116 protein-coding genes and 5 tRNA genes (2 of these 121 only partly in view) are annotated in these 115,343 nt (G+C 39.0%); 46 read left to right on the top strand and 75 right to left on the bottom strand.

From position 1 onward, the window contains the following. Window positions 1-912, top strand: partial view of a methyl-accepting chemotaxis protein gene (locus tag E2H97_RS08770; RefSeq protein WP_133406792.1) — the 3' portion only. The gene continues 657 nt to the left of window position 1, outside the view; 912 of the gene's 1,569 nt are visible here — the last part of the coding sequence; the start codon falls outside the window, past its left edge; the stop codon is at window positions 910-912. Between the two features lie 32 nt (window positions 913-944). Here E2H97_RS08770 and E2H97_RS08765 read toward each other — a convergent pair whose 3' ends face one another. From E2H97_RS08765 to E2H97_RS08755, 3 genes are all read right to left on the bottom strand, one after another. Next, entirely contained in the window at window positions 945-1,319 is a 375-nt protein-coding gene (locus tag E2H97_RS08765) for a hypothetical protein (protein WP_133406791.1), read from the bottom strand. Window position 1,320: 1 nt separating this feature from the next. Beyond that, complete coding sequence (locus tag E2H97_RS08760; protein ID WP_133406790.1) at window positions 1,321-2,889, bottom strand: S41 family peptidase; 1,569 nt, start codon at window positions 2,887-2,889, stop codon at window positions 1,321-1,323. A gap of 80 nt (window positions 2,890-2,969) precedes the next feature. Then, window positions 2,970-3,866, bottom strand: coding sequence for a gluconeogenesis factor YvcK family protein (locus E2H97_RS08755; protein ID WP_133406789.1), 897 nt, complete (start codon window positions 3,864-3,866; stop codon window positions 2,970-2,972). Between the two features lie 214 nt (window positions 3,867-4,080). Here E2H97_RS08755 and E2H97_RS08750 point away from each other — a divergent pair, with 214 nt between their 5' ends. From E2H97_RS08750 to E2H97_RS08735, 4 genes are all read left to right on the top strand, one after another. Further along, complete coding sequence (locus E2H97_RS08750; RefSeq protein WP_133406788.1) at window positions 4,081-4,911, top strand: glucosaminidase domain-containing protein; 831 nt, start codon at window positions 4,081-4,083, stop codon at window positions 4,909-4,911. After that, entirely contained in the window at window positions 4,889-5,506 is a 618-nt protein-coding gene (locus E2H97_RS08745; protein WP_133406787.1) for a DUF2987 domain-containing protein, read from the top strand. Before E2H97_RS08750 ends, E2H97_RS08745 begins: the two co-directional genes overlap by 23 nt. A 114-nt stretch (window positions 5,507-5,620) precedes the next feature. Beyond that, window positions 5,621-6,121 carry a hypothetical protein gene (locus E2H97_RS08740; RefSeq protein ID WP_133406786.1) on the top strand — a complete coding sequence of 167 codons (501 nt, stop codon included), beginning with the start codon at window positions 5,621-5,623 and terminating at the stop codon, window positions 6,119-6,121. Window positions 6,122-6,314: 193 nt separating this feature from the next. Further along, window positions 6,315-7,346, top strand: a complete 1,032-nt coding sequence (locus E2H97_RS08735; protein WP_133406785.1) for a tyrosine-type recombinase/integrase — start codon at window positions 6,315-6,317, stop codon at window positions 7,344-7,346. A gap of 37 nt (window positions 7,347-7,383) precedes the next feature. Here E2H97_RS08735 and ttcA read toward each other — a convergent pair whose 3' ends face one another. The 11 genes from ttcA to ccoN form a co-directional block, all read right to left on the bottom strand. Continuing rightward, window positions 7,384-8,340 (bottom strand): tRNA 2-thiocytidine(32) synthetase TtcA, encoded by a 957-nt coding sequence (ttcA, locus tag E2H97_RS08730; protein ID WP_133406784.1) that lies wholly within the window; start codon window positions 8,338-8,340, stop codon window positions 7,384-7,386. A gap of 88 nt (window positions 8,341-8,428) precedes the next feature. Beyond that, on the bottom strand, window positions 8,429-9,358 hold the full coding sequence (gene uspE / locus E2H97_RS08725) for a universal stress protein UspE (protein ID WP_133406783.1): 930 nt from the start codon (window positions 9,356-9,358) through the stop codon (window positions 8,429-8,431). Window positions 9,359-9,465: 107 nt separating this feature from the next. Further along, on the bottom strand, window positions 9,466-10,215 hold the full coding sequence (locus E2H97_RS08720) for an FNR family transcription factor (protein WP_133406782.1): 750 nt from the start codon (window positions 10,213-10,215) through the stop codon (window positions 9,466-9,468). Window positions 10,216-10,318: 103 nt separating this feature from the next. Continuing rightward, complete coding sequence (locus E2H97_RS08715) at window positions 10,319-11,014, bottom strand: sulfite exporter TauE/SafE family protein (protein WP_133406781.1); 696 nt, start codon at window positions 11,012-11,014, stop codon at window positions 10,319-10,321. Beyond that, on the bottom strand, window positions 11,001-11,189 hold the full coding sequence (gene ccoS / locus E2H97_RS08710) for a cbb3-type cytochrome oxidase assembly protein CcoS (RefSeq protein WP_133406780.1): 189 nt from the start codon (window positions 11,187-11,189) through the stop codon (window positions 11,001-11,003). Before ccoS ends, E2H97_RS08715 begins: the two co-directional genes overlap by 14 nt. Then, window positions 11,186-13,582 carry a heavy metal translocating P-type ATPase gene (locus tag E2H97_RS08705; protein WP_133406779.1) on the bottom strand — a complete coding sequence of 799 codons (2,397 nt, stop codon included), beginning with the start codon at window positions 13,580-13,582 and terminating at the stop codon, window positions 11,186-11,188. Before E2H97_RS08705 ends, ccoS begins: the two co-directional genes overlap by 4 nt. 12 nt (window positions 13,583-13,594) lie before the next feature. Continuing rightward, window positions 13,595-14,074: a FixH family protein gene (locus tag E2H97_RS08700; RefSeq protein ID WP_133406778.1), complete on the bottom strand. Its 480-nt coding sequence runs from the start codon at window positions 14,072-14,074 to the stop codon at window positions 13,595-13,597. Window positions 14,075-14,257: 183 nt separating this feature from the next. Next, window positions 14,258-15,235 carry a cytochrome-c oxidase, cbb3-type subunit III gene (gene ccoP, locus E2H97_RS08695; RefSeq protein WP_133408604.1) on the bottom strand — a complete coding sequence of 326 codons (978 nt, stop codon included), beginning with the start codon at window positions 15,233-15,235 and terminating at the stop codon, window positions 14,258-14,260. A gap of 5 nt (window positions 15,236-15,240) precedes the next feature. Further along, window positions 15,241-15,423, bottom strand: coding sequence for a cbb3-type cytochrome oxidase subunit 3 (locus E2H97_RS08690; protein WP_133406777.1), 183 nt, complete (start codon window positions 15,421-15,423; stop codon window positions 15,241-15,243). An 11-nt stretch (window positions 15,424-15,434) separates the two neighbouring features. Further along, window positions 15,435-16,040, bottom strand: coding sequence for a cytochrome-c oxidase, cbb3-type subunit II (ccoO, locus tag E2H97_RS08685; protein WP_121840491.1), 606 nt, complete (start codon window positions 16,038-16,040; stop codon window positions 15,435-15,437). Window positions 16,041-16,051: 11 nt separating this feature from the next. Beyond that, the gene (gene ccoN / locus E2H97_RS08680) at window positions 16,052-17,476 is read right to left on the bottom strand and encodes a cytochrome-c oxidase, cbb3-type subunit I (RefSeq protein ID WP_133406776.1); all 1,425 of its coding nucleotides are present in this window, start codon (window positions 17,474-17,476) and stop codon (window positions 16,052-16,054) included. Between the two features lie 267 nt (window positions 17,477-17,743). Here ccoN and E2H97_RS08675 point away from each other — a divergent pair, with 267 nt between their 5' ends. Both E2H97_RS08675 and E2H97_RS08670 read left to right on the top strand, forming a co-directional pair. Then, complete coding sequence (locus tag E2H97_RS08675) at window positions 17,744-18,202, top strand: hypothetical protein (RefSeq protein WP_133406775.1); 459 nt, start codon at window positions 17,744-17,746, stop codon at window positions 18,200-18,202. 141 nt (window positions 18,203-18,343) lie between these two features. Continuing rightward, window positions 18,344-19,636 carry a tyrosine-type recombinase/integrase gene (locus tag E2H97_RS08670; RefSeq protein WP_133406774.1) on the top strand — a complete coding sequence of 431 codons (1,293 nt, stop codon included), beginning with the start codon at window positions 18,344-18,346 and terminating at the stop codon, window positions 19,634-19,636. 458 nt (window positions 19,637-20,094) lie between these two features. Here E2H97_RS08670 and E2H97_RS08665 read toward each other — a convergent pair whose 3' ends face one another. From E2H97_RS08665 to E2H97_RS08585, 17 genes are all read right to left on the bottom strand, one after another. After that, window positions 20,095-20,388 carry a Bor family protein gene (locus E2H97_RS08665; protein ID WP_133406773.1) on the bottom strand — a complete coding sequence of 98 codons (294 nt, stop codon included), beginning with the start codon at window positions 20,386-20,388 and terminating at the stop codon, window positions 20,095-20,097. A gap of 569 nt (window positions 20,389-20,957) precedes the next feature. Continuing rightward, window positions 20,958-21,161 (bottom strand): DUF3565 domain-containing protein, encoded by a 204-nt coding sequence (locus tag E2H97_RS08660; protein WP_133406772.1) that lies wholly within the window; start codon window positions 21,159-21,161, stop codon window positions 20,958-20,960. Then, window positions 21,158-21,709: a GNAT family N-acetyltransferase gene (locus E2H97_RS08655; protein WP_133406771.1), complete on the bottom strand. Its 552-nt coding sequence runs from the start codon at window positions 21,707-21,709 to the stop codon at window positions 21,158-21,160. Before E2H97_RS08655 ends, E2H97_RS08660 begins: the two co-directional genes overlap by 4 nt. 130 nt (window positions 21,710-21,839) lie before the next feature. Next, a complete protein-coding gene (locus E2H97_RS08650) occupies window positions 21,840-22,352 on the bottom strand; it encodes a GNAT family N-acetyltransferase (RefSeq protein WP_218938243.1) in 513 nt (170 codons plus the stop codon). Window positions 22,353-22,588: 236 nt separating this feature from the next. Further along, window positions 22,589-23,275, bottom strand: coding sequence for a hypothetical protein (locus E2H97_RS08645; protein ID WP_133406770.1), 687 nt, complete (start codon window positions 23,273-23,275; stop codon window positions 22,589-22,591). A gap of 434 nt (window positions 23,276-23,709) precedes the next feature. Beyond that, entirely contained in the window at window positions 23,710-26,091 is a 2,382-nt protein-coding gene (locus E2H97_RS08640) for a hypothetical protein (protein ID WP_133406769.1), read from the bottom strand. Between the two features lie 140 nt (window positions 26,092-26,231). Then, complete coding sequence (locus E2H97_RS08635; RefSeq protein WP_133406768.1) at window positions 26,232-27,383, bottom strand: alkylhydroperoxidase-related (seleno)protein; 1,152 nt, start codon at window positions 27,381-27,383, stop codon at window positions 26,232-26,234. Between the two features lie 288 nt (window positions 27,384-27,671). Beyond that, complete coding sequence (locus E2H97_RS08630) at window positions 27,672-27,899, bottom strand: hypothetical protein (protein WP_133406767.1); 228 nt, start codon at window positions 27,897-27,899, stop codon at window positions 27,672-27,674. Between the two features lie 169 nt (window positions 27,900-28,068). Beyond that, window positions 28,069-28,710: an adenylyl-sulfate kinase gene (cysC, locus tag E2H97_RS08625; RefSeq protein ID WP_133406766.1), complete on the bottom strand. Its 642-nt coding sequence runs from the start codon at window positions 28,708-28,710 to the stop codon at window positions 28,069-28,071. Between the two features lie 26 nt (window positions 28,711-28,736). Next, window positions 28,737-30,473, bottom strand: coding sequence for an SLC13 family permease (locus E2H97_RS08620; RefSeq protein ID WP_133406765.1), 1,737 nt, complete (start codon window positions 30,471-30,473; stop codon window positions 28,737-28,739). A gap of 4 nt (window positions 30,474-30,477) precedes the next feature. Then, a complete protein-coding gene (gene cysN / locus E2H97_RS08615; RefSeq protein ID WP_133406764.1) occupies window positions 30,478-31,902 on the bottom strand; it encodes a sulfate adenylyltransferase subunit CysN in 1,425 nt (474 codons plus the stop codon). 11 nt (window positions 31,903-31,913) lie between these two features. Beyond that, window positions 31,914-32,822 carry a sulfate adenylyltransferase subunit CysD gene (gene cysD / locus E2H97_RS08610; RefSeq protein ID WP_133408602.1) on the bottom strand — a complete coding sequence of 303 codons (909 nt, stop codon included), beginning with the start codon at window positions 32,820-32,822 and terminating at the stop codon, window positions 31,914-31,916. Window positions 32,823-32,863: 41 nt separating this feature from the next. After that, window positions 32,864-34,273, bottom strand: coding sequence for a siroheme synthase CysG (gene cysG / locus E2H97_RS08605; protein WP_133406763.1), 1,410 nt, complete (start codon window positions 34,271-34,273; stop codon window positions 32,864-32,866). Between the two features lie 11 nt (window positions 34,274-34,284). After that, the gene (locus tag E2H97_RS08600) at window positions 34,285-35,046 is read right to left on the bottom strand and encodes a phosphoadenylyl-sulfate reductase (protein WP_133406762.1); all 762 of its coding nucleotides are present in this window, start codon (window positions 35,044-35,046) and stop codon (window positions 34,285-34,287) included. Further along, entirely contained in the window at window positions 35,039-36,730 is a 1,692-nt protein-coding gene (cysI, locus tag E2H97_RS08595) for an assimilatory sulfite reductase (NADPH) hemoprotein subunit (RefSeq protein WP_133406761.1), read from the bottom strand. Before cysI ends, E2H97_RS08600 begins: the two co-directional genes overlap by 8 nt. After that, window positions 36,730-38,541 (bottom strand): assimilatory sulfite reductase (NADPH) flavoprotein subunit, encoded by a 1,812-nt coding sequence (locus E2H97_RS08590; protein WP_133406760.1) that lies wholly within the window; start codon window positions 38,539-38,541, stop codon window positions 36,730-36,732. The genes cysI and E2H97_RS08590 overlap by 1 nt, the downstream gene beginning before the upstream one ends. Before the next feature lie 552 nt (window positions 38,542-39,093). Further along, the gene (locus tag E2H97_RS08585) at window positions 39,094-39,516 is read right to left on the bottom strand and encodes a hypothetical protein (protein ID WP_133406759.1); all 423 of its coding nucleotides are present in this window, start codon (window positions 39,514-39,516) and stop codon (window positions 39,094-39,096) included. 629 nt (window positions 39,517-40,145) lie between these two features. Here E2H97_RS08585 and E2H97_RS08580 point away from each other — a divergent pair. Then, window positions 40,146-43,265 (top strand): hypothetical protein, encoded by a 3,120-nt coding sequence (locus E2H97_RS08580; RefSeq protein WP_133406758.1) that lies wholly within the window; start codon window positions 40,146-40,148, stop codon window positions 43,263-43,265. 91 nt (window positions 43,266-43,356) lie between these two features. Here the strand turns inward: E2H97_RS08580 and E2H97_RS08575 are convergent, their stop codons facing one another. The 16 genes from E2H97_RS08575 to E2H97_RS08500 form a co-directional block, all read right to left on the bottom strand. Next, the gene (locus E2H97_RS08575) at window positions 43,357-44,007 is read right to left on the bottom strand and encodes a hypothetical protein (protein ID WP_133406757.1); all 651 of its coding nucleotides are present in this window, start codon (window positions 44,005-44,007) and stop codon (window positions 43,357-43,359) included. 8 nt (window positions 44,008-44,015) lie between these two features. Further along, window positions 44,016-44,447 (bottom strand): hypothetical protein, encoded by a 432-nt coding sequence (locus tag E2H97_RS08570; RefSeq protein ID WP_133406756.1) that lies wholly within the window; start codon window positions 44,445-44,447, stop codon window positions 44,016-44,018. 41 nt (window positions 44,448-44,488) lie between these two features. Further along, on the bottom strand, window positions 44,489-45,190 hold the full coding sequence (locus E2H97_RS08565; RefSeq protein ID WP_133406755.1) for an esterase/lipase family protein: 702 nt from the start codon (window positions 45,188-45,190) through the stop codon (window positions 44,489-44,491). A 138-nt stretch (window positions 45,191-45,328) separates the two neighbouring features. After that, window positions 45,329-45,706: an SET domain-containing protein gene (locus tag E2H97_RS08560; protein WP_133406754.1), complete on the bottom strand. Its 378-nt coding sequence runs from the start codon at window positions 45,704-45,706 to the stop codon at window positions 45,329-45,331. 117 nt (window positions 45,707-45,823) lie between these two features. Continuing rightward, window positions 45,824-46,327, bottom strand: coding sequence for a hypothetical protein (locus E2H97_RS08555; protein WP_133406753.1), 504 nt, complete (start codon window positions 46,325-46,327; stop codon window positions 45,824-45,826). A 32-nt stretch (window positions 46,328-46,359) separates the two neighbouring features. Further along, window positions 46,360-47,013 (bottom strand): Bax inhibitor-1 family protein, encoded by a 654-nt coding sequence (locus E2H97_RS08550; RefSeq protein WP_133406752.1) that lies wholly within the window; start codon window positions 47,011-47,013, stop codon window positions 46,360-46,362. Between the two features lie 58 nt (window positions 47,014-47,071). Then, window positions 47,072-47,452 (bottom strand): DUF6559 family protein, encoded by a 381-nt coding sequence (locus tag E2H97_RS08545; RefSeq protein WP_133406751.1) that lies wholly within the window; start codon window positions 47,450-47,452, stop codon window positions 47,072-47,074. 89 nt (window positions 47,453-47,541) lie between these two features. Beyond that, complete coding sequence (locus tag E2H97_RS08540; protein ID WP_218938242.1) at window positions 47,542-47,916, bottom strand: GCN5 family acetyltransferase; 375 nt, start codon at window positions 47,914-47,916, stop codon at window positions 47,542-47,544. 26 nt (window positions 47,917-47,942) lie between these two features. Beyond that, window positions 47,943-48,179, bottom strand: a complete 237-nt coding sequence (locus E2H97_RS08535) for a hypothetical protein (protein ID WP_133406750.1) — start codon at window positions 48,177-48,179, stop codon at window positions 47,943-47,945. A 28-nt stretch (window positions 48,180-48,207) separates the two neighbouring features. Next, window positions 48,208-48,765, bottom strand: a complete 558-nt coding sequence (locus tag E2H97_RS08530; protein ID WP_133406749.1) for a hypothetical protein — start codon at window positions 48,763-48,765, stop codon at window positions 48,208-48,210. 59 nt (window positions 48,766-48,824) lie between these two features. Next, on the bottom strand, window positions 48,825-49,181 hold the full coding sequence (locus E2H97_RS08525; RefSeq protein ID WP_133406748.1) for a VOC family protein: 357 nt from the start codon (window positions 49,179-49,181) through the stop codon (window positions 48,825-48,827). A gap of 200 nt (window positions 49,182-49,381) precedes the next feature. Next, window positions 49,382-49,921, bottom strand: a complete 540-nt coding sequence (locus E2H97_RS08520; protein ID WP_133406747.1) for a hypothetical protein — start codon at window positions 49,919-49,921, stop codon at window positions 49,382-49,384. Window positions 49,922-50,075: 154 nt separating this feature from the next. After that, window positions 50,076-51,332, bottom strand: a complete 1,257-nt coding sequence (locus E2H97_RS08515) for a Y-family DNA polymerase (protein ID WP_133406746.1) — start codon at window positions 51,330-51,332, stop codon at window positions 50,076-50,078. A 6-nt stretch (window positions 51,333-51,338) separates the two neighbouring features. Beyond that, window positions 51,339-51,740, bottom strand: coding sequence for a LexA family protein (locus tag E2H97_RS08510; protein WP_133406745.1), 402 nt, complete (start codon window positions 51,738-51,740; stop codon window positions 51,339-51,341). Window positions 51,741-51,826: 86 nt separating this feature from the next. Beyond that, window positions 51,827-52,156, bottom strand: coding sequence for an antibiotic biosynthesis monooxygenase family protein (locus E2H97_RS08505; RefSeq protein ID WP_133406744.1), 330 nt, complete (start codon window positions 52,154-52,156; stop codon window positions 51,827-51,829). Window positions 52,157-52,166: 10 nt separating this feature from the next. Next, window positions 52,167-53,135, bottom strand: coding sequence for an alpha/beta hydrolase (locus tag E2H97_RS08500; RefSeq protein ID WP_133406743.1), 969 nt, complete (start codon window positions 53,133-53,135; stop codon window positions 52,167-52,169). Between the two features lie 139 nt (window positions 53,136-53,274). Here E2H97_RS08500 and E2H97_RS08495 point away from each other — a divergent pair, with 139 nt between their 5' ends. The 6 genes from E2H97_RS08495 to E2H97_RS08470 all read left to right on the top strand — a co-directional run bounded on the left by E2H97_RS08495 (window position 53,275) and on the right by E2H97_RS08470 (window position 59,831). Further along, a complete protein-coding gene (locus E2H97_RS08495) occupies window positions 53,275-53,508 on the top strand; it encodes a (2Fe-2S)-binding protein (RefSeq protein WP_170308268.1) in 234 nt (77 codons plus the stop codon). Window positions 53,509-53,825: 317 nt separating this feature from the next. Continuing rightward, a complete protein-coding gene (gene bfr, locus E2H97_RS08490; RefSeq protein ID WP_133406741.1) occupies window positions 53,826-54,296 on the top strand; it encodes a bacterioferritin in 471 nt (156 codons plus the stop codon). Window positions 54,297-54,308: 12 nt separating this feature from the next. Further along, window positions 54,309-54,791 (top strand): bacterioferritin, encoded by a 483-nt coding sequence (gene bfr / locus E2H97_RS08485; protein WP_133406740.1) that lies wholly within the window; start codon window positions 54,309-54,311, stop codon window positions 54,789-54,791. 158 nt (window positions 54,792-54,949) lie between these two features. Then, the gene (locus E2H97_RS08480) at window positions 54,950-56,884 is read left to right on the top strand and encodes a PrkA family serine protein kinase (RefSeq protein WP_133406739.1); all 1,935 of its coding nucleotides are present in this window, start codon (window positions 54,950-54,952) and stop codon (window positions 56,882-56,884) included. A gap of 136 nt (window positions 56,885-57,020) precedes the next feature. Beyond that, on the top strand, window positions 57,021-58,286 hold the full coding sequence (locus E2H97_RS08475) for a YeaH/YhbH family protein (protein WP_133406738.1): 1,266 nt from the start codon (window positions 57,021-57,023) through the stop codon (window positions 58,284-58,286). A 12-nt stretch (window positions 58,287-58,298) separates the two neighbouring features. Further along, on the top strand, window positions 58,299-59,831 hold the full coding sequence (locus tag E2H97_RS08470) for a SpoVR family protein (protein ID WP_133406737.1): 1,533 nt from the start codon (window positions 58,299-58,301) through the stop codon (window positions 59,829-59,831). 47 nt (window positions 59,832-59,878) lie between these two features. Here E2H97_RS08470 and fadR read toward each other — a convergent pair whose 3' ends face one another. Further along, complete coding sequence (fadR, locus tag E2H97_RS08465) at window positions 59,879-60,598, bottom strand: fatty acid metabolism transcriptional regulator FadR (protein ID WP_133406736.1); 720 nt, start codon at window positions 60,596-60,598, stop codon at window positions 59,879-59,881. A gap of 309 nt (window positions 60,599-60,907) precedes the next feature. On the opposite strand from fadR, the gene nhaB reads away from it, so the two are divergent. Together nhaB and dsbB are read left to right on the top strand one after the other, a co-directional pair. Next, window positions 60,908-62,494: a sodium/proton antiporter NhaB gene (nhaB, locus tag E2H97_RS08460; RefSeq protein ID WP_133406735.1), complete on the top strand. Its 1,587-nt coding sequence runs from the start codon at window positions 60,908-60,910 to the stop codon at window positions 62,492-62,494. Between the two features lie 85 nt (window positions 62,495-62,579). After that, complete coding sequence (gene dsbB / locus E2H97_RS08455) at window positions 62,580-63,110, top strand: disulfide bond formation protein DsbB (protein WP_425466804.1); 531 nt, start codon at window positions 62,580-62,582, stop codon at window positions 63,108-63,110. Window positions 63,111-63,114: 4 nt separating this feature from the next. Here dsbB and E2H97_RS08450 read toward each other — a convergent pair whose 3' ends face one another. The 3 genes from E2H97_RS08450 to E2H97_RS08440 all read right to left on the bottom strand — a co-directional run bounded on the left by E2H97_RS08450 (window position 63,115) and on the right by E2H97_RS08440 (window position 65,066). Next, on the bottom strand, window positions 63,115-63,555 hold the full coding sequence (locus E2H97_RS08450; RefSeq protein WP_133408600.1) for a YcgN family cysteine cluster protein: 441 nt from the start codon (window positions 63,553-63,555) through the stop codon (window positions 63,115-63,117). A gap of 80 nt (window positions 63,556-63,635) precedes the next feature. Continuing rightward, on the bottom strand, window positions 63,636-64,616 hold the full coding sequence (locus tag E2H97_RS08445; protein ID WP_170308267.1) for a lytic murein transglycosylase: 981 nt from the start codon (window positions 64,614-64,616) through the stop codon (window positions 63,636-63,638). A gap of 171 nt (window positions 64,617-64,787) precedes the next feature. Then, entirely contained in the window at window positions 64,788-65,066 is a 279-nt protein-coding gene (locus tag E2H97_RS08440; protein WP_133408599.1) for a YcgL domain-containing protein, read from the bottom strand. A gap of 111 nt (window positions 65,067-65,177) precedes the next feature. On the opposite strand from E2H97_RS08440, the gene minC reads away from it, so the two are divergent. From minC to minE, 3 genes are read left to right on the top strand one after another with little or no spacing between them, the layout of a single operon-like run. Further along, entirely contained in the window at window positions 65,178-65,858 is a 681-nt protein-coding gene (minC, locus tag E2H97_RS08435) for a septum site-determining protein MinC (protein WP_133406733.1), read from the top strand. 11 nt (window positions 65,859-65,869) lie between these two features. Beyond that, window positions 65,870-66,679: a septum site-determining protein MinD gene (minD, locus tag E2H97_RS08430; protein WP_133406732.1), complete on the top strand. Its 810-nt coding sequence runs from the start codon at window positions 65,870-65,872 to the stop codon at window positions 66,677-66,679. Between the two features lie 3 nt (window positions 66,680-66,682). After that, entirely contained in the window at window positions 66,683-66,946 is a 264-nt protein-coding gene (minE, locus tag E2H97_RS08425) for a cell division topological specificity factor MinE (RefSeq protein WP_133406731.1), read from the top strand. Window positions 66,947-66,999: 53 nt separating this feature from the next. Here minE and rnd read toward each other — a convergent pair whose 3' ends face one another. The 7 genes from rnd to dapA form a co-directional block, all read right to left on the bottom strand. Further along, window positions 67,000-68,133, bottom strand: coding sequence for a ribonuclease D (gene rnd / locus E2H97_RS08420; protein WP_133406730.1), 1,134 nt, complete (start codon window positions 68,131-68,133; stop codon window positions 67,000-67,002). Next, entirely contained in the window at window positions 68,133-69,812 is a 1,680-nt protein-coding gene (gene fadD, locus E2H97_RS08415) for a long-chain-fatty-acid--CoA ligase FadD (RefSeq protein WP_133406729.1), read from the bottom strand. Before fadD ends, rnd begins: the two co-directional genes overlap by 1 nt. A gap of 154 nt (window positions 69,813-69,966) precedes the next feature. Beyond that, window positions 69,967-70,839 carry an alpha/beta fold hydrolase gene (locus E2H97_RS08410; protein ID WP_133406728.1) on the bottom strand — a complete coding sequence of 291 codons (873 nt, stop codon included), beginning with the start codon at window positions 70,837-70,839 and terminating at the stop codon, window positions 69,967-69,969. Window positions 70,840-70,844: 5 nt separating this feature from the next. After that, window positions 70,845-71,504, bottom strand: coding sequence for a M50 family metallopeptidase (locus tag E2H97_RS08405; protein ID WP_133406727.1), 660 nt, complete (start codon window positions 71,502-71,504; stop codon window positions 70,845-70,847). 128 nt (window positions 71,505-71,632) lie between these two features. Then, window positions 71,633-72,334 (bottom strand): tRNA (adenosine(37)-N6)-threonylcarbamoyltransferase complex dimerization subunit type 1 TsaB, encoded by a 702-nt coding sequence (gene tsaB / locus E2H97_RS08400; RefSeq protein WP_133406726.1) that lies wholly within the window; start codon window positions 72,332-72,334, stop codon window positions 71,633-71,635. A 120-nt stretch (window positions 72,335-72,454) separates the two neighbouring features. Beyond that, window positions 72,455-73,540, bottom strand: coding sequence for an outer membrane protein assembly factor BamC (bamC, locus tag E2H97_RS08395; protein ID WP_133406725.1), 1,086 nt, complete (start codon window positions 73,538-73,540; stop codon window positions 72,455-72,457). Between the two features lie 4 nt (window positions 73,541-73,544). Further along, window positions 73,545-74,429, bottom strand: coding sequence for a 4-hydroxy-tetrahydrodipicolinate synthase (gene dapA, locus E2H97_RS08390; protein WP_133406724.1), 885 nt, complete (start codon window positions 74,427-74,429; stop codon window positions 73,545-73,547). Window positions 74,430-74,615: 186 nt separating this feature from the next. Here dapA and E2H97_RS08385 point away from each other — a divergent pair, with 186 nt between their 5' ends. Together E2H97_RS08385 and bcp are read left to right on the top strand one after the other, a co-directional pair. Continuing rightward, window positions 74,616-75,155: a glycine cleavage system transcriptional repressor gene (locus E2H97_RS08385; RefSeq protein WP_133406723.1), complete on the top strand. Its 540-nt coding sequence runs from the start codon at window positions 74,616-74,618 to the stop codon at window positions 75,153-75,155. Between the two features lie 2 nt (window positions 75,156-75,157). Further along, a complete protein-coding gene (gene bcp, locus E2H97_RS08380; protein WP_133406722.1) occupies window positions 75,158-75,628 on the top strand; it encodes a thioredoxin-dependent thiol peroxidase in 471 nt (156 codons plus the stop codon). 42 nt (window positions 75,629-75,670) lie between these two features. On the opposite strand, the gene E2H97_RS08375 is transcribed toward bcp, so the two are convergent. Together E2H97_RS08375 and E2H97_RS08370 are read right to left on the bottom strand one after the other, a co-directional pair. Then, window positions 75,671-76,738 carry an AI-2E family transporter gene (locus E2H97_RS08375; RefSeq protein ID WP_133406721.1) on the bottom strand — a complete coding sequence of 356 codons (1,068 nt, stop codon included), beginning with the start codon at window positions 76,736-76,738 and terminating at the stop codon, window positions 75,671-75,673. A 15-nt stretch (window positions 76,739-76,753) separates the two neighbouring features. Next, a complete protein-coding gene (locus tag E2H97_RS08370; RefSeq protein ID WP_246029073.1) occupies window positions 76,754-76,993 on the bottom strand; it encodes a sulfurtransferase TusA family protein in 240 nt (79 codons plus the stop codon). Window positions 76,994-77,077: 84 nt separating this feature from the next. On the opposite strand from E2H97_RS08370, the gene bepA reads away from it, so the two are divergent. Genes bepA through E2H97_RS08355 form a run of 3 tightly spaced genes read left to right on the top strand, consistent with a single transcriptional unit; the run spans window position 77,078 to window position 79,318 of the window. Continuing rightward, window positions 77,078-78,550, top strand: a complete 1,473-nt coding sequence (gene bepA / locus E2H97_RS08365) for a beta-barrel assembly-enhancing protease (RefSeq protein ID WP_425466808.1) — start codon at window positions 77,078-77,080, stop codon at window positions 78,548-78,550. A gap of 43 nt (window positions 78,551-78,593) precedes the next feature. Continuing rightward, window positions 78,594-78,944, top strand: a complete 351-nt coding sequence (arsC, locus tag E2H97_RS08360) for an arsenate reductase (glutaredoxin) (protein WP_133406718.1) — start codon at window positions 78,594-78,596, stop codon at window positions 78,942-78,944. Further along, on the top strand, window positions 78,944-79,318 hold the full coding sequence (locus tag E2H97_RS08355) for a DUF2069 domain-containing protein (RefSeq protein WP_133406717.1): 375 nt from the start codon (window positions 78,944-78,946) through the stop codon (window positions 79,316-79,318). Before arsC ends, E2H97_RS08355 begins: the two co-directional genes overlap by 1 nt. A 57-nt stretch (window positions 79,319-79,375) precedes the next feature. On the opposite strand, the gene E2H97_RS08350 is transcribed toward E2H97_RS08355, so the two are convergent. The 8 genes from E2H97_RS08350 to aroA all read right to left on the bottom strand — a co-directional run bounded on the left by E2H97_RS08350 (window position 79,376) and on the right by aroA (window position 86,972). Further along, window positions 79,376-79,921: a DUF2058 domain-containing protein gene (locus tag E2H97_RS08350; RefSeq protein WP_133406716.1), complete on the bottom strand. Its 546-nt coding sequence runs from the start codon at window positions 79,919-79,921 to the stop codon at window positions 79,376-79,378. Window positions 79,922-80,030: 109 nt separating this feature from the next. Continuing rightward, on the bottom strand, window positions 80,031-80,735 hold the full coding sequence (gene pyrF, locus E2H97_RS08345; RefSeq protein ID WP_133408598.1) for an orotidine-5'-phosphate decarboxylase: 705 nt from the start codon (window positions 80,733-80,735) through the stop codon (window positions 80,031-80,033). A gap of 46 nt (window positions 80,736-80,781) precedes the next feature. Beyond that, complete coding sequence (gene lapB / locus E2H97_RS08340; protein WP_133406715.1) at window positions 80,782-81,942, bottom strand: lipopolysaccharide assembly protein LapB; 1,161 nt, start codon at window positions 81,940-81,942, stop codon at window positions 80,782-80,784. 1 nt (window position 81,943) lies between these two features. Beyond that, entirely contained in the window at window positions 81,944-82,219 is a 276-nt protein-coding gene (locus E2H97_RS08335; RefSeq protein WP_133406714.1) for a LapA family protein, read from the bottom strand. Between the two features lie 162 nt (window positions 82,220-82,381). After that, window positions 82,382-82,669: an integration host factor subunit beta gene (gene ihfB, locus E2H97_RS08330; protein ID WP_133406713.1), complete on the bottom strand. Its 288-nt coding sequence runs from the start codon at window positions 82,667-82,669 to the stop codon at window positions 82,382-82,384. A gap of 72 nt (window positions 82,670-82,741) precedes the next feature. Beyond that, window positions 82,742-84,409, bottom strand: a complete 1,668-nt coding sequence (gene rpsA, locus E2H97_RS08325; protein ID WP_133406712.1) for a 30S ribosomal protein S1 — start codon at window positions 84,407-84,409, stop codon at window positions 82,742-82,744. A gap of 113 nt (window positions 84,410-84,522) precedes the next feature. Next, window positions 84,523-85,215 (bottom strand): (d)CMP kinase, encoded by a 693-nt coding sequence (gene cmk, locus E2H97_RS08320; RefSeq protein WP_133406711.1) that lies wholly within the window; start codon window positions 85,213-85,215, stop codon window positions 84,523-84,525. Window positions 85,216-85,688: 473 nt separating this feature from the next. Next, window positions 85,689-86,972 (bottom strand): 3-phosphoshikimate 1-carboxyvinyltransferase, encoded by a 1,284-nt coding sequence (gene aroA / locus E2H97_RS08315; protein WP_133406710.1) that lies wholly within the window; start codon window positions 86,970-86,972, stop codon window positions 85,689-85,691. A 209-nt stretch (window positions 86,973-87,181) separates the two neighbouring features. Here aroA and E2H97_RS08310 point away from each other — a divergent pair, with 209 nt between their 5' ends. The 3 genes from E2H97_RS08310 to E2H97_RS08300 all read left to right on the top strand — a co-directional run bounded on the left by E2H97_RS08310 (window position 87,182) and on the right by E2H97_RS08300 (window position 90,691). After that, the gene (locus E2H97_RS08310) at window positions 87,182-88,372 is read left to right on the top strand and encodes an amino acid aminotransferase (RefSeq protein WP_133406709.1); all 1,191 of its coding nucleotides are present in this window, start codon (window positions 87,182-87,184) and stop codon (window positions 88,370-88,372) included. A gap of 196 nt (window positions 88,373-88,568) precedes the next feature. Then, a complete protein-coding gene (locus E2H97_RS08305) occupies window positions 88,569-89,021 on the top strand; it encodes a hypothetical protein (RefSeq protein ID WP_133406708.1) in 453 nt (150 codons plus the stop codon). A 347-nt stretch (window positions 89,022-89,368) separates the two neighbouring features. Next, entirely contained in the window at window positions 89,369-90,691 is a 1,323-nt protein-coding gene (locus E2H97_RS08300; RefSeq protein WP_133406707.1) for a sugar MFS transporter, read from the top strand. A gap of 14 nt (window positions 90,692-90,705) precedes the next feature. Here the strand turns inward: E2H97_RS08300 and E2H97_RS08295 are convergent, their stop codons facing one another. The 3 genes from E2H97_RS08295 to E2H97_RS08285 form a co-directional block, all read right to left on the bottom strand. Next, complete coding sequence (locus E2H97_RS08295) at window positions 90,706-91,446, bottom strand: hypothetical protein (RefSeq protein ID WP_133406706.1); 741 nt, start codon at window positions 91,444-91,446, stop codon at window positions 90,706-90,708. 183 nt (window positions 91,447-91,629) lie between these two features. After that, entirely contained in the window at window positions 91,630-93,684 is a 2,055-nt protein-coding gene (locus tag E2H97_RS08290) for a S9 family peptidase (RefSeq protein WP_133406705.1), read from the bottom strand. A gap of 106 nt (window positions 93,685-93,790) precedes the next feature. Then, on the bottom strand, window positions 93,791-95,332 hold the full coding sequence (locus tag E2H97_RS08285; protein ID WP_133406704.1) for a fumarate hydratase: 1,542 nt from the start codon (window positions 95,330-95,332) through the stop codon (window positions 93,791-93,793). A 146-nt stretch (window positions 95,333-95,478) separates the two neighbouring features. On the opposite strand from E2H97_RS08285, the gene pabB reads away from it, so the two are divergent. Continuing rightward, window positions 95,479-96,882 carry an aminodeoxychorismate synthase component I gene (gene pabB / locus E2H97_RS08280; RefSeq protein ID WP_133406703.1) on the top strand — a complete coding sequence of 468 codons (1,404 nt, stop codon included), beginning with the start codon at window positions 95,479-95,481 and terminating at the stop codon, window positions 96,880-96,882. Between the two features lies 1 nt (window position 96,883). After that, window positions 96,884-97,474, top strand: coding sequence for a CoA pyrophosphatase (locus E2H97_RS08275; protein ID WP_133406702.1), 591 nt, complete (start codon window positions 96,884-96,886; stop codon window positions 97,472-97,474). A gap of 18 nt (window positions 97,475-97,492) precedes the next feature. Here the strand turns inward: E2H97_RS08275 and E2H97_RS08270 are convergent, their stop codons facing one another. Continuing rightward, the gene (locus E2H97_RS08270; protein ID WP_133406701.1) at window positions 97,493-99,742 is read right to left on the bottom strand and encodes an ankyrin repeat domain-containing protein; all 2,250 of its coding nucleotides are present in this window, start codon (window positions 99,740-99,742) and stop codon (window positions 97,493-97,495) included. A gap of 243 nt (window positions 99,743-99,985) precedes the next feature. Between E2H97_RS08270 and asnS the strand changes: the two genes are divergently transcribed. The 15 genes from asnS to E2H97_RS08195 all read left to right on the top strand — a co-directional run bounded on the left by asnS (window position 99,986) and on the right by E2H97_RS08195 (window position 112,185). Continuing rightward, entirely contained in the window at window positions 99,986-101,386 is a 1,401-nt protein-coding gene (asnS, locus tag E2H97_RS08265) for an asparagine--tRNA ligase (RefSeq protein WP_133406700.1), read from the top strand. Between the two features lie 132 nt (window positions 101,387-101,518). Then, on the top strand, window positions 101,519-102,385 hold the full coding sequence (locus tag E2H97_RS08260) for a DUF1838 family protein (protein WP_133406699.1): 867 nt from the start codon (window positions 101,519-101,521) through the stop codon (window positions 102,383-102,385). Window positions 102,386-102,596: 211 nt separating this feature from the next. Beyond that, a tRNA-Asn gene (locus E2H97_RS08255) sits at window positions 102,597-102,672 on the top strand. A gap of 31 nt (window positions 102,673-102,703) precedes the next feature. Beyond that, window positions 102,704-102,779, top strand: a tRNA-Asn gene (locus tag E2H97_RS08250). Window positions 102,780-102,803: 24 nt separating this feature from the next. Then, a tRNA-Asn gene (locus E2H97_RS08245) sits at window positions 102,804-102,879 on the top strand. Window positions 102,880-102,901: 22 nt separating this feature from the next. Beyond that, a tRNA-Asn gene (locus E2H97_RS08240) sits at window positions 102,902-102,977 on the top strand. Between the two features lie 21 nt (window positions 102,978-102,998). Next, a tRNA-Asn gene (locus E2H97_RS08235) sits at window positions 102,999-103,074 on the top strand. A gap of 285 nt (window positions 103,075-103,359) precedes the next feature. Beyond that, entirely contained in the window at window positions 103,360-105,255 is a 1,896-nt protein-coding gene (locus E2H97_RS08230) for an EAL domain-containing protein (RefSeq protein WP_170308266.1), read from the top strand. 180 nt (window positions 105,256-105,435) lie between these two features. After that, window positions 105,436-106,014: an electron transport complex subunit RsxA gene (rsxA, locus tag E2H97_RS08225; protein ID WP_133406697.1), complete on the top strand. Its 579-nt coding sequence runs from the start codon at window positions 105,436-105,438 to the stop codon at window positions 106,012-106,014. Continuing rightward, on the top strand, window positions 106,014-106,586 hold the full coding sequence (gene rsxB / locus E2H97_RS08220; protein ID WP_425466803.1) for an electron transport complex subunit RsxB: 573 nt from the start codon (window positions 106,014-106,016) through the stop codon (window positions 106,584-106,586). Before rsxA ends, rsxB begins: the two co-directional genes overlap by 1 nt. Beyond that, window positions 106,580-108,892, top strand: a complete 2,313-nt coding sequence (gene rsxC / locus E2H97_RS08215; protein WP_133406696.1) for an electron transport complex subunit RsxC — start codon at window positions 106,580-106,582, stop codon at window positions 108,890-108,892. Before rsxB ends, rsxC begins: the two co-directional genes overlap by 7 nt. A gap of 2 nt (window positions 108,893-108,894) precedes the next feature. Next, window positions 108,895-109,941, top strand: a complete 1,047-nt coding sequence (gene rsxD / locus E2H97_RS08210) for an electron transport complex subunit RsxD (protein WP_133406695.1) — start codon at window positions 108,895-108,897, stop codon at window positions 109,939-109,941. A gap of 15 nt (window positions 109,942-109,956) precedes the next feature. Beyond that, a complete protein-coding gene (gene rsxG, locus E2H97_RS08205) occupies window positions 109,957-110,595 on the top strand; it encodes an electron transport complex subunit RsxG (RefSeq protein ID WP_133406694.1) in 639 nt (212 codons plus the stop codon). Then, window positions 110,588-111,283: an electron transport complex subunit E gene (locus E2H97_RS08200; RefSeq protein WP_133406693.1), complete on the top strand. Its 696-nt coding sequence runs from the start codon at window positions 110,588-110,590 to the stop codon at window positions 111,281-111,283. The genes rsxG and E2H97_RS08200 overlap by 8 nt, the downstream gene beginning before the upstream one ends. A 212-nt stretch (window positions 111,284-111,495) precedes the next feature. Next, the gene (locus tag E2H97_RS08195) at window positions 111,496-112,185 is read left to right on the top strand and encodes an endonuclease III domain-containing protein (RefSeq protein WP_133406692.1); all 690 of its coding nucleotides are present in this window, start codon (window positions 111,496-111,498) and stop codon (window positions 112,183-112,185) included. Between the two features lie 46 nt (window positions 112,186-112,231). On the opposite strand, the gene E2H97_RS08190 is transcribed toward E2H97_RS08195, so the two are convergent. After that, window positions 112,232-113,128: a LysR family transcriptional regulator gene (locus tag E2H97_RS08190; protein ID WP_133406691.1), complete on the bottom strand. Its 897-nt coding sequence runs from the start codon at window positions 113,126-113,128 to the stop codon at window positions 112,232-112,234. 103 nt (window positions 113,129-113,231) lie between these two features. On the opposite strand from E2H97_RS08190, the gene E2H97_RS08185 reads away from it, so the two are divergent. Next, window positions 113,232-113,732, top strand: a complete 501-nt coding sequence (locus tag E2H97_RS08185) for a lactoylglutathione lyase family protein (protein WP_133406690.1) — start codon at window positions 113,232-113,234, stop codon at window positions 113,730-113,732. Between the two features lie 72 nt (window positions 113,733-113,804). After that, entirely contained in the window at window positions 113,805-114,215 is a 411-nt protein-coding gene (gene gloA / locus E2H97_RS08180; RefSeq protein WP_133406689.1) for a lactoylglutathione lyase, read from the top strand. A 46-nt stretch (window positions 114,216-114,261) separates the two neighbouring features. Here gloA and ruvB read toward each other — a convergent pair whose 3' ends face one another. Together ruvB and ruvA are read right to left on the bottom strand one after the other, a co-directional pair. Next, the gene (gene ruvB, locus E2H97_RS08175) at window positions 114,262-115,272 is read right to left on the bottom strand and encodes a Holliday junction branch migration DNA helicase RuvB (RefSeq protein WP_133406688.1); all 1,011 of its coding nucleotides are present in this window, start codon (window positions 115,270-115,272) and stop codon (window positions 114,262-114,264) included. Window positions 115,273-115,290: 18 nt separating this feature from the next. Further along, window positions 115,291-115,343, bottom strand: the final stretch of a protein-coding gene (gene ruvA, locus E2H97_RS08170; RefSeq protein WP_133406687.1) for a Holliday junction branch migration protein RuvA. 565 nt of this gene lie beyond the right edge of the window; 53 of the gene's 618 nt are visible here — the last part of the coding sequence; the start codon falls outside the window, past its right edge; the stop codon is at window positions 115,291-115,293.

The raw sequence follows: 115,343 nt of genomic DNA, 5'->3' as shown, positions 1-115,343 counted from the left end.
GGTGGCGATCCGGTCAGTGCCGTAGGAAAATTAATTCTTGCTTGTGAATATGCTCGAAATAGAACAGCACTTACACGCATTAATGATTCGGTTGTAAAACTGGATGAATTAACTTCAATTACCACAACTAAGGCTTCTAATACCGCGATAGAAGCTTGTGAACAGAGAAAGGTAACTGAGGAAGTTGCATCTGCTATCGATCAAATGACACAAGCGATTAATGAAGTATCAGAAAGAATAATTCAAAATGCATCTAGCGCTGAATCAGCTTTAACGAATGTTAATGATGGTGAGTTGTTAGCTCAACAGTCACTAAAAGTAATTTCTGAACTCAATACTTCAGTTTCATCAATTTCACAAACAGTAAATCAGTTAGCACAATCAACAACTCAAATTAGTCAAGCCGCAGACCTGATTAACTCTATTGCTGAACAAACTAACTTGCTTGCTTTGAATGCTGCAATTGAAGCTGCTCGAGCTGGTGAACATGGGCGAGGGTTTAGTGTTGTCGCTGACGAAGTCCGTGCGTTAGCTGCAAAAACCCGTGAGTCTACACAGCAAATTCATTCTGTTGTTGAGGAATTGTCAGCAAATGCCAATAGTGCGGTATCAGCTGCTGTAGCTGGAGAAAACATAGCTAAAGATGGGGTAGAAGTTGTTCAAAATACATCAAAGTCTTTAGAAGGAATATCTTCTGCAGTAAGAAATATCACTGATATGTCTATGCAAATGTCAGCCGCTGTTGAAGAACAAAGCCACGTAGCTGGCCATATTAATCAACGGATCCAAGAAATATCGAATAGTGCTGAAGAAACTCAAAAATCATCCGAAGAGTCTAAGAATGCCTCGAATGAATTAGAAAAAACGACAAATGAAGTTCGATCGTTAATTAGTCGGTTTTTAGTTAGATAAAGCGTATTAGTTCAGAAAGTCATACCGCCTCATTATTGTGGCGGTATTTTTTTACATGATATTTCAGAGATTGGATGAAGTTGGTCATGTACTTTTATAAAGCAGTGTCCATTTTGCTTGTACAACAAAACTACTGTTGGTAATTCCATCCTTCTCCCATCAATCAATCTACCACTAGAATCCTTGTAAAAAGGCCGTTCAATAATGACTTGATTGCTTGTTTGAAACGCATCCTTTTTCAAAGTAACTTGAGATTTATTGAGTAATTCAGCAAGTTTTATTTCCAGTTTATGAAGGGTTGTAGGGGCGTCAACGAGCACAGCAGGATATATTTTATCCTCTTGCGATATTGCGCAAGAGGATAAAAGCAAGGACAAAGGCATAAATAAGCGTTTGTTTAACTTCATATTAATTCGCCGAACGTTCAGTAATTATTCTATTTTGTAGCACAAAACGTAAATAATCTTGTGTTGGTTCTTTAATACTTAATTGCTCATTATCACTGTCATTTGTATTAGTCTTACTTGCAAAACCAAAACTGCTCGGAAGACTAGGGCAGGTCTTATTGATACGGTAATCCAATGCTGCTTTTAACATTGCCTCATTCTTATCCCCAAGAGGGTGTCTAAAGTCGTCTTTAACTAGACACCCAGGAACCTGCGTTCCATTCACAACTGGAGATTGATCAGGTTCAAAGCCATCAGCATAGTCACCAAACCCTTTATGGTTAGAGCCTTTAAATTGAACGGTGAAGTACGTTTCACCACAATTATCTTGAGCATAAAAACCATAAGGTTTACCGCAAGTTTTTCCACCAATTTGGACAACATCGACATCAATACCACGTAGTCCATTTATAAAAGCCTCACTTGCAGAACAAGTATCATCTGAGGTTAGTACAAACACTCTATCTAAATTCAATGAAGGTAAGGGCGTTCCATTACTTAATGACAGCCCTTTCCCTGTATTAAAAAAACCGAACGGTAAAATACGTTGGCCTGTAACAGGGTTTGTAGTAGGGTGTTTATCATTAAAAGTGTTCAGCTCAAATGTTTTGTTATTGGTATTAGCGGATCCTGCGACCATGTAAGCCAATTGACTTGCTAATACTAAGTAACCGCCACCGTTATATCGTAAATCAACAACTAAATCCGAAACCTTTTCTGAAGCGAGTTTATCGAACGCTGATTTAAGCTGAGCCTCTGCAGGTCGAATATGCCTATTAAATAGTAAATAGCCAACTTTTCCGGTCGCGGTGTCAAGTGTTTTAACGTTCTGTACTGGTGTTGTTGTAATCTCCTTCGGAGTCAAACTAACGGTATATTGCGTACCATCAACTCTGGCAAATGTAAAATTGTAAGATCTATTTGACGAGTTAGGAGATAACGCTGAATTTAACAACTCAACATCATTAGTGGTAGAAAAGCTTTTACCATTAATTGAGACTATCTCATCTCCTCTCGCTAGTCCATTTTGAGCAGCAGGAGAATTTGGTTCGGTATACGCAATTACAGCTTTTCTAGGAGGAGCTCTATTAATCAGCTCAAACTGGGCACCATAACTTAATGAAACTCCGCCTTGGCTGAGTTTTTGCCACCTCTCAGTAGGCATAGAAAAATGAAATCGATCTTTATTATTCCCACTAGGGGTTTTAGCTGTAGTTTTTAATTGTGCAAAATAGTCTTTTACACTGAAATTAGCAGGATTTTTATCTTCAACTTCTCTATACCAAAGATAAGTATGATCATTCCAAGACCGTAGCCACATTTTTTCATGTTGATCAGAGCCTTGTTTATCTGGGAAATTACCATTTCTGGGCTTAGCGCAAAAATTTTTAAAACTTGCTGCAGGTGAAAATTGGTCCTTTTGCCAAGTTAGAGCACTTGGACCGTTATCATTAGAGTTACTACCTCCACCACAAGCAAATAGACTAGAGAATAATCCAGTTAACAAAATAGAATGATATACTTTTTTCATAAAAAAAACTCCGTTTAGAATACTACATTTTACATATATCAAACCATTTTGAAACATTTCTTATGTTGCGAATTTTTGACTCATGCCACATGTTTTTCAGATAGAGATATATCAGATAAGGCAAAGCGCAGTGAATCTGGACAATGTAGGCCTGTTTCAACATCAATTAATGGTCGTCGTATAATGTTATCTGATTTGTAAAATACAGATGCATTTTCTATTAAATAATCGATTTTTCGATAGTTAAGAAAACCCTCAATATATTGTTTCTTTTGATAAAAAGTAAGATAAGCTGCAGAGCTGTTTTCAACAGTTAGATTATTTATAAATACAAGTCGAGCTTTAGAATTAGAAATGGCTTTAGAGTACGATTCAATAAGCAAGCTGGGAACAACACTGGTAAAAAAGCTACCTGGAGCGAAAATTATTAAATCTGCAGAAGCGATTTTATCCATAACTTCTGTTAAACCTGTTGCTGGCTTAATCAATGATAAAGCCGTTGGGATCATAGGATTCGAATCAATTTGCAACTCACCGACTGTTGACTTGCCATCAGGATAAATGGCTAACAAATCATTTTCAGTCGTAAGCATTGGTAAAATATTAGCTTTAATATTCAACTGGTGCTTGAAATATTCAATAGCACCTAATGGTGTAATAGACTGGGAAAGGTGATGTAGCAGAAGGTTGCCTAACGCATGACCACCGAAGCCTGTTTCTCCTGGGAAACGGTATGAAAATAAATTAGATTGAACTGAGTTAAGGTCGGCAAGACTTTCGATACAATTTCGAATGTCACCCCAAGCTATCGTAGGGCTAACGTTGCGAATTTTACCACTTGAGCCACCGTTATCAGTAGTTGTGACCAGTGCAGTAAGGTTGTTTTCTAAATATGATAATGCTTTTAAAACTTGTCCTAGCCCATGGCCTCCGCCAATCGCTACAACCTTACAGCTTTTGGGTAATCTATTATCCAAACCATTTTCCTTGGCAAATGTAAACTAAATCCAGTTAGTTAGGTGGTCTTGAACCAATTATGTCGACGATTATAACGATGGGAATTTCATTTTTCTATAGGTATATAGAGCTATTTAATGTTGTGGTTACAAATCTCACATCATCTGCTTTATGGTTAGCTTAAAATTAAATATAATATGTTCAATCATGTTAGAAATCATTAAGGGGTATTGCTTGAGAACAGGAAAAGTCGGAAAGTATATTCTTGCATTAGGTACAAGTGTGGTACTCCTTTATGGATTTAGAGTTGTTTTTATTTCTACTGAAAACACTCATGAGACTCAAGACAGCCTTGCGATAAAGAAAAACAAAGTAGAAACACAACCCTTTCCTGATTTTTCAGCAATTAAAGAAACAGCAAAGCGAAAAGAAGCTTTTTTTAATTTCATTCGTCCTGCGGTTCGGAAGCAAAACCAACTTATCCGTTCAGACAGAAAGTTTATCGTCGGAATCAAAAAGCAACTGGACAACAGTGAGAACTTGAGTGATGGCGAACAAGCAAAACTAAACCGCATTGCCAACAAATATAACTTCAGTTTTCAAAGAGTAAATGACCAAGCTTTTTCAGATTTATTAAGCAGAGTCGATACTGTCCCTGAAGCACTTGTTTTAGTACAGGCTGCAAATGAATCAGGGTGGGGGACATCGCGATTTGCTCGAAAAGGGAATAACTTTTTTGGTCAATGGTGCTTTGTTAAAGGGTGTGGGTTAATTCCAAGCTCCCGCCAAGAAGGGCTAACACATGAAGTTGCTGTATTTAAGACTGTCGATGATTCAATCGCATCATATATGAATAATCTAAATACGAACGCGGCTTATGATTTATTTCGACGGATAAGATCTGATCTCCGCTCTGAAGGGAATCAACCAACTGCAGCTAAATTAGTGTATGGGTTAATTAATTATTCAGAGCGTCAAGATGATTATATCGACGAGCTATTAAGTATGCTACGTCATAACAAGCAATATTTGGATGTAAATAATGTTAAAAAAGCTATTAATTAGTAGTTTACTCTTTACCAGTTTAGGCGTGAGCGCTGGCGAAATTTCATTAGAATATAAAGGATTTTACGATAGATTAAAGCGAGTCAATAAAAACGATTACAGCCTGATCACTATCGCTTTTTATGTGCCGAATAGCCAAGACTGTAAAATTTTATCTGGAAAAATTGCAACAGAGAAGAAAACATACCCTCTTGTTTATACTCATGATCAACAACTACTTTTGCCATATGACGAAAAGCTAAAATCTAATAGGGCTCTGATTCAATTAGAATTAGCTGGAGATTCGAGTAAATGTGGTATCCAAATGCAAATAGCTTCAAAAACGAAGCAAAAGCATTATACAGGAACCAGTTTAAAGCAAATGTATAATGAAATGGATGACCTCTATGCCGATCTTCAAGGCTTTCCAATGAAGTATTTCAGCAAAGGGATAACAGGAATAACGTTTAAATTTAATAGTGCTACATCAGTTAAAATCAATGACAAACCTCAAGAAATAAAAGATAAGTTTGTATTAAGCAAAGCTCAATTACAAAACTTAACTCGACTGGATTTCAATAATAGTCCCGTTCGCATCAGCCCATGGTTTGATTAACTTTCAATTCACGCCCCTTATTAATAAACTTGCTAAGTTATTTCTTGGCAAGTTTATACCAAAAAAATCAAATCCTTGATAACATGGTTTAACCATTTTAATTAGGGTGATTTGATGTCTGACTCATACCAACCACAATCATGGAATTATCATTTTGGCGCACCTAAAGCAGGTCGTAAGTTATGGCTAATTAAACCAGAAGAGATTAATTTCTTAATTCCATTGGTACTTAAAACAGCTAAAGAACACCTAGATCCTAAAAAGTCACATCTATTTATTGATCCAACGTCTAATTACAAAATAAATAGTGATTCGTGCTTACATTTATCTAAATTGCTTAACGAAGTTTTAAATCGAAAAAAGAGCAATAAAGAATTCTTACCCCAACTTGGTGCTGCGAATGAAGACATCAATCGATTCTTTAGTGATGACGGGTGGCGACACATTCGAAAAGAGTATCAACAAATCTTAAAAAGAAATAAAAAGTCCCATATCGAAATCCCAAATGATATTTTACAGCGACTTAAAGAATATCAACAGACAAATGGTTTTTCAGATTATGGTCAAACCATTGATGAGCTGTTGGAATTAGCTAAAGTGAATGTTAACGACTAAAAGCTTCACTTTAACCTTTCACATAAACATTATGTCCTTAAAGCTTTAAATAGTTTTATTTGTAGCTAACTTTATCTTGAATATCTTACAGATTTAATTTGTGGTTATACCATTTTATACAGCTATTGATCGCTGATCATTAACTATGTACTATAACTGCAATTATCGATCGTAATATTTGTTGAGTATAATAATGCAGCGATTTTTGTCTAAAACTGCTATAAATTCCATCAATCAAGAACATAGTGATTTACAACTGAGTAAACTTCCAAATGCATTGTTAGAAAACGCAAGAAAGGCCGCATCACAGCAAGTATATAGACGATCAGAAAATACAATAAAATCCTATTCTTCAGCGTGGAACAACTTTACTCAATTTTGCCAAATACATGGTTTTAATTCGCTACCAGCTATTCCTGAAGTTGTCCTTGCCTATCTTGGTCAAGAAATGACTCGTCTTCATATTGGTAACTTCAATGGAGAGCCATCTGCAAGACAGTTAAGTAATAGTGCAATAAGTATTAGAGTCGCTGCCATTAGGCATTTTCATATTGAACATGGATTTAACACTCCAACCAATCACCCTGAAATTATAAAATCTTTAGAGGGTTTTCGTCGTAACCATTATAGACAACTGATGTACGATGAAAAAAAACCACTACTTAATAATGAATTAGAAAAAATCATTAACGTAATAAAATCGGAATCTCGGCAACTCATAAAACATCGTGATTTAGCATTACTCACGCTATTAAGAGCTGGCGGATTTCGTAGAAGTGAAATCGTAAAATTAACCACTGATAGTTTATTTTTCAGAGGAGATGCATTAGTGGTAACAATGCGATTCACAAAGACGAATCAAGCAGGTAAGAGTGAAATAAAAATACTCCCTAATGACGAATCTTTCGCACCGTATCATTATGTTGAAGATTGGCTACAAGTTAGTGGCATAACCCAAGGGCCAATTTTTAGAAGTTTGGCTACAAATGGTCTTAGTCTTAAACAAAATAATAAAAATGAGTTTCCAGCAATTAGCGCCGCTGATGTAAATCGTATTTTAAAAAAGTACTTAAAAAAAGCGGGGTTAGATGAACGCCAATTTGGGGCTCATAGCGCAAGAAGTGGCATTGTTACTCAGATGGGAATTGATAACGTAGGGATTATGAAAATCCAATCTCGAACAGGTCATAAAGATTTGAGAATGTTAGCGACCTACAACAAATAAAGCCCGAACCCATCGGGCTTTTATTCAACGTAGCCTTTTATGGCTTAAACGTATTTACAATATCAATTCGTTTTGAAATATCTAAATTAATGTGGCCATTGTTATTTACGTCAGTAAAGTCGAATGCTGGTAAGTCTGCATCAGCTACAGCTCCAGCTCCAGTATTTTTCGCATTTGGATCACGAGTAAGTGACACAAAATCAAACTGTTCTCTATCCAAGCCTTGTGAAGGTGCAGTATTTTGCATCGCGGTAAAAATAGTTTCAATACGACCAGGGTGCTGGCGATCCCACTGCTTAAGCATATCTTTTACAGCTTGGCGTTTTAAGTTTTCCTGCGAGCCACATAAATTACATGGAATTATTGGAAACCCTTTTAATTCAGCATATTCAGCAATATCTTTTTCACGACAATAGGCTAGGGGGCGAATAACCACATTGGCGCCATCATCTGATAATAGCTTTGGTGGCATAGCCTTCATTTTCCCACCATAGAACATATTCAAGAATAGAGTTTCAATTATGTCGTCACGATGGTGACCGAGTGCAATTTTTGTCGCGCCAATATGTTGGGCAAAACCATATAATGTTCCACGTCTCAAGCGAGAGCAAAGTGAACAGGTGGTTTTCCCTTCTGGTATTTTTTCTTTAACGATACTATAGGTATCTTTTTCAAGGATATGATAGGCAATGCCTAATTTATCAAGATAATCGGGTAGTATGTGCTCTGGAAAACCTGGCTGTTTCTGATCTAAATTTACAGCTATGATTTCAAAGTTAATAGGTGCGCGTTGTTGTAAGTTTATTAAAATATCAAGCATGGCATAACTGTCTTTACCACCAGAAAGACAACACATAATCCGATCACCATCTTCAATCATGTTATAGTCAGCAATGGCATTACCCACTTCACGACGTAACTTTTTTTGTAGTTTATTTTGTCGTGTTTGCTGCTTCTTTGATAATTCTGAAATGGCTTCTGATTGTTGAGACATAAAAAAACGCGCCTTGCTTATTACTTAAGGCGCGTATTATTCCAGTAAAGGGAAGGATGGTAAAGGTTTACTACTACTTTCCTTGATCTTAACTCGACTTAATAGGTGAAATAAAACCGTCGGGTTTTAACGCTAATAAATCACAATTGATATTATCAATGACATGTTCTGCAGTATTGCCAATTAAAGCCGCTGAGATACCTGTTCGTCCGATTGTGCCTAAAATCACTAATTCGGCACATAATTCTTCCGTTAATTCAGGAATTACATCTTCAGGCAAACCTTCAAGTACATGGCAATGTTCATTCGGAATATTAAATTGCTGCGCGACTTTACTAAGCGCTTCAGCATGCTGCTCTTTCATCGACTCATTGTAATTAACCATATCAAAATCAGGTAATTCGATAGCGATATTTACTGGTGTTCCTGGATAAGCGTTAACTAAGTGAACTTCAGCATTGAATTGATTAGCTATGAACTGAGCGTGTTCGATAATTGAATGAGTTAAGTGACGATGGCTATCGTCTTCTTCTAAGTTTATAGCGCAAATTATTTTGCCGCCACTGAACCAGTTTTGTTCTTTGACTAATAACACTGGCTCAGGAGCTTTGCGCATTAAGTGCCAGTCTGTGGGAGTAAAGATAACTGACTTTAATTTATCGTGTTCATGCGTACCTTTGATTATCACATCAAAGTCGCCCTCAATAGCGAGCTCAATAATGCTTTCGAAAGGGCGGTTATGCCAAATGACTTCTTTCGATATTTCTATTCCGTCAGTGGGATAGGTATCTATGAGATCGTTTAACCAAGCACGTCGTTGTTCAATTACACCGTTGCGCATAGCATCTCTTTCTTCGATGGAAAGAATTGATGTCATTTCATAAGAAAGGTCAAAAACAGAATGGAAGACAGTAATTTTAGAGTTATTTTGCTTAGCGAGCTCAATCGCTCGCTCTAGTGCTATTTGGTGTTCAGTGGTTGGATCGATAACAACAAGTAAACTTTTAAATTTATGCATAATTCCCTCCATACCTATTAGTTCATATTTTAGTTAATCGACAAGTATACGCCAATGGTATTGTCGCTAATATGGAGGGTAACTTATTGTCTTAAATCAAAATTATGCTATTTAACTACTCGAGTAGTACCCGCCATTTTTTTCAATTCGTCAAAATTCAAAATTGTGATGTATTTCCCATTTACTTCGATCAATTCTGATTTTTGAAAACGCCCAAGAATACGACTGATAGTCTCAACTGTTAAGCCAAGGTAATTACCAATATCCGTTCTTGTCATTGTTAAACGGAATTCTTTTGGTGAAAAACCACGACTACCGTATCTGCTTGCTAGTGTGCTAATAAACGCAGCAAGTCTCTCTTCAGCACTCTTTTTACTCAGTAACAAAATCATGTCTTGATCATTCATGATCTCACTACTCATCAATTTCAAAATTTGCTGACGAAGTTTTGGCATCTTAGACGAAAGATCATCAAGAGTAGTGAATGGGATTTCACAAACCATTGATGTTTCAAGTGCCTGAGCAAAACTTTGATGTTGGTTTTGGTTAATACCATCAAAACCGATTACATCACCCGGTAAATGGAAACCAGTAATTTGCTCTTCACCTTGTTCAGTAATTGTAAAGCTTTTAATTGTTCCCGAACGGATAGCATATAAACACTTAAGACCATCGCCAGACTTAAAAACCTGCTCACCTTTTTGGATTGGTTTCTTTCTCTCAATAATGCTGTCTAATTGATCTAGCTCATTGCTATTAAGTGCTACAGGGATGCATAATTCACTCATGCTGCAATCATGGCAATGAATGGTGCAACCAACATGAGACCTTTGATTTTTCTTTAGTTCTATAGCCATGGCTGTTCCAGTAGTTCTCTATAATTCTAATAGTTATGTAAAACAGGTTATTGAAGATGCGGTATTCCAATGTGCATCATTCACAAAAATAGGTCAGATTGTCTTAAAGTTGATTAAAAGCAACCCAAAGTGTATGAACACCGAAACTTGCTACCATCAAGCCGCTTAACAATCTAACTTGTTTCTTTTGTACCCAGTTAGAAATGGTACGAGAGGCAATTCCAACACTTAATAGTGCGGGCATTGTTCCTAGCCCAAACGCAAACATAATGAGGGCACCATTATATATTGATCCACTCGCTACAGACCAAGTTAGGGTAGAGTACACAAGGCCACAAGGCAGCCACCCCCAAACCATACCAGCAATTAACGCTTTAGACACGGTTTCAATAGGAAGTAAATTAGTGGCAACCGGTTTTAAATATTGCCAAAAAAAACTTCCCAATTTCTCAATTTTGGTTAAACCTTGCCAAATTGAACTGAGGTATAAGCCTGTGATGAGCATCATTATTCCAGCAAAAATTCTGAGAATAATCAAGTAATGGTCGATATTGAACAAGCCTTTAAGACTTGCTGCCGCGCCACCAAGTAAAGCACCGGCAATAGTGTAACTCATTATGCGACCAATATTATAACTGAATATCAGTTTTAACTGCTTTAATAATAAGTTTTCGCCGACTTGGATTTTTTGAGGGGAATTACTAGAAAGTGCAGCCATCAAACCACCGCACATACCAAAACAGTGTGCTGCTCCCATAATCCCGACTATGAAAGCGGCAACAAAATCATAATCTGTCATTGGATTTATCTGCTTTAGTGTTAGCAGACTCGCTTTCATCATCTTCAAATAAGATTGATGAGCCTTGTCTATCTAAATCATCAAACTGTTCAGACTTCACTGCCCAGAAAAACACCGCAACGGCAATTGCAACGAAAATCATTGCGATGGGAATTAATACGTAGATGATACTCATTTTGCGTCCTTCAAAAGTCTTAGGCTGTTGCTTACTACAATCAGTGAACTTGCAGACATACCAATTGCCGCAACATAAGGGGCAATATTACCACTCATTGCAAGCGGAAGGACAATCAAGTTGTAACCTAAAGCCCACATCAAGTTCTGTTTGATTAATCGAGTAGTTTTACTGGCAACATCAATGGCATCAACAAAACGAGAGAGCTTGTCACCTAATAGAATTAAATCAGCGCTATTTTTAGCGATTGCCGTACCACTGCCCATAGCAATAGACAAATCAGCCCCCGATAATACAGGCGCATCATTAATGCCATCACCAAACATTGCAACTTTTTCATTAGCAGATTGAAGATCTTTTACGAAACTCAACTTATCACTCGGTGTTAACCCAGCACGTACATCGTTGATACCTAATGATGATGCAACAGCATGAACATGACCGGATTGATCACCACTCGCGATCGATAAATACAATTTATGCTGCTTCAACTGCTTGATACTGGATTGTGCATCTTCACGTATTTCGTCAGATAATGTTACTTCTGCAATTAAGTCATCATCCCTTAATAATGAGATCATTTGCTGAGTTGAGGCTTTGCCGTTTGCTGATACTGCTTTTCCAACAAAGTAATGGTTACCATTGATGAAGCCACTAATACCTTTGCCTACATGATGTTCAACATCAGTCACAGGAAAACGTTTTAGCTCTAAGTGATCTCTAAAAGCTTTAGCAATTGGGTGCTCAGAACCTTGCTCAAGTGCGGCAATATGATTGAGAACGCTCTCTTTAGATACAGAGTTATCATGAATCATAACACTATGTATTTGCAGGCGACCATAGGTGAGGGTACCTGTCTTATCAAATACTACGTGTTTAATCTTTGGAAGGGTTTCAAATACGCCTGATTTACGAGTGATGATGCCCAGCTTGGTAAACATCGCCGTGGCACAAGTAACTGCTGTCGGTGTAGCCAACGCGAGTGCACAAGGACAGGTAGCAACAAGGACGGATAGTGTTACCCAAAATGCATCTTCTGGTGAAATAAAAAAGTGCCAAACAAGATAAGTGATAAGGCTTAAAGTTAATACGGCAGCAGAAAAGTAACGAGATAACTTATCGACAATTAATGCGATTGCAGGGCGATTGTTTGAAGCAAATTCTTGTAAGCGAATGATTTCAGATACGAACTGCTCACTTCCAATTGCATTTACTTTGACTTGTACAGGTTGTTCAACATTAATTGTACCTGCGAAAACTTGCTGCTCACATCCTTTAGTCAACGGTAAATGTTCACCAGTCAACATAGATTCATTAAAGCTTGAAACACCTTCAACGATAATGCCATCAGCGGCAACCACCTCACCGGGTTTTACTAAAATAACATCGTCAACTTTTAATTGCTTAGCAGCAACCTCTATGTGTTCTTTATCGTTAATTAATGTAGCTGTTAATGGTATAAGCTTATGTAAATTACTAGAGCTCACAGATGCTTTTTGCTTGGCCTTCTGTTCAAAATAGCGACCTAATAATAGGAAGAAGGTAAACATTGAAACAGATTCAAAATACACCTCTCCAACGCCATGATAAGTCGCGAAGCAACTCGCTATAAACGCACCACCAATGGCAATCGATACAGGTACATCCATATTAATTCGACCAGATAACAACGACCGAACTGCACTAAAATAAAACGGTTGAGCAGAGTAGAGGGCTACTGGGGCTGCAAAAATCATACTTACCCAGCGAAAATAGTCACGGAACTCTGTATCAAGATCGGTAAAATAGCCCGTGTACAACGCAAGTGCGAACATCATCACTTGCATAGTAGAAAAACCGGCAAGGCCAAGTCTCAACAAAAATTGCTTACTAGACCGTTTCGCTTTAGCTTCTTGCTCATCCACTTGATATGGTGCTGCAACGTAACCAATCGCGCTGATTTGCTGCAAAATATCACTGAGCTTAAGTTGATTTTTGTCCCAAGAAATTAAGGCGCGCTGTGTGGTTGAGTTCACCATTGCTTTTTGTAACCCGCGAAGCGGCTTAAGTTTGTGCTCAATTAACCAAGCGCAAGCGGCACAAGTAATACCATCAATAGAAAGCGAGACTGTTTGAATGTCAGTATCATCAGAATGAACAAACTCTTGTTGAACTTCATCTAAATCGTAAGCGCTAAAGCTATTGAGTTCGTCTGGAACTAATTCAGATTGTTTGGTACCAGGCTCTGTGCGGAATTTATAATAATTTTTAAGCCCAGCATCCATGATTGCTTGAGAAACAGCTTGGCAACCAATACAACACATTGGCTGAGGTTGATTATTAATTTCAGTCGTTAGATCGACAGAAGCGGGGACTGATTCCCCGCAGTGGTAACATTGCTTATCTTGGCTCATAGTGATTTATAACTAGTTTAACCAGCTTTCAACGCCATCTTTTAGCGTAATGCGCTTCTTTAAGCGCCAAGATTTGTCAAAACCTTCAATTTGTACAACCCAATCACCATTTAACGGTTGTTTTGGATCAATTCTGTAAATTGAGTTTCCATCAGCTGAGGCCAGAACATTGAAGTCTTTTTCTTCGATAGTTGGATGGTAAAAATCTACGGCTAACGCTGCTTTGTATGGAGTGCCACCGTGCTGCTGGATCAGAATTTCATTGTTTTTAACCATAATAGAAAATTGTAAGCCCATGGCACGAGCTTTTTGTTCTCTATGTTTATCTTGGTTAATGCCTTTACCTTTCTTGTAATAGTCATCGACGACAACAGTATCAGAATATTTTGCAGCGATCATTAATGTAGCGATACTCGCTGCAACCACGGTTAGCGGAAGAATAATTAAAAACCAAGGCCAGAATTGCTTGTACCAAGCTGTAGGTGTATCCATTTTTATACTCTTAATTCATAATCTTTAAAGCTCATTTTACTGAGGCTTTATACAACAAAATCCCTAGGCAGGGCTAGGGGAAATCCAATAACAAAAAATGTCTGTGAATAATTCTTTGGTATTAAATCTATTTATTCATAAAACTTAAAAAAGGCCTCGGATTATCGAGGCCTTTTTATAACGTTACTTCTTATCTTGATGAGATAAGCTGTAAACGTAAGCAGTAATAACGTGGACTTTTTCCTCGCCTAGAATATCTTTCCAAGCTGGCATTACACCACTACGGCCATTCGTGATACTTTCAAGAATCGCCTTACGAGAACCACCATAAACCCAAGCTTTATCTTTTAGGTTTGGAGCACCCATAAATTTATTACCAGAACCGTCCATACCGTGACAAGCAAAACAGCCTTTCATGAATGATGCATGACCTTGAGCTGCAAGCTCTTTGTCACCTTCACGACCGTTTAAGGTAAAGATGTATTCAGTTAACGCTTTCAACTCACTATCTTGGATAGGTAGGCCACCTTTAGGAGGCATCATACCGTTACGACCATTCATGATAGAAGTCTTGATCGTCGCTAAGTCACCACCGTATAACCAAGAGTTATCAGTTAGGTTAGGGAAGCCTTTAGCACCACGAGCATCTGAACCGTGACACTGAGCACAGTTTTGTACGAACAGACGCTTACCAACGTTTAACGCTTCTTTATCCTTAACTAACTCTTCAAGAGGTGTTTTTAAGTATGCTGCGAAGATAGGGCCGTATGTTTCATCAGCCTTTTTCATTTCAGCATCATACTGAACGTAACGACCTTCTTTAGCTGCAAGCTCAGTTGCCGCTTTAGAGTCTTCTTTAATACCTTTTTCGTAACCAACGCTTTGGTTAGAACTGTTCCACTGAAGCAGTCCTTTATAGTTACCTAAACCTGGGTATAACGCCAAGTAAGATAAACCAAACACGATAGTGATTAGGTACATGTACTTCCACCACTTAGGTAGTGGATTGTTTAGTTCTTCGATGCCGTCGAAAGAGTGTCCCATGGACTTTCCTTCTTCAACATCTGTGTGGTTTTTGTTACACAGTTGCAGCAAAATAAAGCAGGCTGCAATTACAAATAATGTAATAACTGTGATCCAAACACTCCAGAAGCTACTCATTAACATTATTTTTGCTCTCCTGAGTCCTTATTGTTTTCCTTCTTAGATGATTCCTCATCTGAAAACACAAGGTTAGCCGCCTCATCAAAATTCTTTTTCTGACGCGAGCTATAAGCCCAAGCGAATATACCGATAAAGACGATCATTACAATGATGGTCAAAATTCCTTGTAATGTGCCGTAATCCATATATTGCCTCCTTATTTAAGGGCGTGCCCCAATGACTGTAGATATGCAATCAGTGCCTGCATTTCAGTTTTACCTTCAACTGCAGCTTTTGCACCTTTAATATCTTCATCTGTGTATGGCACTCCGAAGTTACGGAAGATTTCCATCTTGTCAGCAGTCAACTTGCCGTCAAGCTTGTTGTCCATTAACCATGGGAATCCAGGCATGTTTGACTGAGGAACCACTGCACGTGGGTCAATCAAATGCACTTCGTGCCATTTGTCACTGTAACGACCGCCAACACGGGCTAGATCAGGACCAGTACGCTTAGAACCCCATTGGAATGGGTGATCCCAAACAGACTCACCAGCAACAGAGTAGTGTCCGTAGCGCTCAGTTTCTGCGCGAAGTGGACGGATCATCTGACTGTGACAGTTATAACAACCTTCACGGATGTAGATATCACGGCCTTCAAGTTCTAGTGCAGTGTAAGGACGTAAGCCTTCAACTGGAACTGTAGTATCTTTTTGGAAAATCAACGGAGTGATTTGAACCAAGCCACCGAAGCTAATAGCAATAACGGTAAAGATACCAAGCAGACCGATGTTCTTTTCAATAAATTCGTGATTAAATTTCATCGTTCTGCTCCTTATGCTTCTGCTTTCTCTAACGAACCTTCAGGCGCTTTAACAGTCTTAATAACGTTATATGCCATTAGGAACATACCGAATAAGAAGAATGCACCACCCAAGAAACGTACGAAGTAGAATGGGTATGAAGCTTCGATACTTTCTACAAAGCTATAAGTTAGAGTACCGTCAGAGTTAACAGCACGCCACATCAGACCTTGCATTACACCAGAAATCCACATAGATACGATGTAAAGAACAGTACCGATAGTCGCTAACCAGAAGTGAACGTTAACAAGGTTATTGCTATACATACGACCTTGGTTAAATAGAACAGGGATCAAGTGGTATAGAGAACCGATTGAAACCATAGCAACCCAACCAAGAGCACCAGAGTGAACGTGACCAACAGTCCAGTCAGTGTAGTGAGATAGAGCGTTTACAGTCTTGATAGACATCATTGGACCTTCGAAGGTAGACATACCGTAGAAAGACAGAGATACAATCAAGAAACGTAAAATTGGGTCAGTACGTAGTTTATGCCATGCACCAGATAGCGTCATGATACCGTTGATCATACCACCCCAAGATGGAGCAAATAGGATCAAAGACATCACCATACCTAAAGACTGAGTCCAGTCAGGTAGGGCAGTGTAGTGCAAGTGGTGAGGACCAGCCCAAATGTATAGTGCGATAAGCGCCCAGAAGTGAACGATAGATAGACGATAAGAATATACTGGACGTTCAGCTTGCTTAGGAACGAAGTAATACATCATACCTAGGAAACCAGCCGTCAGTAGGAAACCTACCGCATTGTGACCGTACCACCATTGAACCATCGCATCTACAGCACCAGCATAAATAGAGTACGACTTCATCGCACTTACTGGAATTGCCATAGAGTTAACAATGTGCAACACGGCTACGGTAATAATGAAAGCACCGAAGAACCAGTTCGCAACATAAATATGTGAAGTGGTTCGTTTAATAATGGTACCAAAGAATACAATCGCATATGCCACCCAGACGATGGTGATTGCGATATCAATTGGCCACTCAAGTTCAGCATATTCTTTACCACTGGTGAAACCAAGAGGCAGAGAGATTGCTGCAGAAAGAATGATTGCTTGCCAACCCCAGAATGTAAACGCTGCTAATTTAGGAGCGAACAAACGAGTTTGACAGGTACGTTGAACTACATAGTAGGACGTAGCAAAAAGGGCTGAAGTACCGAACGCGAAAATCACGGCGTTAGTGTGCAGAGGTCTAAGACGACTGTACGTTAGCCATGGAGTATCGAAGTTCAATGCAGGCCAGATCAACTGAGCTGCAATAAGAACACCGACGGCCATACCAACAATACCCCACAAAACAGTGGTAAGGGCAAATTGGCGGACAACGGTGTAATTGTAATCAGCGCCTGTAGGCTGGGAATGGTTCATCATATTGCTTCCACTGCTTATTACTTTTACTTATAGTTTTAGGTAGAGCAAAGCTATACCTGGTTAAATTAATGCCAAATCGAATGTTTTATATTCAAAAAAACGAAAGGGCATTGCTGCGTAGCTTGCACAACGGTTATAAAGGTTTGCGAAGCAGTGCTATTTTACTAAAGGCACCGTCAAAAAGATACCTATGACTAAGTATCAAAATTGATCTGGATCATATTTGAGACCAGAATGTGAGCGAAAACTCTTAAAGGGCAATTTATTGTGCGCGATATGACAACTTTTAGAATTTTATTAATTTTAATCATAGGGTTAGGGCTAAGCGCCTGCGGTCAAAATGACAAGAAAGACATGGTTAAAAGCAGTGTAGATCCTACTTTATGCAGTTTTTTGGACAATTCGTGCACAAAATTAACCAAAGGTGTTAATTTTACAATAAAAATCACTCCAGAAGGGGTGCCAAGTGAGAAGGAATTATATTTAAGTTTAACTGCCGATAAAACGCTCACTAATATACAGGCAAGAATAGAGGGAAGGGATATGTTTATGGGAATTATCCCAATTAGCTTATCTCAAACAGAATCAGGCACCTATAATAGTGAGTTTATGCTTGGTTCATGTGCCAGTGGTTATATGGTGTGGCGACTATTTATTAACGCTGAACATAAAGGGCAACAAATAAGTACATATTTTGATTTTCTTGCTGATAACCAGCAAAAGTAGATACATTGTTTTATAAAAAGAACAAAACTAACAAAGTTAAAAATTGTGTAACAGCTCACAAAAGCTTAATCGCAGCTGACAAGTAAAATCATCACTTAATGCCGATAATCACCGTTATCGGCAATTCACATAAGAACTCAAATGAACTCACAGCCACCAGTACTTCCTTTATTCGACAAGCCTGAATATATCATTGAGGGCAATCCAACGATTAATCAATACATCACAAATGTCAGTCTTTCCTCAGTAGAAGATGCAAGCTTATTACTAGAACATGCAACGGATTGGCTCTATGAAGAAAGGTACAGTGAGAATAACTACAAAGCCTATAGAAGTGAGATCACCACATTTTTTCACTGGTGTTTCGATGTTGCTAAGCTATCACCAGCTCAGATGACGCGAAAAGATATGGCAAAGTACATTGATTACTGCCAGCAACCACCAATTGATCTGATAGGCTACTTTAACGTTGCGCAGTTCAAAGGAAAGGACACTGAGCAGCGTCTGCCAAACCCCAATTGGCGGCCATTTATTGGCAAAAAGAACAATGGAAAGCCCATACCTTATGTATTAAGTGATAATGCCTTAAAAACAAAAATTGCCATTTTATCGTCGTTTTATAACTATCTGATCACGGAGGAATATTGTGAGCGAAACTTAGCTCAAATATGGCTTAATCACAGCCGGTTTGGTAAGAAAAATAGCTACAAAATGGACTCGTCAGACGAAAAGTTGCCCATTTTTACAGAGCTACAATGGTCTTATGTAATCTCTACAGTACAAAAGCTGGCTGCCGAAAACCCAAATGTTTACCAAAGACACCAATTTTTACTTCAATTACTTTATAGCTGCTATTTACGAATATCTGAAGTTTCAGCACGTGCTGGCTATTCACCAGTAATGGGCCAATTCAAGCAAAACCAACAAACTGGTGTATGGATGTTTTACATACCACAAAGTAAAGGCGGAAAAAAACGCAGTGTAACTGTATCCAAATCTTTATTGTCTGCGCTTGTTAGTTATCGAAAATTTCTTGGGTTAACAGAATTACCAAGCTTTAATGAAAACACACCTTTATTTATTCGACACCGTGCATCAGGGCGTGGACGTGAGCAAGGCATCCTAAATGCTAACTTAGGAATACGCCAAGTCAGAGACGATGTACAAACTATAATTAATTTCGCTGCGGATAATGCACAAACAGATGGTTTTGAATTAGACGCGCAGCAAATGCGAGAACTGAGTGCCCATAATATTCGCCACACAGGAATAAGCCACGACTTAAACTTAAATCAACGACCGTTAGCACACGTACAAGCCGATGCTGGACATGAAAGTATCGACACCACAAGTTTATACATTCACACCGCAGACATCGAACGTGCTCAAAGTGCAGCATCAAAACCCATGGATCATTTAGCCGGTATAAATTGAAAAACCTAAAGTGACGCTATGTGAATATTTCAGTAGTAACTGTGCCACAATCTAGAAGTATGCACGTAGCGCACGATTCAAACACGAGCATTTAGAGTGATTTATCTTCAATTCTTATTCTTAGAATGATTACACACAAATATACGTACAATCTATATTATGTTAAATAGAGTGCCTAAAAATGCGTTTTTGCATTTGACATGTGTGGATTGTCACTCAGATTCAGATTTTCCGGCATGCTCAGAATCCCCTACTTTGTTTGCCATCAAAATTTTTTGTCTGCATTAATAACAGTAAATGCTATTTCAATAAATCGAGTTAATGCTTTCTCAGGTATAAAGTCCTTATAAAGTTTTAGAGGGCTTATCTTTATGACTTTCCACCACTAACTATTGAATTTTAAAGACGGTTTCGAAAGAGGCGATGTTAGCTAAAACATCGCCCTTGAGAAGTTTTACTTATGATTTGCAATAAACCTTTGCATCACGTGGCGTGTAAATGCCAAATGTTACCAAACCAAGTAGACCGTTCACAAAAGTATGTTGCGCTTCAACTTTAATTACCTTATTTACACCACCACACACTTCTGCGGCATCGATAATTTGCTCTTGGCCTAGACCACTAATAAAAAAATGTTGAGAGGCTTGTTGTGTCGGAATCTCACCATTTTTACCATTAATATTGAAGGTTTGAGCTGCACAACCTGATAGGAGCGCAGTACATACTAAAACACTCGCTAACTTAAATTTCATAAATATTCCTTAATTATAATTTTTGCCCTACTAATTAACCTCACACTCCGGGCAGTGAGTATAAGCATAAAAAGATAACAGTGTGATTAAGAGGAATTAGTCCTCATTTTATAAAATGGATCTCATTCAGCCTTATCTTCATAGGTGTATATAAAACAAATAAATCAAATAATTACATTTACCTTATTTCCACTAGAGAAATTAAGCACGCTAACGAACTGGGTATTTGATTGAAATGTGAAATCCAGTCTAGTGATTGATATTTTGCTTGAAGATAGTAGCGCAAAATTCAATTTCTTGATACGACATACTATTTAAGCGAGTGTTTTTCATCCACAAAGCGGATTAGTTCAAAAAATCATTTAGATTTAATGTGATACATATATTCAAATATCGTTTGCTTTGATCTGAAATGATAAGCTGAATTTTAGCCAATATCTGTTCAATAGATCATTTTGGCGATACTCTCACTAATTACCAACTTGTTTTATATCTATTTATAAGAGCAGGCTATTGAATGTGTCATGTGAGCTTATGTGAATATTCGTACTGATAATTTAGAGAGGATTCTAATAATCTTTTGGTACGTTAGCGTCGCACTTCTTACACTCTAACTTATGACCCAAGAACATTTTGCGCCCTTCGGCAGAAACCACCCAAGGTCGATTGATAAATGGTGGCTGATGACGAACATGCTGAAAATGACCACAATTCAATTCGGCTACCCAGTCATTTTCTTCATCTTTATGGTAACCAGTGATTGGTTGTTTCATAAGTCATCTCTTAATAATGAGAATACTTTTAGATCATGATACGAGCCTTTCCAAAAACCATGCGCTCTTAAAATTCCATCACATTTAAAGCAACGCTTTTCTAAAACCACTTCTGAAGCTCGATTTCCTAGCATTACATAAGCTTCAATCTTATTAATGTGCTTTGGGCAATTTTCAGAAAAAATGAATTCAACAAGCTTTCCTATTGCTTCTGTAGCAAAACCTTTCCCCCAAGATCGCTTAGAAAATTCATAACCAATAACAGCTACATGGTTACTTTCTTCAAATCTGTTAATGCCACAACCACCAATGAATCTATTGCTTAACTTATCTCTAATAGCCCATCTAATGCCTTTGCCATTATTGAAACGCTTTGAATCATCTTCTACTAAAGCAATGGCCTCATTTATGTCACTAAATGATAAATCATAAAATTCAGTTACATCTGGATCCGAAAACATCTCGTAAATTGGTTCAACATCTCTAAGAGTTTGTTCATTTAAAATTAAACTTTCAGTTTCTAATATTGGGAGTGAGTTCAAAGTCATAATTTAGTGATTCATAAATAAGAGTTGGAAATAGATGCCCTACTCGATTTTGATAGTTTATTATTCTAATTATAAAAGTGCTTAATTGCTAAACATGACTAACTGTATGTCTTGAGACCATTGTATCTTGTTAACCATTATCTACAAAAGCTTGATGATACTCGACTTTTCCGGCATGAGTATATTTTTTGAAACTTAAAACAAGAAAATACTCAGGCGGAACTCCATCTAATACTAATGAGCTTGAAGCTTTAAAACCAAAGCGTTCATAGTATTCAGGTTCACCAAGCAATACACAACCTTCAGCTCCTTTCTCTATTATGGCTTTTATCCCCTCCTTGATGAGTTTCGAACCAACTCCATAATTTTGATATACAGGGCTAACTGCGACTGGACCGAGCCCATACCAAGAGCATTCATTTCCATTAATTTTCACTTTTGAAAAAGCAATATGCCCTATAATTACTCCTTCGTATACTGCTACAAGTGAAACATCTAATGCTGAATTATCTCGTAACTGCGAGACGATACACTGTTCTTTTTGATTACTATGGGGGTGATGATCAAAAGCTGCTGAGATTACTTTATTAATAGCTTTTGAATCATTTGAATTTTCGGGGCGTACAGATACTTCTAAAATCACAATATTAGCTCGATATTCAAAATGCCGATTAACGCTCAGTTAACCACAAGTGTTTTGCTAGCAGAGGAAAAACAAAAAAGTATTTTACAGCCTTAAATGCCTTTTTAGAGTATTTTTCCATTACCAAATGTATAAATACGTGCAGTAAATATTAATTTTAAAATTTCAGTTGATGCCATGATTTCTTTATTGACAACTTTTAGTGGGCAAAATTTTGGTTGAATCAATCCAAGCAATCATTTTGAAATAAGTGTGAAGTCATATTCTAGAAATAATCCTAGCTCAGAAATCGAACTTCTTTCCCACTGTAATGACTGGCTAACTCCTGTAACTTCAGCTGAATATTTATCACCAAAAATTTTAACTGTTTTATTAAGATCTTCCGCAATGAGTTCGAGTAATTCGTCGCGGTATTTTTCAGGATTTATGATACTCAAAACAAGTTCACCTTGTTTTTCAATTACAGTGCGACCAGATACTTTTGCGTTAGACAAAAAGCTCTCTATATTTCCAATCGTTTTATCAATTTTAGAGCTAGATCTAATTGGTGTTTTGACATATAAATACGCGACAGATGTATCAGGCCTCTCGCCCGAAAATAGATCTAGCTGGAAGTTATTTAGAGTAATTGGATAAATAATTTCGTCACCAATTGCTATATCAATATTTTTCTTTTTATTTGCTGATTTAAGAAGATCTTTTACTGTTCTTGACAGCTCTTCAGAGCGTAAAGTTTTATCACGAGTATCGTTTACTAACTTTACCTTTTGTACCAAATAATCAGCTGGCTTAACTATTGTAATTGCTGGTGAGTCAAAAACATCAATTCTGGAACCGGTAACAACTATTCGTTCAATACTCCAAGAAAAAGCGTTTGTAGAGATAACAGACAAACAGAAAAAAATAATTCCTTTAAATATCATTGATGACTCCTTGCTTGAGGCTCACTACAAAAGTATTTACACAACATAATCTATTGGAATACTTAGGTTTGCTACTTTACTGAACATAGCTCTGAGAGGTGACGTCCATCCTTGTTATTCAATTTTATTGATGATAACGCATAATTTATACGCTTGGTATGACATTCTGATAAGGAGTGTGTTATTCATTCTTTGAACGAATGAGTTTAAAAAATCATTATTTACCAATAGTTCATCCTGACCTCGCTACAATCTAATGATAACACTCAAATAAACACGGCCTGTTGAGTTAAATTACACCCATTCATCCGCTTTCCTAAAATATGGAAGACGTCGTAGAATTAAAGATGCAGTTTTTCTAAATAATTTACATATACAGAGTTCTAAGCCTGCTTCGAAGTGAATTCTCTTTCTGTGTCAGAGTAAAGATTATATCAACCTATACTCTCACTTCTTACGCGCTCTAAACACCCACAAACCATAACCTTTATTACCACAGCCTCTAAAGCCATCAATAAATTTCTACCGTTTGGTGCGCCTAATGAAATCCCTGCGGAATCCCATTGAAATCCTGAATCCGTCAGTGATTCTTGGTACTTATTGCAAAGAATATGTCCAGAACGCGCTCCTTTATAATCTGGATAGCTGTGTTGAGGAATTAAACCTTGTCGAACTTCAACTGGGTAAGCCGTCGACATCCATAAATTCATTTCTCTAGATACTTGCTCGAGTAAGTCATGCTCTTGTATCCAGCTATTGCAATCATCTGGAGTTACCTTAAATGCATTACAAAACAAAGTTTGAAGTAGAGTTAACATATCTTCTCTCACTATTTTTTGAATGCGTTCATAGTTTGGTTTCAATTCACCTTTCACAAACCGCCCAAATTCTAATGCGCTGCCCCATGCAGTTTTGGCTAATGCTTCTAATGCAAAAATCTTATGTTGTAATTGCTCTGGGCAGTCTTTAAACGTTTTTGGAGCTCTTATGTTGAAAGGAAAGCCTTCGTCAAAGGCCTTCGCATCCCCTCTATCTCTTGTGCTATCAATACCGACATTAGGGTAATTTGTAGAATAACCTGACCAGTCTGCTATTGAGCCTAAATTAAAATAACCAAAATAAGGTGCTAAGAAAAAATAGACTCTTTTTGATAACCTATTATGAAAAGACGAACAGACCTCAGGCCCTAATATCCCTTTATTCCATAACGAGCCCAATTCTGTAGCAGAGTTCGTTAAAGCAGTAACGGCCTCTTCTCTGCTTTTACAGTCATAAACATATTTTTCATAACTGTGACCAACTGGTGCGATTAATATCATGCCGTGACACGAAGTATCTCTAGCAAGCAAAAATTGAACGATATTTAGTAGTGACTGGTGATTTAGTATATTGGGGGACTTAAATATCTCATCTGGTGCTGTGGCTTTGCAAAATTGCTCTACTTCTAGTTTCTCTGTAATACCACCTATAAATAAATGAGTCGGTAATGCATCGTAATTACAAGAATCACAGCATCGCCAGAGTATTTTGGCCTTTTCTATGTCAGAAAGACTGAAACTATCAAGTATTTTACTTAACGATGGGATCTTGGCTACACAGTGGAGCTCCAATGCATTTGATTCAATACCAAGCGCTTCTCTCCGCTGATAAAAAAAGTCGATGCGTTCGGCTTCTTTAAAAAAGAGTTGCTTTGACTCAGAGCGCTCATTAATTTTTAAGTAAACCTTTTGCCCAGCTTCATTAAAGCCAATAAATATCGTTCTGCCGAACACAGTTGCTATTGCCGCTCTGTTTAAAAAATCGAGTGCTTCATCAATTAAAATGCTTTTTATGTTGTCACCTTGAAGCTTTGATATATCACGCCTCATTTCCGAAAAATTATCTATTGGTAGGCGCTTGAGAAGTTGAAGAAATATATGAAATGGTCTCGGTTCATCTTCACATAAATCAAAAGGGTGAATGGATTGTACGAACAGTTTTGCTCGTATATGTTCGCAGTCTGATGCGAACATCCAACGCCTAGTTAGAGAGATCACTGATTTTAAAGGTGCATGCTCTATAAAAGCACAAAGCATATAATGGTGAACATATTGGGTTTCTGCTAAGTATTCTTTGATATTTGTTTCTTCACCCCAACTTGAAATCTTAACTTTTTGCTCATCAGAAAACTCATAAGGATACTTTATATCAGGCCTTCGTAATAAAGACAGCATATCTACATGTTCAAGTAATTGGTACTTGGGGTAAAACTGCGAAATATCCCACAAAACAAGCCAGTTCATAAACTGAAAATAGCCATCCTCTGAATTCAAAGCAGAATAAAATCGTATTTTTTCTAAGACATGAACATACGGCATTAACGGAGAATCAGGGCTTTGAACTGTACGATCTAACTCTTTAAGCAAAGAAATTAATAACTCTGTGTGCTTAAGTTCGTATAGAGTATTTATGGCTAAATCAAACCAAATAATATTTGTTTTACGATTTGCTATTTTAACTAAAAAAATACGTACAGCTTCTAAACCATAACGAATTGAGAGCAAATTCAATACATTGATAATATCAGCTTTTATTTTCGGTGGAATAACTCTATCTTCTTCATGAGAAAATAGGATGTTTCTGAATGTATTACAACAATGATCAACCATATCCTCCATACTAATTTTTTTTGAACAATCTAACTCTAACAGGGCTTGTTCAATTGAAGATAGATTAGATAAAACAGGAGTAGGAGCCGGTCTCAGGTCAATGTAACAACCTACACTATATTCCGGCTCAGTAAATGGGTAAAAAGATGGATTAACTTCATAGGCCATAATGAAAAATTAATCACCTGACACATGTTGTTTATTCGTAAATAAATTGTATCAACTCGCTACTTTATACAAGCTGAATGAAATTGGAACATCAATCGTTCAAGTTTGTTCAAGGATATCTTAAAGTGGTTAGCTGTACTCTACTGCCCTGCTTTCCACAATCTTCTCCAAGCGAATGCCAGTAGAATTTTAATGCGTTCTAAACCTTTTGGTACACGGATGTAATTCACTCCCTGATAACCCGAAAGCGATAGTTGGTCTATTTTTTTGCCCATCACTGCTAGTAGCACTTCTTCCATAGGAACACCTGTCGGATCCGAAGTGCGATTCAGTCCATTGAATATGGCTACCGTAGCCAAGACTTCGATCAATCCTTTTTCTCCGAACTCTTTATTTAGTTGCTCATGGAATTGTATTGCTGATTCAGGCTCACGATTAATTTGTTCTGCCACCTCCAATAGTAAGGTACTTTGCGGAATAGCACTTTCAATGGAAGCGTTGTTAAGCAAATTTAAATCGCTTTTTTGTCCCGCTTTTTTAGCGACTATATCCAGAATGGCCGCATGTCCGTTAGCGCAGTAAAAACACTCATTAATCATAGATGTTTTAGTCGCCAGAATTTCCAATTGTGGACGAGATAGTGCTTTGTTTTTCCAGATTTTATCGAAAAAACTGTGGCCTTCCATATACATGGCTTCCACTAAGTCACGGCGTAAACCATTTTCTATCGGTAAGATACTTATTGCACGAGAAACGTTCACTAAATTTTGGTCATCAATCGCTTCTTGGGTCTGTCGAATCCAAGCACCATTATCGCGTAGGTTTTCTGGAAGCTGGCGTGTAGGTTCACCTTCTAGTGGAGTAGGCAAAGGCATAGGGGCTACATCTAAAAATCGGCAGAACAAATCAATTGGGAGAAGCAAAATAGTGATGGCAATCAATTCGGCGTAAACGCCTTCTCCTAAGTTCTCAATAACTTCCATAGCCCATTCGGTATTCAGCTGCCCAGATTCCGTCACAATGCGTTCAATGGTATCAATGGTAAGTGGCGAAAGAACGTCAGTGGTTGGAGTTTGCGCTAACTCGGAAACGGATTTTCGTTTGCGGTCGTATACAGGAAGTGGTCTTGCCTTGCGTATTACTTTAGCAATGGCATGTTTTTCGGTGGCATTCCACCAATAGCCCGGTTGCGCTAAACGATTCCAAATACGGTTAAACATCGTCAGTTTAGCTTCATCGATCGTTAGCGGAAAGAAATCGTTATGGAAGTAACTTTGCTCTTGTAAGGTCATTTTATAAAGCTCGTTATTGTTTTTTTAAGTTTAAACAGGTGTTTTGAATGTCAAAATGATACACCATAAAAAGTGACAACCTGCCTTGTTTTCCATTTTACCGCACGATACTAACGCAAATTTAGGTAGTTTGGCATTCTTGCCTCATTTCTAACTTAAACAAACGTACAGTAGGCATCCTCCTCGCTATAAAATAGAATTGTTCCTAGTAAAAAATTAGCTTGAATTCAATATGATTTGGCATCGCTTTATAATATGACATTAGTTGGGTGATAACACTTTTGAACATTATCCTGATACTAATGGTTTAGTGTAAATGTTTAAAAAATCTTCGATTTTTCGTTTTATGTGCGTAGTGGATAAGGTGTCGAATTCATCTAAAACCCTATATCCCACTGATAATTTACTTATCCTATAAACTTTGTCACGAATAGGTACTCTCATAAAATTTTGCATGGTTCGTCCCTTAAAAGCATTAAATACTGCGGTATCCAATTCTATTCTGATTGCTGCCATTTCTTTATTCCTCAGTTAGTTCAGAAATGTAAATATGTTCTAAACAGAAAATTATTTTTTTAACCACGATTTATAATTGTTCACAAAAAGAAAAGTCAGTAAACAAAAAACTGAAACGTTAATTAACATTAACGAAAGGACAAATTTCAAGGTTCGCTCCTTGGAGCGTTTATAAGCAAATAATCTGACGCTCATTTAGTGACTGCAAACATTGTTCAACCAAATCTGTCACAGAAGCATTCCCAGCATGGAGATGGATTTCAGGAATATTTGGCGCTTGATACTCTGAATCAATACCAGTGAATTGCTTAAGCTCACCTGCCCTCGCTTTCTTATACAAGCCTTTTGGATCACGCTTTTCACATTCATCTAAAGGCGTGTCGACAAATACTTCCAGGAACTCTCCGTCAGGCAACAGTTCTCGCACCAATTGACGTTCCTGCTGATGGGGTGAAATAAAAGCACTGAGCACAATCAAACCAGCATCAGTCATTAGCTTTGCTACTTCACCAACCCGGCGAATATTCTCTTGTCTATCTTCTTTTGAAAAGCTCAGATCTTGGCATAATCCATGCCGAACATTATCGCCATCAAGCAAATAAGTATGATAACCCATTTCCGCCAAGCGAGATTCTAATGTGCCAGCTATTGTTGATTTTCCTGCTCCACTCACCCCCGTAAACCATATTACGCAAGGCTGCTGCTGTTTCTGCTTAGCTCGGAAACTCTTATCAACATGATGGCGGTGCCATACTATATTTTCATTATCTTGTGGCTGAACTGTATTTTGAGAATCAACTGGGGCAGTCATAATAAACTCCGAATTAAGCTGTAATTTTAAGAAGGAAAAAAAGGAAACAGATACGGGATCAGCAATAGCACTACAACCGAATAAACCACCGACAACGGTAAGCCCACTCGAAAGAAATCCCTAAGTTTGTAGTTAGCAACGCTATAAACCAGCAAATTAGTCTGGTAACCATACGGGGATAGAAAGCTTGCACTCGCCCCGAACAACAGTGCCATAATAAAAGGCATGGGATCAGCACCATAACTTAGTGCCAAACTATAGGATATGGGAAAGGCTAATGCCGCCGCCGCATTATTGGTGACCAACTCAGTGAGTATCAAAGTAAGCAGATAAGTCACGATCAAAGCACCATAAATACCCCAACTATCAAACGACATCATCAGCATATTTCCCATACGCTCAGACAAACCACTTGATATCATCAATTGAGCCAAGGTCAACGCAGACCCAACAATCACTACAATATCGATAGGAAACCGTCGGCGAATTTCACTGAAAGAGATAATTCCACTTGCCACTAAAACCAAGAGGTAAACGGCAAGCCCATTAATTAGAGGTAAAATGCCAAATAATGCGGCAGCTATGACTGAGGTAAATCCGGCTAGAACAGCAAAGCTTTTATTACTATCGAGCCTTGCACTAGAGTCCAGACCATTTACTAGAACAAATTCTCGGTTGAGCTGCTGCTTTTTATCCTTAAATGTCTTACCCGGTACCACAACCAGCGTATCACCCGCATGAAGTTCAATATTGCCAAGCCCACCTGCCAATCGTTCATGGCCACGACGTATTGCTACCACAACGGCATCGAATCGCTCCCTGAAATGGACACTTTTTAATGTCTTACCACGAATCCCCGCAGAATGGCTCACTACCAATTCCAACATAGATTGACCATTCAAATGATGCTGGCCAAATAAACGCAGACCTTTAATCTCCTGTAAGCTCGCTACACTTTCAATGTCGCCGCAAAATAACAGGGTGTCGTCGACTTCTAAACGAATATCGGGATTCACTGGCGCTAGGGTTTTGCCATCTCGGATCACTTCTGCCAAAAACAGACGCCGTAATGCACGCAACCCATTCTCAGCAACTGTTTTTCCAGCTAAGGGAGAACCATCTTCAATGTGAGCTTCAAGAAAATAAGGAAGTTCATCTTGATGGTCATCGTCATATACTGGCAAGAGATAGCTCAGTGGTACCAATATCATCAATCCAATCACCAATACAGCCAAACCAATTACCGTTGGGGCAAAAAAGTCGAGACTAGGCAATCCTGCATCTTCGACAAAACTGTTGATAATAAGATTTGTGGATGTTCCGATCAGAGTCAGTGTTCCACCCAAAATGGCCGTATAAGATAGAGGTATTAACAATCTCGAAGGGGCATGTCGCTGATTGCGCTTAATGGCACCAATGAGTGACACAACTACTGCAGTATTATTGGTAAATGAGGATAGAAAGGCCGTGGATAGTCCAAGCTTAGCAACAACACTTGATTGGCCGCCTTGTGAAATTTGACGGCCAACCCAGCTGATCAAGCGAGTTTTCTCCAATGCTATAGAAACAAGGATCAACAAAACCAAAGTTAACAGCGATGAATTAGTAAAGTTACCTGTAAGCTTCGTTAATTCAATCATCCCTGTTTGAAAGCCAACAAACGCAGCAGCTGCGAACAAATAGGCTGGTTTAATCCGCGTAGTCAGCAAACAGGCCACAATCGCGATTAGCATGGCAAGCACCACACCTTGTTCCAAATTCATGAATTTATCCCAATAACTTGCTGAGGTCTTTAGCATCCCAGTGTGGGAAGTGTTTGCGGATCAAAGCATTAAGCTCCATTTCGAACGAGCTGTAGTGAAGGCTATGTTGTGGCTCATGCAATGCTTCTCTAATCATGCCAGTTCCAACGGTCACATTGGTTAGGCGGTCGATCAAGATAAAACCTCCTGTATCTGCACAGTCTCGATACGAATCGACTGCAATTGCCTCATTAAGCACCACCTCACACAAGCCAATACCATTTAGCGGTAACTGCTCAACCGTAAAGGTATTCAAGTTATTAATATCAACCTGATGGCGAATAGCGCCAATAGAACCAATCGCCTTCTTACCCGCGACTTTAATGTCATATTGGCGTCCGATTTCCAAAGGAGCTTCAGCCATCCAAACAATATCAGCCAATAGATGAGTACTTAATGGCACCTCATCATCATGAAGTACCAGCGTATCGCCGCGGCTAATATCAATCTCATCTTGTAACGTCAGTGTTACGGCTTGCCCTGAATAGGTTTGCTCCAAATCACCGTCAAAGGTTACGATACGGCTAACCTTTGAACATTTACCAGAAGGCAGAGCTTTAACGACATCCCCAACTTTTACCGTTCCTGAAGCCACTGTTCCAGCAAAACCACGAAAGTCTAGATTGGGACGGTTAACGTATTGAACTGGAAAACGAAATGCGCCACTGCCTTTTTCCTGCCCAATTTCGATATCTTCTAAAATATCCAGTAATGGCTCACCTCCATACCAAGGGGTGTGTGAACTAGGCTCAACCACGTTGTCGCCTTCTAAGGCCGATAAAGGCACTAAGGTAATGTCGATATCTGAATTCAGTTTCTCGGCAAAAGCTAGATACTCATCACGTATAGCTTCAAAGCGCGTCTGTTCAAAGCCAACCAAATCCATCTTATTTACGGCAACCACAAAATGTCGTATTCCCAACAGACTGGCGATATACGAGTGACGACGAGTTTGATCTAATACGCCTTTTCGAGCATCTATCAAAATCACTGCCACGTCACAGGTTGATGCACCCGTTGCCATATTTCGAGTGTATTGCTCATGCCCCGGCGTGTCGGCAATGATGAATTTGCGTTTTTTAGTTGAGAAATAGCGATAAGCTACGTCAATGGTGATCCCTTGCTCTCGCTCAGCTTGTAGGCCATCGACGAGAAGTGCCAGATCAGGTTTGTCACCAGTAGTTCCAACCTTCTGACTGTCTGCATGGATTGCTGCCAGTTGATCTTCATAAATCTGCTGAGAATCATGAAGTAATCTGCCAATCAGAGTGCTCTTTCCGTCATCTACTGAGCCACAGGTGAGAAATCTAAGCAGGGATTTGTTCTGGTGCTGTTCCAAGTAAGCTTCGATACCCAACTCAACCACTTGTTGTTCAATTACGCTGTTCATTCATCTTTTCCTTAGAAGTAGCCCTGACGTTTTTTTAATTCCATCGACCCTGATTGATCGTGGTCAATTGCCCTGCCTTGGCGCTCACTCGATGTGGCTACCAACATTTCCTCTATAATGCCTTGCAGCGTATTAGCCTCTGACTCAACAGCCCCTGTAAGCGGATAACAACCCAAGGTGCGAAAACGAACACTTTTATGTTCTATTTCCTCTCCCGGCAACAGCTCCATACGTTCATCATCCACCATGATCTGCATTCCATCGCGATTAACAACTGGACGAACTTCGGACAAATAAAGGGGGACAATTTCAATCCCTTCTAGGTAGATATATTGCCAAATATCCAATTCCGTCCAGTTGGATAAAGGAAACACACGAATACTTTCGCCTTTATTGATTTGCCCGTTATAGGTTTTCCATAACTCTGGACGCTGGTTTTTGGGATCCCATGTGTGGTTTTTGTCACGGAAAGAATAGACCCGCTCCTTAGCGCGGGATTTTTCTTCATCACGACGAGCACCGCCAAAAGCTGCATCAAAGCCGTATTTATTCAACGCTTGCTTAAGGCCCTGAGTTTTCATAATGTCAGTGTGTTTAGACGATCCATGGGTAAATGGACTCATTCCCATAGCTAAACCTTCAGGGTTTTTGTGCACCAGTAAATCAAAACCATATTTCTTAGCAGTTCGATCGCGAAATTCGATCATTTCTCGAAACTTCCAGTCAGTATCAACATGAAGCAGAGGGAATGGGATTTTCCCCGGATAAAATGCTTTACGGGCTAGGTGTAACATCACCGACGAATCTTTACCGATGGAATACATCATTACAGGTTTATCAAATTCGGCTGCTACTTCACGGATAATATGAATACTTTCCGCTTCCAACTGTTTTAGGTGGGTTAAACGTTTAGGGTTCATCACTTTCTCCATACTATCCTTTCCAAATTTTCCTTTACAAACTACGCCAGCCTGACAACGGCTGTATGTTGTACTTGTTGTTCCTGCTTTCCGAACCAATGTAATTTTTCTGATAAATTCACAACCTCTCCCACCACAATCAAAGATGGGGAAGCCGCATGTTCAGCTAAATCAGTAAGCTCACTTAACTGACCTTTCAACACTTTCTGATGTTTCTGGGTACCACGCTCAATGATCGCCACAGGCGTTTCAATCGAGCGTCCATGCGATATCAACTGATTTTCAATATGACAGGCTTTCATCAGTCCCATATAAATAACCAAGGTTTGTTTACCACGAGCCAAGGTCGACCAGTCGACTTGATCTCCATCTGGTTTAAGGTGCCCAGTAATAAACATCGTACTCTGCGCATAATCTCGATGAGTTAGAGGGATCCCTGCATAAGCCGTCGCTCCTGCCGCAGCCGTGATCCCAGGAACAACCTGAAATGAGATGCCTGCCTCAAATAAGACTTCGAGCTCCTCACCACCACGGCCAAAAACAAACGGATCACCACCTTTAAGCCGAACAACTCGCTTACCTTGCTGAGCGTAATGCACCAACAAACGGTTGGTTTCCTCCTGAGGCACACTGTGGAATCCGGCTTTTTTTCCGACACTCACTAATTCAGCATCACGACGGACTAATTCCATCACCTCGTCTGAAACTAAGTAGTCATGAAGCACCACATCAGCTTGTTGCATTAGTTGTAATGCTCGCAACGTCAATAACCCAGCATCACCCGGCCCAGCACCAATCAGCGCTACTTGACCTTTCGGTTCAACCTTACGGGACAAAGCTTGCAACTCCTGCTCAGCATCTTTATCTCGACCAGCCGCTACGAACTCAGAAAAGCGCCCATTAAATGCTTGCTCCCAAAAATAACGGCGAGCTGTCAACGTATTGACGACCTTTGTCAGCTTGGTACGGAATCGCCCTGCAATCTCAGCCATTTTTCCTAGGTGCTGTGGCAAAATAGCTTCGAGTTTCTCACGAATTAACCGCGCAAGAACTGGCGCACGACCTGAAGAAGAAATCGCCACAATAATGGGTGAACGATCAACGATAGAGGGAACAATAAAGCTGCAACGTTTAGTATCATCAACCACGTTCACTAAGACCTGACGTTGATTGGCAGATTGATAAACAAGTGCATTAACCGTCTTACTGTCGGTAGCGGCTATGGCCAAAAAGATCCCGTCTAAATGCGCAGGGGAAAATTCTTGAGCTAACAAGGTGATTTCATCAGACTGCAAAGCTTGCTTAAAATCCGAATTAATCTCCGGCGCAACTAGGCGAACATCAGCTCCTGCCTTTAACAGCATACGGGTTTTACGCCATGCAACCTCTCCACCACCGACAACTAGACAAGGTCTACGCTTGAGATCTGCAAAAATTGGTAAATAATCCATTTTAAACTTCCTTATATGCCAGAACCGCCGTATTCACCGTTACCTTCATGCAGTCCGCACTCACGCTTGAGTCCGAAAAAACGAGTGTCTTCTTCTTTCATACCTGGTTCCCACTTGCGGGTCGTATGGGTATCACCAACTGACAGATAACCCTTTTCCCAAAGAGGGTGATAAGGCAGATCATGCGTGTTCAGATATTGATGGATCTTTTTATTACTCCAATCAATCAAAGGTAGGAATTTAAACAGACCATTCTGCACAGCTAAAATAGGCAAGGATGCTCGTGACTCAGCCTGATCACGTCGTAAACCGGAAAACCAAGTCCCAATATTCAGCTCTTCTAACGCCCGTCGCATTGGTTCTACTTTATTAAGGTCGTTATACTGTTTTATCCCGTCTACACCTTGCTCCCAAAGCTTTCCAAATCGCGCTTCCTGCCATGCTGGCGATGATTCCGCGCGATAGACATGCAGGTTCAACGACAATCGGTCGGTCAAAGTGTCGATAAATTGATAGGTTTCTGGAAACAGATATCCGGTATCGGTTAAAATCACCGGAATATTAGACTTTGCCCTAGTTACCATATGAAGCATCACCGCCGACTGGATCCCAAAGCTCGAAGCTAATGCAAACTCACCTTGAAGATTTTTGAGAGCCCAACGAATACGCTCTTCGGCAGAAAGTGCTTCCAGTTCAGTATTGATTTCGGAAAGCTGTATGGTTTGTTCAGCTTTATTTTGTTTTACCAAATCAGCTAAATCTAAATTAGGCATAGAAATCCCTCTTAGAAACCAATACTGGCTCGATAATTTCGGCGCGAATTGTGAAATCACCAAAATCTTCCCCTTGCTGACGCTCAGCAGCCCAACGCCCAACTAATTCATCGATCTCTTCCATGATTTGCGCAACCGTGATGTTTTCTCGATACATCTTAGGTATTCGAGTCCCGCTACGATTACCACCTATGTGAAGGTTATAACGACCCGGAGCTTTACCAACTAAGCCGATTTCCGCCAACATTGCCCGACCACAACCATTAGGGCAGCCAGTAACTCGCAAGATTATGTTTTCATCCTTACCTAAGCCGTTCTTTGCCAAAAGCCCTTCTACATCAGTCACAAACTCAGGCAAAAAACGTTCTGCCTCAGCCATTGCCAATGGACAAGTTGGAAAGGAAACACAAGCCATTGAGTTTTTCCGCTGTTGACTGACACCATCATCGAGCAAACCATGTTCGCGGGCGATATTTTCTATTTGCTGTTTATCTTCAACTGCAACGCCCGCTACAATCAGGTTTTGATTGGCGGTCATTCTAAAATCACCTTTATGGACTTTAGCTATCTCAGCAACACCAGCTTTTAGGGGCTTGTCGGGAAAGTCGAGTAAGCGACCATTTTCGATAAATAGAGTTAGGTGATATTTACCATCAATGCCCTCTACCCAACCGAAACGATCACCACGTCCGGTAAACTCATAAGGACGACTTTCAGCAAACTCAACTCCGGCTCGTTTTTCAACTTCTGCCTTGAATACATCTTTCCCAACACGATCGAGTGTGTATTTGGTTTTGGCATTTTTTCGATTAGAACGATTACCCCAATCACGTTGAGTCGTTACGACTGCTGCTGCAACATCGAGGGTCTTTTCTAGAGATACAAACCCGAAATCATCGGCGCGGCGGGGATAGGTCGACTTGTCACCATGTGTCATGGCCAAACCACCGCCCACTAATACGTTAAAACCTACCAACTTACCTTCTTCAGCAATCGCGACAAAGTTTAAATCATTAGCATGCACATCCACGTCATTTTGCGGAGGGATCACCACGGTTGTTTTGAATTTTCTAGGTAAATAGGTGTTTCCTAGGATCGGCTCATTTTCTGTGGTTTCAAGCTTTTCTCCATCAAGCCAGATCTCGGCATAAGCTCTAGTCTTTGGCAGTAGGTGCTCGCTGATCTTTTTCGCCCACTCATAAGCTTCAAGATGAAGCGTTGACTCTACTGGATTCGACGTGCACAAAACATTTCGATTTACATCCCCTGCAGTAGCGATGGAGTCAATGCCAATTTGATTGAGTGTCTGGTGCATCAGTTTGATGTTGGGCTTCAATACACCGTGAAACTGAAATGTCTGGCGGGTCGTCAGGCGAATACTTCCATATACCGAGTGTTTTTCAGCGAACTTGTCAATCGCCAACCACTGTGTCGGGGTAATAATTCCCCCTGGCATCCTTGCCCGTAGCATGACATTTTGCAGAGGTTCGAGTTTTTGCTTGGCTCTCTCTGCACGGATATCACGATCATCTTGCTGGTACATGCCGTGAAACCGGATCAGCTGAAAGTTATCAGCGTTAAACCCACCCGTCATATGATCTTTCAAATCGTCAACAATCGTGCCACGCAATAAGTTACTTTCACGCTTTAGGCGTTCATTATCTGATAATTTTTGCTCGCTCATTAATATACATCCCTTTGATAACGCTTGTTCTTGCGCAGATCGTTCAGATACTGCTCCGCCTGTTCACGGCTTTGTTCACCTTGCTGTTCTACGACGTTGAGCAGGGCTTCATGGACATCTTTAGCCATTTGATTTGCATCACCACAAACATAAACATGGGCACCATCTTGCAACCACTGCCAGACTTGAGCTGCATGCTCTAATATTCTGTGTTGAACGTAGACCTTTTCTGCTTGATCACGGCTAAATGCCACATCCATCTGGGTTACAACCCCAGACTTGAGGTATTTCTGCCATTCAACCTGATAGAGGAAATCTTCAGTAAAAGTTCTATCACCAAAAAATAACCAGTTCTTACCTTCTGCATTGCGGTTATCCCGCTCTTGAACAAAAGCGCGAAACGGTGCAATACCAGTACCTGGGCCAATCATTATCACAGGTGTATTGTCATCCTCTGGTAACTTGAAATTACTATTAGGCTCAACGAAAACCTTCACTTCATCACCTTCTTCAAGTCGACTCGATAAGTAACTGGATGCCCCACCTTGGCGGAGCTCTCCGTCTTGCTCGTATTCAACAAGCCCAACAGTTAAGTGAACTTCATCATCCACTTCTGCCTGACTTGAAGCTATGGAATATAAGCGTGGGGTTAACCTGCGCAGCAAGCCAATAAGCTGCTCTGCCGTCAGTTTGGTTTCCTTTTCAGTCAGTACATCGATGATCTGATGATTACTGGCATAGCGACGTAGCTGCTCTTTATTTTCCAATAGCTTGGTGAGCGGTTTACTACCGGATAGCTCTGCAAATTTTGTTACCAGTTGTGGATTAGCGGCAGTGATTTCAAATTTACTAATGAGTGCCTGTTTGAGCGAACAACGCTCACCTTCCACCTCAACTACCTCAGAGCCGTCAAGTCCAACACTTGTAATCACTTTATCTGCCAAGGCAGGATCATTGTCATACCAGATACCCAAGGCATCACCTGGCTGGTAGATTAAATCAGAACCTTCGAGATCAATTTCAATATGACGAACATCCTTACCTGAACAACGCCCAGTAATTTTTTGATTGGTCAGCAAGGTAGCTGAAAATGGATTTTGCTTTGAATAGGCCGATACCACAGATTGGGCATGGTTAAGTGGAAGTTGTACCACTTTGGTATCAGTGACTGATAAGGTTTGTTTAACTTTATCCAATGCCATTTGTCGCCACTTGGTTGCTGGAACATCATAGTCAACATCACAATCCAAGCGCGGAAGTATTGCCTCTGCACCCAGTTTAGACAGGTAATTGTCAAAGTCTTTTGCCGTCTGGCAAAAGAATTCATAACTGGAATCACCTAAACCAATCACTGCATATTTCAGATTGGTTAATTTTGGTGCTTTCTTAGACTGCAAAAATTCATGCAGTTCAATAGCATCATCTGGCGCTTCACCCTCACCATGAGTGGACGCAATAATAATGACGTGGCTTTCTTTCGACAGTTTTTTGCCTTTGTAATCTCCAGCGGAAAAGAGTTCTACGGCTACACCTGCTGTACTAGCATCCTCTTTCAGTGCTTCAGCAACGCCTTTAGCATTCCCTGTTTGCGAAGCATAAATAATAGTGAGCTTACCGGCAGGCTGGTTAGACACAGCATACTGTGGTTCTGGCTGTAACTGTCCAGCCGATTGAGTTTGGCTTAACCCCCAGAAGTAGCCACTGATCCATGACATCTGCTGGGGCGTTAGCTCAGCTGCTGTTTGTTGCAACTGATTAAGCTGCTGATCATTGAGTGGACTGGCTAAAGCCGATAATTCCTTAAGTAACATGACACGACGTTCCCTATACAGTACGACGTGCTAGATTATCGACTTAAATAAATAATCAAAAATAATAGATAAATATATTTTATAACCTTTAGGTATGGTTAAATATCCAGCCAAGTAAGATTAATCTCATTTGATATTTTGGTTTTTTTAAAATGACAATATCTGAAGGTTTTAAGACTGGATATTGTTTCCTAGATAAAAAAGCCACGTAAAACGTGGCTTGCGTACTTGCGCGTTGTAATAATGATTTAGAGCTCATTTTTACACTAATAGGCTTGTGACTGTAACATAGTCTAAGACTTTTGTTTTTTGTCATTACATCTTATTAATTAAAAGCTTCCACTCACCTTCTATCTATTCAATATCACAAGAAAATCTAACATCAAAATATTTGATTCCATAAAGACATGATGGCTTCAGGATTTACTATTCTATGTATTCATTAATTAATCTGCATACGCTTAGCAAGGTTAAGTGTAACATTTTGACCACAAAAATATTCATATCAATCACCAGCTAGTGCTTTCACATTAAGAACTTGATGCTCTTAAATTATTGCCCATAAATTAGATATTTTGGCCACACCATTTCAGCCTCGGTATGAAACTTGAAGCTTGTGACAATCTCTTTATTTTTGTTATTTCGGTAAGTAAAAAACTTAGAATATAGTATTCCTTTTTTGTAGTTAATAGTGACAAGGTACACACTAGATTTAGAGCTGATTTTATTGCTTTTGACAATTTCAAAACCTTGATACTTTCCGTAATAATCTTCAATTTGACGGAACCTATTCGCTTGCGATAAAGCGTCTAAGTTATTTTCCATTGCTCCGCCTTTTACCCAAGACTGAATAGCACTTCTAGGACCGTCAGATGAATAGGCTTTAAAACCTGCTGCAAGGGAATTCGGTATCGGACTGGCTTGAATAGAAAAGGCTGATGCAAAGAGAATAGTGCCGATAGTTAACTTTTTCATTGATACTCCATGTATATAATAAGTTATTGTGTGTAGATTTTTAATTTGAGTGAAAGCGCATAAAACATTACAGCCCAAATAAAGCTTGTGATAACGAAAAGAATTACGAGGATTGAAAATGGTAAATCAAGAAATCCCCCTCCTCCAAACAACCAGGAAATGGCAATTAATGGAAACAATATAATAGTTCCGACCATAGGTGAGATTTGAAGACCAATAAATATCCCTAAGAAAGTAAAAATAATACCCATGATTAGGCAAATAAAATAACGAAACCTCATTTACGACTCCATAACTAATGACAAAGGAGCCAATGTATGGTTTTCCATAGCAGCACTGAACTTCCCATTAGTTTTGCCACAATATTAACTCACAAGGAGAATACAGCCTACCATTTCTGCTCCAAAAAAGTCGCCAATGATTCCTGCAGTAGCTTTTCCCCTTAGTCTAAGTGCTTACAAGGTGTAGAACACAAACCTATACCTTTAAAATTTATTTCAGATATTTGTAATTTCATGCACACTTTCTTACTGCTGAATTAATTTTAATTCACTGTTATTGCTAAACACTGACATGTTTACAAAACTTAAGCTATTGAATTAATTTTAAAGTATTAACGTGAGTAAACTATGGCAGTTGGCGGCTCAAACTTAACAGTAGAACACTCTTTTTGGACTAAAGAGAATGAAAAGGAGTTGTACAATAACGGTGTTGTTACAGTTAGTTGTAAATCGAGTGACGGTGTGAAGCACAAGTTTAAAGTAACTGGTAATCCGCTTGACGGCAAAGGTATACGTGTTGTAGAAATATTTGGCATCTGGGTAACAGCAAAAGCAGTGCCAACTGAAGTCTGTTCTGTTGCTTTACAACAGATATTAGTAAAAAGCGACACTCAAGAATTATCTTGGTTGAAAAACCAAACTCTGGCTGCTCAAAATGAACAATTTTGGACAATAGTCACCGATGCTTCCGCCAAACAAGCCGCCATGATTATGCGTGAATTCCTTTATTTCCGTGATCAGCTAGAACCATCGACTCAGCAAGAGACTTGTGAAGAGTTTCCCACTCAACAAGATACGATTGAAGATGACAGTTTTACTTTTGAGGGAATGGTTAAACTTGACGTTTTCAATCAACCTGAAGATGTTGAGCAAATAGAAGATACAACTAAGTCAGCGCGTGATGATGTTGATCAAACTGAAGTTACCGCTAATCCAGAGCATGAGGATGTTGTTCAAGCTGAAGTTACCACTAAGCAAGACGATGCAGAAATAGATCAAGTAGACGTCGTCATGGCCCCTGAAGCTGACTTTATCTTTTCAGATTCAAAAATGGTTTCACTCGCTTTAAATGATCCTCAAAAATTAGTTTTTTTGGTACGAACATTACCAACTCACAAGCAACAGCCATACTTTGAGAGAATTAGTCCTCTAATCTCCTCAGCAGACTTCATTACAAGTTTTATCAACTTAAAAGCTGAATGTCAGCTAAATCATTTACTTGATATTCTCGGCCCTGCAGGCATTACTCGCATCATAAATGACGGGACAATAACGACATTACTTCAACATAAACACCTAAAAGCCGAAAGCATAGTATCGCTCTTAATTAAAATGCCTCATGATTCATCATCAGAGGTGGTAAGAGCCTGTTTTAAAGTGATGGTTTTACGACAGGCTTCAACTGAAGTTATTAAATCGGCTTGCAAAAGATTACCACCTTTGGTTTGGGAAATGTTAAAGAAAGATAGCAAGCTAGATTCATATTTACTTCAACTGATTGAATCAGATATTCTGAAGGCTTGCGTGCTGATATCGGTGCTGAACGAGCACATCCCTGGCGTAGTGAGTATTACAGTAGTCATTCATATGTTGAAACAAAATGATGCTTTAATTTGTGAACCTGAGTTGTCTAGAGAGGAAAGAATAAGAAAAACATGGGCAGAATATATACTACCACCAGTGCAAAAAGCTATTAATTCAAGGCGTGAGCAAGCCAAAGATGAATGGAAACAATGTCTAAGTTATTTACTAATAAATGAATCAAGAACTCAAGGAACATACTGTTTAAGATGGATGCCTCGTGCTACTCATCTCTGTATTGGTTTGTCTGATAACGCCTCTGAGCTAGAGAGAGTTCGCCATTTTGGCGTAAAAATTCCCTCTATTTTGAAAACGTTGTCAGAAGTCACACCACAATTATCAGCTAAGCATCCATCGGAAATTGAAGAGCTGGTGAAACTTGTAGTCGATGATATCGCAGACAGAGACACCAGAAGGATGAGTAACTTGACGCTATCCATCTTACTTGAATATTCCAGTGGGCAAGTAAAACAGCAAATCATAAACACGTTATATAAATACGTTCTTTCACATCCAACCATGTATGATTATATAAAAGCAAATGTTCTCGATTTCGCGGCCTTGCGAGGAGTAATAACTTTTAATGTAGAGTTACAAGCTGATATAGAGCAGGTGAAAAGTGATGACTTTCGTTTATTGCTAGCTATTTATAGTTGCTTGCAACTCGAACAAAAACCATCAGCAGGTTTTTTGATTGCCCAGCGATTATTAGTATTTAGCGACCGAGATTTCGATAAAGCAATCCCAGAAGATGAACAAAGAGCTAAAAGATACGATGAAGACAATTCGGTTTTTACTGATGCACTTTATGACATGGAAGGAAGTCTGGCTGGTCTATTAGCATCTCCTGAATCTAAGCAGAAACGATTTTCTTTAGCGGTGAAACGAGTTTTTACTGAAAGTCGTAAACCAAGCCCTACACGAATCGTAAGTGCTCTGCAATTAGCTCTTAACAATTCTGCACCGGAACAGCATCAGCGGTTAATTAAAAATGCAGTAGAGTTAATTGAGCATGTTCAATCACTACAAACTGACGGCAAAGATTTAATGCTCGAGTGTTTCATTCTAATGCCCACTGACGCCAAAGCTATTTTGATATCGACGAATAAAAGCATTACTAATGTTATTTCAAGTAGGAAACTTCAATTGCTACGTTCAATACCTGTTGATGAGGCTATATCTGTATTTAAGCAATCAGAAACATCTGAAAGCGCAAAAAGGATATTGGGTCTATTCACGCAACGACTAGCAAGCGAATTTCAAGATGATGCTGCTGGAAACTCTGAACGACTAGCAAATATTAAAGCACAAGCAACCGCTATTATTACAATGTTACCTGATATGTTAACTGGCTGGGATTTAAACTATTTAGCGCAAATCTTAGGTGATGACTTTGCAAAAGCCTGTGTGCAAGTGCCATGGACAACCATAGAGCAACTTTATCCCTACCAACCCAGTAAAGCTAAAGAATTGCTTATTAAACATGTAAATAATGAATTTTTATTTGAATATTTTTCTTCAGAAGAGCCTCTATATAAAGCAGAACTGGCTAAAGCCCTTTCGTTAGAGCAAAAACAGGAATACTTGGCTTACTTAAAGGAAAATAAATCAGAATTCAAAGCCTTACAGATGGTAATGGCACTAGAAACGCAAGTTAGAGCACAATTCATAATGGACAGTTTTGGTGAAGACGCTGACGACTTGCAACAAACAATAATTGCTCGTGCGACACGGACAACTGGGGCCAAACAACTCAATCTACAGCAATTAACAAACTTAGCCAGCATGCTTAATCAGCACTATAGAGCGAATTTATTAAGCCAATTACCGGCTGATACTGCAGCTAAGATTAGTGAAGAACTAGGGAAATACGAATCACAAGTCTAACTAAGCAAGCTTCTTATGCAATCCATGCGCTACTGGTGATTTAGGTCGATTTCTTAACTTTTTATAGAGCTCTGGTTTATCGCTTACAAAATTATCCACTGAAACTTTCGAATTCAACAGGATAGAAATATAAGGTGTTTGTAAATGTTTCCCCTGATTCTTTATCACCAAATGTCAAAAATAATTTATATTTATCCATAGGACACCCAACAAACTCGGTAGTTTGAATCTCTAAATACAGCCTTGAATCATCAAGTCTCATTTTCTTATAATTATTTTCTTTCCAAAAAGCCTGTAGCTCATGCTGCGTATATTTACTTTTTTTAATTGAAATTGCAGAAATATCCTGCTTAGTAGAGTAAATGACCTTATTTGTTTCTGCTATTTTAACTTGAGAGATAGGAACTCTTTTTGTTGATGTTTCAAAAAAAGAACTTGATACATCAATAGTTAGCCCTGACTGCGACCACAACATCACATAGAAAACACTATTATCTTTAGGGCAATATTCTCGATTATGTGTAAGTGATATCCAAGAGCTAGGTAGAATTCGTATAGATATATCATGGTTAATATCAATTAGAGAGTTTATCTCCCATTGACTTGAAAAACCAATTTGACGATATTCACCTTTTGTGAGGCCAGAAGCGGTTACAATTGTCTCATTGTAACTAGTCGAACATCCACTAAGAATAGTTCCGAGACAAATACTAAATAAGCTGATCTTTTTTGATGAAATCATGCAAATACCTAAAAGAGCCGTTTAGTTCCTAAAAAATAAAATATCCCATAGATACAGCAAATGATTGAACTCACCATCCAAAATGTAATCGAGTTATGATGAATATTTGGGCTAGTAGTCACGAATGGCAATATCAAACCTGCGATTCCACGAACTAAATAAACAGTCGTAATTAAAACGAGACATGTTTTGAGGAGAGGCAGTTTAATAATTACCCCTACACCAGAAAAAGCGTAAAGCCCCCAAACACCAAGAATTGCCGAGATAATAAGCGTTGCAATTGTTGGATAAGGATCCCCAGCTGCAGCCATTTGAGCCATTTTTTCGCCAGCACCAAAAAAACGATACCAATCAGGCCCACCGAAAATACAACTGATATGTAAAAGCGCAGCTATAATACTTAGCCAGCCCGCAATAACAAGTAAATTATTCCTTTGCATTGAATTCCCTAAACCCCATCTGATTTTATCCCGCGGAAGCTTTATTTACTTTCCCGATAAAAATAACCGTTCTTCAAATAATAGATAACCTGCTTGATCACCTTTTTGTTTTTCATCATGAATGGATGAGTAACAGGCATTGAAATATGATCATTCATCCCTTTAAGTTTTGTACGTTCAACAGTGACTTTCCCATCATCTTTACCCGGCAGAAATTTGGAAAGAATAAGATTGATACTTCGAGTTCCAGCTATAACACCAACATCGAACTCAGCAGCTCCAATGCTGTTAGGAACCGACATTTTTCCGGTACCTAACTGTAGACCAGCAGGTCCTCCTATTTGTTTAAAGCCAGGGACATTTTTATAGGTATCCACCACTTCACTTCCTTGATTTGGTGGACCTAGCATAACCACTCGACCCAGATTATCTATTTTGTGATCTGCTAGGTAAGTTCGAACGACAATGCCCCCCATTGAATGAGTGACAAAATTTATTTTTGCTCCTTTGGGGCATTGCTCTATGGCCGAAGGAACGACGTTTAATGAAAGCGTTTCTATAGGAAAATTTCTAGAATCGTAGTCAAAGTTGACAGTTACAAAACCTTCTTTAACTAATGCCTCATCAAGTTTCCTCATATCACGCTCCGACTTTGCTAATCCGTGTAAAAGGATCACACAACTATTGGCAAACGAAAAAGTAGAAAATAACAGTAAAAATATAGCAAGTGGAATCTTTTTCATATTAACGACTTATATCCATTTAAGTTTCAATTCTTAGTATCTGACAAATACTTTCGATAAACTATCTCGAAGTAAGCTACTGGGCAAGCAGCATAAGATATTGAACTATTCTGAGCAGTAAGAACACTAATCCCAAAATTAATTATTGAGTGCCCTACAGGAGTATGAGTTCATTTCACGGTAGTCTTGAACGATTTCTTCACCTTGAGCAATATCCTTTAAAGCGATAAGGTACGCATTATCTTTCCATGTAATGTTGGATTGAGTCGCATGATTACAAAATCGGATATTGTCATGAGATAAATGCCAATACCCTTTTACTTCATTAAAGAAGCCATAGTGTTCAATAAAGAACTGCTCATTTTTATCTAATTTAGTAAATTGTTCCTTGCTTATATGCAAATCCAACTCCGGAACCTCTGTGTATATGACCTCCCCCTTTTGGATCGATTGTTCTGCAAATAAGCCAATCCCGTGAATTGAGCTTGGAGCGATAGAAACCTTCACATTAAACATCCTATGCCTCTTTTACTTTATTACGATGAATTGGTATTAAAGCCTACCATTTCGTAACAAACTTAAGCTGAACACCATATAGTTTAATGGTTACCAATGTATGCCCTCAAACTCTTATTATTCAAAGTAACCTTTGCTATTAAGGAGATCTATCACATCACCATGACCGGTTAAAAAGCATGATAGCCTGATAACACTTCCAGATTTAAACTTTAAGGTGTACCAATTAGCATGAGAGTTCAATTTTACACTTTCTAATTGGCACCATGTTTCCATCTTTCGCCCCGTCCAAGGTGTTGTAAAATGAATGCCAATTTCATCGAACTTTCCATGAACCTTAAAATACTCAACAAAGCAATAAATTGCGATAACAGAAAATTTTATTATTAAACATGTAATTGCTAAAAACTCTATAGGATTGTCCCAAACGTCAGCGTTATAAAAAAAAGCAGCAATCAGCACTCCTGTTAAAGCCATACTTAGAAAACTCGAAGATGCAATGAAGGCTCCAAACTTCAACTCGCCTTTGACTTTCGACTTTCTAAGCTTTTTTGATGTGTAGACATTTAATATGGCGATTAAGACACCGCCAATCAGACCAGAAATAATAGCCGAGTTCATAAAAGATCCTTGAGCGTAACTGAGCAATTTTTTTATCTTCGACCAAGAATTCTCAGTATTCGTAGGAAGAGGTTAATAATATCCATATAAAGAGCGGCTGCACTATCAATGGCATTATCAACTGTTTTTGGAATAGCGTTCGCCCTCGCCCAGTCATAACCTATGTAGCCACAAAATATAAGTGCAACTATCCAGTCCATGATCCCGTAGTGTTTTTTGAATATAAAAATTTGAATAAGCTCAACGATGATGACACACAGTAACGCTATGGTTAGTCCACCAGCTATTTTATTGAAAAAGGCTGGATACATTGTGCCTAGTAGCATCATCACAAACGTGACCATACCAGTCATTTTTATTGCTTCTAATACCAAATCAGGATCGTATTGGCTAACAACCAAATTTATGATCAAGCCGAAAGGAACGACAACAAAGTTATAGCCAATAAAGCTTACAATTGGCTTATCGGAAGAGTTAAATAGGTATATTCCGAAAAAACATGAGGCAAAATATCCAATAAAAAATATGATCGGGTCAATACTTCTTATCGAATCCACTGGTATATGGGCAACCATAAACCAATTCACAGCAAATCCCCACAGCAAGGTTAATCCTATTATCAGGTTATAGGCTGAATTACCGATGATTTTATCTGTGGTTTCTCTTCTATCAAAAACGCTGTCCATAACAATATCCTTATCTATTAATTCTCGAAGTTTTCGCAGTTTTTTACTCTCTATGTTCCTACTCTCCTCCGCCTCCTCCATCGCCACAGCCAGCATCTGAGAAGAAACCGCCCTCTCCTCCCATGCCTTGGCGATTTTTCGCATAAAACAACAGAGACTCAAAATTGAACCTTGGCCAATTTCCAAAGCAAGATTTTGATATATCTTTTCTCAAGGCTTGATAATCAGAGTTCAGATTCAACTTTTCAAAATCTGACTTAGTACAGAACATCGCGTACGCGTAATCTAAGTTATGTTCGTATTTAAACTCTTTATTGAACACATCTTTTACTTGCTTTGGCGTATAGAAGGTTTGCTTGTCAAATTCATCAACTAAAGCAATAGGTATGGTTCTAGCTATCTTGGGGATAGAGTTTTTCTTAAATAGATTTGCAAACATATAGTTCCGTTATTTTGCTTTAGTGGTTATGAACTAATCCAGTTCGTTACGCAGCACCTCTGATTATGTCTAATTTGTTAGCTGGAGCATTAGGAGACATAAAATCTGGAATTGTATTTTTTGTTCTTCTGGGACGAGACAAAAACTCTACTGGCCATTCTGCAATACGTTGCTTTTTTTACATGCACGTATTTCTCATGTTCGGGCTCGTCTATGTACTCATTTTGAAGAATTAAGGCTAATGGAACTTGTGCGCCTTGAGTTGACAGATAGAACTTTTCTGCACTCTCAAACGACTCAAAAGAATAGTAATAATCATATCCCTCGACTAAATCACTTGCTCCATCACTAAGGTAACACCAAACACGATATTCAAGAACTTCATCCCAAACATAACCTCCTCCAGCAAAAGCCGCAGCTTCATAACTACCGACAAGTTCTATATCTTTGACTTCTGGATACATATCTAATATCTACCTGTTCTACGAAATTATTCATAGCCTAATTCTTTATATGTTTTTTTGTCATGCTCAGGGTAATCTGTATGGTATTCTCCCCAATCACGAAATTTATAGTATTTTGTCATTGCTTCGAAGTGACTATTTGCCTTACACGTCCAGACAAGCTTGGAGCCGGGTTCCAACAAATCTCTAGCATCATCGCCATGCTCGCCACTTAAACAAAATGTATCTAAGCCATCTGGTTCAACCCACAGCTCATGCCTCATAATTTATAGGCCTCAGTTTATTTATTTGTCAGGTACTTAATGCAAAAATGCATTTCTCTCTTATCAACCAAACCTCTTCAAAACCCTTTTTAGGAAAGTGTTTTTTAATGAATGTCTTATGGATTTCTTTTTTTCGGTGACCAACTTCGTCGGGCTGTATTTCTGTTTCCTGAAAAAAGGTATTTATAGGCTCTTCTGCTTCACAGTTAGCGCGGGTAAAATCAAAACGTTCACCTTGAAATGTTAGATAACAATGAGCTTCTGGTATGTATTCAAAATCAGTATTTTGCAGAACACTACCTACACCTAGTGTATTGGACTCCCTCATCGGGTATATACCAACTGTCAGTTGAATATCGAGGTTTAATTCGTCAGCAAGTGACTTCAATAGCGCATGCTTTGTACTGCAAGTACCTCTATTTTCAATAAGAACGAGACTCCAGTCATCACTTTTAGTCGTTCGTCCATAAGGAATGTTGCTGACGTATTCACAAGACTTGTGAAAAGAATTACAACCAAGTTCAATAAATGCTTTTTCTAGCTTTGTATTATTTGAAAGCTTCTTATCAGGTAATATGGCGCTCATAGTTTACTCTATACGTTTGGTAACATCTTTTTGAAAAACTTACCACATGACTATGTTATTTAAACTTGCCAAAAACCACTTTGAATAGTGCCAAACAGCACAATCGCACATTTACCTCGTTCAGGAATATCCATTGGAGGAACCATGACATCTGCACCTAATTTTTCCGCTTCACTGACAGCCAATTCAATATCGTCAGTAAGATAATAAGGACGAGTTGTGGGTTCTTCAGCATCGTGCATTGGTGCTCGAATACCTAGTAGGCTACCATTCGAAAGAGTAGCTGTTCTAGCATTTCCCAATTCAGGTATAACGTCACTAAATAAGATGTTTAAAGATTTTGAATACAACGAACAAACCTGCTCAGCGTCAGAAGTTACTACTTCTAAATAGTGGATTTTCGTACTTTCTTTCATTAGATGTACCTATAATGTAAGTTGATTTAGTCACGCAAAGCCAAATTAACGGATATATAGGGTGCTTAGCTAACCCATTGCAAAACAATGACGAAGTTAAATATTATGCGTCACTCCAAAAATTCTCTTTCCAATCCTGCTCCTTTGAGTAATTGAATATCTGCAGAGTTGCTTACGAATTATTAGGGTATCAGACATACCTAGCTGCCCTGTAGAGCTTCTTGCTGCTCCTCGACTTTATATAGCGCTTGCAAGATCACACTGGATAAAGTCGAAGGCACGATACAGAAGCCAAGAATAAACCACCTCCTATATAAACGAATATCTCTTTTTTGAAAGGGGGAACTTTGTTCATTTACGAATATTTTACTTGCCCCCCATAAATCACCGCTCCCATGCCACGATTTGATACCGTTTTTAAGGCAATAAACCAAGTCACTGAATTGTTCGGAAGTAAGTCGTATCTCGTACCAAGTTTTTTGGTATGTAATCAGAAAGTTATATGTGACAGATAGCTTAAGTTCAAAGCCATTTTCATCATAATTAAAAATGGTTAAGTGTACTCCTGCATCTTTAACATCTACTAGGGGAGCTTTTTGTTTATTGGCCAAAAGTACAGGCTTTCTCAATTGTATTTCATCTTTAATCCTTTTCAGCCTCTCAGGATACTTACTTGAATCTATATTGGCTTCAACATCATATAGTTCTTCTAGGCTATATTTACTGTAATTTGGTTCCATTACTACAGGATTCCTAAGTGATTTAGCAGTACATTTAATTGAGTTGAAATAACTTCTAGATACGCAGTTTTCACGTTAGGATTTCGATACTATCTTAAAATCAGACCAGCAGCATTACATTTTGCTAACAATTACTGATTAACGCAATCACAAATCAACATCTAATTTGCGGAACGGCTTTCCAGCTGGTGGTATATTGAGGTGATAAAAAGTTTCGACGCATTCCCCACTTTACTTGTGTACCTTGCGCAGAAACAAAAACCGTATCTCGGCCATAGCGTTGATTAAGGCTATCCATCACTCCCATCAATTCAGGTTTATCCATAGGCTTATTAAATAAATCTAATTGCTGATGTTTCACGTCGAGAAGATCAAGTAAACCTATACCCACTTTGTAATAGCGAACGTCATTTTCAAAAATCTGTCCAATAACCTGTGATATAGCAGTACAAATTTCCATAGTGCAGTTTGTAGGCCTTGGAAAACTCAATAAACGTTTGAAGAATCGTGGCTGTTTATCATGTGGCGAACTATGGGCAAACACTAATACTTGAGTACAACCCGCCCCCTGTTTACGTGCTTTAGCCGTTGCAATACCAACATGTTTGCAAAGCGCTTGCTGCAATTCAGTCTTAGTAGTAATTCGATTACCCATGCTTCGAGTAGAAAAGATTTGTCTATTCTCTGCTTTTACATCATCCCAGTGTTTACAAACAATGCCATTAAGCTCGTTAATGGTACGCTCAACTTCAACGCTAAATTGTTTTCGGGCCAACTTTGCTGGCATATTGGCAAGATCGTAAGCGGTATTAATACCTAAAATCCTGAGTTTTACAGATAGCTTTCGCCCTATTCCCCAGATATCCTCAATATCCGTAACTTGTAATAGTGTCTTTATTTTACTTATAGAGTCTAAAACGCATACACCTTTGTACTCTCGGTGTTTTTTAGCGGTGTTATTAGCCAGTTTGGCAAGGGTCAATGTTGACGCGATTCCCACACATACTGGTAAGCGAGTTTCTTTCCAAACCGTTCTTCTGATTTGTTGCCCATGCAAAGCCAAATTAGGGATAGCTTTTAAGCTATTTTTAAAAGATAAGAAAGTTTCGTCGATTGAGTAAATGTGCTGTTCAGGTGCAAACCGGCCTATGGTTTGCATCAGTTTGGCAGATAAATCTGAATACAACTCGTAATTTGAGGAGCAAACAATAATGCCTTTTTGTTCGCAAAGGTGACGAGCTTGAAAATACGGGATAAATTTTTTAATGCCAGCTTCTTTTGCAAGGCGATTTGCCGCAACGATACAACCATCGTTATTACTTAATACAATAATTGGTTTTCGTCGCCAATCGGGTCGGAATACCGTTTCGGCAGAACAATAAAAGCTATTAGCATCTACAAGTGCAAACATGGAGCATTATCCCAGCAATGTACTAACACGATGACAGCGAATAGAGCGAATGATCACTCCTTCAATAGAAAAATCATCGTATTCATTGATCCTAACGGCTTGATATTGCTCATTGGCAGAAAGCAGTTGCTTACGGTTGGCATCATAGATTTTACAAACAAACTCTCCATTAAGGTTGGCAACCACAATATCCATATGACGACGATTTACATGCCTATCTACAATCAAAATATCATTATCGAATATTCCAACACCTTGCATGCTATCGCCACTAGCACGACCGATAAAAGTCGCACTAGGATGTTCGATTAAAAGCTCATCCAAACTTAATGCTAGCTGTGAATATTCAGCCGCTGGCGATTCAAAACCTGTTATTCCTGCTTGCGCAAATATGGGAATTATCTTCATATCTCGACAAACTGTTTATTTATACAGTATATTTTAGCAATGATATTCAGATAAGGTAAAGTCCAAGTTTGTCTAGATGTTCTCATTCACAGTAACTCATTGAAACGGTATTCTTTTTCAACTTTAACGATTCGAGTTGTGTATGCTGAATACCATTTATCCTTACCGAGTTTCTGGGCTTGAAGATGTGCGGGGTTACTTTTCCAGTTTTTTATCGCTTCTAAGCTTTCCCAATACGATACTGTTATGCCAATAGACTCACGAGCAGACTCAACGCCTAAAAAACCCGGTTGAATCGCGGCTAGTGCCATCATTTCATTCGCCATCTCACCATAGCCATCTTCAATGTTTGTTCGCAATGAAGTAAAAATGACCGCATAGTAAGGTGGCTTAGGAGTATTAGAAATTAAGCTCACAATATCATTCTCATTTTGCTTCTAGAATATAGCTCCGCAAAGGAGGCGAAATACGACCTGTTTTGATCGCTTGAACCATATGTCCAATAACTGGGCTGAAATCACCTTGCTTATTATCAAGAAAATAACTGTGCCCTTTCAGGTCAAACTTATTATTAAAGTCATCACAATCGACTTCATAAACATTTTTTGGCAACTCACTTAGGTCATTAGAGCCTGTCATTCCCATTCGGCGAGATAATGTTTTATGCCGTAAATTGGCTAACTTAGAGGCTGGCATAGCCAAGTCATCATTAGCAAAATAGACAACAAGGTTACGAGCAGCATCACTCAAATAGTGACCAGGCTTATCGGCTTCAAGTATTTGGTTATCAACATCAGCCGCCACCATAAAAATATTTCGAAATAATAAGGGCATATTGTTCGAATTATATTTTGATGCCCAGTCTGCAATGGCATTCACTAAAACACGGTTTCCCATTGAATGTGCCAGTATATTCATACGCTTAAAGCATGGTTGCTTTTGCTGCTCAGCTTCACGGCGCCATTGCTCAAATTTGCCTAACAATCGAGAAAAAGCGGGACCACTGGCATCGGCAGCATCTTGATCATCCCAATAGTCGTTAATGAAGGCTAATGCAGAATCATCATCACATGGCCAAATAATTGGGATAACTTCCACCAGCTCTGATGATTGTTGATTGATTAAATTTTGCAGCTTATCTGCACTATCGAAAACATCAGGCTCCATATTGTTGTTAAAACCATGAATGTAAAACAAAAGCTGAGTTTGAGAAGGTAAAGACTTTAAATATTGAAAAAAGTCATGGTGTAAGATCTCTGTATATTCATCTTTATCATGACGCTGGCAAAAATATAAGTATTGCGAAACTGCCGTGTTTTGATAATTGAAACTAATACGCCGTCCTTTACGAGAACGAGCGGATTGCTCAGGAGTTCGGTTAGTAATAAAAAACATATCCATATCCTTTTTCTTATTTATAGCTAGTGCGCGCCCTAATCCTATGTTGAGATTGAGAACATGGTCAACTTTTTTACCATTAGCTAAAATCAAACCTGTTTTATATTGATAATGATTCGCATTGTTTATATCATCCGTGTGTAGATATAAAATAAAGCTAAAAGAGATTGATGAAATGTATGTTTGCGTTTGTCATGGCATAACAGAAAAAGATATACAGCAAGCGATTGATGATGGTGCAACGCATATTAAAGATTTGCGTGAAACTCACGAACTAGGCTCTGAGTGCGGTAAATGTATCTACCTGGCGGCAAGAATGGTACGAGATGGCGCAAAAGATCTTAATTATGATCTCGCCAAAGCGGTATAGTCTTCAATCTTTTATCCTGAACATCAATAAGACTTAGCTTATCAAACCGACAAGATTCCAACTCACTTAAAAGTTCGACTCCTCCCCTGCCTAAAAATAAAACCTCTATCCCACCCTCTAAATCAAAAATATTCACAACAAAGTTGAAGCTAAAACAAACAGCAATCAATTTTATTTGTATAACGGTTTATATCTTTTGGTTATAACTCAACAAATATTGATTATATCCATTGGTTCTTGGCGTGGAATCTAAAAACGCCTTATAACAGTTATGAGTGGCACAGTCCTATCAAACATTTTGAACCAAGGTTGTCATTATGAAAACTGATCGCGGCATTATAAAAACTCTGAATAAAATACTGACCATAGAGCTGACCTCTATAAACCAATACTTTCTTCATGCTCGAATGTATAAAAACTGGGGTTTAGAAGAATTGAATCAAAAAGCCTACTCCAAATCGATAGAAGACATGAAGCAAGCGGATGCAATCATAGAAAGGATTTTATTTCTTGAAGGTCTACCTAACCTACAACACCTTGAAAGGTTAAGAATTGGCGAACATACAGAAGAGATGCTCGGCTGTGACTTAGCCTTACAAATGGAACAAGTCACCTTACTTAAACAAACCATTGAGTTTTTCGAACAGCAGCAAGATTTCGTATCAAGAGAGTTAATGGAATCAATACTTGAATATGAAGAAGATTACGTTGATTGGATAGAGACTCAGCAAATGCTCATCACTAACATTGGTATACAAAACTTTTTGCAAGCCAATTTAGAAGAATAGAGAGAACCTATTATGCAAGGTGTAAAGAAAGTTATTGATTTACTCAATAAGCAGTTAACGCTTGAACTCACATCAATGGATCAGTACCTAGCCCATGCCAAGCTCTATGAAGACTGGGGAATCAACAAGCTTCATAATAAATTGACCCATGAATATGAGGAAGAATTACAACACTCTAAATTATTAATTGAACGAATCATTTTTTTAGAAGGTAAAGCTGACACAGCATCAAGAGATAAAATCAATGTCGGCAATAATGTAAAACAAATGCTAGAGAATGACTTAAGAGCTGAAAAGCGAGTAGCAGAAAGCCTCAGGGGTATCATTTCTGTATGTGAAGATGAGAATGATTTCGTCAGTCGTGAACTATTGGAAAAATTACTCGATGACACTGAGATGGATCATATTTATTGGTTAGAACAGCACCTTGGGCTCATTGATAAAATTGGCATTCAAAATTACATCGAGTCTCAAATGAAATCATCACCCACTTAATAACACCGCTAAAAAATTTTGATTAATAGATCTAAAAAACCAACCAAAGACAGTTGCATTTGCAAATGTTATTGTTTTTATTGAATTTTCTGGAAATTCCATAACTTACTTCTAGACTGAAAAGTGTAAGGCATTTCACTTTTCTTCTGGGGGCATCTATGAGCATTTTCGAGCAATTTCAACAACGATATGAACACAAACGAGATGAAGAATATACACTAGAAGCGTTTCTCGATATGTGTAAAGACGATCCAAGTCTATACTCATCACCTGCAGAGCGGCTACTCGCAGCCATTGGGGAGCCTGAATTCATAGATACATCAAAGGATTCGGTCTTAAGTCGAATCTTCAGTAACCGAGTCATTAAGCGTTACCCTGCTTTTTCTGAGTTTTATGGCATGGAAGAAGCCATTGAGCAAATTGTTGCTTACCTAAAGCATGCCGCACAGGGTTTAGAAGAATCTAAGCAAATTTTATATCTATTAGGGCCTGTCGGTGGTGGTAAATCCTCCTTGGCTGAAAAGCTGAAAGCCTTAATGCAACAGCAACCAATCTATGTGTTGAGTGCTGACGGTGTTCCTAGCCCTGTAAATGACCACCCATTCAGCTTATTCACCGCAGATGAAGACGGTAAATTACTTAGCGACACCTATAACATCCCTACTCGTTATCTAAAGACCATTATGTCTCCTTGGGCAGTCAAGCGTTTACACGAATATGAAGGTGACTTATCAAAATTCCGTGTCGTAAAAATGTATCCATCCATATTGGATCAAATAGCAATAGCCAAAACAGAGCCGGGGGACGAAAACAATCAAGATATTTCTTCGCTGGTGGGTAAAGTAGATATCAGACAGCTTGAACATTTTTCACAACATGATGCTGACGCCTATGCCTATTCAGGTGCTTTATGTAGAGCGAATCAAGGTTTAATGGAATTCGTGGAAATGTTTAAGGCGCCAATAAAAGTTTTGCACCCACTATTAACGGCCACACAAGAAGGTAACTACAACGGCACCGAAGGCTTATCAGCATTACCTTATAACGGTATCATTCTCGCTCACTCTAACGAGTCAGAATGGGCAAGTTTTAGAAACAACAAAAACAATGAAGCCTTCTTAGATAGGGTATATATCGTAAAAGTGCCCTACTGCTTACGTGTTTCAGAAGAAATGCACATCTATGAAAAGCTTCTTGCTAATTCAGAATTAACCGAAGCCCAATGCGCTCCCTCAACCTTGGAAATTCTGGCTAAATTCGCTGTACTTTCACGAATAAAAGCACCAGAAAATTCATCAATATATTCAAAAATGCGAGTATATAACGGTGAAAGCCTTAAAGACACAGATCCTAAAGCAAAATCGTTCCAAGAATATCGAGACTTTGCTGGCGTAGATGAAGGAATGTCAGGGCTATCAACCCGTTTTGCTTTCAAAATCTTATCTAGAGTATTTAATTTTGATCAGTGCGAAGTGGCAGCCAACCCTGTTCATCTGTTTTATGTGCTGGAGAAACAAATTGAACAAGAGCAGTTTGCTAAAGATGTAGGCGAACGCTACCTAGAGTTTTTAAAAGGCTACCTTATTCCGAACTATGTCGAATTCATTGGTAAAGAAATTCAAACCGCCTACCTTGAATCTTACTCAGAATACGGCCAAAACATTTTCGACCGTTATGTGACTTATGCTGACTTTTGGATACAAGATCAAGAATACCGCGATCCAGAAACTGGACAACTGTTTGATCGAACAGCTTTAAACACGGAACTAGAAAAAATTGAAAAGCCTGCAGGTATAAGTAACCCTAAGGATTTTCGTAATGAGATCGTCAATTTTGTATTACGAGCCAGAGCAAACCATGGCGGCAATAATCCTCAGTGGACTAACTACGAAAAATTACGAACCGTGATTGAGAAAAAAATGTTCTCTAATACTGAAGACTTGTTACCCGTCATTTCATTCAATGCAAAAACCTCAACCGATGATCAGAGAAAGCATGATGATTTTGTCAACCGAATGATGGAAAAAGGCTATACCAAAAAGCAAGTCAGGCTACTTTCTGAGTGGTATTTAAGAGTGAGAAAATCGTCGTAATTATTACCCAACAAATTAAGTGTCATACCTCGAATGCAGGAGTCTAGCTTTCAATAGACTGTTAGACTCCTCACTCGCAGCAGCGACAATCAAATGACAGGTGTTTGGTAACAAGTAACATTGGCATGGAGGCGGTATGGCAAATTTCATTGATAGACGATTGAATGCAAAAGGCAAAAGCACCGTTAATCGGCAGCGATTTATTGAACGAAACAAAAAACAGATCAAGCAATCGGTCAATGATGCGATAACACAGCGAAGTGTTACTGATGTCGAAACGGGTGAAAGAATCAAAATTCCTACCAAAGATACCAAAGAGCCCTTCTTTCATCATGGAGATGGCGGTATTCGTAAACAAGTTCACCCAGGCAACAAAGAGTTTGTAACAGGGGACAAAATTCCTAAGCCTAAGCAGAGTCAACAAGGGCAAGGTGAAGGAGAAGCCTCGGACTCTGGAGAAGGAGAAGATAATTTCATCTTTCAAATATCAAGAGACGAATACTTAGAGCTCTTATTTGAAGATCTTGAATTGCCAAATTTACACAAAACCGATAACTCTAAAATTGTTGAAACCCAATTGCAGCGTGCAGGCTTTACGACTGATGGTGTCCCAACCAATATTAATATCGTGAGATCACTTACCGCATCATTAGGACGTCGAATCGCCCTTTCTGCAGGTAAGAAACAAGAACTGAATAAGCAAAAAAAAGAATTAGCTGAATTATTGGAAATACCAGGTTCAAGTATTGAAGAAATTAAGACAAAACGGCAGCAGGTAGCTGAACTTAAACATAAAATCAAAAAAGTGCCATTTATTGACACGTTTGATCTTAGGTATAACAACTACAAGCAACATCATGTGCCGACCTCACAAGCCGTCATGTTTTGCTTGATGGATGTATCAGGTTCAATGGATCAAGCAACGAAAGATATCGCCAAGCGATTTTATATACTGCTGTATTTATTTTTAACTCGTACTTATGAAAATTTAGAAGTGGTATTTATACGTCATCATACTCAAGCCAAAGAAGTCGATGAACAAGAGTTCTTTTATTCGCAAGAAACTGGTGGAACCATAGTTTCAAGTGCACTTAAATTGATGAATGAAATTCAGCAGCAACGCTTCCCAGAAAATGAGTGGAATATTTATGTAGCACAAGCATCCGATGGCGATAACTGGGCAGATGATTGCAGTAAGTGTATAGACTTATTACAACAATCAATTTTACCTATATGTCGATATTACTCATATATCGAAATTACCCAACGAGCACACCAATCTTTGTGGCGTCAATACGAAAAACTAGAAGCTGAATTCGATAATATCGCTGTGCAACATATAAAAACCGTTAATGATATATATCCAGTGTTTCGAGAGTTATTCAAAAAACGCGTTGTTTAAGGGATTAAAGATATGGAAGAACAAAAATTACCGTTAAGTGATGGACCAGAATGGACCTTTGAACTGATTGAAGAATATCAACATCACATTAGGGAAGCCGCTAAACACTATGGGCTAGATACCTACCCGAATCAAATAGAGATTATTACTGCTGAGCAGATGATGGACGCCTATTCTGCGATAGGGATGCCGGTAAATTATACCCATTGGTCATTTGGTAAAAAATTCATTCAAACGGAACAGAGCTACAAACGTGGCCAAATGGGACTGGCCTATGAAATCGTTATTAACTCGAACCCTTGTATTTCCTATTTAATGGAAGAAAACACCATTACTATGCAGGCCTTAGTTATTGCGCACGCGTGTTATGGTCATAATAGTTTTTTTAAAAATAATTACTTGTTCCAAACTTGGACTGATGCTAGCTCAATAATCGATTATCTAGTATTTGCCAAAAACTACATTGCCAAATGTGAACTAGAACAAGGCTCAGCAAAAGTAGAAGAAATATTAGATTCCTGTCATGCACTTATGAATTATGGCGTTGATAGATACAAGCGCCCTTCTAAACTGTCAATTCAAAAAGAAAAAGAAAAACAAAAGCAGCGTGAAGATTACCTACAAAGTCAGGTCAATGATCTCTGGCGCACGCTTCCTGAAACAAAAGAAAACTTAAAAATAAATGCAGAGCAGCGATTCCCACCTGAGCCGCAAGAGAATATTTTGTATTTTATTGAAAAGAATGCACCATTACTGGAACCTTGGCAGCGTGAGATCGTGAGGATTGTTCGTAAAATCTCGCAATATTTTTATCCGCAAAAACAAACTCAAGTTATGAATGAAGGCTGGGCAAGCTTTTGGCACTATACCCTGCTCAACCATTTGTATGATCAAGGCGTGGTAACGGACAGGTTCATGCTGGAATTTCTAGAAAGCCATACTGGAGTGATCAAACAACAACCTTTCGATAGTCCTTATTATAATGGCATCAACCCTTATGCGCTTGGCTTTAATATGTTTATGGATATTAAGCGAATTTGCCAAGAGCCAACAGAAGAAGATAAGCATTGGTTTCCAGAACTTATTGGTAAAGATTGGTTGGAGACCATACACTTCGCGATGAAGAACTTTAAGGACGAAAGCTTCATCAGCCAGTACTTATCACCACGCTTGATTAGAGAGTTCAAACTGTTTGGAGTGATTAATGATTCTGAAAAAGATCATCTGACAATATCAGCCATTCATAATGAGCAAGGATATAGAGAAATACGACAACAGCTGTCGCAGCAATATAACTTGTCTAACTTAGAACCCAATATTCAAGTACATAATGTAAAAGTAAATGGAGATAGATCCTTAACTTTACGGCACGTGCCATACAACAAAATGCCGCTAAGTGATGATCATCAAGAAGTGCTCAAACACATGCATAGATTGTGGGGCTTTGATGTCCATTTAGAAGAAGAGAAATTTGAAAATGAAGTGGTTTATTTAGGCAGTTGCCCTCAACGTTCCAACAATAATGAAAGCACAAAAGCAGATTAGCAAAAAGCCCTTAGTGATAAGGGCTTTTTTTATAGACAAGTTATTTATTACTTATCATCATGAGCATATTCGGCAGGTAAGTCGTCACGTATTTGAGCCCATACTTTTCCGCTCTTAATACCATATTCGCGCATTAATAGCGGAACAGTTTCAAACTCACCACTATCAGCAATAGCTTTCAACTGATGATAAAAATCAAGTGCTAAAGATCTTGCTTCTGAGCTAGTGAAATAATAACGCCCTACTCGACTGTATAGGCCTTTGAAGCCATTCAAGATCAAAACATAAAGCGGGTTTCCACAAGAAAACGCCAACTTATGATGTAACTGATAGTCAAATTCAGCGAATGCTTCTGCATTATCCTCAAGTGCTGACACATCAGCTAACACTTCTTGTACCATTCCAGGGTTTGTTCGAACAGCTGCACGAAAATAAATAGTACTGATATTTGTACGAGCCGATAATAGTTGATCGACTAATACAGGGAAGCCATCAGGATTAAGATCGGCAATGGTTTCAAGAATATTTAAGCCAGAAGTCTCCCAAAAGTTATTCACTTTTGTAGGTTTTCCGTGCTGAATAGTCAACCAACCGTCTCTTGCTAAGCGTTGCAATACTTCCCGTAAAGTAGTACGAGTTACACCGATTAACTCTGATAATTCACGTTCTGCTGGAAGAATAGAACCAGGTGGAAATTTATTTTCCCAAATAGAGCGCACTATATATTTCTCTGCAAAGCTCGCAGGTCCCTTAGCATTGATAATCATCAACCTACATTTCCAATAATTATTCGCATTCTTGGTAACTGATCATACCAGACACAACACAAATGAAAACAACTCTTAGCGAATGTTTTTTACAGAATGGATATTTTTTTGCTGAAAAATTGTGACGACGATAGCATTTTGAAACTGGAAACCGTAGAATTTCAAGCTTCAGCTTTCTATTTCTTTTTTTTGAGAACTGAGTAGACAAATGAATTTTTTATTTCGTCTAGACTGAACCCCCATAAATATAATGCGCTTTGGTCAGTTTTTATAAATTTACCAAGATGGAAAAATGTTAGAGAGGAACCTATGCCTGTGACAATCAGTCAGGCGTTTATTGATAACTTCTTAGGTAGTTCTCCTAAGTGGTACAAAATCGCGATTATTGCATGTTTGATCATCAACCCACTTGTATTTTACTTTATTGACCCTTTCGTTGCTGGCTGGCTTTTAGTCATTGAGTTTATTTTTACTCTCGCCATGGCACTTAAATGCTATCCATTACAGCCCGGAGGATTATTAGCTTTAGAAGCTATAGCCATTGGGATGACCTCCCCAACCCAAGTACTCCACGAAATCGAAGCAAACCTAGAAGTTATTTTATTATTGGTCTTCATGGTTGCTGGTATTTATTTCATGAAGCAGCTGTTGCTGTTTGCATTCACCAAAATCATCACTAAAGTTCGAAATAAGATGATGGTTTCGTTAATGTTCTGCTTCTCAGCGGCGTTTTTATCAGCATTCTTGGATGCACTAACCGTTATCGCGGTTATTATTGCTGTCGCTGTTGGTTTTTACTCTATTTATCATAAAGTTGCTTCGGGCAAAAATTTCAGCGACAGTCATGATCATACTGGTGAAGATCATCACTTAAATGAACAAGAGCTAGAAGATTTCCGAGGTTTCTTAAGAAATCTACTGATGCATGCTGGTGTTGGTACTGCACTTGGTGGCGTATGTACCATGGTCGGTGAACCACAAAACCTGATCATTGCCGATAAAGCGCATTGGGAATTTGTTGAATTTGCTATTCGTATGGCTCCGGTAACCTTACCTGTGCTAATTGCAGGTCTAATAACGTGTGTATTGGTCGAGAAATTCAAAGTATTTAGCTATGGCGTTCAACTGCCAGATGCGGTTCATTGCATTCTTTCTGACTACGATAAGTATCAAGATAAGAACCGTACGACTAAAGAAAAAGTAAAACTAATCGTTCAAGCCATTGTTGGTATTTGGTTGATTGTTGGTCTTGCTTTACATTTAGCAAGCGTTGGTTTGATTGGTTTATCAGTAATTATTCTAACTACCTCGTTTAATGGTATTACTGATGAACACGCTTTAGGTAAGGCTTTCGAAGAAGCGCTTCCTTTTACCGCTTTACTTGCGGTATTCTTTGCGGTTGTTGGCGTGATCATTGACCAGCAGTTATTTGGGCCTATCATTGCATGGGCATTAGCATTTGAAGGTCATGGACAATTAGTTATCTTCTATATGGCTAATGGTTTCTTGTCTATGGTCTCTGATAACGTATTTGTTGGAACTGTTTATATCAATGAAGTGAAAGCGGCATTGTTGAATGGTCAAATTACACGTGACCAATTTGATCTGTTAGCTGTTGCCATCAACACTGGTACTAACCTACCATCTGTTGCAACTCCAAATGGTCAAGCTGCGTTCCTATTCTTGCTGACGTCTGCGATTGCCCCACTCATCAGATTGTCTTATGGTCGTATGGTTTGGATGGCACTTCCATATACAATTGTACTGACTATTGTAGGTGCTCTTGCTATCCAACTTGGTTGGCTTGAAAGTTTAACTCAGCATTTCTATGATACACACCTGCTTATGCATCATTCTGTAAAAGAATTGCTGGACACAAGTGCCACAGCTCATTAATCTGAGCTTAAGGCATTAATTAGTAAATAAATTAGCCCCATTATGGGGCTTTTTTATGGCAATCACTTTGTATATGGAGTTATCAGTGAAGCAACTTGTACAATTTTCTCAGCAAAGACTTTCATGGGGTCTATTGACATTAAGCGCTCTAGCTTTAGAAGGTTGCGCCCTCTATTTTCAATACGTAATGAAGCTCGATCCTTGCGTAATGTGTATCTATCAAAGATTAGCTATTCTGGGGATCGCCGTTGGTGGTTTCATTGGATTAACCAATCCCAAATCTCGACTAATGCGATGTATCGGAATCGTTGTATGGGGTGTGAGTGCATCATGGGGATTAAAAATTGCGATTGAATTAGTAAAAATTCAAGTCGAAAATAACCCATTCGCCACCTGCTCGTTCCTACCAGACTTTCCTTCGTGGATGCCACTCCATGAATGGCTTCCATCGGTATTTATGCCTACTGGGATGTGCGGTGAATCGCAATGGATGTTTATGGGTGTATCTATGGCTGAATGGATGGTTGTCGTATTTGTGATTTATTTGGCTGCATTTGCATTATTCTTCCAACCCTCTCTAAGCAAAACAATCGAGAATAGAGGTGGATTTAGATAATCCGCTAATCTTTTACATTGAGCGGCCACATAACAATGTGGTCCTCAATATCCCGCACTCTTTCTTCATTAACCACTTTCTTTGAAACTGACATACCAAATTTGTGCATTTTCTTTTTATTACCAGTTATTAGCGGATGCCAGCTTGGTAGCGGTAAACCATTATATAAGCGCTTATATGCACAGGTGTCAGGTAACCAATCAAGTTGCGGCAGGTTATCAATGGTAACTACAGTGCAGTCTGGTACATAGTCAAAACGAGTTTCATATTTAGTACAATGGCATTTCTTGGTATCCAATAACTTACAAGCTGCATTGGTGTAATAAAGCTCGTCAGTTTCATCATCGATGATTTTATTTAAACAACATTTACCACAACCATCACAAAGAGACTCCCATTCTTGAGAAGACATTTCTGCTAATGATTTTTGTTCCCAAAAAGCCATCATATAGAACACCGCAAATAAAAAAAGGCTGAAGATTCTACTATAAATCTTCAGCCTTTGCAGAGGTTAATCTTATACTTTTAAAAGCCTTTTATTTTTCTATTAAGCCGCTCAGATAAGTACATCACTGATAATAACCGATAATCGTCCATCTTTGGCCACTTACCTAACACATCAAAGTTGTTGTATGTAAGATAATAGCGACCTTTTGAATTTGGCACTTTTAATAATCGAGCATAAATATCGGCGCGGCTTGATAGAGGGCTACCATTAAATTTAGTGATCCCTCTCTGCGACCAAACATTAAAATTTTGTGCTTGTGTTAAGTTAGTTTCATCATTTAAAGCTCGAGTAAGCTTAACTTGTCGCCCCCATGTAGCAGTATGATCCCAACCTTGTTTATTCAAAAAATTCGCAATCGTCGCAAAGCTATCTAAATGATTATGCCAAATATCTTTTTTACCATCATTATCCCAATCAACGGCATACTGATAATAGAAACTAGGTGAGATAGACAATAAACCTAAGTTTCCATGGTAATCACTGCTAATTTCTTCAATTGAAACATAGCCAGCCTTAACTGAGCTTACAGCAGCCACAAGTTCATTTTTGTAACCTTCATCATGCTCATCGTATGCTTTAGATGCATATACAGATAACGCAGAATAATTCGCTTTGGATTTACCAAAATTAGAGACTACTGCCCACAGTGCAACAATGAAACGGGGTTGAACAGAGTATTGCTTTGAAATGGCCTGGAGTTGATGTGAATAATTTTGATGCTTTGCATACGAATAATCTATGGCTTGCTGATCAACAACTCGCGTTAAATAATCTTCAAAAAAAATGTTAGAATCAGAAGATACTGGCGGTTCACCAAGCTTTTTGAATTGTTTTATTTTTGGAAGTAAAGTATCAACCTCAGCCGCAGAAAGATTAGATTGTGGCGATGAAAGCACATTGTTTACAAAATCTTTGAAACTAATGTTGTTAGCATAACTATTAATACTAAACGCTAAAGTAAATACTACTGATGCCTTTTGTACGAATAAACTTGCCATTCTATACCCTGTTTTCCTTGTGTTACCACTGAAACTAGTTACATACATCGTTTTTCAACTAGTGATAAGGCCGCACTTATTATTTTTTATAGAAAATGTTTAACTTTAAGTTTTAGCTTTCAAGCTTAACGCTCTCACATAAAAACAACAAGTGCTCATGTTTTATAGCACTTACTCTTCCATTCCTAAGGCTTTCTTGTGTTGCTCTAAAAGGTTCTCTGTTGGCGGTGGTAGTTGTAGATAAAAACCTTTTTCTTCAATATCATTTTTCACTGTATCAATATCAGCTAGAGCCAGTTTTTCTACCTTTACAAATGGTAAGGCCATAACAAAAATTGGTGTTCCGAACATCTTTAATAATGGTTCTGGCACTTGGCTAAAATCGCCATTTTTAGGGACGTAGAGGTAGGTTTCTGGCTTAACACTGCTTTTATAGACAGCACATATCATAATCGGGTACTTACTGCTTGAAAGATAAAGTGCCACACTATAACATGAAGCACTGAAAATATAATCTGGATCAGCATTGTGCTGAAGAATTTCAGGAGAAGTAAGGCCGGGATGCTAGAATCAAATCTCGAGTTAAAGGGTTCTTCTTTCACGCTATCTGTACTTCATATTAAAAGTGCTGATCTTGAAAAGATAAGAAATGAATTAGCTGAAAAACTCGCTATAGCCCCTCAATTTTTTTTGGGTGCACCACTTGTTTTAAATCTTGAAGCCGTTGCCCTTTCAGAATTAAATCTCATTGAGCTAAAACAACTACTGAATGAGTATGATCTCATCATTGTTGGTGTTACTGGAGGTTCTGAACAACAGCACAACTCCGCTAAAGAAATTGGATTGGCAACAATGAAAGCCGGTAAAACGGTCTCATCAAAGTCCATCAATGCTCCAAAGACAACCCAAATTGTTAAAAAGAATATTCGTTCTGGTCAACAAATCTATGCCAAAAATGCTGACTTGATCATTTTTGGCGCTGTAAGTAATGGAGCAGAAGTGATTGCTGATGGCAGTATCCATATTTATGGCTCTTTGCGCGGGAAAGCAATGGCAGGAGCTACGGGTGATAAAAACGCAATTATTATCGCTCATAAACTAGAAGCAGAGTTAATCAGCGTTGCTGGACAATACTGGTTAACCGAAAATCTAGCTGAACATGACACTGAAAGTGCATGTTGCATCAAGTTAGATAATGAATCATTAATTTTTGAATCACTCCCCTTCTCAAAGGGAAAATAGGGATAATAACAATGGCACAAATTATTGTGGTCACCTCCGGGAAAGGTGGCGTAGGAAAAACCACATCTAGTGCAGCAATCGCAACTGGATTAGCCCTTAAAGGACACAAAACCGTTGTCATCGATTTTGATATTGGTTTAAGAAATCTCGATTTGATTATGGGTTGTGAGCGCCGTGTCGTTTACGATTTTGTTAATGTCATCAATGGTGAAGCCAACTTAAACCAAGCGCTTATCAAAGATAAACGCTGTGAGAAATTATTTATTTTGCCAGCCTCTCAAACGCGCGATAAAGACGCTTTGACAAAAGAAGGCGTGGGTAAAGTTCTTGATGATTTAGCTAAAGACTTTGAGTACATCATTTGTGATTCACCTGCGGGTATTGAACAAGGTGCTATGATGGCGCTTTATTTTGCTGACATTGCCGTTGTGACAACCAACCCAGAAGTCAGCTCTGTACGCGACTCAGACCGAATTCTTGGCATGTTACAAAGTAAGTCACGCAGAGCAGAACAAAACCTTGAGCCAATTCAAGAATATTTATTACTAACGCGTTACTCACCTAAACGTGTCACTACAGGTGAAATGCTCAGCGTCGATGATGTTAAGGAAATCCTAGCCATTGATTTAGTTGGTGTTATCCCAGAATCTCAAGCCGTTTTGAAAGCCTCAAACTCTGGTACACCAGTCATTCTAGATACTGAAAGCGATGCTGGTATGGCGTACTCAGACACTGTCGAACGTCTACTGGGTAACGAAGTTCCTCTTCGATTTTTAGAAGAAGAAAAGAAAGGATTATTGAAAAGGATATTTGGAAGCTAACTTATGTCATTAATAGATTATTTTAGATCGAAGAAAACGCCTTCTTCTGCTTCTTTAGCTAAAGAGCGACTGCAAATTATTGTGGCACATCAGCGTTCGGAACGTGATACGCCTGACTATTTTCCAAAGATGAAACAGGAAATCATTGAGGTCATTAACCGATATATTACAATTTCAGAGGATCAAGTCTCTGTAAGCGTTGACCAAAATGATGATAACCTTTCTGTATTAGAACTTAACGTTACGCTTCCTGAAGATAAACAATAGTTCTTTAACATTATTCCATTAAAAAAGCAGTTATGAACATAACTGCTTTTTTGTTAAATCTCTATTTTTGAAAGGCTTTCGTTTGTCAACCTACCACGCCATGCTGTAAGAATTTTCGGCAAGGTTTCAGGTTGTTTCCAAAACCAACCTAAATACTCATGGACCATTTTCTTCGATGCAAGTTGCTCAAGCGGCAATTGATTATGCTCTGCAACCAGAGTCAATTCTTTTTTGATCAACTTAAAACTGGCTTTATAATCATCCCGATAAGCAATGGCGTCGATACGTTCTGGTAAATTCTCGAAATCAGCTTGCTGAAAACATGAAAGAACTTGTTTCCCATAGCGCCCACGCTCAAGGTTAGACATTTCACGGACTTTACCAAAATCTTTTAGGCTCTTAGGCCAAGCCTTAGCTAAAGCGATTAGTATGTGATCCTTAAGGATAAAACCAATGGCTACATCTTTTTTTACTGCGGTTTTTAGGCGCCAACTGGCTAACGGTTTCAACAACGCAAGTTGCTTTGGCGTCAGCTGGAATGCATTTTTAACCTTTAAGTAAGCGTTATCAAAATCGATTTCGTCGGCACGACCAGATGCTTGCAACTGCCCTTCTTCGAACACCCATTCAAATCGTTCTAATTCGATGAGTTTCTGTTTTAAGAGAGGAAATAAGCGGTAAAGATAGAACACATCATTCGCCGCATAATCAAGCTGCTTTTGAGATAACGGACGTTTTAGCCAATCCGTTCTAGACTCACCTTTATCTAACGAAACATCAAGGCATTGCTCCACCAGTCTCCCATAGCCTAGCCCATGATCAAAACCACAAATAGATGCCGCAAACTGCGTATCGAATAAACGCTTAGGCTCAACTTGACCATAATGTGCAAAAATATCTAAATCTTCACTGCCTGCATGCAACAGCTTAATGATATTTTCGTTTTCCAATAATGCCCACAAACCTGATAAATCTTCACACTTTAATGGATCGATCAAAGCAAGGGTTTGACCATCATACATTTGGAGCAACCCAAGCTTTGCATAGTAAGTGCGAGTGCGAACAAACTCTGTATCTATACTGAGAATATCGCTTTGTGAGTATTGCAGAATTAAATCATCAAATGCATTTTGATCTTCAATATAGATATAATCGAAACCCAAATCGCTACGCAATGTTTCAGACATTAATTATCCTGCTTTTTTTCTTCGTCACGTAATGCACGTCTTAAGATTTTGCCGACGTTTGTCTTTGGCAGTTCTTTTCTAAACTCTACAAATTTTGGTATTTTGTAGCCAGTTAAATGCACTCTACAGTGCTTGATTAGTTCTTTTTCAGTTAATTTATCGCTATTAGAAACCACAAAAATCTTAACCGCTTCACCACTTACATCATTTGGCACACCGATAGCCGCCACTTCTATGACTTTAGGATGTAAAGCAACAACATCTTCAATCTCATTTGGAAACACATTAAAACCTGAAACCAAAATCATATCTTTCTTACGGTCTACAATATAGAAAAAGCCCTTTTCATCCATATAGCCAATATCACCAGTCGCTAACCAACCGTTTTCATCGATAACGTCTTTGGTCGCTTCAGGGTTTTGCCAATAGCCTTGCATGACTTGAGGGCCTTTAACATAAATTTCGCCAGATTCACCTTGCGGTAAAGCTTGACCTTCAGAATCCCTAATTTGAATATCCGTGCCTGGTGCTGGATAGCCGATAGAGCCGTTATAACCGTCTAAATCGTAAGGACAGCAGGTAACTAGAGGTGAGGCTTCAGTTAAACCATATCCTTCTAGAAGACGACTTTGAGTGATTGATTGCCATTTTTCAGCGACTGCACGCTGTACAGCCATACCGCCACCAATAGACAACCCTAGGTTAGAAAAATCCAATTTTTTAAATTCTTCATTATTCACCAATGCATTAAACAAGGTGTTTACACCTGTTAATACTGTAAAAGGATACTTTGCAAGCTCAGATACAAACGCAGGAATGTCGCGTGGGTTTGTAATTAGTAAGTTATTACAACCCTTTTCGACAAATAAAAGGCAGTTAACGGTTAGTGCAAAAATATGATACAGAGGTAATGCAGTAACAACCAATTCTTTACCGTCTTTGAGAATTGGTGAGTAGGCACCACTTGCCTGTAATACATTGGATACTACGTTGCTATGGGAAAGCATCCCACCTTTCGACAACCCCGTTGTTCCTCCCGTATATTGTAGAAACGCAATATCTTCTGAGCTGATTTCTGGCTTGATATATTGCTGTCTACGACCTTTGGATAGCACCTGTCTAAAAGGTAAGGCATGCGGCAAATTATATTTAGGAACAAGTTTTTTTATGTATTTAACAACAAAATTTACGATGGTGCGTTTCGGTGTACTTAGTAAGTCACCTAACCCCGTAATAATCACACTCTTTACAGGTGTTTCATCCACAACCGTTTCTAATGTTTTTGCAAAGTTAGAAACAACGACAATGGCTTTAGCACCAGAATCATTGAGCTGATGCTTTAATTCTCTAGGCGTATAAAGAGGGTTTACATTAACGACCACCATTCCTGCACGTAAAACACCAAACAAAGCAATTGGATATTGCAAAGTATTAGGCATCATTAATGCTACCCGGTCACCTTTTTTAAGGCCCAGTTCATTCTGTAAATATGCTGCGAATGCTCTACTGCGCTCTTCTAATTTACGATAGGTAACCGTTGCCCCCATACTAACAAATGCAGGCTGATCGGCATATTTATTGACTGATTTTTCAAACATATCAACCAGTGAGGAATATTGGTTTGAATTTATGTTTGCTGGAACACCTTCTGGTAAGTTATCTAGCCAAGGTTGATTCACATTCGTCTCCTAAGTTCAATCGAAGAGACAGGATAAACTGCATCCTGTAAAAAGTATGATAGTTATTATTCTTGTTTAACAGAACGTCATACGCCTGTTTGAATTGTAATTGTTCATATTCACATAAATAAACACAAAATCCTAGTTTTTGTGTTTATGACTGCTCAATGAAAGAGCAAATATGAGTTGCAACTTGCTTTGGACTATCCATATGAAGATGGTGACCACCATCACAATTGGCGATCTTAAGTTGATCAAAATATTGATGATTCTTCTCTGTGAGTGTTTCTAGCTGTATGTAACTGGAATTTTTACCCAAGATTAACAGAGTTGGAGTGACCACTTTATCAATTAGGCTAGATATCTGGGATTCAGAATAACGCCATGCTGAATCTAACTTAAGCTTAGGATCAGAATGCCAGATGACTCCGTTTTCTGATTTAGTTAAATTTCTTGAAACCAGCAATACACAAGAGTCATAATTTAGTTTTGTTAACTTATGACGAGCTTTTGCTACAACTTCAATTGATGAATAGTGCTTCATATCATTCTTTGAGCTGGCTAGTTGGGCGTGTTGTTGAATTGAACGTTTGAGACGCTCTCTAGCCTTATTTTCTTTTTCAAATAATGGCAACAAAGCGTCCAGTAAAATCAATTTCTCGACTCTCTCAGGAAATAAACTACTGTAAATAGTTGCTATAATACCGCCAAAAGAGTGACCAAGGATTTGCACGCGATCTAATGTAAAATTCTCGACGAAATACGAAATTATTAACTCTAAATCGAATACGTAGTCAGTAAGGTGTAATGAATAACCATCTTGTCGATGCTGGGAATGACCATGCCCCGGCCAATCAATGGCAATAATGCAATAATCACTTAAAAATGGTGCGAGTGATTCAAAGCTATTTGCATTATCTAACCAGCCATGCAATGCAAGAATAATTGGCTTATTTGATTCTCCCCATTGTTTAGCGGCTAATCGAATGTGAGGAAGCTTAATTATTATTTCTTTCGAGTTAACCATATTATTTACCCACGAGTCTTGGAAGTCTTAAGTACCCACAACAAGACCCCAGCTGCATTGATAACCCACAAAGCGACCCAAAAGATACCAGGTAGCCACGTTAGATTTGCTAAATGAGCCGCATCACCTTCATGGGGATATCCAAATAAAGAAAGAGAACTAAGGAGACCATTTAAAATTAAAGACATGCCAAATAACTTATATATGTGTCTTAGCCAGCTCACATTACTGATATACAAAGAAGCTAAAAAGCCAGTTGCAATTAACAATAAGATCAAAGCCGTCAGTATATCGGATACATAAAACACTAGTGTCACAGCGACGATGGCCAACATGAATGATGCTAATAGCTTGGTTGTCACTGCAGCTTTGGGTTCTGCAATTTTAAAGATAACCGCACCAAACCAAGGTGTACCAAAATAACCGCTAAAAGCAATAAGTGTGTGGATACCACCTCTGCTAAAACAAAAACCAGAACCATCGGTAAACAGTTGAATTTTTTCTACAACGCCACCTGACAATAACGTGGCAATGCCATGGGAAAGCTCATGATAATAAGTTGCAAACCAATATAAAGGTAAACTTAAAAATGGGACTTGAAGCAAGACCGCTGTAATGATCAGATAAAGCCAAGTTTGAATGAGTTTATTTTTATGCCAGTCCATCTAAGCGATTAATAATTATGAGCCATTGAAGTCATATTAAGTGATTTGATTTTTTAATCCAGTCATGGGTAATAAAAAACCAGAGGTTAGGCTCTGGTTCTTAAATAATTAAAACGTCTAATAATGAATCATTCGCGACCAGGGAGTTTTTTCCATGTAACGGTATCACGCAAGTACACAGGCGATAATTCATCTACAGATGTATATAAATTTTGCTCCCATGCATTAATTGCCAGTGGCAACATAGCCTTTGCATTAGGAAGCTCAGCCAGAGTCTGCAGTTCAATATTGGAGACTTTATCCTTTAAATCTGGATAAGCCGAGATCCCTGTTCCACAGACAGTAATTACCTTAGAATGATTTAACTCAATCTTTACAGAGTCAGGTGAACATACTTGCTCGTTTGAAACAGGAATTATTGATTCCTCATCAATTCGATATTGAGCGGTATAGACTTCACTCATGCGAGCATCAATAGCACAGAACACTTGGTTAGCACCCTGCTCTTTTGCAATTTGTGCCATAGTCTCTAAAGTAGACACGCCATATACAGGTATATCGTGACCTAAAGCTAACCCTTGCGTCATGCTGGTACAAATTCTAATCCCAGTAAAACTTCCAGGGCCTCTTCCATAAGCAATTCCATCAATATCTTGAAGTGAAATCTCAGCTTCTGATAATAATGCGTTTGCCATTCCTAATAGTCTTTGACTGTGCTCTCTGGGTGCATTGACAGACTCAAAGAAAACTCGACCATCATGCAATAGTGCAGCTGAACACGCTTCAGTACAAGTATCGATGGCAAGAAGTGTTGGGTTAATTTTAGGCATAGTGTTACTACTGACTTGAATTATTGCGTTGGTAACGCATTATAACTATGAGAAAGGCGATTAGAGCATAGGCTAAAGTAAAAGAGCAAGTAGATTTAACCTACTTGCTCTTTTAGGATTTTAAGAGCGCTTTTCTGCCATTTGAGTGATCAAAGGCTGGCTTAACGATTTTAAAATATCAATAGATAAAGGTTTGTCCTCGATATCATGAAGCACTAACTTTGTCTGGCCACCGTCTTGAGACTCAACGGTTAGACGATACGAACCATCTTTAAGCTCAATCTTGTTGCTATCGCCCCATAGAGAGCTCCAGAAACCTGTTTCATTTTTATAGTCGACAAAGTACAAGTTCTTACTTGTATCCATATCAACAATTTCAAAACCTAACTCAGGTAAAACAATACGTAAGCGATCCCACACTTTATTTTGTGGTGCATTGACTAGCCAATATCCATCATTAGATTTAGCTTCAAATTGAACCTTCATACCAAGGCTACTTTCAATTCGCGCAGCATTGATGGCTTTATTTCGTTCAATTCTTAAAAATGAAATAGCTGAGTTCAACATGTCTACAGTATAGCGATGCATATCTGTACTAGTCAGCTTCACGCCTTGATCATCACCATTAAATTCTTCTTGATGTTCAAGTAGCTTAATAGCAATCTCACCTGTGCGGCCATGAGGCTTGATGTTAACATCAAACTCGTAGCGTTGACGTAAAGTATACGTTTTATCACTACCAAATAAGTTTGAATCTACAACGCTGGTTGTTTCTATCCAATCTGTTTGTAAAGTAAATGGATTATCCGTTTGTTTTAGAATGTTAATATTGCGACTGGCTAAAAAACTCTTTAAAGCAGCAACAACTTCACTCTTAAGGTTCACTTTACTATTTACTGATTCAACAAGGACCTTTACGCCCTTACTGTTATCTTCCACACGAGTTCCTTCTGCAAGTGCCAACACTTGTAGAGGAGGTCTGATATCAAGTCCTGTTCCGACTTGTTCTGACTTATCTTTTCCTAACTCAGGCAGACGAAATTCAGAGCTATAAGTTGGCTGTTTCAAGCCATTGGGGATAATAAGTTGTGGTTCAGACTTTTCTGTTGTGTATTCATCAGAACCGTTAGCTTGACGTCTTTCACTCGGAGAAGAACAAGCAGCAACGGTCATAATCAAGACCAATGGTGAAACTTTTTTAAGCATGTAATTATTTAACCTCTATTTGGGCTTTTTTCATTGCGTCTATTAACAGACCATGATGACTAGAAGAAAGTTCAGTCAAAGGTAAACGAATTGTAGGATTAGTGATAAGCCCAAGATGATAACTCGCCCACTTTACTGGAATCGGGTTAGCTTCAATAAATAATGATTCGTAAAGCCCTGAAAATGATTCATCAATTTGCTGTGATAAATCGGTATTGCCTGCTAAGGCTAAATCGCATAGGTTTTTGAATTTTTTAGGAGCAATATTATTAACTACCGAAATAACACCATCGCCGCCAAGCAACATGAATTCACGGCAAGTTGCATCGTCACCGCTTAAAATGGCAAAATCTTCGCCGCATAACTCTCGAATGATTTCAACTCGATTCACATCACCCGTTGCTTCTTTTATTCCAACAACATTGGATAATTTAGCAAGCTCAGCAACGACTTCTGGCTGCATATCTACTGCTGTACGACCTGGTACATTATAAAGAATCTGAGGGACATCAGTACTATCAGCAATTGCTTTGAAATGCGCGATTAAACCTTTAGGCGAAGGCTTATTGTAATAAGGGGTAACACAAAGCATCCCGTCCAAACCAAGCGGAGATAATGCTTTAGTCAGCTCAACTGCACTCGCTGTGGAGTTAGAGCCGTTACCAGCGATAACCTGAACTCGCCCATCTACGGCTTTCACAACATGTTTAACAATGGCAACGTATTCTGCTGTAGAAAGAGTCGCTGACTCACCTGTTGTGCCTACGGCAACAATCCCATCTGTGCCATTTTCAATATGAAATTCAATCAGCCTGTCTAAGCTTGGGTAATCAACACTACCATCAAGCTCCATAGGAGTGACTAAGGCAACAAAACTTCCCTTAAACATTTGTTATCCCCTCAACTAAGAAAAATTCTCAAGCAATACTCGAGCCACGCTATGTTACTTACGCTCAGCAATAATGACAAGTACAAACAAGAGGATAAATTTGATAATATCTTTTGCTTATTTCGGCCTATTGATCTTTCTTGTCTATTTCGGCATCGAAGATTGGCTTTCTAAAGAGGTAATTTAATGACCAACTACTTAGTACTTACAGCTATGGGTGCCGACCGTCCAGGTATTGTCAGCCGTCTTGCAAGGCTTGCAACCGATTGTGATTGCGATATTGTTGATAGCAGAATGGCTATATTTGGTAATGAGTTCACCATGATAATGATGTTATCAGGTTCTTGGACATCAATAGCTAAAATTGAAAGTACTATTCCCAGCCTGAGTGTTGAGTTGGATCTATTAACTGTCGTTAAGCGTACATCTAAGCATACCTTGACTAATTTTACTTCTCGATTGGAAGTGGTTTTTTCTGGCGCAGATCAACGTGGAACAATGGCGGCCATTACACGCTTTTTAGCAGATAAAGAACTCGACTTAGCCAGTGTAAAATCTCATGCAGAGTCAGATGAAGATGATAAGCACACACAACAAATTCAAGTGATTATCAATGTCCCAGAAGGTATTTCTGCGGACGCTGTAACCCCAGAAATTGAGCAGTTTGCTCTAAAGCTAGGGCTTGAAAGCAGCATCAAACAATTAACAAAAATCATTCAGGAATAACTATGAATACCCTAAAGGCAGGCGACAAAGCCCCACTATTTGATTTACAAGATCAATATGGAGAAACACATTCTTTAGAGTCAGCTTTAAAGAAAGGAAGAGTTTTAGTCTACTTCTATCCTAAGGCAAGCACTCCTGGTTGTACTGTACAAGCTTGTGGTCTCAGAGATTCTAAATCTGAACTGGATAGCTTGAACGTAACTGTGTTTGGTTTAAGCCCTGATCCTGTTACGAGATTAACTAAATTCTCGGATAAGCAAGAGCTTAACTTTACGTTACTCAGTGATGAAGACCACGCCGTAGCAGATGCATTTGGCGTGTGGGGAGAGAAAAAATTCATGGGCAAAATTTATGACGGTATCCATCGTTTAAGCTTCTTAATCGCACAAAATGGTACTGTCGAACATGTATTCGATAAGTTCAAAACAAAAGAACATCATGATGTAGTGCTAAGCTACCTAAAAGGTGAATAATACTTCCCATTAAAAAAGCGACCAATCGGTCGCTTTTTTTCATCAAACTGTAGCTACTTGCTCTCGCTCAGGCCAAGCGTTAAGCACTGCTTTAACCAGTGAAGCCAGCGGTATCGCTAGGAAAACTCCCCACACTCCCCACAGCCCACCGAAAGTTAACACCGCGGCAATAATTATCACAGGATGAAGATCAACAGCATCCGAAAACAAAAGAGGAACCAGTACATTTCCGTCAAGTGCTTGAATAATGCCATAACCAAGCATCACATATCCAAATGCAGGGCTAATACCGAATTGGAAAAATGCAACGAGTAAAATAGGGAGTGTAACTAAAGCGGCACCTAAAAACGGAATAAGAACGGAGAGTCCTGTTAATACACCTAGTAACGCCGCATAGCGTAAATCCATAAATAAGAAGAAGATGTAGGTAGCAGCACCAACAACAACGGTTTCTATTACTTTACCACGAATGTAGTTAAACAATTGTTGATGCATCTCGGACCATACTTTTCCGGCTAATTCACGATTACTTGGAAAAAATCGCTTAACTCCATTAAGTAACACTTGCTTGTCTTTTAAGAAAAAGAAAACCAATAGCGGAACCAAAACCACATAAATCATCAGTACAATTAAAGAGGCAGAAAAACCAAGTAGCTGTTGACCAAAGTTAATCAAATGCTTGGTATCTAATAAGGCTTTTGCTTCATTTAATAAGCTGTTGATTTGATCTGTACTTATATAAGCAGGATATTTAGTCGATAATTCTTGAACTGTTTCCATTCCTTTATCAATCATAGAAGGCAATTCAGAAACAAAGGCCATTGCTTGGTTCCATACACTTGGAAGAATTCCTAATACCAATAATAAAACCAATCCTATGAACATCAGTAAAACGATAGAAGAGCCTGCTGTCCGATTGATTCCAATTCGATGCATTTGCTTTACTGGCCACTCTAATAAAAAGGCTAACACCAGAGCAACAATCAATGGCGCTAAAATACCTGCGGCAAAATATATGGTTAAAAAAAGTGTAAGTAAGATCAAAACCAAAGTTACAGCTTGAGGGTCACTGAATCTGGCTTTATACCAATCTGAAAGTAATGTGATCATTAGCGATGAGTTCCACTATTTTGAAGACTTAGTTACTATAAATTCAAACTTATCTATAGTATTACTGATTATTTGCACATGGTGGCCTAATTGTTGTAAATATTTGGGAACATCTTCGCGAGATAGACGGTCATAAATAGCAAATTGTAACTGTTGGCCAACAGCTAATTGCTTAATTGCCATTTTGACTTTTACTAACACCAAAGGGCAACGGTGCTCAGTTAAATCAATAAATTGCATAATGCGCTTGCTCAAACATAACTGACGCTATTATCCTAGGTTACAAACAAAACACAAGTGACTCCCCTATTTTCATCGGTTAAAAGTAGGTCTACATTGATTAAACAAAAGCGTTTCTTAAAATTAAAAAAAATGACAATGGCTTTACTTACGGCCGGTCTGCTTTCCTCATCTCATTTAGCATGGTCAGACAATGAACTACCAGACCTCGGTACTGCCGCTGCAAGTACTTTGACGATTGATCAGGAAAATGAACTTGGCGATATTTACATGCGAGTTCAACGCGCTTCTCAACCCGTTGTTTATGATCCATTATTGAATCAATACATCACAGAACTCGGCAACAAACTTGTCGCGCATGCACAAGATGTTAAAACCTCATTTCAATTCTTTCTTATTCAAAATGATGAAATTAATGCTTTTGCATTTTTTGGGGGGCATGTAGGCATACATACTGGCTTACTTCTCACCGCCGATAACGAAAGTGAGTTAGCTTCAGTATACGCCCATGAAATTGCACATGTTACTCAAAGGCATCTAGCTCGTGCGATGGAAGCAAGAGCCAGAAGTAATCCAGCAATGATTGCAGGATTAATTGGTTCTTTACTTTTAACAATTGCAGCACCAGAAGCAGGTATGGCGGCATTGGCGACAACAACAGGTATAGCAAGACAAACCCAAATAAACTATACCCGTTCCAATGAAAAAGAAGCAGACCGTCTTGGAATGCATACTTTAGTTGCCTCAGGTTTTGATCCTGATGGTGCATATCTATTTTTTAATAAGCTGGCTAGAAAATACCAATACGCTACTCGCTTACCAGAGATTTTGCAAAGCCACCCTCTTCCCAAATCAAGGATTACCGAAGCTAGAAACCGAGCAGCAAAGTATCCTCATAGATATATCCCAGCCAGCCTTGATTTCCAGCTAGCAAAGGCTCGAGTGGAAGTTAGATTCTCTGATTACAGCAATAACGCTTCGCTTGCTATGTTCGAGAAGCAACTTGATCAAAGAACTTTTGTTGTTAAAGATGCAGCTCTTTATGGAAAAGCATTAGCCTTATTTGAATTACAGAAAACCAAAGAATCGAACAAAATTATCGAAGAGTTACTCAAACGCGATCCTGACAATTTGTTCTATATCGATACAAAAACCGATCTATTGATCAAAGAGAAGAAATTTCGAAAAGCCATTCAAATGTTAGAGGCACAATATCAAGACAAGCCTACATCACAAGTCATATCGATGAACTTAGCCCACGCATATATTGAAGGCGGAAAATCTGAAAAAGCGATACCAATCCTACAAGAAGCTATCTTTTATGATCATGCCAATGTGTTGGCATACCAACTTCTACTAGATGCCTACAGCAAAACCAATAATTCCGCCATGGAACATTATATTCAAGCCGAAATTATGGCCTTACAAGCGAACTTTGAAGGAGCAATAGATCAATTGAATTATGCTCATCAGCAAAGCTCTAAAGATCCATTACAGCTCGCAAGAATTGAAGCAAGAATTCGTCAATTTAGGCAATATCAACTTGAAATAAAAAAATTATCTAAGCGATAGATTTTTGTTAAACTCCGCAGCAAACTGATAGATGAGAAGACAAATGACAAAAGTAACCATTTTTCACAACCCTCGCTGTTCTAAAAGCAGACAGACTCTTGCTTTGTTAGAAGAAAATAATTGCGAAATTGAGGTTATCGAATACCTGAAAGATATCCCTACAATTGAGACGCTTAAAAGCATTCAAAGCAAACTGAATGTTGCTGTACGTGACATGATGCGTACAAAGGAAGATGATTATAAAGAGCAAAATCTCTCTGATGATTCAGTCACTGACGAGCAACTTTTCAATGCCATGATAAAAACGCCTAAAATCATTGAACGTCCGATTGTATTGGCAAATGATAAGGCAGTAATTGGTCGTCCACCAGAAAATGTATTGGACATCATCTAATGCAAACACAAACTCTATTTCAATTATGCAGAACTGGATATATTGCTTTAGTCTTATTGCTAAGCGGTTACTTTATTCAATTAGGTTTATCGGGAACATACAGTATTGCGTTTACTGCTCTGTGGATCATACCGTTACTGCTCCCACTTAAAGGGATCATACAAGGAAATCCCTATACTTTTGCTTGGGCAAGTTTCATTTTATGCTTGTATGAGTTACATGCTCTAACAAATTTATGGGTTGCCGATAGTGGTTTTATCTTTGCTGTTATCGAGACAGTCTTAATTTCATTACTGCTGATTGGATTCCCATACTATGCTCGATTCCGTGGCCGTGAATTGGGTTTGGGATTAAAAAAGAAAAAAGATCAATAGTAGTTGGATATAATAAAGCCCGAACTTATATCGGGCTTCTTTTTTAGCTTAAATAAATTACCACATCAAATCATCTGGGATGACATAATCTGCATAAGGATCATCTTCTTCTACGATTTCACCTGTTTTATCCGCTTCAGTAGCCAAGTATCCACACCATTCAGGTACCAATAAATTCACACGCTCAGCTAATTTAAACGGCACAACATAAGTTTTCTCTTCATGGCGTACAATACCTAACTTACCATTCAAGAGCTGCGACTGAATAGAATCATCGATATAAATAGCATGTACCTTAGTTCCAACCGTAAAGTTGAATTTAACTTCGCCATTTGTCGGTAAAGAAAGTGCGGTACGAGTGAACTCAGTAATTAAAGAACGGACTTGCCCTATTTCCATTGCTTCTGCAAAACGTTTTTCATTTAACGCTTTATCTTTTTCAGCTTGTTGCTGTTTTTGCTCTGCAATTTGTTGTTTTAACGCTGCAGAACCATCATCAACTTTTTGCTTTCTATTGCGACGCTTTTGGGTTTTTACGTCACGAACTTTTTGCTTACTGGCTAAGCCTGCCTTTAATAGCTGCTCTTGTAATGCATTTGCCATTTGTGTTTCTCTTTTTTTCCGTCATACCTGCGAAGGAAGGTATCTAGTGACTAATTTAAAGACGCTGGATGCCTACACCTTCGCAAGCATAACATTAAAGTCTTAATATTTATTCAGTTGGATTGATACTGTAATGAATGCTGGTTAAGGCTTCAAGTGGGTCTAGTGCTTTCGTGATAGGTCGACCAATGACCAAATAATCTGAGCCTGCTTTTAGTGCTTTCTCTGGTGTCATAATACGATGTTGATCGCCAACTGCTGAACCAATTGGGCGGATCCCCGGAGTGATTAATTTAAACTCAGAACCTAAAGTGGACCTTAGCGACTCGGCTTCTTGCGCCGAACAAACCACTCCATCTAATCCTGCCTGGTGAGCCAATGCTGCTAAATGTTGCACTTGCTCATCAGCGGTTTTATTTATGCCGATTAATGGCAGCTCTTCATCACTCATTGAAGTCAGTACAGTAACACCAATTAATAGTGGCGCTTTATCACCATAGGGTTCAAGAATGTCCTTTGCGGCTTTCATCATTGCCAAGCCACCGCTTGCATGCACATTAACCATCCATACACCAAGTTCAGCAGCTGCTTTTACAGCTTTAGCTACCGTATTTGGAATATCGTGAAATTTCAAATCGAGGAAAACATCAAAGCCTTTATCTTGCACCTCTTTCACAAACTCAGGTCCAAACAAAGTAAACATTTCTTTGCCAACTTTTAAACGGCACATTGTAGGATCAAGTTGATTAATTAGGGCAAAGGCTTCAGCTTTATTGTCATAGTCTAAAGCGACAAGGATACGTTTTTCAGACATGGTTTCTCCGATGTTATTTTCTTTTCCATGACCGATTGAGTCATGGTTATTCGCCATCAAGACCTTTTATGCGAGTTATTTTCCCCCAGGCTTTGCATGATGGACAGTGCCAATAAAGTACGTGAGCAGGAAAGCCACATACTTTACAGCGATACGATGGTCGATAAGCAATTTGCTGAGCAACCAACTTTTCTAAGCGAGCCAGATTATCTTTGGATGAATCGTCCTTAGTTTGTTCTAAGTACAATTTCATCAACTCTTGAAAGCCTTTCATCGTAGGCTTGCGATAAAGAGAATCTAATAATATGTTTTCTGCTTCAGTTAATTCATTGTTTTGCAGCAATAAGTGAACGATTTCTAAAATCGCAGAAATGCCAGCGCCCTTTTCAACCGCTTGCTGCAAATAGTCACGATAGCCATTAATATCAGATTGAGCGAGATAGACCTCTTTCGTCACCTCTATGGCATCGGCAATGAAGTTGATATCGGCTGTTAAGATGGCAAGTAAGTATTGCTTACTTTGCTTGAAGTCTTGTTTGGATGCATAGACTTTTGCAAGTTCTAATAAAGCACGTATGCATTTATCATCTTGTTTAAGTGCAAGCTTTAAATATTTTATCTTCTTGTTTGGATCTGCTGATTCTTCACTGAGCTGGCAATAATAATGAGCTTGAGTTTCAAGATATTCTTTACGCTGAGAGCGACTCATGTGATTTATGACTTTGATCGCTTTACGCCAATCTTTCGTGGTTTGATAAATAGAAATGAGCTGGGTTTCGGCTTCATGTGTATCTTCTGACTGTTGAAGCAAACTTAAAAAGATTTCTTCGGCTCGATCGTAAAAACCAGCCGCCATATAATCTTTGCCAAGCTCAGCCATTGCCATTTCTAATTGGTCTGGTGCAAGACTTGGACGGGAGATCAGATTCTGATGAATACGAATAGCTCGGTCTACTTCACCACGTTTACGGAATAAAGCGCCAAGAGAAAGATGAGTTTCAATGGTTTCGTCATCGACATCCAGCATGTCGATAAAAAAATCTACGGCTTTGTCTGATTCATTAGACAAAATGAAATTTAAGCCTGAAAAGTATTCCTTGTTAAGCTTACGCTGCTTTTTTTGCTGCTGGTGGCGCATGCTTCTACGCCCCATATACCAACCGTAACTGGCTGCTAATGGCAGTAACAAAAACAAAATCTCAAGCATATTAGCGCTCTTCTTCGCTTGTTACTTTAGGCTCTAATGCCGCAAGCTTTTTATTTGCCTGACGTAAGGAAACCTTCAATTTAATAATTTGGTACGCCGCACACAACCAACTTAGTACAAATCCACCTAAAAAAACTGAAGCTAAAACAATAGGAAGTCGATATTCACCTTGAGCCACAAAATAGCTTATGGTCACCATCTGTTCGTTACGTGCGCCGAAAATAAAAGCTAAAAAGAAGATTGCTGCAACGACAATTGTAATGAAAAATGATTTCACATGAATCTCCATATAGTTCAGTAAAACTGGCTTTAATTCCTACAACACACAGTGTTTAGTTATTGAAATCCGTACGAGTTCTGATTATCTGCGAAATATTGGCTTTAGGCTAGCTTTAGATACAAAAAAGCCTCCCAAAGGAGGCTTTTTAATCAAGTTCGATCACGAATTGATAGCATCAACACGTTCTCGTAATTCTTTGCCTGGCTTAAAGTGTGGTACATACTTACCTTCTAGATCCACTGAGGTTCCAGTTTTAGGGTTACGTCCAACACGCGGAGCACGGTAGTGAAGTGAAAAGCTACCGAATCCACGGATCTCAATGCGATCACCAGATTCTAATGTTGAAGCCATTTGCTCCAGCATTTCTTTTACAGCATTCTCTACTTCTTTCGCTGATAATTGTGGATTATTAGCAGCGAGTTTTGCGATTAGTTCGGATTTAGTCATCCTAGCTATCCTCTTATTTTAAGCCAAACTTAATCATCAAAGGTGCTAATTAAAGCACCTTTACAACAATGATTACTTACGAGCAGCTTTAAACGCTTCTGCCATAGCATTGCTGATAACAGCGTCATCTTTCTTGTTAACAGATGCTAGTGCTTCTTTCTCTTCAGCTTCGTCTTTCGCTTTGATAGACAGGCTGATAGTGCGGTTCTTACGATCAACACCCATGAACTTAGCTTCTACAGCGTCACCTTCTGCGAATACAGTAGATGCGTCTTCGATGCGCTCACGAGAGATGTCAGCAACGCGGATGTAACCTTCAACTGAGTCAGCCAACTCAACAGTAACACCTTTAGCGTCAACTGCTGCAACAGTACCATTAACGATAGTACCTTTCTTCTTGTCAGCCAAGTAAGCGTTGAATGGATCGTCTTCAGTTTGCTTAACGCCTAAGCTGATACGCTCACGCTCTGGGTCAACTGAAAGAACAACTGCACTGATTTCGTCACCTTTCTTGTACTCAGATACTGCTTCTTCGCCAGTACCAGTCCAAGAAATGTCAGATAGGTGAACAAGACCGTCGATGCCACCGTCAAGACCGATGAAGATACCGAAGTCAGTGATAGACTTGATCTTACCAGATACTTTGTCGCCCTTGTTGTAACGAGAAGCGAAATCATCCCATGGGTTAGTCTTACATTGTTTAAGACCTAGAGAGATACGACGACGTTCTTCGTCAATGTCTAGAACTAGAACTTCAACTTCGTCACCTAAGTTAACAACTTTAGATGGGTGGATGTTCTTGTTAGTCCAATCCATTTCAGAAACGTGAACAAGACCTTCAACGCCTTCTTCGATTTCAACGAAACAACCGTAGTCAGTCAAGTTAGTTACGCGACCACTCAAACGAGTGTTCTCTGGGTAACGCTTGCTGATTGCTAACCATGGATCTTCGCCTAGTTGCTTAAGACCTAGTGATACACGGGTGCGCTCACGATCGTACTTAAGAACTTTAACGTTGATTTCGTCACCAACATTAACGATTTCAGATGGGTGCTTAACACGCTTCCAAGCCATATCAGTGATATGTAGAAGACCGTCAACACCACCAAGATCAACGAATGCACCGTAGTCAGTAAGGTTCTTAACGATACCTTTAACAGCTTGACCTTCTTGTAGGTTCTCAAGAAGAGCGTCACGCTCTGCACTGCTCTCAGATTCGATAACAGCACGACGAGAAACAACAACGTTGTTACGCTTTTGGTCTAGCTTGATTACTTTGAATTCTAATTCTTTGTTTTCTAGGTGAGCAGTGTCGCGAACTGGGCGAACGTCAACTAGAGAACCTGGTAGGAATGCACGGATACCGTTTAGTTCAACAGTGAAACCGCCTTTAACCTTACCATTGATAACACCGATAACAGTTTCAGCGTCTTCGTATGCTTTTTCAAGAACAATCCAAGCTTCGTGACGCTTAGCTTTTTCACGAGAAAGTTGAGTCTCACCGAAGCCATCTTCAACAGAGTCAAGAGCAACGTCTACTTCATCACCAACGTTGATTTCAAGTTCGCCAGCAGCGTTCTTGAATTGATCAGCAGGGATTGGGCTTTCAGATTTAAGACCAGCGTCAACTAGTACCATACCGTTTTCGATAGCTACTACAGTACCACGTACGATAGAGCCTGGGCGGAATTCTAGTTGTTCAAGGGATTGTTCAAACAGATCAGCAAAAGATTCAGTCATGTTAATTTACTTTAAGTAATAAACTACATTCATCCTAAATGTAGAGTCAGTTAAAATTTATCACCATCGTCCCTGTGGTGAATGCCTATCAACCTTGAATGGTTCTTTACGAGCTACTCAGGGCTTGATAAATGTTTTTCGATGTGTGTCAGTACGATATCTAACACACCATCAATATTAATTCCTGTCGTATCAACGACTAATGCGTCATCCGCTGCTTTCAGCGGTGCAACTGGTCGATTCATATCACGCTCATCGCGTTCAATGATTTCAGCCAAAAGGCGGTCGATTTTAACATCGAAGCCCTTGTCCTGCAACTGATTATACCTACGCTCTGCACGTTCTTCAGCCGATGCGGTCAAAAAAATCTTAACGGGTGCATCAGGGAATACTACGGTTCCCATATCTCGACCATCAGCGATTAATCCAGGCTCAACTTCAAATGCACGTTGGCGACGTAATAATGCTTCTCTTACTCTTGGGAACGCAGCAATTTTTGATGCAGCATCAGAGCATTCTTGAGTGCGAATATCTCGAGTGACATCCTCGCCTTCTAAAACCACTTTGATGTTGTCGCTTTCATTGCCTGCAAGAAACTGTACATCGAGGTGTGCGGCTAACAAACTAATCGCTTCTTCGTTATCAAGTTCAACATCATGATGTATTGAAGCTAATGCCAACACTCGATAAATGGCACCACTATCTAATAAATGAAATCCGAGTTTTTGAGCAAGCAAATGACATATTGTTCCTTTACCAGCTCCGCTTGGGCCATCAACTGTTACTACTGGAGTCCGTTCAGACATAATTCCTCCAAAATAAACATTCCCCAAAAGCACCACAAAGGCTGTTAAAGCCTAGTAGAAAAAATAAATTTTGTGGTGCTAATGAAAATAAGCGGCGGCATTGTACACCAGCTAAACACAAAAATCCGATTGTTTTTCAGATATTCGTGACCTTCGAACCTAAAAACACCAGTTGGACGCTCATTAAGATAATATCTATCTGAGTTATCTATAATTTCAATGTTTTCATCCTTCACCGAATGAGTGAAATGCTCTACGCCCACAAGCTTGCTAAAATGTCCGCTAGCAGCGTTGTAACTTTTGCAAGTAGAATTACTACTTGCTGCAAGCTACGCCTTGCTAGCAATCATTTTTTCTACGCTTGAAAACGTAGCCAACTGATGTTTTTAGGTTGAATAAAAATGAATACAGATGAAGCCGTACAAATTTGTTGACTGCAATAACAGCATATAACTAATACGGCTTGTCAGAGTTTACTTCTGACCTATTTGAGCTAAGGCTTCGAAATAGTTAGGGAAAGTTTTTGAAGTGCAGCCCGGATCGTTAATGGTTACTCCTACTTCAGATGCAGAAAGCAGAGAGAAACACATCGCCATGCGATGATCATTATATGTATCAATTTCTGCATGAACTAACTGCTCCGGTGCAGTTACTTCAATCGCGTCATTATGCTCTACCACTGTTGCCCCAACCTTTTTTAATTCAGTCGCCATGGCAGCTAAACGATCCGTCTCTTTAATACGCCAGTTGTATATGTTCTTCAACTTAGTTGTGCCTTTGGCAAACAAAGCGGCAACAGCCAATGTCATGGCTGCGTCAGGAATATGATTCATATCCATATCAATGGCAGATAACTCTGCTTTAGACGAAAGAATATAATCGTCACCCCACTCAATATTCGCCCCCATAGCCGCGAGAGCATCCGCAAATTGAATGTCCCCTTGGATGCTGTTTTTTCCAATACCCGTTACTTTTACCTGTCCGCCATTGATTGCGCCAGCAGCTAAGAAATATGAAGCAGATGAAGCATCACCTTCAACTAAAAACTCACCAGGAGATTGATAAACTTGCCCTGCTTCGATTTCAAAACGCTGATAATCATGGTTAATAACGTTAACGCCAAAGCGTTCCATCAACTTGATAGTAATATCAATATATGGCTTAGAAACTAGCTCACCATCGACAGTAATTAATACATTGTCTTTTGCTAACGGAGCCACCATGAGTAATGCAGTTAAGAACTGTGAAGATAATTTACCTGAGATATTGACATTACCACCTGATAACCCAGTTCCTTTTATCAAAATAGGTGGAAAGCCATGTTCTTTTTGGTAGCTAATGTCAGCACCCAGTTGTTCAAGTGCATCAACAAGATCTCGAATTGGGCGCTCTTCCATTCTAGGCTCACCCGTTAGCTCGTATTCACCAGAACCTAAGGTTAATGCCGCACACAATGGACGCATCGCGGTCCCTGCGTTTCCTAAAAAGAATGACTGTAATTTATCACTTTTGAATGGTCCATTATTTCCATAAACCACACATTCCGTTTTATCGTCATTCAATTCATAACGTACTCCCAACTGCTTAAGGGCTGACAGCATATGACGAATGTCATCAGAATCTAACAAGTTATAGAGCTTGGTCGTTCCCGAAGCCAGTGCCGCTAATAACAAAGCGCGGTTAGAAATACTTTTTGAGCCAGGAATATTGATTTCACCATTGAACTTAGCAATGTGAGATAAAGTGAGTTGTTGCATTTTATGAAGAAAATAGACTTACAGATTAGAGGCGTACAGGATGGCTCATACAAAAATATTTAGCAACTGTTTATTGGAATTAGATAGATAATAAAAAAGTAAAAAAATTCACCTTTTCAAGTGGTTTTTCCTCCTCAAATGTTCAAATTATGTTAGTCTCGCTCCATAAATCAAAATATATAATATGACAAAAAAGGTAGATGAAGATAATGTTCGATCAGTTAAACCCAATGCCTGCGGACCCCATATTAGGTCTCCTCAACGAATACCGCCAAGATACCAACCCAAACAAAGTCGATTTAGGTGTTGGTGTATATAAAGATCCAGCAGGTCATACTCCTATTCTTGAATGTGTAAAAACAGCCGAGCAATATCGTTTATCAACCGAGAATACCAAAGTATATATTGGTCCAACGGGTTCAGCTGATTTTAACACTCTTATTACTGAATTGTGTTTTGATAATGAGCACCCTGCTCTACTTGCTAATCGTATCCGTACCGTTTCAACTCCAGGTGGAACAGGTGCTCTTCGTGTTGCAGCTGACTTTATTACACGTTGTAAAAAAGATGCCGTTATTTGGGTAAGTGACCCAACTTGGGCAAATCATACTGGTTTATTTGAAGCTGCAGGCATCACGGTTAAAACCTACCCTTATTATGACTACGATACTAAATCATTAAAATTTGAAGAAATGATTGCATGCCTTGAGCAAGTAAGCGCTGATGATGTCGTGCTTCTGCACGCTTGTTGCCACAACCCAAGTGGTATGGATCTAACTCAAGAGCAATGGGACATTGTTGCTGAGCTAGCCAAAACCAAAGGCTTCACGCCACTTATCGACATGGCATATCAAGGCTTTGGTACTGATGAAGATACCGATGCCTACGGTGTTCGTAAAATGGCGGCCACTGTTGAAAATATGATCTTATGCAGTTCATGCTCTAAAAACTTTGGCTTGTATCGCGAGCGTATTGGTTCGTGTTCAATCATCAGCAGTTCAGCTGCTAAAGCTGACACTGCGTTTTCTGTTTTGCTATATGTTGTGCGCTGCTTATATTCTATGCCACCAGCACATGGGGCTGCTATTGTTGAAACCATCTTAGGTTCAGCTGAGCTAAAACAGCAGTGGCTTGATGAACTCAAACACATGCGCGATCGCATCAATGGCAACCGTAAGTTACTGGTAGATGCTCTGCATGGTCTTAATGTTGATCTTGATTTTAGTTTTATCACAGAGCAAAAAGGTATGTTCTCTTTCTTGGGTGTAAACCCACAGCAAGTTGAGCAACTAAAAAATGAATATAGCGTATATATGGTTGGCTCTAGCCGCATCAGTATTGCCGGAATTACAGAAACGAATGTCGATTACCTAGCACAATCAATTGCTAAAGTCCTTTAATTTGTTACTCAGCAGGCACTCACTAGAGTGCCTTTACTTGTCCTTTATTTCTCTCAATTTTTTTCACAAACTCACCCTCTTTTGATACCAAATTAAAGAGTATGAAATATTTTTAATTAAAATTAATTGGATTTCTTTTGCAATTACAAAGATAGTTGAGCCTTAAATTCAATTAATTACATAATGAGGTGAAATTATGGCATCACCAATAGAAGGCGGACGATTACCACCAGATACACCTGTTCATATGCAAGGTGGTGGGGAGCAACAGCACGACTATGGAGCGACTGATGGTCAAGGGGATGATAAGCAACCCTTGATAAATTGGGGGCGCCGCCCCCAACAGATGAGCACTCTCAGACGAGTTGCCAACGGGACTGTCGGAGCAGTCGGGTTCGTTGGTGGTTTATTTGTAATGGGGACGGTTGGGGTTACCGCATACATGCTTGTCCAGAATGATGTAAAATCTCAAAACGCTAGCGCTACAGCTAATTTTCATAACGAGAGTGAAGACTGCCCTCCAGCACCAGAAGTGGAATGGAAAAAGAATGGCTGGACTGCAGCTCCTAGTGGTGTACAAGCATTAATAGGTGCAGGGATGTCACTCCAAGGCTGGAACATGATGGCGAAAGCTTGGAGAGGACGTTAGGTTTAAGTTCGTATTTCAAAATTATCTTGAAGGATATGGTCCACACTTTTATATATTATTGATAGCTACAGTGTGGACTTTTACCTGTCTCCAATTAGTTTGCTCGATACCAGCTAAAACGTACAAGTTTTGAGGTAGAGATCCCCCCTTAGTCAGAACATCAATAGTGGTAAAAGAAGTATTTTTTCAAAATAATATCCAATTTAGGCAAAGCTCACTAAATCAATGAATGGAATGATATTTAAAAATAACCTTTGATTACCAAAAGATGAATTAATATTCATAAATCACATCATTGTTAAATCTTGTAGTAGCATCAAACAATCGCCCTTAGCTGTTTGAAGTGTATGAATAATAAAAGTATTGATAAAAATTCGAACCTAGTTTCAATTGCGATCATTGCTGGATTATTTTTTATCTTTGGCTTTGTTACTTGGTTAAATGGTGCACTCATTCCATTACTCCAAACAGTATGCCAATTGACGGCCCCCCAAGCTTATCTAGTCACTGTTACTTTTTATATTGCTTACACCATAACAGCCATTCCCGTATCTTCAGTACTGAATAAAACAGGGTATAAACGTGGAATGTCGCTTGGGCTGTTTATCATGGCTGTTGGATCCGTATTATTTATCCCCGCAGCACATACTCGAATCTATCCGCTATTCTTATTCGCCTTATTTGTTATGGGCACAGGGTTAACTCTTCTACAAACAGCTTCTAATCCATACATAGTATTAATTGGCTCAGAAAAGTCAGCCGCGGTTAGAATTAGCTTAATGGGTCTATTAAACAAAGGAGCAGGTATACTCGCCCCAATTCTATTCACCACTATCGTTTTTAGCGGTGTAAGCTCAATCAGTACTGAACATTTCAACTCAATCCCTCTAGCTCAAAAGCTTTCTGAGCTGAGCAGCTTATCTTCTAAATTAATTGATTTATATTCTGTTATGGCTGCTGTTTTGGTCGCTTTAGCTTTATGTATATCTATTTCTCCGTTACCAGAAGTCGAAACGCATGACCAAGATAAAAATGAAAAAGTGGATTGGAAGAAAGCACTAAAATACCCACAACTCACACTTGGGGTTATCACTTTATTTTTTTACGTTGGTGCGGAAGTTATCGCTGGTGACACGATAGGATTATTTGGTAAGCAACTTGGGTTAGCGAATTATACTGAGTTCACTGCTTTTACTATGTTCTTTATGGTAGCCGGCTATATCATTGGTATGATCTTCATCCCCAAATTACTTAGCCAAGAAAAAGCACTACTGGGCTCTGGAGTCTTTGGAATAGTGATAACTGTCGCGATCCTTATCATGTCGAATCACTCACATCTTTCAGCGCCTCTATTAGCTAAATTTGGTTTTACACATCCAGTTCCCGATGTCATTTTAATGGTGGGGCTATTAGGTTTAGCAAATGCGTTAGTTTGGCCAGCTATTTGGCCATTGGCGTTACGAGGATTAGGAAAATACGTTAATACAGGCTCTGCAATGTTGATTATGGCAATTTCTGGGGGAGCTATACTGCCCTACTTATACGGGCTACTAGGTAATCTGATTCTACCACAATATGCTTATGTGATCTTAATTCCAGGATACTTATTAATAGCGTATTACGCCGTGCTTAATATAAGAAATAATAAATCTAATACCTTAAAAATCTAATTTGGCAACGGCCTTTAATGATTCGACGGATTATTTTTGTGGTAATCCAGAGGGACATAAAAGAAGCGTCTGCGGATTTTCTCCGTTTCTTGTACTTTGTGACCCAATCCAACTTTGATAAACAATAAAGCTAAATCACAAGCATCAATTTCGTCCAAATCCAAAGAGGCATTGACTTCTTCTTCATCAAACTCCTCTCCATTTTGTTGAGCTTGCCATTTAAGTAGAGTTACCCAGTTAGATTTATGCTCGAAATAATCGATGTATTTTAAAAGTTGAGTGCGTAGATAGATAGAATCATCATTATAAATATGTCCGTCTGCTGAAACTCTTCGTTTTTTGGGTTGCGATTGTTTTAGCTTATTTCGCTTAGCATAGGAAATATAATTGTATCCAACTCTGGTACGAACAATCATTGCTGAATATTCGCCATCGTTGAAGCTGAGCAGCATTGAATCATTAGGTATATCACATTGATTTAGAATTTTGGTGGCAACTTCCATCGCCATTTCTTCTGTGATTTTTCGATAAAAATACTTTGTAGAGCTTCTTACCCACATAGCAAGACGCCTTAACATTGAACGGGAGCTATCCAATGGCTCCATATATTTACCAATGCCTGATTCCGGGTTTATTTCTTCAACTCGGTAGTCGAAATCATTAAATTTAGCTTTGCCTTTTTTACCCGTTTTAGCCGGTTTATAAGCTGATAAATTAACATTACGGACAGGTATTGGTCGGCTAAAAACTATCACTTCAACCTCATATAAAATATTGATATATCTAATTATAGTTTGTTTACCTTGCTTTAAGCTGATCAGTTCATGAACTTATGGATATCTATTACATATATAATGGAATTTATCTTACACACCGAAAAACAAAAAGGCTCCCTTGAATTGGGAGCCTTTGAACTAGCTAATCTATATTATTTAAATTTATTTCTTAGTCCAGCGGTCTAACCAACCTAAAACATGGGCATACCATTGTTCTAAGTTATTTGGATTCAAAATCCAGTGGTTCTCATCTGGGAAAATCAATAGTTCAGATGGGATATTATTGCGCTGTAAATATGAAAACGCCGCTAAACCTTGACCATAAGGAACACGGAAGTCTTTCTCACCGTGAATCACTAGCATTGGTGTTTTCCAGTTTTCAACATAATTCGCTGGATTGAATTTCTCGTACAGCTCTTTGTTGTCTTTATACTGACCACCAAATTCATGCTCAGGGAACCACAGTTCTTCAGTCACATAGTACATAGAACGCATATCAAATAAACCTGCATGGTTAACTAGACATTTAAAGCCATCACTCCACTTACCTTCGATCCAGTTCATCATGTAGCCACCGTATGAACCACCCAAGGCACAGGCATTATTAACGTCTAACCAAGGTTGTTGCTGACCAACAGCTTTTAGACCTTTCTTAAGATCCACCAGCGGCTTACCACCCCAATCTTTGGTGATAGAGTCAGTAAACTTTTGTCCGTAACCTGTAGAGCCGTGGAAATCGACCATCACGACACCGTAACCAGCACCCGCCCAAAGCTGAGCATTCCAACGACCACTAAAGCCATTACCAAATGAGCCTTGAGGACCACCGTGAACAAGGAATGCTACAGGATACTTTTCACCTTCTTTATAGTTAGCAGGCTTGATCCAGTATCCATGAACCTCTTCATCACTCCAGCCCTTAAATTTGAACTGCTGATATTCACCGAACTTAATTTTCTTAAGCTTCTGTTGGTTAACATGAGTAAGCTGAGTTAGCTGATCACCATCTAGATTAACGCTCCAGATATCTCTTGGTTGGCTTAAACTAGTATGCGAGAAATAGGCTTTTCCGTTGTGAATACCGATTAAGCTGTTATAACCAGAACCATAAACTTTACGAACATCACCAAACTGAGTATTGATTTCAAAGATGCTAACTTGACCAACATCTTGAGCCGTCACATAAAGCGTTTGGTTATTATCGCCAAATTGAATTGAGCTTGGGCTACGATCCCAAAGTGGCGCTACTTCTTTTGTTTGACCAGTTACAGTGTCGGTTAGCATGATGGCATAACGGTCTGCTTCAAAGCCTGGGCGCTTCATTGCTAGATAAGCCATGTAACGTCCATCGCTTGAGAATGTAGGTTGCGCATCCCAAGCTTTATTTTCTTTAGTGAGATTGACCGTTTCGCCACCTGTTACTGGCACTTTCCATAAATCATAGTTTGTTGTCCAAGCTTGCTCTTTACTCGGCGCTTTTGCACTATAAACAATGTACTTTCCATCAGGAGTAAAGCTCACTTCTTCCATACCAGAAAAAGGCTTTGGTGGTACTTCAGTGTCTAACCCTTTAGTGACATCAACAGGCTTGCTTAATGTGTTGCCGTTAATGCTAGCCACAAACAAGTGATTGCGAGCGTGATCGAACCAAGTATCCCAATGACGAACCATTAGCTGATCATAATGACGACCAGTTTGCTTGCTGTCTTTTGCTTTTTCAAACTTACCCTTAGAGCAAGCTAAAGTATCGCACTCAGGAAATACACGAATACTCATTGCAACTTGTTTGGCGTCATCCGATAGTTTGTAGTCATCAACACCTAACACTAAATCAGAAACTTGACGAGCTTCGCCACCCGTTAATGACAAATTATAAAGCTGACTAGAGCCGTTTCTTGCTGCTAAGAAGTAAATAGACTTATTGTCTTTAGCAAATTGCACATTATGCTCAGTACCTTTGGCACTGGTTAACTGCATCGGCTTTGCATTCGCTTTGGTTAAATCTAATAGATATAGATCTGACGATTTGTCACCCTTGTTATCTTTCTTAGTTACCCCATAAACTAAGGTATTGCCATCTGATGAAATTGCGTAACTATGAAGTTTATTTAGGTTAACAAGGTCTTGAACCGTAAAAGGCTTAGCCGCTGTATCAGCAAACGCTGAAGTACTTAGCGCAAGTGCAATTGCTGCACTGGTAAAGGAGGTCTTTAACATGACTGACTCTTTATATAAATTATTTCGGTAGATAAATTAACTAAATGATTGGTTCGTAGCAAGTAAAACGCCATCACTTAGGATGGCGTTCACAAGTAAAGTGCATTTATTTAGCGTTAGCGATATTTACTTTCCAAATCGCTGGTCCCGTTTCATGAGCGTTAACGCCTTCTGAGTCAACAGCTACAGTCACTGGCATATCTTGAACATCAAATTCGTAAATCGCTTCCATTCCAAGATCTTCAAAAGCAACTACACGTGACTTCTTAATCGCTTTTGCTACAAGGTATGCTGCACCACCAACTGCCATGAGATAAACAGACTTATGCTTTTTGATTGATTCAACCGTTGCTGGACCACGTTCAGCTTTACCGATCATGCCCATAATGCCCGTTTTCTCTAACATTAGATCGGTAAATTTATCCATACGAGTCGCAGTTGTTGGACCTGCAGGACCTACAACTTCGTTACCAACAGGATCTACAGGGCCTACGTAATAAATAAACTTGCCTTTTAAATCCACACCTTCTGGTAAACCTTCGCCAGATTCGATCATTGTTTGAATGCGTTTATGTGCTGCATCACGACCGGTTAGCATTTTTCCGTTTAGCAATAAGGTATCGCCACTCTTCCAAGTTTCTACTTCGGTTTGAGTTACGGTATCTAGATTGACGCGTTTGACATCACCACCAACTTCACGGGTGATTTCAGGCCAGTCCTCAAGCTTTGGCGTCGAAATTTCAGCAGGACCAGTTCCATCTAGATGGAAGTGAACATGGCGTGTTGCTGCACAGTTCGGGATCATAACCACTGGCTTTGATGCTGCGTGAGTTGGTGCAGTTTTGATTTTTACATCAAGGACAGTCGTTAAACCACCAAGTCCTTGAGCGCCAATTCCTAAGTTATTTGCACGATCAAAAATGTCTAAACGCAACTCTTCTTCTGCATTTTCAGCGCCTTTAGCTTTAAGCTCATGGATATCAACACTTTCCATTAGTGCTTCTTTTGCCATTACTGCCGCTTTTTCCGCAGTGCCGCCAATACCGATACCTAACATACCTGGTGGACACCAACCTGCTCCCATTGTAGGCAATGTTTTTTCAACCCACGCTGCAACATCATCAGATGGGTTTAACATGATCATTTTGGTTTTGTTCTCAGAACCACCACCTTTAGCTGCAATCGCTACTTCAACGTGATTGCCTTTAACAATTTCCATATGAACCACTGAAGGAGTGTTATCACGAGTGTTTTTACGAGCCCCAGCAGGATCGGCAACAATCGAAGCACGCAATGGATTATCAGGATTGGTATAAGCACGGCGAACACCTTCATCTACCATTTCTTGTACCGTCATGTCTGACTTATCCCAGCGTACATCCATACCAACCTTTACAAAGGTGGTAACAATACCCGTATCTTGACAAAGTGGACGCTTGCCTTCGGCTGACATACGAGAGTTAATCAATATCTGCGCAATAGCATCTTTTGCAGCTGGACTTTGTTCACGATCATAGGCTTCAGCCATTGCATCAACAAAATCTTTGGGATGGTAATAAGAGATGTATTGCAGTGAGTCAGCAATACTTTCAATAAAATCGGCTTGTTTTATGATAGTCGGTTCCGAACCGTGAGAGGTAGAAGTCATGTTCACACACCTAATCGTTTTATTATTAATACTCGTGTCACTTGAAGATACAAGATTTCAGCGAGTATGTTATTTTGATCACATCCATTTATGATACTATCTTACGATTCATTGAGCCATAAAAGCATTATAAATAAGGTCATTAAATGGTTTCACGGAAGTCAGATAGCTTAGCTGTTTGCAAACTTGACATCGAATTAACCACAACGGAAGTCTTCTCTCATTTTGCTGATAAGCCTTGGGCTATTCTTTTAGATTCGGCAGATGCACAACACTCAGATGCACGCTACGACATTATCAGTTTCGATCCCATTGCAACTCTGACAACTCGAGAAGATCAAACCCAGTTTACAATTTATGATTCAGAACGCTGTGATGGATTATTAAACAATATCTCAAACGAAAATCCATTTTCTCTATTAAAGCGCAACCTTAACAAGCTCTACCCTAAACAACTAAGTAGTGAGTTTCCATTTAATGGTGGTGTGCTTGGAAGTTTTAGTTACGACTTAGGTCGCCGAGTCGAACACTTACCTACTACTGCTAAAAATGATTTGTCTTTGCCTGATATGTGCATAGGTTTTTATGATTGGAGCTTGATTTTCGATTATCAACAGCAATCGTGGTTCTTGTTACATTACTTAGGTGAACAAGCACTAGAAAAAATAAAGCAGTCATTACTCGGTATGATAGCTACAAAAGTAGAGATAAATGAGCCTTTCAAGCTAACCGAACATTGGCATACTCAAATTGAAAAATACCAATATAAAGAAAAATTCAACCGAGTACATGAATATTTACTGAGTGGTGATTGCTATCAAATAAATTTAACCCAACGCTTTAGCTCTAGCTACAAAGGCAATGAATGGCAAGCTTACCAAAAGCTAAGAAGTAGTAATAAAGCGCCTTTTTCGGCATTCATAAAACTAGAACACCATTCAATAATTTCGATATCACCAGAACGGTTTATTCAGTTAGCTGATCGCCATATTCAAACTAAGCCAATCAAAGGTACTTTACCAAGAAGTAAAAACACAACCATTGATGTTCAATTGGCTAACCAATTACAGCAATCACAAAAGGACCGAGCAGAAAACCTAATGATCACCGACTTACTGAGAAATGATTTAGGTAAAGTCGCCAGTGCAGGTACTGTGCGTGTTCCAAAGTTATTTGATATTGAAAGTTTCCCAGCGGTTCACCACCTAGTAAGCACAGTTACAGCAGAGCTTGATGAAAAGTATGAAGCGACAGACTTACTTGAAGCCACTTTTCCGGGAGGCTCTATAACAGGCGCTCCGAAAATTAGAGCCATGGAAATCATCGAAGAGCTAGAACCCAGTCGCAGAAGCATATATTGTGGTTCTATCGGCTATATAAGCCAAGATGGTAAAATGGATACCAGCATTACGATTCGAACCCTACTCACCGAAAACAATAAAATTTATTGCTGGGCTGGTGGTGGTATTGTTGCCGACTCACAAGTAGATGCTGAATATCAGGAAACCTTTGATAAAGTAAGCAAGATATTACCGACTTTGGAAGATTAATATGGATTTGGCACAGTTTAAGGAACGATTTAACTTATCACCTCAACCTAAAAAAGCAGATCGTTTCTGTGTGCCCAGTCATATTGCATCTAAATTAGAATTTAGAGATTCTGCCGTTCTTATTCCACTCGTTGAAATTGATGATCAGCTTGAAGTACTGCTAACTCAACGACCGCTTTACCTCAAACATCATCCTGGGCAAGTTTGCTTTCCCGGTGGCAAAGTGGCTGAAGATGATATAACGCCTGAAGATACAGCATTACGAGAGTTGCAAGAAGAAATGGGAATAAGACCGGAACGGATTGAAGTTTTAGGGCAACTTCCCATTCAACATACATATACTCAATTCCAGATAACGCCAATTGTGGGTGTGTTAGATAACCTTGAAAATTTAACAGTAGATTCAAATGAAGTTGCAGATTACTTCACTGTACCTCTCGCGCAACTTTCTCACCCTGATAATCAACAAAGTATTAAAGTTAAACGATGTAATATTGATATTGAAGTCTTGATGATTAATGCCAACCAACGATTTATTTGGGGTGTAACAGCTTCAATCATTCATACACTTCAAAGGAAGATAATCTTTTAACTTGTTATAAATGATTCCTTAAAATGATGATTCATCCTCTTCATTCTTGACTGTCACAAGCAAATGTTGTTTATAGCCCTTTAACTTACTTTCAATATATTTTTTTATCGAACTACAATCCAGTTGATCACAATACGCTACTATCTCTTCAAAAAAAGAGCCTTTGGCCAATAATACACCCTCTTTTGTTTGCTCAAAAACATAATCGATTAAAACTGTGGCAACCGCATAATGACGATGTTGAATCGCATAGTGAATAGGTGAAAAACCAAATTCATCTGCAGCCACTTCAAATTTCTTTTTTATCAAAAGATACACAATAGATGTATGTCCGGAAATAGCTGCCCAATGTAGGGGGGATTGCCTAAAACAGTTTAACCTACGGACATCAAGATTTTTATGATTGATGAGCAGAGAAACAACGGGCTCAAGACCGTTTTGACAAGCATAAAGTAAAGAGCTATTTCCTGATTCATCTGCAATTTCAAGATCTGAATCCCCCTGTATCAGATATATTGCTAAATCTAAATTGCCTTGCCTACATGCGTACATAAGCATGGTTGTCTTAGAAAAAAATAAACAATGTTCATCAACTTGACTTATAAGCAAGCGGTACATTGCTGACCCTTCTTGTTTGGATGCTAAGCGACACAGAAAGCTATCTTCAGCTTTTTTTCTTTCTGGGCTAGGTGAAGTGCAGGTTAAAAGTTGTGCCTTAAAACGATTAAATAATATATGGAAGGCACTTATATTTCCCCACTTAAGAGCTTCAGACATGAGTGCAATACATTTAAGCTCATTCTGGTAAGTGATCTCCAAACAATTAACCAGACGTTCAATTAATGCATACCATTGGTCGCCATCCTTCATCAATTTATTCAACAGTTGCTCGATTTTACTTTGCTGCTCAGCCTCTAGGTGTAACATTTCAGCAATGGCTACTGTATCTGTATTTTTTAAGAATTTTAGATGCAAAGATAATGAAGAATAGTCGGCGATAAACATTTTTCTATCTTTAAAATCTCGACTTAAAACATTTCGAACACCATAGAAAAATATTGCAAAATTACTTTTAGGGTTATCATTAATATACTGAGTTGGTTGTACCCCTAACCATGTCGAATAATATGCTTTTTGATGACTTAATCCGTAATTTAAAAGTTGCTCGATACTGAAAATATCCCTGTTTCGAAAAGCTAGTTGCAATGCTGAGTCGCCATTATTGTTCATGAGTATCTCAGGAGAGTGTTCTATGCATAACATTAGCAACCTAGAATTTGCATTTTGAACAGCGAAATGAAGTGCTGTGTTACCTTCTATATCGCGATCATTTACATTAGCCCCTTTTTTCAGTAATTCACTGCATACTGTTACAAGCCCATTTTCAGCGGCTAACAATATTGGAGTATCTCCAAACAGAGTCTTTGAGTGAACATTCACCCCCGAATCAATTAACTCTAAAGCAGACTCTATTTTTTTATGCAAGATAGAGTAAATCAGGACACTTTTTCCTAATAAGTTATCTTGAACATAATTAGCACTTGCCCCTTTCATTAATAACCTACGAACCCAAAATGCACTATTTTCATCAATGGAATGAACCAATAATTCATTCAAAATCTCACTCTCGTTAGTATAATGTAAGGCTGAAAAGCAGCGTAAACCAATGATGTCTCTATTACGTGATATAGCAACTTTAATTCCTTTTAAGAGCAATGTTTGACTGATTTCATTAGACTTTAACCACCATGAGATTACAGTAAGATTGTCAACTTCAATCGCGAGATAAAAATCAGGTTCGCAGATGGATACATGTGGTTGGATCTCTCTAGCCATGGCTAGAAAGCCTTGTTTAAGAGCAAATTGAAACGGAGTAACCCGTGTTTGATGTATCACCCGTAAATTACAACCTTGCTTTAATTGAACCTTTACTTCACTCAAATCCCCCTGAGCAATTGCATTAAACAGAGGTGTTGCAGTATTTATACTCGATTCCACTTTTTGTTTTACTTTGGTTACTACACTTTTATTAACTCTCGAAGTGCTCTTATCTTTTTCGTGAAATACATCGAAGCCATAGTCTGTCAATTTAGGTATTAAACGGTAAACCAGTTCAAATTGCTTAGATCTATTTGAAACCTTTACACGCAATAACTGCTCTTGCTGCTTTTCACCAATTGCTGTCAATATTCGTACTGCATTTGTTTCCGCATACTGCATAGAATCAGTATTTAGCGAGATTGAAAGCATTGAATCACAAGTCGCCATATTTCCCCCACCACCAATCACATGTCTCGAATATACCGCTATTAGACTGACACTAGACTTAAGGTGTTGTATGCAGAGTAAATATACTGTTGCTGGTTTTATCTAGTAATGGCTTCCTCCACTCGTTTTAATATTGGAAAATAACGCATTCTTACAACCAAACTCCTTGAGAAAAGTCCTCATAAAGGTAATATAGTCAACCTCTAAAAATATTTACCCCTTTTGTTGGAGAAACAAGCAACAATGAGTATTGCAACCGTCGTCTCTGTATTTAATGGAGAGCATTCAGTGGGTTCACAAGTCACCGTTCGTGGCTGGGTTAGAACTCGTCGAGATTCCAAAGCTGGCATCTCTTTCTTAGCCGTTTACGATGGCTCTTGCTTCAATCCTATTCAAGGCGTCGTACCCAACAATTTAAATAATTACCAAGATGAGATTTTAAAGCTAACTGCTGGCTGCTCTGTTGAAATGACTGGTGAAGTTGTTGAGTCTCAAGGTAAAGGTCAAACTTTTGAGCTTCAAGTGACTGAAGTTAAAGTTGTTGGCTGGGTAGATGATCCTGACACTTATCCAATGGCGGCGAAACGTCATTCAATCGAACACTTACGTGAATTAGCCCACTTACGCCCTCGCACTAACATCATCGGTGCTGTAATGCGTGTTCGTAACTGTCTATCTCAAGCGATTCACCGTTTCTATCATGAGCGTGGTTTCCTATGGGCATCTACCCCACTCATCACAGCTTCTGACTGTGAAGGCGCTGGTGAGATGTTCCGTGTATCAACTTTAGATATGCAAAACCTGCCAATGACTGATAAAGGCGAAGTGGATTACGACAAAGACTTTTTCGGAAAAGAAGCATTCTTAACGGTATCTGGTCAGTTAAACGCTGAGACTTATGCTTGTGCTTTATCGAAGGTTTATACTTTCGGCCCTACTTTCCGTGCAGAGAACTCAAATACTTCTCGTCACTTAGCAGAATTTTGGATGGTAGAGCCAGAAGTTGCTTTTGCTGATCTAGATGATGTAGCAGGTCTTGCTGAAGATATGTTGAAATATGCGTTCAATGCAGCACTTACTGAGTGTCGAGAAGACCTAGAATTCTTCGCTCAACGTGTTGAGAAAACCGCAATTGAGCGTTTAGAAGCTTTTGTTAGTTCTGACTTTGCTCAAGTTGATTACACTGATGCTATCGAAATTCTTAAGAACTGTGGTAAGAAATTTGAATTCGATGTCGAATGGGGCATTGATATGAGCTCTGAGCATGAGCGTTATCTTGCTGAAGAACACTTCAAAGCTCCTGTAGTTGTTAAGAACTACCCGAAAGACATCAAAGCTTTCTATATGCGCTTGAATGACGATGGTAAAACTGTTGCAGCTATGGACGTTTTAGCTCCAGGCATTGGTGAGATCATCGGTGGTTCACAACGTGAAGAGCGTTTAGAAGTATTAGATATGCGACTAGAAGAAATGGGCTTAGAGAAAGAAGATTTCTGGTGGTACCGTGATTTACGTCGTTACGGCACAGTACCTCACTCTGGTTTCGGCTTAGGCTTTGAGCGTTTGGTTTCTTATGTAACAGGTGTTTCTAACATCCGTGACGTAATTCCATTCCCTCGCGCTCCAAGAAGTGCAAACTTCTAATTGATTCGCTTACCAATTTTAAAGGCCATCATATGATGGCCTTTTTGCTATTTAAGGTATTCAAAAATGGACTAAAGGTATAAAGCAATGACCTGTTAAAATTTACGTTCGTCAAATAACTTCATACTCGTCATGAAAGACCTTAGAGCTCGTTCATTACTCTTCTATATATTAATGCTTTTCTTGCCCTTCACAACACAAGCCAACGTAATTTCAAAAAGTCAAAATATAAAAACCCCAAAAGACTGGAATACATTTCTTCGGCTACGATTCGATCTTTCAGGAAAGCCTGTTATCACTTGGTGGAAAGGTGTCGCTTATGCGAAACTCACTAACCAAAAACTTGTTCCATTAATGGGGATTGAAGGTTTTAATATTGGTAAACTGGTTCCACGATCTAATGGAAATTACCAATGGCAGTCTAGAGAAGTTCAATATTATACCGATTTAAAAACACATGAAATTTTATCAAAATGGGACAACCCGTTTACTAATGAGACGGATAAAGTCCTAGATGTTGCAAACGACCCCGTTAATTTTGCTAATGTAATTCAGGATTCACCACTACACTTCACGGCAACCTCAAATGGCTACAGCTTTCTTAATCAAGTCACCATTTTAGATTACCCTAACCCGCTTCCTGTTGATGACTTCCCCGAAGAATCTACTGGCCCAAATTACTTGGCTTCAGAAAATTTCACCTTTTCGATAAAGAATTCAGACATTCAACTGAATACACCAAGTATTCCAATGAGATTTAGTTGGATGAGAACCAGCCCTTGGCTTCCATGGATGAAAATGGGTAATGTTTCAGGAAATTTAATTTTTGTAGCCAGTGGCACTAAACTTGATAATGTAACAAACCTTCCTAAATCACTTCTTTCTTATACAAAACTACACCACAAGAAATTTTTAGCTCCACCCAAGCGCTTCAAAACTCCTAATGAGACCAGTTGGACCTTTTATAAAAAGTGGAAAAAGAATCATCCAAGCTATTAATACCAATATTAAAAAAAAAGCACCTGCATAGTAATATGATAAATTTGGACGTAAAACACACACCATTTAGCTTAAAAGTGGAATTTGATTAGATTGTGATGATTGAATAACCACTTGATAGCTTAATTACACTTTTTTTTAAAAGTCGAGTTGACTCATTCGAAAGACGGCTTTACTATGCGTCCCGTTCTCAACGAGAAGAAGAAACAAATCCCCTGTAGTTCAGTTGGTAGAACGGCGGACTGTTAATCCGTATGTCACTGGTTCGAGTCCAGTCTGGGGAGCCAACTTCTTAACCTTGAAACAAATTTTGAATGTTCCCCTGTAGTTCAGTTGGTAGAACGGCGGACTGTTAATCCGTATGTCACTGGTTCGAGTCCAGTCTGGGGAGCCAACATTCAAAAATTAAATGTACAATTCCCCTGTAGTTCAGTTGGTAGAACGGCGGACTGTTAATCCGTATGTCACTGGTTCGAGTCCAGTCTGGGGAGCCACATTTAAAAATTAAATTTCGATTCCCCTGTAGTTCAGTTGGTAGAACGGCGGACTGTTAATCCGTATGTCACTGGTTCGAGTCCAGTCTGGGGAGCCACATTTAATTCATATCTTCTACTCCCCTGTAGTTCAGTTGGTAGAACGGCGGACTGTTAATCCGTATGTCACTGGTTCGAGTCCAGTCTGGGGAGCCAATCTTATAAATAAATCTCAAATTTCATATTTTATTTTTTAAAAAAGTGTTTAGAATACACAACTTATCTTATAAATTGTTTTTGTCTGCATGGATGACAGTAACATTAACGGAATAGAGTAAATCCCAATAAGGCTAAATATTTCAAGTAATACCTGCGTCTTCTGTTTTGATGATTTTGAAATCCAAGCCTGATTTACGTTTTTTATTTACAGCATTATTGATATAGGTATTGATAAGGAAAATTGATACCAGTTGACGAATAAATCTGATGGATCGGATGCGTATGTTTACTTCAAAATTTTTTCAAACTCTGTTGTTAAGCCTAACCTGCTTAGGGTTATTTCTTCTTTATCAATTCCAGTTGGCAAAATTTCAGCAAGCTAGTCGAAGTCAATTAATTACTTATCAAAATCAAATTTCACAAATCAAAGATTGGCCACAAAGTGGTTACGAGATTTATCAAACTGTAAAGGCTATATCTCCCCTACGATTCTTTCAGTATGTTGCCAAGGTTGAAACAGATAATAACTACACTACTGGCCAATTACTCAATGATGACACCATTATCATAAATCGCCTTTTCCCCGACAATACGGGAACTTACACTAAAATTCCCAATGGTCGGATACAAATTAAATTAGATTTATCAGCGACAAAATCTGTCGTTGTATCCGACTTTATTAACATTAGTTTGATCATACTCTCTACCTATATATTTATTGCACTTTGGGCTCAACTTTGTTTTAGCCGTTTTAATAGTTATTTAAGTCAAATTACTCAGTTAGTCGGACAAATCCCCAGCCGTAAATCGACTATTAACTCTAATACCAGATTTCCAAAACAGTTTAAGGCTATCGAACAAGCCATAACTCAGGCTAAGGAGAGTTATGTCGAACGAATTAAACGAATTACTCTAGAAAATCAACAGCTCAACAAAGAGGCAAGACAAGATCAGCTAACAGGGTTATTAACTCGCTTAGTCTTTTTTAAAAAGCTTGAAGAATCGGCCAGTAGCAAACAACAAATAAACGGCTCAATTATTGTCTTAAGAGCAAGTGAATTGTCATACATTAACCAATTCCAAGGACGCAATGCAGGTGATGCTTATTTGGTTAAAATTTCCAAACTACTTCTGGCAATAACTAAAACCACGCCAAACTGCAGCCATTTTCGAATATCTAGTGCTGAATTCGCAATTGTATTGCCTGAAGTTAACTTTAAGAGTGCAGAGATTCTATTACCTAAGATAAAATCACTTCTAGATGAATATCAACAAGTTATAAGAACTCAATCCATTGCCCATATTGGCCTGATCCCATATAAAAATGAAATTCCACCAACAACATTATTAGGAATGATAGAGGGATCAGTTAGCGTTGCAGAAACGCTTGGAGCTAACAGTTTTTTTGCAATGGCTAAACCCAAAAGTGATGAATCATTAGGTGACAGTAATTGGAGAGATACGCTTAATTTTATCCTAAAAAACGGTTCGGCAACTTTTTACCACCAGCCGATTCAATCTTGTAATACCCAAAAGGCGTTTTATCAAGAACTTCTCACTCGTTTTGAAAATGAGGATAGAAGAGTTTTAACTACTGCCACAGTTGTCTCTATGGCTGAGCGTCATGATATCATTATCGAGCTAGACAAAATGCTAATATCTAAAGCCATTAGATTATTAATATCCAGACCACAGTTGAGAAATGCCATTGGAATTAACATCAGTTCAGTTTCAGCACTTAATAAAAGCTTTCAAGCTTGGTTATTGAACCAGTTAAAACAGCACTCCAACGTAGCATCTAAACTCGTTTTGGAAGTTGATGAAATGGGTATGCATGCAAATGTGGCAGCAGCAGCCAACTTTGTTAAGCAAGTTCATAAATCCAGTGCTCGTGTTTGTTTTGAGCATTTTGGTACCGGATTTACCGCCTTTAAATTTTTGAAAGAAGTAAGACCAGATTTCATCAAACTAGACAACAGCTTCACAAAAGATATTCACTTTAATGAAGATAACCGCTTTATCGTCAGGATGTTGGTAGATATCGCAAAGCGACTTAATATTCCTGTTATCGCTACAAGCATTGAAAGCCAAGCAGAAAAAATTGAGTTTGAGCAGTTGTTGGTTGATGGCTTACAAGGGTTCTTTATATCCACACCAAAGATTTTAAAAGCAGCTTAAATCTAAAATTATTAACTATGGTCGCTTGTTTATTACAAGATTAACCCTCTGCTTTGTATGGTAATTATGTCTATTTGGTAAATTTTCGTCCATGTTCACCATAGTTTGATCTCAAAAGATTGTTTCTACGCTTAGAAACACCGATAATAGCGGAATTAATGCATTCAATTATTTTTGGTGATGACCGAATATCTTCTCTTGCTCGTCGGTACCGTACTTGTTAATAACTTTGTATTGGTCAAATTCCTTGGTCTCTGCCCATTTATGGGGGTTTCAAGCAAACTCGAATCTGCCATTGGTATGTCTATGGCAACTACGTTTGTGTTAACTCTTGCATCAGTTTTAAGCTACCTAGTTAACTTGTATTTACTGATCCCGTTTGATTTAGCTTATCTAAGAACCATTAGTTTCATTTTGGTTATTGCGGTGGTAGTGCAATTTACAGAAATGGTAGTACAAAAGACCAGCGCATCTCTATATAGAACTTTAGGTATCTATCTCCCATTAATTACAACAAACTGTGCCGTTTTAGGCGTAGCTTTATTAAACATCAATGAAAAGCATAACTTTCTGGAATCTGCTGTCTACGGATTTGGGGCAGCTGTTGGATTTTCATTGGTCTTGGTCTTGTTCTCCGCAATGCGAGAACGATTAGCGGCGGCCGATATACCTCTTCCCTTTAGAGGTGGTGCAATCGCCATGATCACAGCAGGATTAATGTCATTAGCCTTTATGGGCTTTACAGGGCTAGTTAAATAATGATTATTGATATAGTTGCTGCCGTTATTTTATTGTCGGTATTAGCACTCATTTTTGGTGCTTTATTAGGTTACGCCGCACACCGTTTTAAGGTTGAAGGAAATCCTGTCGTTGATCAGCTAGAGTCAACATTGCCACAAACTCAGTGTGGTCAATGTGGTTATCCCGGTTGTCGTCCGTATGCCGAAGCGATCTCCAACGGAGAAAAAATCAATAAATGCCCTCCCGGTGGTACAGCTACGATGGAAAAGCTTGCTGATATCATGGGCATCGAACCAGAACCTCTAAACGTTTCAGAAGAAGCTCAAGTCAAAAAAGTCGCTTATATACGTGAAGATGAATGTATTGGTTGCACTAAGTGTATTCAGGCTTGCCCTGTAGATGCGATTGTAGGTGCTGGAAAACTAATGCATACCGTCATCACAAAAAACTGTACTGGCTGTGATCTATGTGTTGAGCCATGCCCTGTTGACTGTATCGATATGATACCTGAAGAAACCAACCTGAATAACTGGGATTGGCGTGTAAATGCGATTCCTGTGAAGATGATACATGAGGAATCACAGTGCTAACGCTTTTAGAACAAATAGATAAAGGCACTCTTTGGCCCTTGACTGGTGGTATTCACCCACCACAAGCGAAACAACTCTCCAACCAAGCTGCTATTAATGAGTTACCATTAGCAAAACAGTTTGTCATACCTGTTCCAACTGTCGGAGAAAATTGTACGCTATCAGTATCAATCGGCGACAAAGTTAACAAAGGACAAGCCCTTACCAAAGGTGAACGCCACCTGCCCTGTCATGCTCCAACTTCTGGTGTAGTATCAGCAATCAGAACTATGCCTAGTAACCATGCTTCGGCATTACCAGTTTTAAGTGTAATCATAGATGCTGATGGCAATGACACTGTTTCTGAGACGTCTCAAATTCAATCAAGTGAGTTGAGTCACCAAGAACTCCTAGACATCATTAGGAATTCTGGCATAGCTGGAATGGGCGGCGCCGCTTTTCCAACTCACATAAAGTTGGCACCAAGCAGTGATATTGAATTACTGATCATCAATGGTGTTGAGTGTGAACCTTACATCACCTCTGATGATCGCCTAATGAGAGAGAAAGCCGAAGGCATTTTGCGTGGCATCGAAATCATTCGCAAGCTTATCGATCCTACGAGAATAGTAATCGCTATCGAAGATAACAAACCCGAAGCAATCTCCATTATGGAATCGGCACTAGCAAGTAATACCTTGCTATCGCAAATGGCTCGTGTCACACAAATACCAACACAATATCCATCTGGTGGTGAAAAGCAGCTAATCCAGATCTTAACAGGTCAAGAAGTCCCGTCGGGAAGTATTCCGGCAACATTAGGGATTGTTGTCCAAAATGTCGGTACTGCATTTGCCATTGCTGAAGCTGTTGATGAGTCTAAGCCATTAATTCAACGTGTTGTTACCCTTACTGGTGATAACTTTAAGAATCCTGGCAACTATTGGCTTCCAATCGGAACACCCATTGAGCATGTTATTGAAGCCTGTGGTTTACATGATCCTACGCACCAACAGTTTATTGTTGGTGGCCCAATGATGGGACATGCACTGCGCGATGCAAGAGCTCCGATTCTAAAGGGCAGTAACTGTATCATTGCGCCTAGTAGGCAAGAGTTTAATAGTCAGGCAGAAGAAAAATCCTGCATTCGATGTGGTGAATGTGCCACAGTCTGTCCAGCCAGCCTTTTACCACAACAACTCTTTTGGCATGCAAAAGCCGAAGAATACGATAAAGCAGCAACCTACAATCTAAAAGACTGCATAGAATGTGGCTGTTGTAGCTATGTCTGCCCTTCTGACATTCCACTTGTGGAGTATTATCGTATTGCTAAATCAGCAATCAAAACTGAAGAGCAAAATAAAATCGCCGCTGAAGAAGCCAAAAAGCGTTTTGATGCAAGGCTTGAGCGCTTAGAAAAAGAGAAGCAAGCAAGAGAAGAGCGTTCTCGACAAGCTGCAGAACGACGAAAATCATCAATGTCATCCGCCAACAAAAACGCCGTTGCCGCCGCTTTGGCACGTGTACAAGCTAAAAAAGCGGCTGATGCTCAACCAAACAGTGCTAGCGACACTGATGATAAACAATCCAAAGTTGCCGCAGCTATTGCTAGAGCCAAAGCCAAAAAGGCGGCTCAAGCTGAAAATACTGAATCTACTGCCAAAAACGCGGCAGATGATAAAAAGTCACAGGTTGCAGCTGCGATATCCAGAGCCAAAGCGAAAAAAGCCGCTAAGTCTTCTGAAGCTCAGGTTGAAGCTACTTCTGATAATGCGCCTGCTGATGACAAAAAAGCACAAATTGCTGCGGCTGTAGCTAGAGCCAAAGTAAAAAAGGCTGCTAAGGCTTCTGAAGCTCAAGTTGAAGTTACTTCTGATGATGCTCCAGCTGATGATAAAAAAGCACAAATTGCTGCGGCTGTAGCCAGAGCCAAAGCAAAAAAATCCGCAAAATCTTCTGAAATTCAGGTCGAAGTTAATTCTGATAATGTTCCAGTTGATGATAAAAAAGCGAAAATAGCTGCGGCTGTAGCAAAAGCCAAAGCGAAGAAATTAGCGAAGGCTTCTGAAGCTGTAGCTGAAGCAACTCCTGTTGACGCACCTGAGGATGATAAAAAAGCACAAATCGCTGCAGCAGTAGCAAAAGCCAAGGCAAAGAAATTAGCTAAGCAAAAAACGCCTGAAACAGCAGAACAAAACGAAAAGCCTGAAATAACCATTACTTCAGAAGCTGATGATAAAAAAGCACGTGTTGCAGCAGCTGTAGCCAAAGCAAAGGCTAAAAAACTAGCAAAACAAGCTGAGCAAACACAAGAGGGACAAGAATAACTATGGCATTTAAAAGCGCCTCATCGCCCCATATTAATACCCAGTTGCAAACCAGTAAGGTTATGCAGCGCGTTCTTCTGTGCATGCTTCCAGGTTTTGCAGCACAGCTCTACTTTTTCGGTTGGGGAAGCTTAATTCAAGTTCTTTTAGCCTTAACTGTGGCAATTGCAGCTGAAGCTGGAGTTATGAAACTCCGCAATAAAAGTATCACCTTTGCTCTTTCTGATTATAGTGCCGTAGTTACTGCCGTTCTTTTGGCTGTTGCCATACCAGCCATGGCACCATGGTGGATAATTGTTATCGGCGTATTGTTTGCCATCATATTTGTAAAACATCTCTATGGTGGATTAGGAAATAATATCTTTAATCCTGCAATGGCGGGTTATGTATTACTCTTGATCTCATTTCCTGTTCAAATGACCAACTGGAATGCACCGTTAAGTGTGGCTGCTCACTCTCCTACTTTTACTGATGCTTTCAATGCCATTTTCGGTTTAAGCCATTATGCTACCGATTACTGGAAACAGGCCATTGACGGAACGACGATGGCTACGCCATTAGATAGTCTGAAAACAGGTTACTCACTTGAGCACATCACTTCTGAAATAATGAAGCAACCTGCATTTACAGGAAGCATCGCCACGGGTTGGTTTTGGATAAATGTCGGCTATCTTTTAGGTGGCTTAGTCATGCTAAAACTGAAAGTGATCCGCTGGCACATAAGCACAGGCGTACTTGCCGCCCTGTTTATTTGTACAAGTGCTGGCTTTTTATTACACCCAGATACGCATATCTCGCCGATTAACCAACTGTTCACTGGCGCCACAATGTTAGCGGCATTCTTTATTGCCACAGATCCTGTTACCGCAGCCACCAGCCCTAAAGGCCGACTGATCTTTGGTGCGATGATTGGCATTTTGGTTTATGTAATTCGTACTTTTGGTGGTTATCCAGACGCATTTGCCTTTGCAGTATTACTCGCCAACATGACAGCCCCGTTTATCGACTACTATGTCAGACCGCGTAGTTATGGTCATCGAACAAGTTAAGCCAAGGAACCATTAATGAATAAAAGTATTGTAAGAAATGGTCTTATCCTCGCGCTTTTTGCCATGCTATGTACGGGGTTAGTCGCTTTTGTCGATAAGTTTACCGCCGATAAAATACATGCTCAGAAGCAAGCTCAGCGTCTTAAGATCTTAACTGATATCATTCCAAACGATATTCATGATAATAACTTAGTACAAAGCTGCCGCTTGATTTATGCTCCCAATGAGCTCAATACAGATACACCTGTTGCTGCCTTTGTTGCGACAAAGGATCAACATGCAACCGCCATTGCAATGGAAACTTATGCGCCAGACGGTTACAACGGCAAAATAAAGCTGATTTTATCTGTGACTAAAGCAGGTGAAATATTAGGAGTGCGAACCCTAGAGCACAATGAAACTCCTGGATTAGGCGATAAAATAGAACTCACTAAGTCGGATTGGGTTCACGAATTTACGAGCAAAACGCTAACAAAACCAAGTGCTAGCAAGTGGAAAGTGAAAAAAGACGGTGGTGACTTCGATCAATTTACAGGGGCCACTATTACTCCACGCGCTTACGTAAAAGCCGTCCATAAAGCTTTAACTTATATCAGCTCTCATTTTGATGATATCCAGCGTCAAACTCGCTCATGTGAGGAACAAAATGACTAATTATAAAGACATTACGATTCAGGGATTATGGAAAAACAACCCTGGCTTAGTTCAATTACTCGGCTTGTGTCCTCTGCTTGCGGTAACAGCCACTGTTACCAATGCTTTAGGTCTTGGTTTAGCGACTATGGTAGTACTGATCGGTTCTAACGTCTTGGTGTCGTTAGTGCGCGACTATGTGCCTAAAGAAATTCGAATTCCTGTGTTTGTGATGATCATTGCAGCTTTGGTGACTACGGTTCAGCTACTTATTAATGCTTACGCCTATGAGCTTTATTTGTCCTTAGGTATCTTCTTACCTCTTATTGTGACGAATTGCGTGATTATAGGTCGAGCTGAGGCCTTTGCTTCCAGAAATAATGTTTGGGCTTCGGCTTATGATGGTCTAATGATGGGTGTAGGCTTCGCACTCGTGCTAATAGTGCTCGGTGCTGGTCGTGAAATTCTAAGCCAAGGTACTCTATTTAGTGGAGCAGATCAATTACTTGGCCCTTGGGCTGCTAATCTAACGATTCATTTATGGAAGGTTGATACCTCATTTTTATTAGCAATGCTTCCACCTGGCGCATTTATAGGAATGGGTTTGATGATTGCTGCTAAAAACGTAATCGACAAAAAACTTGAAGAAAGAAAGCCTGCACCTGTTCAAACTGAAATTACTCGTGCTCGTATTACCAAAGTGGGTTAACTTGCAAAAAATAATTTATTGATTGAACTCGTTTGGAATATTGATGAAGAACAATAGAGTGAACGACAACTGAAACGCACATCCTTGTGCTGACGACCGTGACGTCCTGTCACGGACGGTTGTCTTATCACTCTATTGCTCAACCTCTTACTTATGCACCTAACGTTTACAAACTTTCATATTGAATACAATAACAAGGAAGAGGCTTTTAAATGACTGATACCAGTAAGCCCATTTCAAAAAAAGAAAAAGTCGAAGCAATAATTAAAATTCTTGATGAGCTTTACCCTGAAGTGCCAATTCCGTTGGATCATAAAGATCCCTACACACTTCTAGTTGCGGTATTACTTTCAGCTCAGTGTACCGATGAACGTGTAAACCAAATCACGCCTAAGCTATTTGCTCGTGCTGATAACCCGTATGACATGGTGTTGATGACCATTGATGAAATAAAAGAAATCATCAAACCATGTGGTTTATCACCTATGAAGTCAAAAGGTATCTGGCACCTTTCGGATATGATAATCAAACAACACAATGGTGAAGTTCCAGCTGATTTTGCAGCGTTAGAAGCCATGCCAGCAGTAGGACACAAAACAGCGTCAGTTGTTATGTCTCAAGCCTTTGGAATACCTGCTTTCCCTGTAGATACCCACATTCACCGCCTAATGTATCGTTGGGGCTTATCTAACGGTAAAAGCGTTGAGCAAACAGAAAAAGATGCGAAGCGATTATTCCCGAGAGAAAGATGGAATGACTTACACCTTCAAATCATTTACTACGCTAGAGAATACAGTCCAGCTCGTGGCTTTTCTCTCGATAAATGCGTGATCACTCGAGAATATGGACGTAAAAGCTTTATTAATGAAGTGCTGAAACAGCAGTCAAAAAAGAAGAAATAAATAATCTTCTCAACGTTAAGAAGACGACTAATAAATAATCGTCTTTTTAACTTCCTTTTAAGCACTTCAAACTTTTAATTAGCTCGATAATCGTATTACAGCGCTCTGGCAACTCGTAATCTTTCTTTTTAACTAAATAAACTGTTTCATACACTGGTTTATTCATTTCCCATATTTTCAACTTGTCTACATCCAAACAGCTGTTTTGCACTGTTTTAGGCAGCACAGTAAAGCCTAGCCCATTTGCTACTGGTGTGAGTATTTGAGTAAGTTGATTTATGTATCCAGACTTAGGGAAATCTTCAAGACTCATTTTCAACAATTTCTCGTTTCCACATTCAGCCATAAAATACTTTAAATAGTGTGCAGCATCAGGATGAGCAACAAATCCTAAATCCATCAAAACCTCAACACTAACTTTTTCAGAAGTGAAAGCTGGAACAAACAAACACAATTGTTCTTGTCCAATGGTTTCGTATTCAAAATAGACGGAATTAGGCTGTTGAGTTACAAGACCAAAATCTGCATTACCCGTAGCAATAAATTCAAAAATTTTGTTATTGGGTGCAACTTCTACGCTTGGAGTCAACAATGGATGACGTTTTTGCAACTCAACTAAGTGTGGAAATAAAAGAAGTGCAAAAGCACCGGAGCAAGCAATGCTATATTCCCCCGAATACGGTTCATCGAAACTTAGTTTATTTAATAAATTTCTCTCATTCTGATCTGTTTCGATCGCATACTGATAGACCAACTTGCCTTGCTCTGTTATTTCAAAACTCCTCTTTTTTCGCTTTATCAATGCATAGCCACACATTTCTTCTAGTTTTTGAATATGTTGAGAAACACCTGGTTGCGTCATAAACAGTTTTTCAGCTGTTTTTGTAAAACTACCAATATCAATAAGTGTTTTATAAGTTTTGAGCCAAACTGGATTGAGCATTATTCATAACAATAATTTATGGAATTCTTAATTAATCATAATTTATATTTCTTCATAAATAAAATTATGATTTGACCTCATTCACTGTAAAGAGAGTTAAACAATGGCTTATCCTAGAACCTTTTCCCATATTGGAATCTCAGTACCTGATGTTGAAGCAGCAGTTAAATTTTATACCGAAGTCCTCGGCTGGTATCTCATTATGGAGCCAACTGAAATCACTGAAGATAAAAGTGCGATCGGTGAAATGTGCACAGATGTTTTTGGTGCTGGATGGAATAAGTTTAAAATCGCGCACCTCTCAACTGGCGACAAAATTGGAGTTGAAATATTTGAGTTTGAAAACCAAAAAAATCCCGAAGACAATTTTGAATACTGGAAAACAGGGATATTTCATTTTTGCGTTCAAGATCCAGACGTTGAAGGCCTTGCTGATAAAATTGTTGCTGCTGGCGGAAAAAGAAGAATGAAAGAACCTAGATATTATTATCCTGGTGAAAAGCCTTTTAGAATGATTTATATGGAAGATCCGTTTGGCAATATTTTAGAGATCTATAGTCACAGTTATGAACTCACATACTCAAGTGGTGCTTATAACAATTAATCCCCCGATATTGGTATTGAAACAATTGATTGTTATCATAAACTTACATAAATAATTATTTTGGAACGTGTTATGAGCCAGTTATTACATACAATGATCCGTGTGGGGAATTTAGATGCGAGTATTGATTTTTATACTCGTGTTATGGGTATGAAACTCCTTAGAAAGTCAGAAAACTCTGAATATGAATATACCCTAGCATTTGTTGGCTATGGTGAAGAATCACAAGGGCATGCTGTTGTGGAGTTGACTTATAACTGGGGCACGAACAACTACGATTTGGGCACTGGCTTCGGTCATTTAGCCATTGGTGCTGACGATATATACGCTCAATGTGAGAAAATTGCTGAAGCTGGTGGCAAAATCACACGTGAGCCTGGACCTGTAGCAGGCGGCACCACCGAAATCGCTTTTGTTGAAGATCCTGATGGTTATAAAATCGAATTGATTCAGATGAAATCTGCAACGGCTGGGTTGGGGTAAGGGCTCAGTTATATGAAAGCCCGAAATATTCGGGCTTTTTAAATCACTAATCTTTTTCTGGTAAATCCATATTAAAATGATGGTAAGCTCTTGGCGAAGCAATCCGACCTCGATGTGTACGTTGGATAAAGCCTTGTTGAATTAGAAATGGCTCTAATACATCTTCAATGGTTTCACGTTCTTCACCAATCGCAGCGGCTAGGTTATCTAACCCAACTGGACCACCTGAAAACTTATCTATGATGGCAAATAAAAGTTTGCGATCCATGTAATCAAAGCCTTCACTGTCTACATCGAGTAAGTCTAGTGCTTGCGCTGCAATATCTTGGGATACCGAACCATCATGTTTCACTTCAGCATAATCTCGCACGCGACGCAGTAAACGGTTGGCAATACGAGGGGTACCACGAGAACGAAGAGCGATTTCTAATGAGCCTTCATCGTCGATACTTAAGTTCATTACTTTTGCTGATCGGGCAACAATTTTAGCTAGGTCTTGATTGTTATAGAACTCTAATCGAAGAGGAATACCAAAACGTGCACGCAGTGGTGAGGTCAACGCCCCCGCTCTCGTGGTTGCACCAATTAAAGTGAATGGCGGTAAATCCAATTTAATTGAACGTGCCGCAGGTCCTTCACCAATCATGATATCCAACTGATAGTCTTCCATCGCCGGATATAAAATTTCTTCAATCACCGGGCTTAAACGATGAATTTCATCAATAAATAGCACATCGCCTTCTTCAAGGTTAGTCAGCAATGCCGCTAAGTCCCCTGCCTTTTCAAGTACAGGACCTGAAGTCGTTTTGATGTTTACATCCATTTCATTGGCGACAATCATTGCCAACGTAGTTTTACCTAGACCCGGTGGACCATAAATCAACATGTGATCTAATGGCTCATTTCGTTTTTTTGCAGCTTGAATAAAGACTTTTAACTGCTCACAGCTTTCTTTTTGTCCGGTATATTCATCAAGCAGTTTTGGACGCATTGCGCGATCAATGGCTTCTTCTTGGGGGCTTCCCTTAGGTTCTATCAATCGGTCTGCTTCAATCATTCTTCAGTCCTTTAATGGTTAAAGCATCGACTTCAATGCAGCTTTGATTAATGACTCTGAATCCAAGCCTT

It is taken from the genome of Parashewanella tropica, assembly GCF_004358445.1.
Classification (GTDB): Bacteria; Pseudomonadota; Gammaproteobacteria; order Enterobacterales; family Shewanellaceae; genus Parashewanella; species Parashewanella tropica.
The sequence above is the reverse complement of the archived record's forward strand: the minus strand, read 5'-3'. Positions and strand labels throughout refer to the sequence as shown.

Excerpts from the sequence above, each read along its gene's own strand:
- E2H97_RS08200 (WP_133406693.1), top strand. The coding sequence starts at position 110,588 with ATGACTAATTATAAAGACATTACGATTCAGGGATTATGGAAAAACAAC.
- E2H97_RS08270 (WP_133406701.1), bottom strand. The coding sequence starts at position 99,742 with ATGGCGACTTGTGATTCAATGCTTTCAATCTCGCTAAATACTGATTCT.
- E2H97_RS08375 (WP_133406721.1), bottom strand. The coding sequence starts at position 76,738 with ATGATCACATTACTTTCAGATTGGTATAAAGCCAGATTCAGTGACCCT.
- E2H97_RS08405 (WP_133406727.1), bottom strand. The coding sequence starts at position 71,504 with ATGGACTGGCATAAAAATAAACTCATTCAAACTTGGCTTTATCTGATC.
- gloA (WP_133406689.1), top strand. The coding sequence starts at position 113,805 with ATGAGCCAGTTATTACATACAATGATCCGTGTGGGGAATTTAGATGCG.
- E2H97_RS08745 (WP_133406787.1), top strand. The coding sequence starts at position 4,889 with ATGTTAAAAAAGCTATTAATTAGTAGTTTACTCTTTACCAGTTTAGGC.
- arsC (WP_133406718.1), top strand. The coding sequence starts at position 78,594 with ATGACAAAAGTAACCATTTTTCACAACCCTCGCTGTTCTAAAAGCAGA.
- dapA (WP_133406724.1), bottom strand. The coding sequence starts at position 74,429 with ATGTTTAAGGGAAGTTTTGTTGCCTTAGTCACTCCTATGGAGCTTGAT.
- E2H97_RS08275 (WP_133406702.1), top strand. The coding sequence starts at position 96,884 with ATGGATTTGGCACAGTTTAAGGAACGATTTAACTTATCACCTCAACCT.
- E2H97_RS08190 (WP_133406691.1), bottom strand. The coding sequence starts at position 113,128 with ATGCTCAATCCAGTTTGGCTCAAAACTTATAAAACACTTATTGATATT.
- E2H97_RS08640 (WP_133406769.1), bottom strand. The coding sequence starts at position 26,091 with ATGGCCTATGAAGTTAATCCATCTTTTTACCCATTTACTGAGCCGGAA.
- E2H97_RS08290 (WP_133406705.1), bottom strand. The coding sequence starts at position 93,684 with ATGTTAAAGACCTCCTTTACCAGTGCAGCAATTGCACTTGCGCTAAGT.
- E2H97_RS08310 (WP_133406709.1), top strand. The coding sequence starts at position 87,182 with ATGTTCGATCAGTTAAACCCAATGCCTGCGGACCCCATATTAGGTCTC.
- E2H97_RS08735 (WP_133406785.1), top strand. The coding sequence starts at position 6,315 with ATGCAGCGATTTTTGTCTAAAACTGCTATAAATTCCATCAATCAAGAA.
- E2H97_RS08500 (WP_133406743.1), bottom strand. The coding sequence starts at position 53,135 with ATGTTTTTTATTACTAACCGAACTCCTGAGCAATCCGCTCGTTCTCGT.
- pabB (WP_133406703.1), top strand. The coding sequence starts at position 95,479 with ATGGTTTCACGGAAGTCAGATAGCTTAGCTGTTTGCAAACTTGACATC.
- E2H97_RS08535 (WP_133406750.1), bottom strand. The coding sequence starts at position 48,179 with ATGAGGCATGAGCTGTGGGTTGAACCAGATGGCTTAGATACATTTTGT.
- E2H97_RS08445 (WP_170308267.1), bottom strand. The coding sequence starts at position 64,616 with ATGGCAAGTTTATTCGTACAAAAGGCATCAGTAGTATTTACTTTAGCG.
- E2H97_RS08525 (WP_133406748.1), bottom strand. The coding sequence starts at position 49,181 with ATGAAAGAAAGTACGAAAATCCACTATTTAGAAGTAGTAACTTCTGAC.
- E2H97_RS08350 (WP_133406716.1), bottom strand. The coding sequence starts at position 79,921 with ATGGCAAATGCATTACAAGAGCAGCTATTAAAGGCAGGCTTAGCCAGT.
- E2H97_RS08590 (WP_133406760.1), bottom strand. The coding sequence starts at position 38,541 with ATGTTACTTAAGGAATTATCGGCTTTAGCCAGTCCACTCAATGATCAG.
- rpsA (WP_133406712.1), bottom strand. The coding sequence starts at position 84,409 with ATGACTGAATCTTTTGCTGATCTGTTTGAACAATCCCTTGAACAACTA.
- aroA (WP_133406710.1), bottom strand. The coding sequence starts at position 86,972 with ATGCAACAACTCACTTTATCTCACATTGCTAAGTTCAATGGTGAAATC.
- E2H97_RS08550 (WP_133406752.1), bottom strand. The coding sequence starts at position 47,013 with ATGGACAGCGTTTTTGATAGAAGAGAAACCACAGATAAAATCATCGGT.
- E2H97_RS08645 (WP_133406770.1), bottom strand. The coding sequence starts at position 23,275 with ATGATATTTAAAGGAATTATTTTTTTCTGTTTGTCTGTTATCTCTACA.
- E2H97_RS08665 (WP_133406773.1), bottom strand. The coding sequence starts at position 20,388 with ATGAAATTTAAGTTAGCGAGTGTTTTAGTATGTACTGCGCTCCTATCA.
- E2H97_RS08715 (WP_133406781.1), bottom strand. The coding sequence starts at position 11,014 with ATGACAGATTATGATTTTGTTGCCGCTTTCATAGTCGGGATTATGGGA.
- E2H97_RS08555 (WP_133406753.1), bottom strand. The coding sequence starts at position 46,327 with ATGAACTCGGCTATTATTTCTGGTCTGATTGGCGGTGTCTTAATCGCC.
- E2H97_RS08230 (WP_170308266.1), top strand. The coding sequence starts at position 103,360 with ATGTTTACTTCAAAATTTTTTCAAACTCTGTTGTTAAGCCTAACCTGC.
- E2H97_RS08285 (WP_133406704.1), bottom strand. The coding sequence starts at position 95,332 with ATGACTTCTACCTCTCACGGTTCGGAACCGACTATCATAAAACAAGCC.
- E2H97_RS08580 (WP_133406758.1), top strand. The coding sequence starts at position 40,146 with ATGGCAGTTGGCGGCTCAAACTTAACAGTAGAACACTCTTTTTGGACT.
- E2H97_RS08630 (WP_133406767.1), bottom strand. The coding sequence starts at position 27,899 with ATGGCAGCAATCAGAATAGAATTGGATACCGCAGTATTTAATGCTTTT.
- minC (WP_133406733.1), top strand. The coding sequence starts at position 65,178 with ATGCTAGAATCAAATCTCGAGTTAAAGGGTTCTTCTTTCACGCTATCT.
- ruvB (WP_133406688.1), bottom strand. The coding sequence starts at position 115,272 with ATGATTGAAGCAGACCGATTGATAGAACCTAAGGGAAGCCCCCAAGAA.
- bamC (WP_133406725.1), bottom strand. The coding sequence starts at position 73,540 with ATGCTTAAAAAAGTTTCACCATTGGTCTTGATTATGACCGTTGCTGCT.
- E2H97_RS08720 (WP_133406782.1), bottom strand. The coding sequence starts at position 10,215 with ATGGCTATAGAACTAAAGAAAAATCAAAGGTCTCATGTTGGTTGCACC.
- lapB (WP_133406715.1), bottom strand. The coding sequence starts at position 81,942 with ATGCTTGAGATTTTGTTTTTGTTACTGCCATTAGCAGCCAGTTACGGT.
- ccoN (WP_133406776.1), bottom strand. The coding sequence starts at position 17,476 with ATGATGAACCATTCCCAGCCTACAGGCGCTGATTACAATTACACCGTT.
- cmk (WP_133406711.1), bottom strand. The coding sequence starts at position 85,215 with ATGTCTGAACGGACTCCAGTAGTAACAGTTGATGGCCCAAGCGGAGCT.
- E2H97_RS08410 (WP_133406728.1), bottom strand. The coding sequence starts at position 70,839 with ATGGTTAACTCGAAAGAAATAATAATTAAGCTTCCTCACATTCGATTA.
- bfr (WP_133406740.1), top strand. The coding sequence starts at position 54,309 with ATGCAAGGTGTAAAGAAAGTTATTGATTTACTCAATAAGCAGTTAACG.
- cysI (WP_133406761.1), bottom strand. The coding sequence starts at position 36,730 with ATGAGCGAGCAAAAATTATCAGATAATGAACGCCTAAAGCGTGAAAGT.
- rsxB (WP_425466803.1), top strand. The coding sequence starts at position 106,014 with ATGATTATTGATATAGTTGCTGCCGTTATTTTATTGTCGGTATTAGCA.
- tsaB (WP_133406726.1), bottom strand. The coding sequence starts at position 72,334 with ATGCCTAAAATTAACCCAACACTTCTTGCCATCGATACTTGTACTGAA.
- E2H97_RS08300 (WP_133406707.1), top strand. The coding sequence starts at position 89,369 with ATGAATAATAAAAGTATTGATAAAAATTCGAACCTAGTTTCAATTGCG.
- E2H97_RS08575 (WP_133406757.1), bottom strand. The coding sequence starts at position 44,007 with ATGATTTCATCAAAAAAGATCAGCTTATTTAGTATTTGTCTCGGAACT.
- cysC (WP_133406766.1), bottom strand. The coding sequence starts at position 28,710 with ATGACTGCCCCAGTTGATTCTCAAAATACAGTTCAGCCACAAGATAAT.
- E2H97_RS08700 (WP_133406778.1), bottom strand. The coding sequence starts at position 14,074 with ATGGATACACCTACAGCTTGGTACAAGCAATTCTGGCCTTGGTTTTTA.
- rsxA (WP_133406697.1), top strand. The coding sequence starts at position 105,436 with ATGACCGAATATCTTCTCTTGCTCGTCGGTACCGTACTTGTTAATAAC.
- E2H97_RS08450 (WP_133408600.1), bottom strand. The coding sequence starts at position 63,555 with ATGGCTTTTTGGGAACAAAAATCATTAGCAGAAATGTCTTCTCAAGAA.
- E2H97_RS08740 (WP_133406786.1), top strand. The coding sequence starts at position 5,621 with ATGTCTGACTCATACCAACCACAATCATGGAATTATCATTTTGGCGCA.
- E2H97_RS08260 (WP_133406699.1), top strand. The coding sequence starts at position 101,519 with ATGAAAGACCTTAGAGCTCGTTCATTACTCTTCTATATATTAATGCTT.
- E2H97_RS08660 (WP_133406772.1), bottom strand. The coding sequence starts at position 21,161 with ATGAAACAACCAATCACTGGTTACCATAAAGATGAAGAAAATGACTGG.
- rsxD (WP_133406695.1), top strand. The coding sequence starts at position 108,895 with ATGGCATTTAAAAGCGCCTCATCGCCCCATATTAATACCCAGTTGCAA.
- E2H97_RS08545 (WP_133406751.1), bottom strand. The coding sequence starts at position 47,452 with ATGTTTGCAAATCTATTTAAGAAAAACTCTATCCCCAAGATAGCTAGA.
- minD (WP_133406732.1), top strand. The coding sequence starts at position 65,870 with ATGGCACAAATTATTGTGGTCACCTCCGGGAAAGGTGGCGTAGGAAAA.
- E2H97_RS08480 (WP_133406739.1), top strand. The coding sequence starts at position 54,950 with ATGAGCATTTTCGAGCAATTTCAACAACGATATGAACACAAACGAGAT.
- E2H97_RS08635 (WP_133406768.1), bottom strand. The coding sequence starts at position 27,383 with ATGACCTTACAAGAGCAAAGTTACTTCCATAACGATTTCTTTCCGCTA.
- bfr (WP_133406741.1), top strand. The coding sequence starts at position 53,826 with ATGAAAACTGATCGCGGCATTATAAAAACTCTGAATAAAATACTGACC.
- minE (WP_133406731.1), top strand. The coding sequence starts at position 66,683 with ATGTCATTAATAGATTATTTTAGATCGAAGAAAACGCCTTCTTCTGCT.
- E2H97_RS08520 (WP_133406747.1), bottom strand. The coding sequence starts at position 49,921 with ATGGAACCAAATTACAGTAAATATAGCCTAGAAGAACTATATGATGTT.
- E2H97_RS08760 (WP_133406790.1), bottom strand. The coding sequence starts at position 2,889 with ATGAAAAAAGTATATCATTCTATTTTGTTAACTGGATTATTCTCTAGT.
- E2H97_RS08600 (WP_133406762.1), bottom strand. The coding sequence starts at position 35,046 with ATGCCTAATTTAGATTTAGCTGATTTGGTAAAACAAAATAAAGCTGAA.
- E2H97_RS08185 (WP_133406690.1), top strand. The coding sequence starts at position 113,232 with ATGGCTTATCCTAGAACCTTTTCCCATATTGGAATCTCAGTACCTGAT.
- E2H97_RS08355 (WP_133406717.1), top strand. The coding sequence starts at position 78,944 with ATGCAAACACAAACTCTATTTCAATTATGCAGAACTGGATATATTGCT.
- E2H97_RS08440 (WP_133408599.1), bottom strand. The coding sequence starts at position 65,066 with ATGATATGTGCTGTCTATAAAAGCAGTGTTAAGCCAGAAACCTACCTC.
- E2H97_RS08475 (WP_133406738.1), top strand. The coding sequence starts at position 57,021 with ATGGCAAATTTCATTGATAGACGATTGAATGCAAAAGGCAAAAGCACC.
- E2H97_RS08560 (WP_133406754.1), bottom strand. The coding sequence starts at position 45,706 with ATGTTTAATGTGAAGGTTTCTATCGCTCCAAGCTCAATTCACGGGATT.
- E2H97_RS08705 (WP_133406779.1), bottom strand. The coding sequence starts at position 13,582 with ATGAGCCAAGATAAGCAATGTTACCACTGCGGGGAATCAGTCCCCGCT.
- E2H97_RS08620 (WP_133406765.1), bottom strand. The coding sequence starts at position 30,473 with ATGAATTTGGAACAAGGTGTGGTGCTTGCCATGCTAATCGCGATTGTG.
- fadR (WP_133406736.1), bottom strand. The coding sequence starts at position 60,598 with ATGATTATCAATGCTAAGGGACCTGCGAGCTTTGCAGAGAAATATATA.
- E2H97_RS08670 (WP_133406774.1), top strand. The coding sequence starts at position 18,344 with ATGAACTCACAGCCACCAGTACTTCCTTTATTCGACAAGCCTGAATAT.
- nhaB (WP_133406735.1), top strand. The coding sequence starts at position 60,908 with ATGCCTGTGACAATCAGTCAGGCGTTTATTGATAACTTCTTAGGTAGT.
- asnS (WP_133406700.1), top strand. The coding sequence starts at position 99,986 with ATGAGTATTGCAACCGTCGTCTCTGTATTTAATGGAGAGCATTCAGTG.
- ihfB (WP_133406713.1), bottom strand. The coding sequence starts at position 82,669 with ATGACTAAATCCGAACTAATCGCAAAACTCGCTGCTAATAATCCACAA.
- cysD (WP_133408602.1), bottom strand. The coding sequence starts at position 32,822 with ATGAACCCTAAACGTTTAACCCACCTAAAACAGTTGGAAGCGGAAAGT.
- E2H97_RS08570 (WP_133406756.1), bottom strand. The coding sequence starts at position 44,447 with ATGCAAAGGAATAATTTACTTGTTATTGCGGGCTGGCTAAGTATTATA.
- uspE (WP_133406783.1), bottom strand. The coding sequence starts at position 9,358 with ATGCATAAATTTAAAAGTTTACTTGTTGTTATCGATCCAACCACTGAA.
- E2H97_RS08470 (WP_133406737.1), top strand. The coding sequence starts at position 58,299 with ATGGAAGAACAAAAATTACCGTTAAGTGATGGACCAGAATGGACCTTT.
- cysG (WP_133406763.1), bottom strand. The coding sequence starts at position 34,273 with ATGGATTATTTACCAATTTTTGCAGATCTCAAGCGTAGACCTTGTCTA.
- E2H97_RS08565 (WP_133406755.1), bottom strand. The coding sequence starts at position 45,190 with ATGAAAAAGATTCCACTTGCTATATTTTTACTGTTATTTTCTACTTTT.
- E2H97_RS08510 (WP_133406745.1), bottom strand. The coding sequence starts at position 51,740 with ATGAAGATAATTCCCATATTTGCGCAAGCAGGAATAACAGGTTTTGAA.
- cysN (WP_133406764.1), bottom strand. The coding sequence starts at position 31,902 with ATGAACAGCGTAATTGAACAACAAGTGGTTGAGTTGGGTATCGAAGCT.
- E2H97_RS08655 (WP_133406771.1), bottom strand. The coding sequence starts at position 21,709 with ATGACTTTGAACTCACTCCCAATATTAGAAACTGAAAGTTTAATTTTA.
- E2H97_RS08585 (WP_133406759.1), bottom strand. The coding sequence starts at position 39,516 with ATGAAAAAGTTAACTATCGGCACTATTCTCTTTGCATCAGCCTTTTCT.
- E2H97_RS08195 (WP_133406692.1), top strand. The coding sequence starts at position 111,496 with ATGACTGATACCAGTAAGCCCATTTCAAAAAAAGAAAAAGTCGAAGCA.
- E2H97_RS08540 (WP_218938242.1), bottom strand. The coding sequence starts at position 47,916 with ATGTATCCAGAAGTCAAAGATATAGAACTTGTCGGTAGTTATGAAGCT.
- bcp (WP_133406722.1), top strand. The coding sequence starts at position 75,158 with ATGAATACCCTAAAGGCAGGCGACAAAGCCCCACTATTTGATTTACAA.
- ccoS (WP_133406780.1), bottom strand. The coding sequence starts at position 11,189 with ATGAGTATCATCTACGTATTAATTCCCATCGCAATGATTTTCGTTGCA.
- ccoP (WP_133408604.1), bottom strand. The coding sequence starts at position 15,235 with ATGAGTAGCTTCTGGAGTGTTTGGATCACAGTTATTACATTATTTGTA.
- E2H97_RS08515 (WP_133406746.1), bottom strand. The coding sequence starts at position 51,332 with ATGTTTGCACTTGTAGATGCTAATAGCTTTTATTGTTCTGCCGAAACG.
- rnd (WP_133406730.1), bottom strand. The coding sequence starts at position 68,133 with ATGTCTGAAACATTGCGTAGCGATTTGGGTTTCGATTATATCTATATT.
- E2H97_RS08385 (WP_133406723.1), top strand. The coding sequence starts at position 74,616 with ATGACCAACTACTTAGTACTTACAGCTATGGGTGCCGACCGTCCAGGT.
- E2H97_RS08765 (WP_133406791.1), bottom strand. The coding sequence starts at position 1,319 with ATGAAGTTAAACAAACGCTTATTTATGCCTTTGTCCTTGCTTTTATCC.
- pyrF (WP_133408598.1), bottom strand. The coding sequence starts at position 80,735 with ATGTCTGAAAAACGTATCCTTGTCGCTTTAGACTATGACAATAAAGCT.
- E2H97_RS08305 (WP_133406708.1), top strand. The coding sequence starts at position 88,569 with ATGGCATCACCAATAGAAGGCGGACGATTACCACCAGATACACCTGTT.
- rsxG (WP_133406694.1), top strand. The coding sequence starts at position 109,957 with ATGAATAAAAGTATTGTAAGAAATGGTCTTATCCTCGCGCTTTTTGCC.
- E2H97_RS08690 (WP_133406777.1), bottom strand. The coding sequence starts at position 15,423 with ATGGATTACGGCACATTACAAGGAATTTTGACCATCATTGTAATGATC.
- E2H97_RS08530 (WP_133406749.1), bottom strand. The coding sequence starts at position 48,765 with ATGAGCGCCATATTACCTGATAAGAAGCTTTCAAATAATACAAAGCTA.
- ttcA (WP_133406784.1), bottom strand. The coding sequence starts at position 8,340 with ATGTCTCAACAATCAGAAGCCATTTCAGAATTATCAAAGAAGCAGCAA.
- ccoO (WP_121840491.1), bottom strand. The coding sequence starts at position 16,040 with ATGAAATTTAATCACGAATTTATTGAAAAGAACATCGGTCTGCTTGGT.